The sequence below is a fragment of the Nocardia sp. FBN12 genome (assembly GCF_054031145.1).
On sequence record NZ_CM132926.1, the window covers coordinates 4,338,457 to 4,453,799 of the forward strand.

Sequence of the window (115,343 nt, forward strand, 5' to 3'; positions counted from 1 at the left end):
GCAGCGAGCTGGAATCGTCTGCGGCGCCGAGCATTTCCTGCTGCCAGAGCGTGTAGTCCGCGTACTGCACTGGCAACGGTGCCCAGGCAGGCGCCGCACCGGTGGCGCGGGCGGCATAGGCGGTCATCAGATCGCGAGTCAGCGGGCCGAGCGAGAACCCGTCGGTGGCGATGTGGTGCACGACCACCGCCAGTACGTGCTCGGTCGGCGAGAGCTGGAACACTGCCGCGCGCACGGGAACTCGCCGACACACATCGAACCCACCGAAGGTCAACCGGGCCAGCTCGCCGCGCAGATCGGCTTCCGCGATCGGATCGATCGCCACGTCGAGACCGGCTTGTGCCACCGGCAGCACCTGCTGGAAGCCCGCGCCCTCGTGCTCGGGATACACCGTGCGCAGCACCTCGTGCCGTTCGAGCACGTCATCGAGGGCGGCGGTGAGCGCCGCGGTATCGAGCGGGCCGGACAGCCGCAAAGCGACCGGGATGTTGTAGGCACTGGATTCGGGATCCAGTCGCGCCATGAACCACATGCGCTGCTGAGCGAGCGAAAGCGGTACGTGCGCACCACGTTCGCGGCGTGTCAGCGGCACTCGCACCGACGCGTCACCGACCAGCGCGTCGAGGGCGATCGCCAGCTCGGCCACCGTGCCGTGTTCGAAAACGGTGCGAGCGGGCACCCGCACACCGACCGCGGCACCGAGGCGACCCGCCAACTGCGTGGCGAGCAGCGAATTGCCGCCGAGCGCGAAGAAGTCGTCACCGCGCCCGATCCGGTCCGCGCTGAGCAACTCCGAAAAGACCATGGCGACAACATGTTCGGTGCCGGAATGTGGCGCCTCGAACTCGCGCACCGCCAGCTCCGGCGCGGGCAACGCCCGGTGATCGAGCTTGCCGACCGGCGTCAACGGCACCTCGTCGAGCACCACGATCGCGGCGGGCACCGCGTGCTGGGGCAGGTGCCGCTCGGCCAGCAGGGTCAGCTCCGCCGTGTCGATGTCCGCGCCCGCGGCCGCGACGACATAGGAGACGAGCGCGCTCTCCCCGCTCGGCATCGTCCGGATCAGCGTCGCGGAGAAGCGCACCGTGTCATCGGCGGCGAACAGCGCATCGATCTCGCCCAGTTCGATCCGGAAGCCACGCAGTTTCACCTGCGCATCGGTGCGGCCGAGGAATTTCAGGCCGACCCCGCCGGGTACCGGAACCCATTGCACCAGGTCGCCGGTGCGATAGAGCCTGCCGCGGCCGAGCGGGTCGGCGACGAACCGGCTCGCGGTGAGCCCGGCACGATCGTGATAGCCGCGGGCCAGACCCTCGCCCATGAGATAGAGCTCGCCGGGGACCCGATCGGGAACCGGGCGTAGCCGGGCATCGAGGACGAGCGCGGTCATTCCGGGGATGGTGTCGCCCATGGTGATCACGTCGTCGGCGGTCAGCCGCTCGCTCATCGCGCAGACGATCGTTGTCTCGGTCGGCCCGTAGACGTTGAAGAACGCCCGTCCCGGCGCCCACCGCGCGATCAGCTCGGGCGGATAGGCCTCGCCGCCGACAGCGAGGGCGGCCAGTTCCGGCAGCGCCGCCGCGTCGAGTCCGGCCAGCGCCGCGGGGGTGATGAAGGCATGGGTCACGCGTTCGGCACGCAACAATTCGGTCAGTTCGTCGCCGCCGTATACATCGGGCGGCGCGATCACCATCGTCGCGCTCGCCCCGATGGCCAGCAGCATCTCCAGCATGCTGGCGTCGAAGCTGGGCGAGGCGAAGTGCAGCGTGCGCGAATCGGTGGTGATGCCGAAGCGCCGGACCTGCTCGGCGCACAGCCCGGCAAGGCCGGTGTGCGTGACCGCGACGCCCTTGGGGACACCGGTCGAGCCGGAGGTGTAGATGATGTAGGCGAGGTCGTCCGGGGAGAGCCTGCGCAGCCGTTCGGCCGCGCTCACCGGCGCCTCCGACATGGCGGCCAGCTCGTCGCGGTACTCGGCGGAATCGATGCGCAGCCACTGGATTCCGGCGTCCAGTCGCGCCGCGTCCGCCGCCGTCGCCAGCCCGAACCCGGCACCGGAGTCCGCGAGCATGTGGGCGACCCGTTCGGCCGGGTAGCGCGGATCGACAGGCACGAAGGTGGCGCCGGTCTTGGCCGCCGCCCAGACCGCGACCACGGACTCGATCGAGCGGGTCAGCGCGAGCACGAAGCGATCACCGGGGCCGAGACCGCGCGCGATCAGTACCCTGGCCAGGCGCGAGGACCACTGGTCCAGTTCGGTGTAGGTGAGGGTCTGCCCGTCGAAGCGCAGCGCGGGTACCTCGGGAGCACGCTCGACGGCGGCCAGCAGCAGCCGCGGCAGTGTGGACGACACGGGCGCGCGGCGCATACGGCGCGCGGCGCGTCGACGAACGCCAGAAGCTTGCTCAGTCACCGGAAAGGCTTCCCTTCACCATGGATCACCCTTGCGATCGCACATCTCGAACGTCGCCTGGACTCTCGGCTACACGGGGTATCGGAAAAATCCTGCGTGACGGTACCGCAAATATCTCATCAATTTTGACACTCTGGCAATTTGGCCGTTTCAACTCACAGATCGGTGGGTATGGGCGACTGGCCAGTATGTTACGCAGCTCACATCCAGGTCATACGCAGGGCGAACGACCTGTGCGCGGACGTGAGATTTTCAGATTTGCCCGATGGGTCACCCTCGAATGCCGAACCGCACATCCGTGACGATTCACCCGGCGCGCACGACAAAACCGGAGACCGCGAACGCGACCTCCGGTTGTCGATGAATTCCGTCGAAGCGGGGTTACCGGACCGTAGCCCCAGCCGGTCGGCGAACCTGCTCCTGCTCCGCCATCGAGGGATCCTGCACACGGGTATTGCCCGCTTCGATCCACTGGGTATCGGCCACGCCATGGCGGGAACGGTCGGTCCCCCGCACCGCCGACGCACAGCGCCGAGCCAGATCCCGGCGATCCAGTCCGGGATGTTCGAGCGGCTCCAGCACGATCTCGGCGATCATGCCCTTACTGCGCAGCACCCGCTTCGCGGAATCTGCGAAACTATCGTTGCCGACGAAACCCGGTACGGTGCACGGCATTCCGTCGCTGTCCAGGTAGCGCAGCCGCACCGGCTGCACCGGGGTCGTGGTGTCGACGGCGGCCTGGAACATGGCGGGCCGCATCGAGCCGTAGGCCCGGCCGCACCACGTGGTGCCCTCGGGGAAGACCACGATCCGGTTACCGGCGGACAGCCGATCGGCCACCTGCCCGACCACACCCGGCAGCTCACGCAGTCGCGCCCGCTCGATCGGGATGACGCGGGTGAGCTTGGCGAGTTTGCCGAGCAGCGGCCATTCGACCATGTCGGCACGGGCGACGAAGCTGACCGGCTGCACCGCGGCCAGCGCCACCACATCCGCCCAGCCGATGTGCCCGGCCACGATCATCACCGCGGTTCCGGTGTCGGCGAAGCCCTCGGGCGAGGCCTGCTCGGGCGCGCGGTTGTCGATGATGCGCAACCGCATCCCGAGGCAAGTCAGTGCCGCCCTGGCGTAGCGGCGCTGCACCTGCTCGCGCCGCGACTTCGGGGTGGCCACGGTCAAGACCGGGAAGCTGAGCACCAGTCCGGCGATACCGGCCAATCGAGCGAACATCCTGGCGGTGCCGACCTCGTCGATCGGCTCGATGCAGCCGGACCCACAGGGGCTCGACGGCATCCACGAATGAGAGTGCGTTGCGAGCGGCGCGTCGAACACCATGGGTTTACTTCCCGTCGAAATTGGCGGCCGCGCTCTGCAGCCGCTCCAGGTACCGGGTGTTGATGGTTTCCATGCCGAGCAGCGCGACGAAGTCGGCGACGGCGAAATCGGGGTCGTGGGCCGGTTCGCCGCAGATCTCGGCGCCCAGGCGCAGGTAGCCGCGCAGCAGCGGCGGCATCTTGGGACGGCTCGGCGGGGTCATCTGGTCGAGGGAGAGTCCGTCGACGACGACCGCGTTGTACGGGTGCACGCGGCGCTCGGGGTCGCAGGCGTGGCGGCCCAGGAGCTGATCGCGCACGCCGCGCACGTTCACCCCGGCCGGATCGGTGGGCGAATCCTGCATCGGCACCGACACGCAGCCCATCACCCAGTCGTAGCCGGTGAGCTGGATGTAGTGCAGGATGCCCGCCCACATCAGGGTGAGCACCGAGCCGTTGCGGTGATCGGGCACCACGCAGGCGCGGCCCATCTCGACGATCCGGTTGCCCGTGGGATCGAGCTGGGTCAGATCGAACTCGGTGGCGGTGTAGTAGCCGCCCGCCGCGTCGACCTTGTCCGGCGGCAGCATGCGGTAGCAGCCGACGAACTGTTCGGAGAATTCGTCCCGAACCAGCAGGTGGTCGCAGTGCACGTCGAACTTGTCGGCATCGAGGCCGGTGGCGTTCTCCGGCATCTGGAAACCGGGCTCGGAGGCGAACACCTGGTAGCGCAGACGCTGCGCGGCTTCCCGGTGCTCGGCATCAGACGCGACGACCAAGGAGTACCGAGATTTCCCCACCCCGGAGTCCGGCGCCGGGGCGGTCAACACGGACGAAATTGTCATACTGCTGATGAAGCCAGCCCGAGCTGGCATCGGGGCGACACCTCAGTGTCGTGTCGATGCCCGTTCGGTGAACGAGATGGGAGTCACACCGGGCGTTTACCGACCCGCTGCCCATCGTTCGCCCACCTGCGGGTTTCTAGCCGAACACGACCGATTTCGGCGCTGGACCCGGTTCGCGATCGTGTATTTCGAGCGTTGCGAAACGTCGACGGCCCGCCGATTTCTCGACGGGCCGTTTCGGGGTGGATCAGGCGTGCACCCGCTCCTTGGTGGTCGCCGCGGTGGTGTCCGCCGACTCGACCTTCGCCGGTTCAGCCTTCACCGGCTCGACCTTCGCCGGCTCGACCATCGCACGCTCGGCCTCGTCGAAGCCGGGACGCGCGGTGCCGATGAACGCGACCAGCCAGCCGGCCACCGCGGCGAAGCGGTTGCGGAAGCCGACCAGGTACATCAGGTGCACGGCCAGCCACATCGCCCAGGCGATGGTGCCCTTGAACGTGATGCGCTCGTTGAGCTTCACCACCGCGCTGAAGCGGCTGATCACGGCCATGCTGCCCTTGTCCCAGTAGACGAACGGCGTGCCCGCGTCCTTCTTGCGACGGATGATGTCGGCGGCGTGGCGACCCTCCTGCATGGCGACCGGCGACTGGCCGGGGTAGCCGTTGAGCGAGGTCATGTCGCCGATGGCGTAGATGTCGGCGTGGCCGCCGACGGTCAGGTCCGGGTTGATCAGGATGCGGCCCGCGCGGTCGGTCTCGGCGCCGGTGGCCTCGGCCAGCAGCGTCGCGAAGCCGCCGACCTGCACGCCCGCCGACCACACCACCGTCTCGGCGGCGATCCGGCGCTCCATGCCCTCCTTGTCCTTGACCGTCACCTTGCCCTCGTCGATGTCGGTGACGAAGGTGCCGAGCAGCACCTCGACGCCGCTGTCGGTGAGCGAGCGCTTCGCGTATTCCGAGAGCCCACCGCCGAACGGCGGCAGCACCTCACCGGCACCCTCGACGAGGGTCACCGAAACCTGCTGGTGGAAGTGCCTTTTCGCGAGTTCCTTGATCTGGCCCGCCACTTCGACGCCGGTCGCGCCCGCGCCGACCACCACGAAGCTGAGCAGCCGGTGCCTGGTCACCTCGTCGGCGTTCTCGGCCAGGGCGAACACGTGGGCGATCTGATCGCGTAGGCGCTGGGCGTCGTCGATGGTCTTGAGCGAATAGGTCTTCTCGGCGAAGTCGTCGCGGCCGAAGTAGCTCTGGCTGGCCCCGGTGGCGGCGATCAGCGAGGCGTAGGCGATCTCGCGCGGGCCGTCGGCGGTCTCGTAGGTGAGGACCGCGTTGGCGGCGTCGATGCCGGTGACCTTGCCGAGGCGGACGTCGATCTCGGGGTGGCGGCGCAGTACGTTCTTGATCGGCGGCGCGATCTCCTCGGGCGCGAGCACGCCGGTCGCCACCTGATAGAGCAGCGGCTGGAACAGGTGCTCGGGCGTGCTCGAGATCAGCACGACACCGACTCGTGACTTGGCCAGTTGCTTGGCGGCGGCCAGGCCTCCAAAGCCCGAGCCGACGATGACGACATCTGTGTGTTCCATGACCACTCGCTCCAAGATCGCGTTCAAGACCGGTAATAAATCCTTTCCTATGAGTAAACGCGATGCGGAACGTAGATGTTTCCACTGCCTGGGCGCATAATAGAGATGACTCTTATCTGCATAACTCATCAATGGGAGGTACCTGGTGGAACTTCGACAGTTGGCCTACTTCGTGGCCGTCTGCGAGGAGCTCAGTTTCAGCCGCGCGGCCAACCGCTGCTTCATCTCCCAATCCGCGATCAGTCATCAGATCGCGAGACTGGAACGTGACCTCGGCGCGCAACTTTTCGAGCGCACCACCCGCGCCGTCGTCCCAACCGACGCGACCTCGCGCCTTCTGCCGCTGGCCAAGCAGATGCTGAGCCTGGAATCGGCGATCCGCGCCGCCGTGCGCACCACCGGACCGCGAATTCGCTTGGCCGCCAACATGTCTTTCGCCGCACCGTCGCTCTCGGCGATCGCCACCGCGCGGGCCGCCCACCCCGACGCCGAGATCGAGTACGTGATCAAACCGTTCCGCCAGCGGATCACCGCGGTGGCCGACGGTGACTGCGACCTGGCACTGATCCGCGGCAGCGTGGACCAGCCTGGCCTGGCGGTGGAGCAGCTATGGGTCGAAGACCTCGTGATCGCGATCTCCAGCAACCACCCCCTGGCCGAACGCGGCGCGGTCACTCTCGCCGATCTGAGCCCCTATCCGCTTCTGCTCCCCCCCGAGCAGGAGCAGGTGTTGTTGCACACACTGATCCGCTCAGCCTTCGCCGACCTCCCCACCGGCCCCACCTTCGGCCCCCCGATCCCGCCCGACCACACCGCCACCATGGAACTCCTCAACCGCCCCGAATCCTGGACGATCCTCTACGAGGGCCCCACCAAGGGCCTGCTCACCCTCGACCTCACCGACCACCGCCTTCGCATCCCGGTCTCAGCCGTCCTCCGCGAAGACGCCCGCGAAAACCCCATCGTCCAAACCCTCCTGGACGCCCTCCACCAGCACTGATGGGTGGCACCCTATGTGGTGTGATCAAAACGACCGTGTACCTCCCTGAGGAAATCGAGGTCCGGCTCGACGCCGAAGCAGCCGCGACCGGGGTGAGCAAGGCCGAACTCATTCGACGGGGGATCACCATGCTGCTCGACGCGTCCGAGAGGCCGAAACTCGATGAGCCGCTGCCGGTCTTCGACAGTGGGCAGTCACGCACTGCCGAGGAAATGAATGACGCCGTCTACGACCACATCAAGTCCCGGTCGTCCCGGCGATGATCGTCGTCGCTGATACGTCCGCCTTGTTCGCGGCCTTCGACAAAGGCCAGGCCGAGCACGCGCAGTCACTCCAGGTGATGGAGTCCGAAACGCTGCTGATTTCGCCACTCGTACTCACCGAACTCGATCGTCTGGTGCATCGCGACCTCGGCTTCGACGCCGCGATGCAGGTCACGGACGCCTTGATGAGGCGACTCATCGATGGCCGGTACAAGCTGGCCGAACTCGAGCACGTGGATCTCGATGCGGCACAGTCGGTTCGCGCGAAGTACGCAGCTCTGCGGCTCGATTTGGCCGATGCGGTCGGCGTCGCGCTCGCGGACAAGTACCGCACCAACAGCATTTTCACCCTCGACCAGCGAGACTTTCGGGCGATCGAGCCGTTGACGCCCGGCATGCGATCGTTCCGCATTCTGCCCGCGGATCTCTGACCCGCCGGATATCACCAGCGATTCGCGCGCAAAGCCTTGCGATAGCGGATCCAGCGACCGGTCGACGGGGCGGCCGCGCAACCGATCAGACCAGCCGCGATCAAGAACCCCACCGCCGCACCGACGGTCCCGAGGTAAACCTCCTCGACAGTGGCGGCGATGACGCAGCCGAGCGCATACAGCAGGACCGGAGCCGTCACGATCATCGCCATCACTCTGCCTGCCGTCCTGCCCTGCAGTAGCAGCACCCCGGCGGCGGATCCGAAAATTCCGGCGATGCCGAAGAGCACGATGGCGATCGCGTTGCCGTCCGTGTTGAGCCCGTTGCTCTTTGCCTGACTTGTCAAGAAGGCCACGAAGACGGTGAGGCACAGCAGAGCTACACCGATCAGGAGTGCTCCGATTCCGGCGGTCATGGCGGTCCCGCGCGACGGCACGCGTCTGGTCGGCGCGGCCTGCTGCCACGGCTGCGCGTAGGCGGCGGGCGCGCGTCGCGGATCGGCCACCATGGCACCGGGTGCCGGCTGCTGCCATGCCCCCTGGTCGAACTGCTCGGGCCATTGCCCCTGGCCTAACTGCTGCCCGTGACCGCTGGAGCCGTGCCGCTGATGCGCGGGATCGGCCCACGGTCGCTGTCCGTGTTCGCCGGAGCTGTGCCCCTGGCGCGCAGGGTCGGTCCACGGTTGGCGCACGGTCGGTGCGGCGACATGTCTGCCTTCCAGCGCATCCCGGAACGCGTCGGTGAATTCCGTTGCACTGCTGAATCTCTCGTCGCGCCGCTTGGCCATTGCTCGCGCGATCACGCTGTCTACCGCAGGTGGCAGATCGGATCTGACCAGGGTGAGGCGCGGTACCGGCTGCGACAGGTGGCCCGCGACCACCTGGCCGGGGTTGGTGGCGGTGTAGGGCGGGTGGCCGGCGTACATAGCGAACAGGGTGCAGGCCAGGGAATACTGGTCGCTGCGGTGGTCGACGATCTCGCCGGAGAGTTGTTCGGGTGAGGCGTAGGCGAGGGTGGCGGTGAACGTGCCGGTCGCCGTGAGCTGGGTGTTGGCGGTGGTGACGCGGGCGATGCCGAAATCGGTGAGTACCGCGCGGAGTTCGCGGCCGTGTTCGGCGTCGGCGATCAGGATGTTGCCGGGCTTGACGTCGCGGTGCAGCACGGCGTGCCGGTTCGCGTAGTCGAGCGCCGCGGCCGTCTCACCGACCAGCCGCGCGGTGACCCCGGGCTGGTGCGCGTGCGAATCCCAAGCGGCGGCATCGGTTCCGCGGATGTACTGCATCGCGATCCACAGATACCCGTCGTCGCTACCCCGGTCGTATACCCCGACGATGCTCGAATGGTCCAGCTGGGCAACGACATCGGCCTCGCGCTCGAACCGGCGCTGCAGCTCCTGATCGGCTGAGAACTCCCGATTCAGCAGTTTCAGCGCGACGCTGCGCGGCAGCCGTGGATGCCTGGCGAGGTAGACCGTGCCCATCCCGCCCTGTCCCAGTACACCTTCCACCTGGTACCCAGCGAAATCAGCCCCCGCCTGCAGCACAACCACTCCTCACTGTCCCCACTCGCAGTCTCGCACGCTACCCGCGCGCACAGCTTTCGGCCATCTACCCAGCGCCGTCCGGACACAGCCGTCAGGCGATCCACCTCGTCGACGTCCGCCGGTCAGTCGCGACCGGTGGGGTTCAGCGGTGCGCCGACCAGCGCATACGCCACCGAGGTATGCAGCGTGAGCATGTCGTGATCCTCGTCCTCGATCGCCCACGCCATCTCTTCCACGGCTCGGACCAGCGCCCAGCCACGGGCCCGTTCGGGGTCGACATCCAGAGCTGCGGCGGTGGCGGCGACGACGGTATCCGCGTGTTCTCGCGTCGGATTCGACTGGATCTGGATCATGAGCAGGAAGCCCGCGTCGAAGGCTGCCTCACCGAGGCACGGTTTGGGGTCGATCAGCAGCCACGGTTCACGTTCGGCGGCAACGATATTGCCGAGATGGGTGTCGCGGTTGACGATCAGCAGCGGGCCGTCGGACGCGGCCAGTTCACCGCACCAGTAGTCGACACGCTCGCGCAGTTGGGACGAAAGAAGTTCGGCCAGTGCCGGATTCGGTGTGGTCAGCCGATCACGCAGGCCTGCGACAAGTTCGGTGGCCAGCGGGAAGGGCGGGAATCCCGCGGGGACCGTGCTGGCCGGCCGCCGCAATCGGCGATACAGCCCGCACGCGAACGCGACCTTCTCCGCGTTCTCCGGTCGCCCCTCGAGACTCGGAAACCCTGGCTGGTGCAGTAATTCCGTTCCGGGACGCGCCCATTCGAGCAACAGCGCACCGCTGCCGGGGTCGAAGTCGAGCAACCGGACAGCACCGTCACCCGCGTAGACGTGCAGCGCCGACGCCTCGGCAACGTTCTCCTCGTCCACCATCGGCACCTTCAACACCGCCCACGACCGATCCGCACGCTGCGCGGCCGCCACATAGGCATGCGTCCCGCCCCGAAACGGCGCGGACAACCCCGTCAGCCCCCAGCGCTCCGCCAAACCCGCAACCACACCGGGCAATTCATCGATCCACCGCGCCCCGACCCGCCCGAACACCTCCCGGACCGTCTCCTCGACCTCCGTAGGCAACACCACACGTCCCAACGACATCAACCCAGCCTGCCCACACCGACCGCGCAGGTCAAACTCCTGGTCGGACCCCTTCTAACCGAGCTCGACCTGCTAACCCGTACACCGCGGCGCGCCGCTCAGCGAGGGCAGCAGCGTGCACCGGAGGATGGCCGAGAGGTCGGCATCGATCGTGTCGAAGCTCGTGCTCCCGATGACGGCGGATCCAGTTCCGAGCGGGACGCAGATCGGCGGGCGGGAGCCACTGTCAGAAAGCCAGCGCGGCCCAGGGGATTTCGATCGAGAAGGGGTAAGGGAAGGAGATGCCCGCGCCGGATTCGGGGACCCACTCGCCCGCCAGTAGGTAGTTGGCGTTGCGGAGTGGCCGGACTCCTGGCGGCAGCTCGGCATGGCCGATTTCGAGGATGTACACGCGAAGGGCACCGATACCGGTGAGGTCTGGTGTCAGGTCGACTTCCCAGTACGAGGCGATGCAGGCGCTCGCGTAGCGGGCCTTCTTCGCTTCTATTTCGGACGGGGTATTCGATGGTGACAGCACCTCGCCGACCAGCACGGTGTCGGTGGCGCGGACATCGGAGCCCGGCGGAAGGCAGCGATGCACGAGGAAGTCCGGGGTGACGAAGTCTGATTTCCCGGTGCTACCGAAGAAGACGTTGGTTTCGAAATTTGCCCGCCAACGCCCTTCAGGAGGCGCGGACATTTCGTCTCGAGCACAACGTTCGAGTTCGTTGGTCAGACGGCGCATTGCGGTCTGGTGCTCACCCGGTCGGGCGTCGGCGGGCCGGTTACCGAACCCCCGGCGCACCCAGACGACTCGCCCGTCCCACAGCTCGATCTGATCAGCGATCTCCTCGGGAAGTTGCTCCAGCTCTTCCCACGTCATGAATTCAGGCAGGTCAGGACGCTCGACACCGGGTAGGGACATACGCGTCACAATAGTCAGCCACACACGGCAACGGCCCGCGAAACCGGTCCGCGCGTGCGCGGGAACAGGTTTCGCGGGCCGAGGTCAACTCAACCGGGTGGCGATCAGCCCTTGTGGGACTTCACGGCCTCGGTCAGCTGCGGGGAGACGTTGAACAGGTCGCCCACGATGCCGTAGTCGGCGATCTCGAAGATGGGTGCTTCCTCGTCCTTGTTGACAGCGACGATGGTCTTCGAGGTCTGCATGCCGGCGCGGTGCTGAATGGCGCCGGAGATGCCGAGTGCGATGTAGAGCTGGGGGGAGACGGTCTTGCCGGTCTGACCCACCTGGAACTGGCCCGGGTAGTAGCCCGAGTCGACCGCGGCACGCGAGGCGCCGACAGCGGCACCCAGCGAGTCGGCCAGCGCCTCGACGACCGCGAAGTTCTCGGCGGAACCGACACCGCGGCCACCGGAGACCACGATGCTCGCCTCGGCGAGATCGGGGCGGTCGCCACCGACGATCGGGTCACGCGAGATGACCTTCACGACGCCGTCTTCCTGCGCCGGAACCTCGACGACGACCTGCTCGCCCGCGCCGGCCTGCGGAGCGGACTCGATCGCACCCGGACGGATCGAGATCACCGGCACGTCGCCGGTGGCCTTGGCGTCGACGGTGAACGCGCCACCGAAGATGGAGTGCACAGCGGAGCCGTCGGCGTTGACGCCGATGACGTCGACGAGCAGACCGGAGCCGATGCGCGCGGCAAGGCGGCCCGACACCTCCTTGCCCTCGGCGGTGGCGGCGACCAGCACGGCGGCGGGCGCGGCGGAATCGACCAGGCCGGCCAGGACGTCGACCTTCGGGGTGACCAGGAAGCCCTCGATGTCGTCGGACTCGGCGACATAGATCTTCTCGGCGCCACCGGCGGCCAGCGCGGCGGCCAGCTTGTCGGCGGTACCGGCGGGGCCGGTCACGACGGCGGCGGGCTCGCCCAGCGCACGGGCGGCGGTGAGCAGTTCGGTGCTGACCTTCTTCACGGCACCGTCGGCGTGCTCGATGAGCACAAGTACTTCAGCCATTAGTTCTTTCTCCTTAGAAGTCTCGGACGGCGCCGGATCAGATGATCTTCTGACCGATGAGGTAGGACGCGATCTGGTTGCCGCCCTCGCCCTCGTCCGCGATCTTCTCGCCCGCGGTGCGAGCCGGCTTCGGGGTGGCACCGGTGACCTGGGTGCCCGCGTTGGCGACACCGACGGTCTCCGGGTCGACGCCCAGGTCGGCCAGGGTGAAGACCAGAACTTCCTTCTTCTTCGCGGCCATGATGCCCTTGAAGGAGGGGAAGCGAGGCTCGTTGATCTTCTCGGTGACCGAGACGATCGCGGGCAGCGACGCCTCGAGCTTGAAGACGCCCTCGTCGGTCTCGCGCTCGCCGGTGATCTTGTCGCCGTCGACGGTGAGCTTGCGCAGGTGCGTCAGCTGCGGGATGCCGATGTACTCCGCGATGATCGCGGGCACGGCACCGGCGCGGCCGTCGGTGGCCTCGTTGCCGGCGATGACCAGCTCGACACCCTCGACCTGGCCGAGCGCGGCGGCAAGCACGTAGGCGGTCTGCACGGCGTCGGAGCCGTGGATCGCCGGGTCGTTGATGTGGATGGCTTTGTCGGCGCCCATGGACAGCGCCTTGCGGATGGCCTCGTTGGCGCGGTCGGGACCGGCGGCCAGCACGGTGACCTCACCGCCCTGTGCCTCCTTGATCAGCAGCGCTTCCTCGACGGCGCGCTCGTTGATCTCGTCGAGCACCGCGTCGGCGGCTTCGCGATCGAGGGTGTAGTCACCATCGGTCAGCTTGCGCTCGGACCAGGTATCGGGGACCTGCTTGATGAGTACGACGATGTTCGGCATCGGTCTTCGTCGACCTCCTTCTGGGGACACGTGTGTGGTGGGGCCGCACGAGCTCAGCCGTACGTCCGTGTGAGATATCTAGCTCAGTTCGGAACACTACCCTACGCTAAGTTACCCGTGGGTAACCTACCTGCGCAAGAGGTCCCTGACTCCTGCGTGAACCGGCGGTACCAGTAACCTCGGAGCAATGAGCGAGGCTGTGATCCCTGCCGCACCTGTGGCCGCCACACATGAACCACTGCCGTTGACCGGCGAGCGGACGGTGCCCGGCATCGCCGAGGAGAACTACTGGTTCCGTCGGCACGAGATCGCCTATGCCCGCCTGCTCGATCGCTGCACCGGCAAGATCGTGCTCGAGGCAGGCTCGGGCGAGGGCTACGGCGCCGACATGATCGCGGGCGTCGCACAGCGCGTCACCGGTCTGGACTACGACGAGGGCGCTGTCGCCCACGTGCGCGCGCGCTACCCGCGCGTGGAGATGATCCAGGGCAACCTCGCCGCACTGCCCCTCGACGACGAATCCGTCGACGTCGTGGTGAATTTCCAGGTCATCGAACACCTTTGGGACCAGGGACAGTTCCTGCGCGAGTGCCTGCGCGTGCTCCGCCCCGGCGGCGTGCTGCTGATCAGCACCCCGAACCGGATCACCTTCTCCCCCGGTCGCGACACCCCGCTCAACCCGTTCCACACCCGCGAACTCAACGCGACCGAGCTCACCGAACTGCTCGTCGACGCCGGGTTCGCCGTCGCCGAGATGCTGGGCGTGCACCACGGCGCGAGCCTGAAAGCCCTCGACGCCAAGCACGGTGGGTCGTTCATCGACGCCCAGATCGAGCGCGCGCTGGCCGGTGAGCCGTGGCCCGCCGATCTCACCGCCGACGTCGCCGCCGTGACCATCGACGATTTCGACCTGCGCCCGGGCGATATCGACGCGAGCCTGGATCTGGTCGCGATCGCCGAAAAGGCAACACGTTGACCGATTCTCGCTCCGCCGTGCCGGGTCAGTTCACGCTGGTTCTGCACTCCCACCTGCCCTGGCTCGCCCATCACGGGCGCTGGCCGGTCGGCGAGGAATGGCTCTACCAGTCCTGGGCCGCGTCGTATCTGCCGCTGGTTCGGGTGCTGAAAAATCTTGCCGCCGAAGGGCGTTCGCATCTGCTGAGCCTCGGCATCACGCCCGTGCTCGCCGCGCAGCTCGACGATCCGCACTGCCTCGCGGGCATGCACCACTGGCTGGGCAACTGGCAGTTGCGCGCCGACGAAGCGTCGATGTCGGGGAACGTGGCGCTGGGCCGTCACGAACATCGCCTCGCCGCAACGGCTTTGGCCGACTTCGACCAGAACTGGCGTCACGGCGGTTCACCGGTGTGGCGTTCGCTGATCGACGCCGACGCGATCGAACTGCTCGGCGGACCCCTCGCGCACCCGTTCCAGCCGCTGCTCGACGCGCGCCTGCGCCAGTTCCAGCTCACCGAGGGCCTGGCCGACGCGCGACTGCGCTGGGGCACCACGCCCACCGGTATCTGGGCACCCGAATGCGGCTACACCCCCGGCATGGAGCAGGGGTACGACGCCGCGGGCATCACCCACTTCATGGTCGACGGTCCGTCGCTGCGCGGCGACACCTCGCTCGGCAGGCCGGTGCGCGAATCCGACGTGGTCGCCTTCGGGCGCGACCTCGCCGTGAGCTACCGGGTCTGGTCGCCCAAACAGGGCTATCCCGGCCAGAGCGCCTACCGAGATTTCCATCACTACGACCACGCGACCGGACTCAAGCCCTCGCGCGTCACCGGCAAGACGGTCGACGGTCCTGACAAGGCCCCTTACGATCCCGAATTGGCGGCCGAAGCGGTCACCCGCGACGTCGCCGACTTCGTCGAGACCGTCCGCGCCCGGCTGATCGAGGAGTCCGCGCGGATCGGCAGGCCCGCCCTCGTGGTGGCCGCCTTCGACACCGAACTGTTCGGGCACTGGTGGCACGAAGGGCCGCAGTGGCTGGAGCAGGTGCTGCGCGCGCTGCCCGAAGCGGGTGTGAATGTCGGCACCCTCGCCGATGCCCGCGAGAACGGCTTCGTGGGCGAACCTGTGCAGCTCAACGACTCCTCGTGGGGTTCCGGCAAGGACTGGCGGGTCTGGGCGGGCGACCAGGTTGCCGACCTCGTCGAGCTCAATGCCGACATCGTTCGACTCGCCATGGACACCCTCGACAAGGTGCGCCGCGACGGCTCCCTGCGCGACCCGGTCGCCGATCAGTTGCTGCGCGAGGCGATTCTCACGGTGTCCAGCGACTGGGCGTTCATGGTCAGCAAGGACTCGGCCGCCGGGTACGCACGCGATCGCGCGCACGAACACGCGCACGCGGTCCGTGAGCTAGCCGAGGCGATCGGGGCCGGACAGTTCGCCAAAGCGACCCGTCTCGCGGCAGGATGGGCGATGGCCGACGGATTCTTCCCTGGTCTGGACGCGCGGCGGTTGCCGACCGCTGTCCCGCCGGCCGCCGCTGAAGGATTTCAATGAAGATTTTGATGGTGTCGTGGGAGTACCCGCCGGTCGTGGTCGGTGGGCTCGGGCGGCATGTGCATCACCTGGCCGTCGAGCTGGCCGCGGCTGGTCACGAGGTCGTGGTGCTGGCGCGCCGACCGACGGGGACCGACTCGGTCACCCACCCCACGCACTCCTACATCGCCGACGGGGTGCTCGTCGTCGCGGTGGCCGAGGACCCGCCGTGCTTCGACTTCGGCGAGGACATGCTCGCCTGGACGTTGGCCATGGGCCACGCGATGGTGCGGGCCGGGGTCGCGCTCGGCAAGCCCGGCGTCGGCGAGGGCTGGACGCCCGATGTGGTGCACGCGCACGACTGGCTCGTCGCGCATCCCTCGATCGCGCTGGCCGAGTACTACGACGTGCCGCTCGTCTCGACGATCCACGCCACCGAGGCCGGGCGCCACAGCGGCTGGGTATCGGGCCGGGTCAACAAGCAGGTCCACTCGGTGGAGTGGTGGCTGACCAACGAGTCCGATCAGCTCATCACCTGCTCGACCTCCATGCAGGACGAAGTCGAACGCCTCTACGGACCCGAGTTGGCTCCGATCACGGTGATCCGCAACGGCATCGACGTCGGCTCGTGGACCTTCCGCCCCCGCGCGCCACGCTCCGGCCCGCCGCGCCTGCTCTACGTCGGCCGCCTCGAATACGAGAAGGGCGTGCAGGACGCGATCGCCGCCCTCCCCCGCATCCGCCGCGCCCACCCCGGCACCACGCTCACTGTCGCCGGCGTCGGCACCCAGTTCGAGTGGCTGCGTGAACGCGCCCGCGTGCACCGCGTCGCCCGCGCCGTCCACTTCGTCGGCAGCCTCGGCCACGACGAACTCCTCGGCTGGCTGCACGGCGCCGACGCGATCGTCCTGCCGAGCCGCTACGAACCCTTCGGCATCGTCGCCCTCGAAGCCGCCGCCGCGGGCGTCCCCCTGATCGCCTCCACCGCAGGCGGTTTGGGCGAAGCGGTCATCGACGGCGTCACCGGCGCGTCCTTCGCCCCCGCCGACATCGACGGCCTGGTAGACGCCACCCGCGCCACCCTCGACGACCCGTCCACCGCCCAGGCCCGCGCCCACACCGCCCGGGCCCGCCTCACCGCCGACTTCGCCTGGGACGTAGTAGCCGCCGAAACCGCCCAGGTCTACACCGCCGCCAAACGCCGGGTCCGCACCTCCCTCGGCCGCCCCGACATCGTGGAAAGGCCACTCCCGGAACGAGATCCGAAATAGGAGCGTGAGCAATTCAGGTGCACCGCCAGGTGCTGTCTGTGCCACGACATGGCGGTTTACGAGAACTACGAACGATGCACACGCCGAATATTCGAGCTACTGCAAACGACCCAAGCTCGATGTCCGGGAAAACCACGCTTCCTGCGGAGCGCGGGGAATTGGAGTTCCTGTCTGCAGTCCAGTTCGAACTCGAGCATCTCTATCGTTGGACAGAAGACGACTTCACCAGTGTCTCGTGGAACTTGCAGCACGAATATCACAGGGTCTTGGATGCGGCAACAAGCATTCATTTTGGGTCCCCGCGGCGCCGAGCAGGTCGGCCTCGACCAGACGGAAACAGCCGAATAGTTCGACTGCCGCGCAGAGGAGTTCTGGGCGGTTCATCCGCGATGGGTGAGGTGAGAGTAGTGGTTCGGATCTAGGGTCGCGGGGTCTGGACAATTGCCTTCGATTCGAGGAGAGCCGATGCCTCTGCAGCCGATGTCTGATCTGCCCGCCGCGACCATCGGGTTCCGGGCCAGCGGGACGGTGACTGCCGACGACTATGTGAGCGTGCTCGATCCGGCGATCAGGAAGGCCGTCGAGCACGAGGAGCCGATCAACCTGGTCTATGTGCTCGGCGAGGAATTCGACGGGTATTCGTTGGGGGCCATGGCGAAGGATCTGGAGTTGGTGAAGGTCCCGCGGGACATGTGGGGGCGGATCGCGTTGGTCACCGATCACCGGGTGTTGGGCGAGGCTGTACATCTGCTTGGGTTTCTGATTCCGGCGCAGGTGCGGGTGTTTCCGGTGGCCGACGAGGGGGATGCGCTCGCCTGGGTTCAGTGAACCGCGCGGGGTCGCGCTGAGGGCTTGCTCCGGCTCATACCGGGTGGAGTCCGCCGCCGTGGTAGCGGGTGGCGGCGTTCCAGAGGAAGAAGCTGTCGATCCCCGCGTCTCGGGTGGCGTCGACCTGCGCACGGAGTTCGGCGTCGCCGTAGGTGACTCCGAGGCTGAAGTCCTGGAGCCAGGGGACTACTTTCGCGACGGTGCCCGCCGTGGCGGCCTGGAAGTCCTTCAGTGAGCGGAAAACGATGTCGTAGGGCTGGGCGTTGGGGTTGGTGACGCCGTATTCGCCAGGGCCCCAGTGGGAGGGGTAGATCATCGGGGCCACGTAGTCGACACTGCGGGACATGAGGGGGATGTCCTGGGCGATCTCGTCAGGACGGGTGGACGCGATTCCGTACACGGCGGCGCTCAGGTGGGCGCCTGCGAGGTGCACGGGGTAGCGGCTCTGGGCGAGGAAGTCGGCGACCGCGGCGGTGGGGGTGTCGGTGAGGCCGGCGAAGTGCATGCTGGTCAGGCTGCCGTCGGGGCGGCGGACGTAGTCGTACATGATGCCGTCGAAGCCGAGCTGGGCGGCTTCGATCGCGAGGTCGATGTTGTAGCGGCGGACGTCGGGGTGCGCGACATTGGTGAAGGCGATCGGGCCGTAGTGGCTGGAATAGGGCTGACCGGTGGGGTTTTGGACGACCCAGTCGGGTCGGCCGCTGTGCCAGGCCCAGGCGGCCACGGTCGGGTCGCGGAACGCGACGATGCGGCCGACCACCTGCAAGCCCATGTCGTGCAACTGCCGCAGGGCCGACGGTGCGTCGTAAATCGCGGCGACAGCACCGGATTCGCGAGCGAGCGGCACCTGGGAGTCGTAGCCGACGACGCCGTCCTCGTCCTTGATATCGAGCTGGACGGTGTCGATACGCCCTTCGCGAGCGAGATCGAGTACGGCCTCGCGCAGACCCTCGTGCGACCACGCGTGCGCGGTGACGTGCACGGCGCGCATCCGCGGCAGCGCGAACGATGTGACGGCAATACTGCTGCTCTGATTGCCCGCGGCGTCCACCGCGATGACCTCCACGGCAGGTGCCCACGGCACTTCGAGCTCGAAGGCCCCGTCCGGCGCGGGAGTCACCACCGCCGAGCCGATGGACACCCGCACCGCGTCGATCGCGGTGCCGCGCACTGTGATCGGCGCGCGATACGAACGCGCGGCCTCGAGCGGTGTCACCTGGAGTATCGGCGACGCGGTGTCTGTAGCGGGTAGTTCGTCGGACCTACCCAGTGCGAATCCGGCCAGCAGGGCCGCTATCACCACGGTGACTACGGCAACCGTGGCGATGGTCGCCCATCGCCGTCGATCGACCGACTCGAGCCGCAATCCCACCGCCTACCCCGCCTTCCACTGCCGTTGTCAGGCCACTATCCCGCAGTTGCCGCGCGGGTTGCCGGTTATCGACAAGATCAACTGAAAACCTTTGCGGGCGCGTTATATTGACTCGATGTCAGGCAGTTCGAACACGGTGATCCGACTCCTGCCTGCGCTCTTGCTGGCTGCGGCACTCACCGCGTGCGCCGCGGCACCACCGTCGGCTCCGCCCGAACCACCAGCCGTGCCCCCGACGACAGCGAAACCCGCACCACCGAACCCGGCCGATATCGCCGCCAACGAACTGGGTTTCGTCCCGATCCTGATGTATCACCAGATCACCCCTAACCCGGCAGGCGAGTACGACCAGTCCCCGGCGGAGTTCCGGGACGAACTCGAACGGCTGTACCGCGAGAGCTACCGTCCGGTGACCGCCGCGCAGTACATTTCGGGCGACCTCGACCTGCCCGCAGGCACCCACCCGGTGGTACTCACCTTCGACGACTCCACCAGCAGCCAGCTCAGCTTCACCGACACCGGCACAGTGTCCCCGGACAGCGCCGCCGGCATCCTCGCCGAATTCGGCGCCCGCTACCCAGATTTCCGGCCCGTTGCCACCTTCTACGTCAACAACGAGCCCTTCGGCGGCGACCCGCGCGCATTGCCATGGCTGGCGGCGAACGGCCACGAAATCGGCGCGCATACAGCCGATCACGCGAATCTCGCGAGCCTGGATGCCGCCGGCGTGCAACGCGAACTCGTGCAGAACGTGCGCGCGGTGACCGCGGCCACGCCCGCGATCACCGTGCGCACCATGGCATTACCGCTCGGCGTGTATCCCCGCGATCACGCGCTGGCCACCGCGGGCAGCTGGGACGGCACCGCTTACCGCTTCGACGCCGTGCTGCTGGTGGGCTCCAACCCCGCCCCCGCCCCGTACGGCGCGGTCGACCCCGGCGGCGTGCCGCGCATCCGATCCGGTCGGGGCGCGGTCCCGTTCGACTCGGCCCATTGGCTGGACTGGCTCGCCGCCAACCCGGACCAGCGCTACACCGCCGACGGCGACCCGGCTCGCATCTCCTTCACCAGCCAGCGCGCGACGGAACTCGACGCGCGCTGGCTGGACCGAGCCAACCCGTACTGACGTCGGCGCGCACGCCACTGAACGCGGTCAGGCGTACCTCCGGCCGTGCGCAGCGGAGGAGTGCTGATCAGGCGTCCGGGGTGAAGGTGAAGATTTCGCCCAGCCGGGTGGCCACGACCACTTCACCCTCGGGGCCGATGGAGGTGCCCGTGGTGGTGCCCGTTGCGCCCGGAAGCGGGTCGGAGTCGATGGTGTTGCCCGTGGCAGTGTCGAAGGTGATGAGGTTCAGACCCGCGCCGATGGCGGCGACGGTGTAGCCGATGTCGCCCGCGGTTTGAGCGGGAGTACCGCGAAGCGCGAGATCCTTACGCTCCCAGACGATTTCGGCGCTGTCGTCATTGTCGCGCAAGGCTGCCAGGTAGCCGTCGTCGCCTGCGGGGATGATCAGATCGCCCGCGACCGAGATGCCGCCGCGCGGCGCCCACGGCAGGGGCTGGACCCAGCGGGTGGCGCCGTCGGCGGTATCGAGTGCGATGAGCCGCTTGCTGTTGTCGCCGATGTAGACGGTGTCGCCATCGGCGGACAGCGCGGGGCTGGTGGCGCTGCCATCGGTGAGGATCTCCGCGCTCCACTCCTGGGACACGCTGCCGTCGGCGTAGCGCATCGCACGCAGCGCGGCCGCCTGCTTGCCCGGCTCCCAGACTGTGACGAAGAAGCGGCCGGTCGACGGGTCGACGGCGGTCGTGTTGGCGACGGCACAGCGCGGGCCGCCGGTCCCGCAGTCATCGAGACCGTCGCCGGAAGCGGGACGGGTGAGACCGGGGTACTTCAGGAAGTCGGGTTCGCCGAGCAGCTGCACCGTCGGCACCTCACGGCCACCGGTCTGACGACTCAGCACGTCGACCTGACCGGACTGCGTCACCGTCAGCACGTTGCCGTCGCCGGTGAACTGGATAGCCACCGGCACCCCCGCGACCGGGGTGCGCCAGCGCGGCTGACCGAGGTAGTTGAACGAATTCACCGCGCCGTCGTCGCCGACGTAGACATTGCTGACCCCGTCGAGCACGGTCGGCGCTTCGATCGTGGAGGGCCCGAGCGGGTTGCAGAAGCGTTTGCGGCCGGTGAGCATCTGGAAGGAGAAGATCGCGCAGTTGCCGGTGCTCGTGGTGACGAACATCTGTCCTTCGGCACCGATCGTCAACGGCTGGGCGATCGGGCCGCCCACCGGACGTGACCAGCTCAGCGACACCGCGTCCGCACCCGGCACCGGGCTACTGCTCGCATTACCGGCATCGTGATGCGTTGCGGGCCAACCCTTTCCGGCGCCGACCGTGATGTCGTCCACATCGGTGCCGCACCCAGCCAGCGCCACCACACCGGCGGCAGCGAGCGAGGCAACGACGCGAGTCCGAGTTCGCACCTGCTGATCTCCCTGTGTAATCGGGGTATGGCACGGTAAGTGTGCCCTGCGAAAGTACTCTGTGTACCCGACGACCGAATCCCCGGGGCTGGCCCGGCGGGATCATGACGGGAGAGTAGTTCGTGACGAGCATGTGGGGCGCGCCGCTGAGCGCGCGCTGGCGTGGATCACGCCGCCGCGATCCGCAGCAGGCCCGGTTCCTGACCAGGGATTCGCTGCGGTGGGTGCTCGCCAACCGCGCCTACACCCCCTGGTACCTGGTGCGTTACTACCGCCTGGCCAAGTTCCGCCTGGCCAACCCGCATATCGTGCTGCGCGGAATGGTGTTCCTCGGCCGCAATGTGGAAATCCACGCGACCCCGGAATTCGCGCGGATGGAAATCGGGCGCTGGGTGCACATCGGCGACGGCAACGCCCTGCGCTGCCACGAGGGCTCGCTGCGCATCGGCGACAAGGTGGTGTTCGGCAAGGACAACGTCGTCAACACCTACCTCGACATCGAGATCGGCGAATCGACGCTGGTCGCGGACTGGTGCTACATCTGCGACTTCGACCATCGCATGGACGACATCAACATGCCCATCAAGGACCAGGGCATCGTGAAGAGTCCCGTGCGGATCGGTCCCGACACCTGGATCGCGGCGAAGGTGACCGTCTTGCGCGACACCCGGGTCGGCCGCGGTTGCGTGCTCGGCGCGCACGCGGTGGTGCGTGGGGATGTCCCCGACTACAGCATCGCGGTCGGCGCTCCCGCCAAGGTCGTGAAGAACCGCAAGGTGGCGTGGGATGCCAGTGCCGAGGAGCGCGAGGCGTACATGGCCGCGCTGGCCGACATCGAGCGCAAGAAGAACGCCGCCGCTCAGGCCTGACCGCCGTGCGATTCGGCCGGTTCACTCGAATCGGCCGAATCAAACCGGGGCGCGGTGAGTCGGGCTGACACGGCCGCCGAATTCAGTGTTTCTGTCGGTGGGTATCGGTACGGTCAGCGGCGTGGAGAGCTATGCGGCGCTGCTGCGGGGAATCATGCCGACCAACCCGAACATGCGCAACGAGAAGTTGCGCGGGGTGTTCGAGGGGCTCGGCTTCGAGAAGGTCGTCTCGGTGCTCTCGAGCGGCAATGTCGTCTTCCGCACCGCTGACGACCCCGCCGACCTGGAAGAGCGCATCCAGCAGGCGCTCAACGCCGAACTCGGTATCCCCGGCGGCACCATCATCCGCAGCCACCCCGAACTCCGCGCCCTGCTCGACCGCGACCCCTTCGCGGGCCTCCCCCACGAACGCGGCTCCTACCTCACCGTCACCTTCTTCAAAGCGAAGATGCGCGAAGCCGATACCGAAGCCTTCGCCGACGACTCGCTCACCCGCGTCATCGGCTACGACCGCGAGGCCCGCGCCTTCCTCACCGTCAACGACAACAGCGTCGGCAAAACCCCCGACTTCATGGCCCGCCTGGAGAAGACCTACGGCAAGGACATCACCACCCGCACCTGGCTCACGGTGCAGCGCGTGGTGAAGAAGATGGAAGGCTGAACGGCACTTCAGACGAAGGCAGGCCTGTGGAACCACACCGAGCACCTGTCAGTGGGTGGCGGCGACCGCTCGGCAAAGGAAGACGACACCTGCGCGGCCGATGCGGGTGATCACCAGCGTGTAGGGGGTCGAGCCCCGTTGTTTGAGCTTTTTGCGGAGCGCGTCGGGGTCGACGTCGACTCCACGGATCAGGATCTCGAGCGAGCCGCAGTCACGGCGCGCGAGCTCCTGACGCAGCGTCTTCTCGCGAAGTTCGAAGCGGTCCTCGATGCGAAACCCGCGCATGCCAGCGGGGACCGTGTCGCCGGTGAGGTAGGCGATCTGTGGGTCCAGTTGCCAGAGACCGTGTTTCGCGGCGTAGTGGCGGACCAGGCCCGCGCGGACGACCGCTCCGTCGGGGTCGACGATGAAGTCACCGGGGGCGCGGTCGGGAATGTCGTCGGGGGCGGCGTCGGTGAGAGTTGTTGTCGTGCCCCGGGAATCGAGGACGGTCGCGCGGCGGGTGATGCCGGGCTCGGTCAGCCCGGGCGACCAGAGGCAGGCTTCGCGGACCGCGCCGTCAAGGGAGACGATTTCCACTTCGCCTGCCCAGCCGAGGCGGTCGAAATCGAGGCCGGGCGCGGATTTCACGGCGATGTCGCGGCCCGCGTAGGCGGCGAGCAGATCCGGGAGTGGGGGTTGGAGTTTCGCGGGATCGTAGGTGCGGCGACCATCGGATCGACGCGCGGGATCGGCGATGATCACGGTGTCGCGGGTGCTCGGCACCAGGGCGTCAGCCTTGGCCAACACAACGTTTCGGCCGTCAGCCGCTGAGGAAACGGCATCCGAAATCGCCGCCGACACCGGACCGACCCCGAGATTGTGTGCGGCCATGGCCAAGCGGACATCCTCGAGATCGCTGCCGATCACCGCCGGACAGGCCGCGGCCAGCTCGGACAGTTCCGCACCGATCGAACAGGTGACGTCGTGTACCGCGCGACCGGCCAATCGGGCCGCCCGATGCCGGGCGACGAGCGCGGGCGTGGCCTGTTGCAACGCGTCGTCGGTGAACAACCACTCGCCCGCCGCCGGCAGCTTCACCACGGCCTTGCGGCGCAGCCGCACCGTCTCGATCAGCGCCGCGGCGCGATCACCGTGCGAACGACGCACCTGCTCGATATCGCGCAGGTGCGTCGCGGGGGTCAGCTCCAGCCGGTCGACCTCGGCGAGCGCGGCACGGCCTGCCGCGCTGCCGAGATAGGCGACATCGTCGCGGCCGAAGCGATAGCCCACTTACTTCTGCGCCGCGCCCGGCTTCACGCCGGTGATCATCGCGTTGTAGAAGAACTCGCGCGGCACGACCTTGCGCAGCACGTTCTCGTCCAGCCAGCTCAGGCCCAGCCATGCGCGGTACTGCGCCAGGCGGTACGGCATGGTCAGCTTCTCGTCGGGGACGGCGGCCTCGAAGGTGCGCACCGGCCAGCCCCACAGGGCCGCGGCGAGTTCTTCGGTGGTGGCTTTCACATCGACCGCACCCGCGGACTTCGCCATCTTCTCGAGATCGCTCGGGTCGAAGGTGTGCAGGTCGACGACGGCCTCGAGGGCGGCGGCGCGGGAGGATTCGTCCAGCTCGGTCTGCGGACGACGCCAGCCGGCCAGGAACGGCAGCTTGGTGATCTCGGTGGTCACCTTCCAGGTGGCCTGGCCGAGGCGGCGGGCGTAGATGTTGCCGATGGTGGTCGGCTCACCGGCGAAGACGAAGCGTCCGCCCGGCTTGAGCACGCGCAGGCACTCCTTGAGCGCCAGCTCCACATCGGGGATGTGGTGCAGCACGGCGTGGCCGCAGACCAGATCGAAGGTGTCGTCGTCGTACGGGATGGTCTCGGCGTCGGCGACGCGACCGTCGACATCGAGGCCGAGGTGCTCGGCGTTGCGCAGCGCGACCTTCACCATGCCGGGCGAGAGGTCGGTGACCGAACCGGACTTGGCCACGCCCCCCTGCATCAGGTTGAGCAGGAAGAACCCCGTGCCACAGCCCAGCTCGAGCGCGCGCTCGTACGGCAGCGGAGCCGGGCCGACGGCGAGGTCGAACCGGCCGCGCGCATACGCGATACAGCGCTCGTCATAGGAGATCGACCACTTGTCGTCGTAGGTCTCCGCTTCCCAGTCGTGGTACAGGACCTGGGCGAGTTTGGTGTCTTTGCGCGCTGCTTCGACCTGGGCCTCGGTGGCGTGGGGGTTCGGCGCCGGGTCGTCGGGATGGACCGTCATGCAGGCCAGCCTAATATGTGCGCCCGGGCACGCTGCTGCTGGGACGAGCGACGGGCCTTTCCACCACACGGGACCGACCGCCCGCCGCCCGCGAGCGCGCGCCGACGCCGGGCCGAACAGGCGCTTCGCACGCCACCGCGACGAAGTCGCTGGGAGTTACCCAGGTTGCCGCACGATCAGCATGCGCGAAGTTAACGAGGGTTCCGAGCTGGTTGCTAGCGGCCGGTGAAGGTGGCGGCATTGGGCCCCTCCGCCGCGAAGGTGCGGGTGCCGGTGCGGGCGTCGTCGGTGTCGAACAGGGCCGACCATTCGGTGACAGCGGTGGCGTGGCCGTGCGGGCCGGATTCGAAGACCGCCTTCGCGGCGGCGAGGGCGCGCGGCGCGGCGGTGACGAACTGGGCCGCCCACGCGCGCGCCGCGGTGAGGACATCGTCGGGGGCGACGACCTCATCGACCAAGCCGAGCTTCGCGGCCTCCTCGGCGCCGACGAAACGGCCGGTGTAGACGAGGTCCTTGGCGCGGCTCGCGCCGATGAGCAGCGAGAGGCGGCGGATGCCCGAGAGCGGGATCAGGCCCGCTTTGATCTGCGGCAGACCGAGTTTCACGTTGTCGCCGACGATCCGGTGGTCGGCGCCGAGCGCGAGTTCGAGGCCCGCGCCGAGGCAGTAGCCGGTGATCGCGGCGACCGTCGGCTGCGGCACCCGCGTGAGACAGCCGAGCGCGGCCTGGTGATCGGCGGCCATGGCGGCGGCCTGCCCGGCGTCGAGCTCGGCCAGCTCCGACATCTCGTCACCCGCACTGAACACCCGCTCGTCGCCATAGACGATCAGCGCCGAAACCCCGGGATGGTCGGCCACCGTGGCCGCCGCGGCCGCCACCTCACGGGCCAGCTGGGCATCGACAAGGTTCAGCGGCGGACGATCGATGCGCAGCAGCGCGACGCCACGGGTGGTCGGCTCGGCGGGCAGCTCGAGGGTCACGAATTCGGCCATGCGGTCAACTTACCGGCCGCCGAAGGCACCCAACTGCGGCAGCTGGTCGAAATACCGTTCGTTGTCGGGGAAATTCGACAGCGGGCGACCGCCCTCGCCCGGCGCGTACTTCGGCATGATCGGCTCGACCACGCGGTCGGCGGCCAGCACGGCAGCGGTGTCGGCGAACCCGCACAGCGCGTCGAGCTGCGACCACGTCGGCGGCATCAGCACGTGTTCGCCCGCGCGCCAGCTCGCCAGGGCGTCCTGCGGAGTCCGCCAGCTCACCTGGGCGGCCTCGGAGGTGGCACCGTCGGCGATCTGGCCCTGCGGGAGCACCGCGACGAAGAAGCGGGTGTCGTAGCGACGGGGCTCGGCCTCGGGGGTGATCCAGTTCGACCACGGACGCAGGAGATCGGCGCGCAACACCAAGCCCTCGGCCGCGAGGAAATCGGCGAGGGACAGTTCGCGGCGCTCGAGCTTGCCGCGCGCCGCGCGATAGCGCGCCGAATCGTCGACGACGGAATCCGCGGTCGGTCCGGCCAGCAGCACGCCGCATTCCTCGAAGGTCTCCCGCACGGCCGCGGCGACGAGCGCTTGCGCGGTCTGTTCGTCCGTCGCGAAACGGTCTGCCCACCAGGCAGGTTCGGGGCCCGTCCAGGAGATGTCGGCCGTTCCGTCGGCCGCGTCGACGCCACCGCCGGGGAACACCGTCACCCCGGCCGCGAACGCCATCCCCTTCACCCGTTGCTGCAGGAACACCTCGATACCCGCCGCGCCGTCACGCACCAGCATCACGGTCGACGCGTCCCGCGCGGAGACCCCGGACTCACTCATAATCGTTCCTCTCCACCACCGAACCGCGTGCCCGGCGACCACCGGTCTACCGACCGGACCGGGCTACCTCCTTCGAGCGCAGCCCTTTCAGCACCCTAACGCCCGCTTGGTCGACCGTGCGCCGGGCTTCCCGGCGATCGGACGCCTGCGAGGTCAGCGCGGCTATCGGTGCGCCCGCGTGGCAGTTGGACGAGGCCGCTCAGTTCCGGCGGCGATGCCCGCCCGACCGACGAGCCCGCCGCGCGAACCATCGCCCATCGACCCGGTCGAGCGCGATCGACTGGCTGAACGCGCTGCTCAGATTCTCGGCGGTGAGCACATCGCCCAGGAGTCCCTGGCCGACCACCTCGCCCTCCTTGAGCAGCAACGCGTGGGTGAAGCCGGGCGGGATCTCCTCGACGTGGTGGGTCACCAGTACCATCGCGGGCGCGTCGGGGTCGGCGGCGAGATCGCCGAGACGCTCGACGAGTTCCTCACGCCCACCCAGATCCAGGCCCGCGGCCGGTTCGTCGAGCAGCAGCAGTTCCGGGTCGGTCATCAGGGCACGCGCGATGAGTACGCGCTTGCGTTCGCCCTCGGACAGGGTGCCGTAGGTGCGGTCGGAAAGGTGTTCGGCGCCCAGGGTTTCCAGCATATCGACGGCGCGTTCGGTATCGATGTCCTCGTAGCGTTCGCGCCAGCGGCCGAGCACCGCGTAGCCGGCCGAGACCACCAGGTCGCTGACCTTCTCGTCCACCGGGATCCGGCTGGCCACCGCCGCCGAGGACAACCCGATGCGCGGTTTCAGTTCGCTGACGTCGACGCGACCGAGCGTCTCCCCCAACAGGTTCGCGTTACCGGAGGTCGGATGGAGTTCGGCGGCGGCCATTCTCAACAGCGAGGTCTTGCCCGCGCCGTTCGGGCCGAGCACCACCCAGCGTTCGTCGAGCTCTACTTGCCACGAGACAGGGCCGACCAGGGTTCGGCCCGAGCGACGGATGGTCACATCGGAGAAGTCGATGAGCAGATCGGGATCGGGTTGCGACACGCGCTCCATCTTGGCCCACGCGGGCTCTCAGCGCAGCGACCGGCCCGTACGAGATTCGTCGGCGCTGGTCGTGGACGGGTCATTCGCGTTGCGAATTTCACTACGCAATATTCGCGCGGCGATGAAGGAGACAGGCACCGAGAGCACGACCCAGACGATCAGGATCACCACAATTGTCGTCATCATCGCGGAACCTCCCTGTGCCTCGATGTGCCTGGCCGTCGGTTACGTATACCCGCGAGTTACCGGCCCCACACCGCTTTGTCGCGGCGAGTCGCGAAAGCCGTGATCCAACTGCCGGATTCACCTCGCGCGTGTCGTGCGCTCACTCCCGTGGCGGCACCGCGATCACCGTCATCGAGCCGGGCGCCACCTCGGTGAAACCGGCATCACGCACGGCCACCGCACGACCCGCCGTCACCTCGGCCACCAGTCCCGCCCACTGCTGTTCGCCAGCGTCGCGCACCGCACACCGGAACTCGCGTGCTGCCCATGCGGCCGCCGCGTCCACTGGCAGCGCGCCTGCGAGCAGCATGCTGGCATGACCGACCTGCGCCGCCGCCTTCCCCACCGACATCTCCAATGCCGCGTTCACCCACAGCACCGGCACTGTGGGATCCACCGGACCTGGCTCGTCGTGCTCGAGGTCGGTCCCGCCGATCTGGAGTTTGCGGATGCGCTGATCGATCTCCCCGACCGGTCCGGGGACGAACGCACGCGCCTGCGCGCCGTCGACATCGACAGTCACCCCGTCCACGTCCCCCGCGGCCACCCACTGCGCGCCACGCGCCCGCCTGGCCACCTTCCTGATCCGCGACCGCTTCCACGCGAGGTAGCGCGGTTCCCACTCCCCGCCCGGCCCCGAACGTGGGTCGAGGCACACAGCGACGGCCGCCGCGGCCGCCGCTTCCAGCAGAGCGCTGCGGGCGGGCGGGTCGGCCTTGGGAATGTGCAGCACCATCTGCATCGCCTGCACCATCGCCGGGTCGTCGGGGTCGCCGTTGCCGCCGTAACCCTGCGCCAATTCCGCATGGCGAGCGGCGAATCCGGCGGACTCGTCACGGAACTCCGCCTCGGTCTGCTCCTCGGTTTCCAACCCACTACCCATGCCACAACACCCGTTCGATCGACACCAGTCCGTCCGCCAGCCTAATGGCGCGGCCGCGGGCGCTCCCGAGTCGTTACGTCCGGCCGGCGAGTGCGAACCGCGCTCAGTTCACCCGGACATTCACCATGAAGGTCGGCTCGGGGTCGATCGGCGGTTCGCTGGACGGGCCGTAGGTGAACTCGAGCGAGGTGTCGCCGGTCTCGGCGGCCCGGAACTGCCACACCGTGCTGTTGCCCTCGCTGAGAGGTCCACCGTCGGCGATCAGGACGCCCTCCTCGGCGTTGACCATGCTCCACTGGTCGGTCGAAGCAGGATCCTGCGCCAGCCGCACCAGCACGCGCTGACCGACCGTCCCCACGACCGTGCTGCCGTTGGCGGATTGCTCGACCGTCAGCGGGGCGGCCGTGGATTGCGGAACGGAGGTGGGTTGCAAGGTGACGTCATAAGGTTCGGTCTCGTCGTCACCGCATCCGGCTACCAACCCGCTGAGACCTGCCACAGCGACCAGAACGAGCAAAGACCTGCGCACAACGACCTCCCGATGACGAGCGGTGAAGACGTGCCGATTCCTGCGCGGCTGGTGCCGCGGTTCTCGTCACTCTACGTCGTGGAGGTCGCGATTCGACGCTACCGACCGAGCAGGGGAACCCGTCGCACGCCACCATCGCGAGCGTCGGCCGCTTCCACCTCGTCGCGGGTGACGCCGAGGATGAAGAGCACCGCGTCCAGGTAGGGATGCGACAGCGCCGTGTCGGCCACCTCGCGCAGCGCGGGCTTGGCATTGAACGCCACGCCGAGTCCGGCCGCGTTGAGCATGTCGATGTCGTTGGCGCCGTCACCGACCGCCACGGTCTGCTCCATCGGCACCCCCGCCTCGGCCGCGAACTTGCGCAGCGCGGTCGCCTTGAACGCCCGGTCGACGATCTCGCCGACGACCCGCCCGGTGAGCTTGCCGTCGATGATCTCCAGGGTGTTGGCCTGCACGAAATCGAGTTCCAGCTCGTGCGCGAGCGGCTCGATCACCTGCCGGAACCCACCGGAGACCACCCCGCAGCGGAAGCCGAGTCTGCGCAGGGTGCGAATCGTGGTGCGCGCGCCCGGGGTGAGCTCGATCCGGTCGGCGACCTCCTCGATCACCGACTCGTCGAGGCCTTCGAGGGTGGCCACGCGCTGGCGCAGCGATTCGGCGAAGTCGAGCTCGCCACGCATCGCGGCCTCGGTGACCTCACGGACCTGGTCCTCGACGCCGGCGTGCGCGGCCAGCATCTCGATCACTTCGCCCGTGATCAGCGTGGAGTCGACGTCGAACACGATGAGGCGCTTGGCCCGGCGGGCCAGCCCGGCCCGTTCGACGGCGGTGTCGACCTGTTCGGCGACCGCCACCTCGGCCAGCGCGGTACGCAGCGACGCGTCACCCTCTGGGCTCGTGTCGGTCGCGGTGACCATCAGTTCCATGCCGACAACCGGGTAATCGGCGATGCCACGAATCGAGTCGATGTTGGCGCCGCGGGCGGCGAGTTCGCGCGAGATCGCGCTGAACGCCTTCGCGGTGACCGGGGCGCCGAGCACCACGACAGCGTGCGTGGACATCGGCGGCTTGCCGATCTGCGCGTCCACGGACACGTCGACCTGCATGCCGACGGTGTTCATCGCCTCTTCGAGCTCGTCCTGCAGCGCCTCGGGGTCGTTGGGGCACGACACCAGCACGCCGAGGGTGAGGCGGCCCCTGATGACCACCTGCTCCACGTCGAGCAGGCTCACCTGATGCCGGGACAACGTCGCCAGCAGCACCGATGTGACGCCCGGTCGGTCGGGGCCGGTGACGGTCACGAGAACTGTGGTGTCAGCCAAGTCGATCTGCTCCATATCGGTTCCTTTACTGCGATGTGCCGTGACCGTTCACTTCGCAAGGAAAAAGCGCATGCACCTGCTGGTTCGTCAGCAGGTGCACACCCTGTCGTTCGGTGGTGTCTTACTTCTTCGCGAGCGCGCCTTCGGACACGTGCGTGCTGTGCTTACCCGAGCCCCAGCCGACGTGCGCTTCGGCCTTCATGCGCTCGACCATGTGCGGGTAGTGCAGCTCGAATGCCGGGCGCTCCGAGCGGATGCGCGGCAGCTCGTAGAAGTTGTGGCGCGGCGGCGGGCAGGTGGTGGCCCACTCGAGGGAGTTGCCGTAACCCCACGGGTCGTCGACCGTGACGACCTCGCCGTAGCGGTAGCTCTTGAAGACGTTCCAGATGAACGGCAGCATCGACGAGCCGAGGATGAACGCACCGATCGTGGAGATCGTGTTCAGCGTGGTGAAACCGTCGCTGGGCAGGTAGTCGGCGTAGCGACGCGGCATGCCCTCGGCACCCAGCCAGTGCTGCACCAGGAAGGTGGTGTGGAAGCCGACGAAGGTGGTCCAGAAGTGCCACTTGCCCAGACGCTCGTCCATCATGCGGCCGGTGATCTTCGGGAACCAGAAGTAGATACCGGCGAAGGTCGCGAACACGATGGTGCCGAAGAGCACGTAGTGGAAGTGCGCAACGACGAAGTACGAGTCGGTGACGTGGAAGTCCAGCGGCGGCGAGGCCAGGATGACGCCCGACAGACCACCGAAGAGGAAGGTCACCAGGAAGCCGATCGACCACAGCATCGGTGTCTCGAACGTCAGCTGACCGCGCCACATGGTGCCGATCCAGTTGAAGAACTTCACACCGGTCGGGACCGCGATGAGGAAGGTCATGAAGGAGAAGTACGGCAGCAACACGGCGCCGGTGGCGTACATGTGGTGCGCCCACACCGCGATCGACAGCGCCGCGATACCCAGCGTCGCGTAGACCAGCGTGGTGTAACCGAAGATCGGCTTACGGCTGAACACCGGGAAGATCTCCGACACGATGCCGAAGAACGGCAGCGCGATGATGTAGACCTCGGGGTGGCCGAAGAACCAGAACAGGTGCTGGTAGAGCAGGATGCCGCCGGTGGCCGGGTCGTAGATGTGGCCACCCAGGTGGCGGTCGTAGGCCAGACCGAACAGCGCCGCGGTGAGCAGCGGGAACGCGAGCAGCACCAGGACCGAGGTGACCGCGATGTTCCAGGTGAAGATCGGCATGCGGAACATGGTCATACCGGGTGCGCGCAGGCAGACCACGGTGGTGAGCATGTTGACGCCACCGAGGATGGTGCCGAGGCCGGAAACGGCCAGACCCAGAATCCACAGGTCGGTGCCGACACCGGGCGAGTGCAGGATGTCGGTGAGCGGCACGTACGCCGTCCAGCCGAAGTCCGCCGCGCCGCCGGGGGTCACGAAGCCCGCGGTCGCCATGGTGCCGCCGAACAGGTACAGCCAGTAGCTGAACGCGTTCAGTCGCGGGAAGGCGACGTCTGGGGCGCCGATCTGCAGCGGCAGGATGATGTTGGCGAAGCCGAACACGATCGCCGTCGCGTAGAACAGCAGCATGATCGTGCCGTGCATGGTGAACAGCTGGTTGAACTGTTCGGGCGAAAGGAACTGCAGACCCGGTCGGGCCAACTCGGCGCGCATCAGCAGCGCCATGAGTCCACCGACCAGGAAGAAGCTGATCGCCGTCACCAAGTACATGGTGCCGAGCACCTTGGGGTCGGTGGTGGTGACCGCCTTGTAGAGGAACGAGCCCTTCGGACCGGTCCGGGCCGGATACGGTCGAGTCGCTTCCAACTGAGGGACTGGCCTGGGCTCTACCGCAGTCACTGATCCTCCTGAAGATGCCTGTACGTCACTCGCAGAGTCGGCCGCGTTTCGGGAACGAACAGCAGCAGACATGCGTTGGAGTGAATCGTAAACCGTGCTGCCGCAGCATTCCGCGCGGGTCCTACTCTGTGTCGTATTCGGCGCGCCGTAGTTCGCGATCCTGATCTTCCTCCGCAGGTCGCGTGGGTGCAACGGTTGTCGGCGATGACTTTTCGACGCTCGGCGCGTCATGATCGATGGCGGGATACCCCGTGTCACCGTCTCTGTCGCGCCACCCCAACAGCGGAGGAGAGTCATGTCATTCACCCCGAAGCCCGGTGACCCCACCTGGGTCGACCTCTACACCACCGATCTCGACCGCGCGATCGCCTTCTACGGCGAACTGTTCGGCTGGACCGCCGAACGCGGCGGCGAGGAATTCGGTGGCTACACCACCCTGCGCAAGGACGGTCGCGCGGTAGCGGGCGCGATGAGCCGCCTCGACGATCCCGGCGACCCGTATCCGGATCGCTGGACCGTCTACCTGGACACCCCGAACGCGCTCGAGACGACAGCGAAGACGCGCGACGCGGGCGGCAGTGTCTTCGTCGAACCCATGGCGGTCGCCGATCTCGGCACGATGGCGATGCTGGCCGATGTCGGCGGCATCGGAGTCGGCGCCTGGCAAGCCGACACCTTCGCCGGTTTCGAAACGGTGGGCACCGTCGCCGAAGGCACCTGGACCGACCACGTCGGCGTCCCGTCCTGGTTCGAGCTGATGACCCGCGCCTACGACGAATCGCTGACCTTCTACCGCGATGCCTTCGGCTGGCGCGACACCCTCACCATCGCCGACACCCCGGACTTCCGCTACACCACCATCCACGCCACCTCCCCCATGCTCGGCGGCGTCCTCGACGCGGGCGCGCACCTGGCCGACGGTGTCCCCGGCGCCTGGACGATCTACTTCGGCGCCGACGATGTCGACAAGTCCGCCGAACAAGCCGTAGCTCTCGGTGGCAGCGTCGCCATGCAACCCATGGACACCCCCTACGGTCGCCTCGCCGGCTTGATCGACCCCACCGGCGCGCATTTCAGCATCGGCGGCAACGCCCGCTGAGGCGAACCCTCGGCGGCGCGCGCACGGTGCCGCCGGGGTTCGCCCACCTAGGGGTGGTAATCGATCCCCCTTGGAGGCGACGCGGCAACGCTGGGGTTGCTGTCGGATCGCCCTCCCGAAGACGAGATTGGAGGTGTACCCAAAGACACCCGACAAGCCTTCGAGGGGAACCCGATGAGCATCACGGTCACCGCACCCGCCGACAACGTCATCCCGATGCGCAGCCGCTCCGGCGCGCCGCTCGCCGCCGGTCAGCTCGCCGACGCCGACCTGGACCGTTGGGCGAACCGCCTGGCCCGCGTGCTGCTCACCCGTGGCGCCGACGCGGGCGACCGGATCGCCCTCGCCGTCGACCCCCGGATCGAGTCGGTCGTCGCCGAGGCCGCGGTGCGCAAGATCGGCGCGATCCCGGTGCCGGTGCGCGTCGGTGCGTCCACCGCCCCCGGCGCCGGATTCGGGATCACCACCAAGGCCCGCCGGGCCCATCTCACCGACGGCGCCGACTGGCTGGTGCTCGACGAGCGCTCGACCCTGCAGCGCTATCTGGTCAGCTCCGACGCGCCGCTGGCGGCCACGGAACTGCGCGCAGTCTCCTGAACCCATTCCGATGCGCTCGATACAGGTTCAGAATGAACATAGAGCGCAGTACGCAACGGCGAGCACTACCCACGAGGTACATACCCGACGGTCGGGGACCAGAGGTGAACGCCCAGCTCCAGACATGAGAACGCAGGTTCGCTCATGATCCAGCCCTCTTCGCACGCGTCCGACGTCGTCGCACCCGAAGGCCCCTTTCCGTTGTCCGCCGCGCAGCGCGGCATCTGGTTCGCCCAGCACATCGCCGGCGACACCCCGATCTCCATCGCCCAGTACGTCGAACTGTCCGGTGCGCTCGACCTCCCGATGCTGACCGACGCGGTCCGGCGGACCGGTCGTGAGTTCGGTACCGGCTATCTCCGGCTGGTCGACATCGACGGCGATCCCCAGCAGATCGTCGACCTGACACTCGACGACAGCATCGCCGAATTGGATCTGCGCGACCGGCCCGACCCGGAAGCGGCCGCGCACGCGTGGATGCGCGCCGAGTACACCGCACCGCTGGACGTGATGCGCGACCGATTGGTCCGCATCGCCCTGCTGCGTGTCGCCGCGGATCGCTGGTTCTGGTACGCGCGCATGCACCACATCGTGCTGGACGGGATGGGCGCGCTGGCGCTGGTGCAGCGCGTCGGCGAGCTCTACAACGCCGCCTTCGAGAGTCGTGCGCTGCCGCCGACCAAGGCGGAGCCGCTGCGGAAGATCGTCGACGCGGATCTGGCCTATCGCAGCTCCGATCGTTTCGCGACCGACCGCGAATACTGGCGCGAGCACCTGGCCGCGCTGGCCGACCCGGTGACGCTCGCCGGCCGCGAGGCCGAGGTCGACGCCCACCCCAACCGGGTCTCGGGCGCGCTGCCGACGGAGACCGGCGCCCTGCTGGATTCCGTTGCCGCATCGGTGAATTCGGGTGTCGCCCCGACGGTGGTCGCGGCGTTCGGCGCCTATCTCGCCGCGATGACCGGCGCGCCGGAGGTGGTCCTGAGCCTGCCGGTCTCCGCGCGGACCTCGGCGACTCTGCGTCGTTCGGGCGGCATGCTCGCCAATGTCGTTCCGCTGCGCGTTCGCCTCGATCCCACCACCACCGTCGGCGCGGCGATTCTCGCGGTGCAGAGCGAGCTGACCGGTGCGTTGCGACGCCAGCGGTACCGCCAGGAGGACATCGTCCGCGATCTCGGCTGGGCGATGGACGAGGCGACCTCGTTCGGTCCCGCCGTGAATCTGATGATGGTGGACACCAAGATCGCGCTCGGCCCGGTTGTCGGGCGGCTGCACGTGCTCACGTCCGGCCTGATCGACGACCTGTTCGTCAACCTGTACCCGGGCGTCGGCGGCGAGAGCACCCACATCGACCTGCAGGGCAACGCGAACCTGTACAGCGACGCCGACCTGGCGAGCCATCACGAGCGCTTCCTGCTGTTCCTGCACCGTTTCCTCCTCGCCGGACCGGACGCCCCGCTGTCGACGGTGCCCGTACTCTCGGCTGCCGAGCAGGCGGCGTCGGTGCCCGCGCGTGGCCCGGCCGGAGTCGCGACTCGCACGCTGCCCGAGATCCTCGCCGCGGGCGCGGCGATCGACCCGGACGCGGTGGCGCTGCGCTGGGGCGTCGACGACACACTGAGTTATCGCGAGGTCGACGACTACACGAATCGTCTGGCCCGGCTGCTGATCGCCGCCGGCGCTGGTCCTGAACACGCTGTCGCGCTGTCGATTCCACGATCGGCGGAGTCCGTGCTCGCCACCATCGCGGTGGCCAAGACCGGTGCGCCGTTCGTGCCGATCGATCCGACCTATCCCGATGATCGCATCGAGCACATGATCGACGACAGCGGTGTCGTCACCGGTGTGACTGTCGACGAGGTGCGAAAGTCCTTGCCCGACAAGGTCGACTGGCTGTCGCTCGACGACGGAACGACCGTCGCGGAACTCGCCGCCCAGAATGGCGTGCCGATCACCGATGCCGACCGCACCGCCGCGGTCGTGCCGGATCAGGTCGCCTACATCATCTATACCTCCGGGTCGACCGGCCTGCCCAAAGGTGTGCTGGTCTCGCACCGCGGTCTGGCGAACCTCGCCGCGAGTTCCGGCGCCGGGTTCGGGGTCGGGCCGGACTCCGTTGTCGCCCACGCGGTGTCGCCGAGCTTCGATATATCCGTCGAGGAGATCGTGGTGACCTCGGCCGCCGGCGCCACCCTCGCGGTGGTCCCGCCGTCGGCGTACGCGGGTGAGGACATGGCGAATGTGCTGCGTACGCACCGTGTCACCCATCTCAATGTCACCCCGGCCGTGGTGGGTTCGCTCGATCCGGCGACGCTGCCCGACCTGCGCACGATCGTGGTCGGCGGTGACGCGTGCCCGCCGGAACTGGTGGCGAAGTGGGCCGGACGCGCGCTGATCAACGGATACGGGCCGACCGAAACCACCATCACCACCACCCTGAGCGAACCGCTGGTTCCCGGCGCCCCGGTGACGATCGGCAGCCTGACCGGTGGTGTGTCCGGCCTGGTACTCGACCCGTGGCTGCGCCCCGTACCCGAGGGCACCGTGGGTGAGCTGTACCTCGCGGGCCCCGGTGTCGCGCGCGGCTATCACCGGCGCAGCGGCCTGACCGCGAGCCGGTTCGTCGCGAATCCACACGGACCCGGCGAACGGATGTATCGCACCGGCGATCTGGTGCGCTGGACCGGCACCGAGGGGCGCGTCACCCTGGACTACCAGGGCCGCAGCGACTTCCAGGTGAAGGTGCGCGGCTACCGGATCGAACTCGGTGAGATCGATGCCGCGCTGCAGCGGCTGCCCGAGATCGACTTCGCGATCACCCTCGGTGTCGAGTCGCCGACCGGCGCCACCGCGCTCGTCGCCTATGTCACCGGCGAGCCGGGGGCCGATGTCCGTCCCGAAGCAGTGAAAGCCGCTGTCGGCGAGTCTCTTCCGGCGTATATGGTGCCCGCCGTCGTGATGGTGCTCGACCGGATACCGCTGACCCCGCTCGGCAAGGTCGACCGAAAGGCGTTGCCCGCACCGGATTTCGGCGCTCGCGCGGTCGTGAGCCGCGCTCCCTCCACTCCGCGAGAGGAAGCCCTGGCGGCCCTGTTCGCCGAGGTGCTCGGACTCGACACGGTCGGCGTCGACGACAGCTTCTTCGCTCTCGGTGGCGACAGCATCGTCTCGATCCAGCTGGTCTCGCGAGCGAAGGCCGCCGGCATCTCGTTCAGCGCCCGCGATGTCTTCGAACGCAAAACGGTGGCCGCGCTGGCCGCTGTCGCCGACGACACCGCGGTGCACGTGGTGGACGAGCTGCCCGGCGGCGGGGTCGGTGCGGTGGAGCTCACGCCGATCGTGCACGCGATGGTCGAGCACCCGGGCACCTGGGGGCGCTACGGGCAGGCAGTCCTGATCGGACTGCCCGCCGGTGTCGACCGCCCGAGGCTGGCGGCGGCGGTGCAGGTCCTGCTCGAGCACCACGATCTCCTGCGCTCCTCGCTGCGGCCGACCGCTGGCGGCTGGGAATGGCTTGTGGCCGAGGGGGGTTCGGTCGATGCCGAGAATCTGATCGACGTGGCCCGCGCCGACACCGACGACGCGGTCGAGCGCGCCTTGCAGAACGCCGCGGACCTGCTCGACCCCACTACCGGCGCCGTCGCGCGGTTCGTGTTGATCGAACGCGCCGACGCCGCCCCACTGTGCTGGCTGGTCCTGCACCACCTGGTCACCGACGGTATCTCCTGGCGAATCCTGCTGCCCGACTTGGCCACCGCCGCCTTCGGTGGCGCGCTCGATCCGGTCGGCACCTCCTTTCGCCGCTGGGCGCACAGCCAGCCCGAGAACGCCACGACCCGTCTCGGCGAACTGCCGATCTGGCAACGAATCCTGGCGACGCCCGACCCGTCGTTCGCCCGCGCGAACGATCAGACCGCCACCGGCACGAAGTCACTCTCTTCGGCGGGAACCTCCTCTACGACCACGTCGACGATCGACTCGCCCGCGGCTAGCTCCGATCACGCCACGGCGGAGATCGACTCGGCGCCGGCCACCTCCGATCGCGTGGCGGAGACAGCGACCTTCGACCCGACCCTCGATGTGGTCGCCACGATGGCGCAATGGGAGACGACGGTGCCCTCGGACATCGCACAGCCCGTCCTGCACGTGCTGCCCGAGCAATTCCATTGCGGCGCAGACGATGTGCTGCTCGCAGCTCTCGCTCTCGCGGTGTGCCGGTGGCGTGACCGCACCGGCGCCCTGCTGACGCTGGAAGGCCACGGCCGCGACGAATCGCTGTTGCCCGGCGCCGATGTCGCACGCACGGTCGGCTGGTTCACCAGCGTGTACCCCGTCGCGCTCGACCTGACCGGTATCGATCTCGGCGAGGCCTTCGCCGGTGGACCTGCGGCGGGTTCGGCGATCAAGGCGACCAAGGAACAGTTGCGGTCGATCCCCGATCGCGGTGTCGGCTTCGGCCTGCTCCGCTATCTGAACGACGAGACCGCGGCGGCGCTGGCCGGCGCACCGACACCTCAGCTGAGCTTCAACTATCTCGGCAGGGCGGTGACCGGCGACGATCCCTGGGTACCGCGACGCTTCGCCGCGACCAACGACGACCGGGCCCCACTGGCCGCCGTCGTCGACATCAACGCGGTCCTGACCGACGCCGGACTGGAAGTCACCTGGGCCTACGCGAGCAGGCTGCTCGGCGAAGCCGACGTGCGCGCGTTGGCGGACCTGTGGTCGCAGGCCCTGCGGGCACTGGTCACCCATGCCGGAACCGGCGACGCGGGCGGCCGCACCCCCTCGGATTTCGCGCTCGTCAGCGTCGATCAACCGCAGATCGAGCGCTGGGAGCACGCCTACCCGACGCTCACCGACGTCTGGCCGCTCTCGCCGCTGCAGTACGGCCTGCTCTTCCACGCCCTCTACGACTCCGACACCGCCGACGGCTACACCGTCCAATCCCTGCTCACCCTTGCGGGCACTGTCGACGCCGCCCGGCTGCGCGGCGCGGCGCAGGCGCTCATCGATCGGCACGAGAACCTGCGCGTGGCCTTCGTCGAAACCGACGACGGCCCACGGCAATTGGTCCTTTCCGCCGCCGAGATCCGCTGGCACGAGGTCGATCTCACCGAATTCGACGACGAGCAGCGAGCAGCCGAGCTGGATCGGGTGATCGAGCTCGACGCACTCACCCGCTTCGACCTGACCCGGCCCCCGCTGCTGCGATTCACCCTGATCAGGACCGCCGAGGAGAACTTCCGGCTCGTCATGACCAATCACCATCTCGTGCTCGACGGTTGGTCGACACCGCTGCTGGTTCGCGAACTGCTCACCCTGTACGTCACCGCGGGTGACGCGTCGGTCTTGCCGCCCGCCCGGTCCTACCGCGAGTTCCTGTCCTGGCTCGGCGACCAGGACGCGGAAGCCTCCCTGGCCGCGTGGAAGCAGGCCATGGCCGGGATCGACACGCCCACCCGCGCCGTCCCCACGCTCGCCGGGATCGAGTCGCCCGAGACCGCGATGCTCTCGCAGGACTTGTCCGCCGCCACCGTCGCGACGCTCGAGTCCGCCGCCAGGGCTGCGGGCGCGACCGTGAGCACCCTGGTCCAGGCGGGTTGGTCGCTGCTGCTCGCCATGCTCACCGGCCGCACCGATGTGGTGTTCGGCGCTACGGTGTCCGGCCGTCCGCCGGAGCTGCCCGGTGTCGAGGAGATGGTCGGGCTGTTCATCAACACCGTCCCGGTGCGGGTCACGCTGGATCCGTCGGAGAAGGTGTCCGACCTACTCGCCCGCGTGCAGGCCGAGCAGGCGCGGCTCATGGACCACCAGCACGTCGGCCTCGCCGCCATCCACCGTGCGGTCGGTCTGGCCGAATTGTTCGACACTCTCACCGTTTTCGAGTCCTACCCCATCGATCGCGAGGCGCTGTCGCAGGCACTGGACATCGCGGGCATGCGGGTGCTCGATGTCGAGGGCACCGACGCGACGCCTTACCCGTTGAACCTCATGGTGATTCCGCTGCGCGGCGAGGCCGGCGCCGGCGACGCCCTGCGCGTCACCGTGAAGTTCATGGCAGACCAGCTGGAATCCACCGCGGCACAGTCACTCCTTGACCGCTTCGCCCGGCTGCTCGCCCAGCTGGCCGAGAACCCGCACGCCCTCGTATCACAACTGCACAACTGCAGCGACGCCGAATTGGCCACGCTCGCACCGGTTCACGGCGCGCCCGCCTTGCCGATGCGCACGCTGCCCGAAATCCTCACGGCGGGCGCACGCATCGATCCCGACGCGATCGCGGTCAGCGCGGGCGATCTGCGGATGAGTTACGGCGACCTCGACGCCTGGTCCAATCGATTCGCCCGGGTCCTGCTCCGTCGTGGGATCGGCCCCGAGATCTTCGTCGTGCTCGCGCTCACCCGGTCGCTGGAATCGGTGGTCGCTGTGTGGGCGCTGGCCAAGACCGGGGCGGCCTTCGTCCCGCTCGATCCGAGCTACCCGGTGGAGCGGATCGAGCACATGCTCACCGATTCGAAAGCCCCGATCGGCGTCACCGTGACGGCCACCGGCGAAGACCTGCCCGGGTCCATCGACTGGCTGCTGCTCGACGACCTGAACACCATGCGCCGCGCCATGCTGGTCTCGGACGCGCCGATCACCGACGCCGAACGCGGCGGACCGCTCGACATCGACCACACGGCCTACCTGATCTACACCTCCGGTTCCACCGGCAAACCGAAGGCGGTGCTCCTCAGCCATCGCGGCATCGCGAATCTTGTCGCTGCCCAGCGTGAAACCCTGGCTCTCGATCCGTCCGCGAGCGCGCTGCAGGTCGCCTCGCCCAGCTTCGACGCCTCCGTCTTCGAGATGCTGACCGCGCACGCCGCGGGCGGACGGCTGGTCGTCTCGCCGCCGGAGGTCTACGGCGGCGGTGAACTCGAGACGCTGCTGCGCACCGAGCGGGTCACCCACGCGGTGATCACCCCGTCGGCGCTGGCGACCATGGAGCCCACCGATCTCACCGAGCTGCGGGTGCTGTCGGTGGCCGGCGAGGCGGCCACTCCCGAGCTCATCGAGAAGTGGGCCGCGGGCAGGCGGATGGTGAACCTGTACGGCCCCACCGAGTTCAGCATCTGGGCGACCGGTCCCGCCGAGCTGGTCGCGGGCGAGCCGGTCACCATCGGCGGGCCGATTCGCGGTGCGGCGCTGGTGGTGCTGGACAGCTGGTTGCGTCCGGTGCCGATCGGTATCGCGGGCGAGCTGTATCTGGCCGGGCCCGCGCTGGCGCGTGGCTACTTCAACCGGTTCGAGATGACCGCGAGCCGGTTCGTCGCCAACCCGTTCGGTGGCGCCGGGCAGCGGATGTACCGGACCGGGGACATGGTGCGCTGGGTTGCCGGCGACGAGCTCACGCTGGAATACTTGGGCCGCAGCGACTTCCAGGTCAAGATCCGCGGTCTGCGGATCGAGCTCGGTGAGATCGACGCGGTGCTATCGCGCGCCGAAGGGGTCGACTACGCGGTGACGATCGGACGCGAAGGACCGGCGGGTGCCACCGTGCTCGTGTCCTACGTGCTCCCCGTTCCCGAGGTCGAACTCGACACCGAGCGACTGCGCGCGCAGGTCGCGGCGGAACTGCCGGGGTACATGGTGCCCGCGTATGTCGTTGTCCTGGACGACATCCCACTCACCCCCGTTGGCAAACTGGACCGCAAAGCCCTTCCGATACCAGACTTCTCGGCCGCCCAGCGGTCCTATCTCGCACCGCGCACGCCGATCGAACAGTCCGTGGCCGAAGTGTTCGCCGAGGTGCTCGGCACCGAGCGGGTGAGCGTCGACCAGTCCTTCTTCGAACTCGGCGGCAACTCTCTGAGCGCGACAAAGGTTGTCGCCCGCGTCAATTCGTCGCTCGGGTCCACGATCGCCCTGCGTGACCTGTTCGACGCGCCGAGCGTCGCCCAACTGTCCTCGCGGGTCGTGCCCGCCGCCGAAGGCAGCCCCGGCCGACCCGCGCTGGCCCCACGCCTACGCCCCGACCGCATTCCACTGTCCCCCGCCCAGCAGCGCATGTGGGTACTCAACCAACTCGACCCCGACTCCTCGGCCTACAACATCGCGATCGCCCTGCGCCTCACCGGAATCCTGGATGTGGAGGCCATGCGCCTCGCGCTCGCCGACGTGGTCGAACGCCAGGAAAGCCTGCGCACCCGCTACCCCGCCGACGCCGAGGGCCCACGCCAGGTCATGGTCGGCATCGACAACGCGGTTCCGTCGATGCCGCTGATCGACACCGAAGACGGTGCGCCACTGCGTGATCGGATCAACGAACTGGCAGGCACCGGTTTCGACCTCACCCGCCAGGCCCCACTGCGAGTCGGCCTCTTCCGCCTCAGCGGCAGCCCGTCAGCTGAGCCGGTGCATATTGTCGTCCTCGTTGTGCACCACATCAGCGCCGACGGCGCGTCGATGGCACCGTTGGCGGCCGATCTCGTAGCCGCGTACTCGGCCCGAGTGTCGGGTGGCGCACCCACGCGGCCCCCGCTCGCGGTGCAGTACGCGGACTTCGCGCTGTGGCATCGCGAACTGCTCGGTAGCGCGACGGATTCGGAGTCTGTCGCAGCGCAGCAGATCCAGTATTGGCGCGAAACACTCACGGGTGCACCGGATGCGCTGGAGCTCCCCGCCGACCGTCCCCGGCCCGCGGTGCAGACGATGCGTAGCGACGACGTCGGCTTCGCCGTCGACGAACCGACCCACCGTGCGCTGATCGACTTCGCCGCCGCGAACAACGTCAGCGTCTTCATGGTGGTCCACGCTGCCCTCGCGGTTCTCCTGGCTCGACTCGGCGGTACGGGCGATGTCGTCATCGGAACGCCGATCTCGGGCCGGGGCGAGGCCGCGCTGGACGACCTCGTCGGCATGTTCGTCAACACCCTGGCCCTGCGCACGCCCGTCGACCCCGGCACCGGCTTCCGGCAACTGCTCGCCACCGTCCGCACCACCGACCTCGACGCCTTCGGTCACGCCGACGTGCCGTTCGAACAGCTCGTCACCGCACTCGACCCCACCCGATCGACTGCCCATCACCCGCTGTTCCAGGTGTCGCTGTCGCTCCAGAACTTCATCGAACCGGTCCTCGAACTGCCCGGCTTGCGCTTCGAAGTCGAGGACTTCGACCGCCGATCCTCGGCCTTCGACCTCACCCTCGACCTGCGCGAACGTTTCGACGACACCGGCCCGGCCGGCATCGAAGGCGTCCTGACCTACGCGACGGATCTGTTCGACGCCACCACGGTGACCTCCTTCGCGACCCGATGGCGTCAGGTGCTCACCACTGTCATCGACGATATCGACATCCGCCTCGCCGACATCGACATCCTCGCCGAATCCGAACGCGCACAACTGATCCCGGTCCGCGGGCCCGCCACCACGGGCACCACCACGTTGGCCGAGCTGCTCACCACCTCCGCGACAACCTTCCCCGACCGACCAGCACTGGTCAGCAACGCCGACGCGCGCCTTCGGGGACAACCAGCACCGGCCATCGACGCCACCGCAGCGTCCCCGACCCAGCACGCACCGACGGGCGCACCCCGCCTGGAACAACGCGCGCAGGCATCCGGTACGACCACCTACCGCGCCCTGAACGCCCGGTCCAACCAGCTGGCCAGGCTGTTGATCGAGGCCGGAGCGCAGACGGAATCTGTTGTCGCCCTCGGCCTCCCCCGCTGCGCCGAGCTGCACACCGGCATCTGGGCCGCGGCGAAAGTGGGCGCGGCGTTCCTGCCGGTAGACCCCAAGCATCCGGCGGACCGCATCGGCCACATGCTCTCCGATTCCGGCGCCCGGGTCGGGATCACCCTGGCCGAATACCGGCCGGAACTGTCCGACAGCACCCGCTGGTTGATCCTCGACGACCCCGACTTCGCCACCCGCCTGGCCGCCACCGACGACGCCGACCTCACCGCCGAGGAACTCCCCGACCCGATCAGGCTCGAGAACCCGGCCTGGATGATCTACACCTCCGGCTCCACCGGCACCCCGAAGGGCGTCACCGTCACCCACCGCGGCCTCGCCGACCTGGTCGCCGCCCAGCGCGCCGACCTCGCCCTCGACGAACACGCCCGGGTCATGCAGGTCGCCTCCCCGAGTTTCGACGCGTCGATCTTCGAGGCACTCATGGCGTTCGGCTGCGGCGGCGCCTCGGTGATCGCACCGCCGGACGTCTTCGGCGGCGCGCCGCTCGCGGAACTGATCGCCGCCGAACAGGTCACCCACATGGTGATCACCCCGTCGGCACTGGCCACCATCGATCCCGCTGATGTGTCGAGCCTGCGCGTTCTCGCGGTCGCGGGCGAGGCGGTTGGCCCCGATCTGGTCGCGCGGTGGTGCGGCGGTGCCGGCGCACGCACGATGGTCAACCTGTACGGGCCGACCGAATACACCATCTGGGCAACGGGTTCCGAGCCGTTGTCGGCCACGGAACCGGTGACCATCGGCGCACCTGTCCGTGGCGCGTCCGCACTCGTCCTCGACGACCGCTTGCGCCCGGTGCCAGTCGGTGTCGCGGGCGAGCTGTACCTCGCTGGCACCGCCCTCGCGCGGGGATACCACGCCCGGGCAGGCCTCACGGCGGCCAGATTCGTCGCCAACCCGTTCGAAGGTCCCGGTGAATGCCTGTATCGGACAGGCGATCTGGTGCGGTGGACCCGCACCAGCAGCCCCGCGCCCAATCGGGCCGACCCAGCTCCGTCCGACAACCCTCCCGATTCACACACCGGATTGACACTCGAATACCTCGGCCGCACCGACTTCCAGGTAAAGGTGCGCGGCCAGCGCATCGAGCTCGGTGAGATCGACGCCGTGCTCGGCGCCATCGACGGCATCGATCTCGCTGTGACACTGGGTGTTCCCGGCCCCACCGGTTCCACTGCCCTCGCCGCCTACCTGGTGCGCGTACCCGGCGCCGACCTCGACACAGCGCACATCCGCGCCCTCGCCGCCGACACGCTGCCCGCCTACATGGTGCCCGCCGCGTTCGTCGTGCTCGACGAGATCCCCATCAACGCAGTAGGCAAGCTCGATCGAAACGCACTACCGGAACCGGTGTTCGTCACCGACGACACCCCGTACCGCGCACCGGAAACACCGACCGAACAGGTACTCGCCGAGGTCTACGCCGAACTGCTGGGCCGCGCGCGGGTCGGGATCGACGATTCGTTCTTCGCTCTCGGCGGCGACAGCATCCTCGCCATCCAGCTCGTCACCCAGGCGAAGCTGCGTGGCGTGCACTGCACCCCGCTGCAGGTCTTCGAACACCGCACGGTCGCGGCGCTCGGCGCGGCCGTCGATGCCGCCGAGACGGTCGAGGCACTCGCGGAACTGCCCGGCGGCGGCACCGGCGACCTTCCGCTCACCCCGATCGTCCGGTACATGATCGAACGCGGCGGTGATTTCGACCGGTTCGCCCAAACCGCGGTAGTGGAACTGCCGGTCGGCATCGACCGCGCACAACTGGTCACCACGCTCACCGCCGCGATCGACCGCCACGACATGCTGCGGGCGCGCCTGTGGGCAGCCGATGACGGCTGGCGATTGCGGGTGGCAGACCCCGGTTCGATCGACGTCGACGCCCTCGTGCACCGCACGGCCTTCGATCCCACCGACTCGATCGACCTGCGCGAATACGCGCAGACCGCACTGGACTCCGCGATGAACCGCCTGCACCCCGCCGACGGTGTCGTACTCCAGTTCGTGTGGCTCGATCCGGTCGGCGACGCCGGTGCGCACACCCGGCCCGGCCGCCTGATCATCGTCGCGCACCATCTCGCGATCGACAGCGTGTCGTGGCGAATCCTGGTGCAGGACTTGATCGCCGCCTGGGCCCAGGTCTCGGCGGGCGCCACCCCGACGCTCCCCGACATCGGCACCTCGATGCGGCGCTGGTCGCATGCCATGACCGAGCAGGCCCATTCCGGGCAGCGCCTGGCCGAACTCCCGTACTGGCGACAGGTGGTGAACGGCCCCGACCCACTGCTCGGTCCCCGCCACCTCGACCCCGCCACAGATCAGGCGCGGACGGTCCGCCGCCTCGAGATCGAGGTCGACGAGAACACCACCACCGCCCTGCTCACCACCCTGCCCCGGCTGTTCCACGGCAGCGTCACCGACGCGCTGTTCGCCACCCTGGCACTGGCCTTGGTGCGCTGGCGGGCGCGCCGAGGCGTGGACGAGCGCTCGGCGCTGCTCCGGCTGGAAGGCCATGGCAGACAGGAGGAAGTCGTGCCGGGCGCGGATCTGTCGCGCACCATCGGCTGGTTCACGAACCTGTACCCGGTGCGGCTGGATCTCGCCGACATCGACATCGAGGATGCGCTGGCGGGCGGCCCGGCCATGGGCGCGGCCATCCGCCGGGTCAAGCACGACCTGCTCGAGGTCCCGGACAAGGGCATCGGATTCGGTCTGCTGCGCTACCTGAATACCGAAGCAGCCGAACAACTCCCGTCCCGGCTTCCCGGCCAGATCTGCGTGAACTACCTCGGCCGACACACCTCGGTCGACACTCCCCCCGGCCTCGAAGGCCTCGGCTGGCTCCCCACCGACGCGCTCGGCGATCTCGCGGCTGCCGAGCATCCCGAGGTGCCGATCATGTCGGCGATCGACATCAACGCCATGGTCGCCGACAACCGCCTCCAGGCCGATTTCGGTTACGCGGCACAACTTCTGGACCGTGCGGCGGTCGCCGAACTCGCGGATCTCTGGGCCGGGGCACTCGACGCGGCCGCGCGCTTCGCCGAAACCCCTGCGGCCCAGACCGCTTCGGCCGACGAAGCCGCCGCCATGACAGCGCGCACCGCAGCGGTCGTGGAGCCGGGGCCGACCGGCCTCGGTCTCGACGTGCTGCTACCGATCCGCCCCGACGGTGACCGCCCCGCACTGTTCTGCGTCCACTCCTCCTCCGGAATGTCCTGGAGCTACCTGGGATTCGCCGAACAGCTACGGCCCGGACGCCCGATCTACGGACTTCAGGCGCCTGACCTCAGCGGCCGCGAACCCTCCGCGCGCTCCATCGAGGAGTTCGCGCGACGCTACGTGCGCGAGATCCGCGCGGTGCAGCCCAACGGCCCCTATCACCTGCTCGGCTGGTCCTTCGGCGGACTCATCGCCCAGGCCATGGCGGTCGAGCTGAAGGCCGCGGGCGAGCAGGTCGGCGTCGTAGCACTGCTGGACACCGACACCGCCGACATCGACGGCGACACCATCGAGCGCCTCTCGCCGGGCGCCTTCATCAACACCTTCGGCGCCATCTTCGGCATCGACGACGTCCCCGCCGAATCAACCGCCGAACAAGCGGCCGAGCTCATCACCACCCGACTCGGCGGTGTGGAACTCATCGACGCGGCCACCATCGAGCGCATGGCGGGCTCCTACAACGCCTCCGCCGGCACCAGGACCGGATACCAGCGGCCGGTCTACGACGGCGACGTCGTCTATTTCAGCGCCACGGTCGACCCCGCCGAATGGATGGGACCCGGCGGTTGGCGGCCCTACGTCACCGGCGCCATCACCAACCACGACGTCGACGTCACCCACGACGAGATGACCAATCCCTACGCACTGTCGGTCATCTCGCCACTGCTCGATGACCACTTGGAAGCAGGAGACCGGATATGAGCCTCGAACACACTCTCGTGCAGAGCAATTCGCGCACCGGTGGCGTCATGGTCGAAGGGATCGAGAAGTCCTTCGGCGACGTGCACGCCCTGCGCGGTGTCGATTTCGAGGCCGCCCCCGGTGAGGTGCTCGGCATCCTCGGCCCCAACGGCGCGGGCAAGACGACCATGGTGAACATCCTGTCCACCCTCATCACGCCCGATCGAGGGCGGGCGACGGTCGCCGGTCACGATGTCGTCGCCGACCCCGCCGCGGTGCGCCAGCGCATCATGCTGACCGGACAGTACGCCGCGCTCGACGACATGCTCAGCGGCTACGAGAACCTGGTCATGTTCGGCAGGCTGATGGGCCTGCGCAAACCGGCGGCCCAGGTCAGGGCCAGAGAACTGCTCGGCGAATTCGATCTGGAGAAGGCCGCGAATCGGCGCGTCGGCACCTACTCGGGCGGCATGCGGCGCCGCATCGACATCGCGTGCGGGCTGGTGGTGCGCCCCGATGTCGTCTTCCTCGACGAGCCGACCACCGGCCTCGACCCCCGCAGCAGGCAGGGCGTCTGGGACCTGGTGCGCAGCTTCAAGAGCGCGGGAATCACCACCCTGCTCACCACCCAGTACCTGGAGGAAGCCGACGCGCTCAGCGACCAGATCATCGTGATCGACCACGGCGTGGTGATCGCCTCCGGCACCGCCGACGAGCTGAAACATCGCACCGGTGGCAGCTACTGCGAGATCGTGCCTTTGGATCTGGAAGGGCTGCCTGCCATCGTCAGCGCGCTCGGCTCGCTGCTTCCCGCGGAGAACCTGGCCGCGCTCACTCCCGAATCGGACCGCATCACCATCCCGGCCCCCGACGGCGCCAAGACACTCGCCGAGGCCCTGCGCCGACTCGACAACGCCTCTGTCGAACTCGTCGACATCGCCCTGCGCAGGCCCTCGCTCGACGACGTGTTCCTGCAACTCACCGGTCACCTGGCCTCGACCGAGGCCGAATCGAAGGCCACGGCATGACCGCCATCACCTGGAACACCGCTGCGCGCGCGACACCGGAGACGGTGCAGCAGTGGTGGGTCCTGACCACGCGGCTGATCGTGCCCTCGATCAAATCCGGCGAGTTCCTCGCCTCGGTCTTCGCGCCCGCGGCCTTCACGGCCAGCTTCTACATTCCGCTGAAAACCGTGATGACGTTCTCCGGCAACGGTTTCAGCAGCTACGCCCAGTACATGATGCCGCTGGTGATCTTGCAGGCCGCCGCGTTCACCGCCATCTCGGCGGCGTTCCGCTCGGCCACCGATTCCGTCGCGGGCCTCAACCGCCGCTTCGGTGCGATGCCGCTGCGCCCGCTGGTTCCGGTCGCGGCGCGGATGTCGGCCAACCTGTTCCGTCTGCTGATCTCGCTGGCCGCGGCGATCACCGCGGGCTATGTGATCGGCTTCCGATTCCGGCTCGACGCCGCGCACACCCTCGGCTACCTGGCGTTCTCGCTGCTCATCGGACTCGCGTTCACCCTCGGCGCGGATGTGATCGGCACGCTGTCCAAGAGCCCGGAAGCCACGTCACAGGCACTGGTGTTGCCGCCGTTGATCTTCGGCATGCTCTCGACCGGTCTCGCACCGGCGAGCCAATTCCCGGAGTGGATCCAATGGTTCGTCCGCAATCAACCGGTCTCCCAGTTCGCGATCGTGTTGCGCGCGCTGGCCGGTGACACCACAGGCAACGCCGGGACCGTGACCTGGTCACTGATGGGCCCGTCGCTGCTCTGGCTCGCCGCCATCGTGGCGATCTGCTTGCCGGTGGCCATCCGGCTGAGTTCCAGGAGGGCCTGATGGCAGAGCGACTGGAGACCTCGGCGGTGTCGCTGGTCCGGCACACGCTGATCCAGACCGAGCGGCTGCTGGTGCGCTGGGCCCGCAACCCGATCACGCTGCTGGAGACCCTGCTCATCCCGTGTCTGCTGCTGATCATGCTCGATATCGTGGTGGGCGGTCAGATCGAGAAGTTCACCGGCGACGACGCCCTCTACGGCTCGGTCCCGATGGTCGCCCTCGTCGGCGCGCTGTCCGGCGCCGTCGCGAGCGGTGTGCTGCTCGGCCGTGAACGCGACGCCGGTCTGCTGGCCCGATTCTGGGTGCTGCCCGTGCATCGCGCGTCCGGGATCGTCTCGCGCATCCTCGCCGAGGGCTGCCGCATTCTGCTCGGCACCGTGACGGTGGTGATCGTCGGCTTCCTGCTCGGCTTCCGGTTCCACCACGGCCCCTTGGCCGCGCTCGTATTCCTGCTGGTCCCCGTGGTGTTCGGGCTCGCCTTCGCCACCATCGTCACCGCCGTCGCCGTCTACACCGCGAAGGCCTCCCTGGTCGAGGGCATCACGATCCTCACTTCGCTGATGATGTTCTTCAGCACCGGGTTCGTGCCCCTGGTCGCCTTCCCGACCTGGATTCAGCCGGTGGTGCGCAACCAGCCGATGTCGGTCGCCGTCGACGCCATGCGCGGCCTGTCCGATCAGGGTCCCATCGCGCGGCCGCTGCTGCTCACCCTCGCCTGGTCCGGCGCCGCCGTCCTGCTGTTCGCCGTTCCCGCCGCCATCGGCTTCCGGCGTGCGAGCCGCCGGTAGATCGGCCCGCGGCACTCACACCGGCGGCCACGCAGTACCCTCGTGCGCATGCTGGCGAGCGCCCGAAACCGCACCCGATTCCGTCGCACCGCCGAGCCGGGCGGGCACGTCCGCTCGCGCGGCTTCGTCGTGGCGGCCGCGTTGCTGTGCGCCGCCGTGCTCACCGCGGGGTGCGCGGAGAAGCACGATGACGCGAGCACGATCATCCGCACCACCACGAATATCGCGGGTGCGGGCGTGGTCGGGACCGATCGCGACACCGCGACCGCGTGCCCGCTGCCGAGCGCGCCGGACTCCGGCGCGGCGCGCACCGTCACCCACACCGGCGGTGTCTCACAGGTTCCCGCCGACCCGCAGCGCATCGTCGTACTCACCACCGCGGCGCTCGACGCGGCCTGCGCGGTGGGCCTGTGGGAGCGGGTCGCGGGCGCGGTCACCCTCGACGGCGACCGTCCGCAACCGATGTACCTGGGTTACGGCGTCGTGAAGGTGCCAAGCGTCGGCGCCATCGGTCAGCCCGATCCCGCACGGATCGCCGAGCTGAAGCCCGACCTGATCCTCGGCGACGTCGCCACGACCGCCGGTGGTTTCGACGCGCTGAGCAAGATCGCCCCCACCGTCCTGATCGGCGCGGGCGGCAGCTGGCAGTCCGATTTCGCCGCCTATGCCGCGGGCATGAACCGCAGCGACGCCGCCGGCACCGCCCTGCAGAACTACCTCACCGAAGCGCACGACCTCGGCCCCGCCCTGAACGCGCGCCAATCCCAGGCCTCGGTCCTGCGCTTCACCGCCGACACCATTCAGGTCCAAGGCACCGAAACCTTCGCGGCCCAGGTCCTTTCCGACGTCGGCGTCCAGCGCCCCACCGCCCAGCGCGGCCGATCCTTCGACATCACCGAAGCCGACCTCGCCACCAAAGCCGAAGGCGATGTCATCTACGTGATGTTCGACGGCCCCGACGGCGAGGAACACGGCAGGCAGGTCCTGCGCTCCGATCAGTTCGAAGAGCTGGGCGCCGCGTCCGACAAGCGTGTCTTCGCGGTCGACGACAAGATCTGGCACACCACCGGCCTCACCGCGGCCCGCGCGGTCCTCACCGACCTGCGCAACAGCCTCAACGGCTACGTCACCGACTGACTCCCAGCTACCTCTCAGCGCGTTCGCGGCTCCGGCGCAGCCCCCGTGCTTACCGTGGTCGTCAACACGGCAGCGAAGGAGCGGAAATGGGCGAGCACGATCTGGGACTCGGGCACGATCTTCGAGTGCTGTCGCGGCGGCGAGCGCTGAGGTTTCTCGGCGTCGCCGGGGTTGCGGCGGCGGCGGCGGGCTGCGCGACCACCGACGACAGGACCGACGCGAGCACCAGCTCGGCCACCACCTCCGCGTCGGCGGAAACCCCCGCCGCGGCACCGCAGGAGACGGCGGGTCCCTACCCGGGTGACGGCTCCAACGGACCCAATGTCCTGATCGAATCGGGCGTGGTGCGATCCGACATCACCACCAGTTTCGGCACGTATTCCGGTACCGCCCAGGGTGTTCCGATGACACTCACGCTGAACCTGCGTGATCTCGTCGAGAACGCGGCGGGCACCGGCATGGCCGTCTACGTCTGGCATTGCGACCGCGAAGGCCGCTACTCCCTCTACACCGACGGCGCCACCGAACAGAACTACCTACGCGGCGTCCAAGTAGCCGACGACAACGGCACCGTCCGCTTCACCTCGATCTTCCCGGCCTGCTACGCCGGCCGCTGGCCACACATCCACTTCGAGGTCTACGACTCCCTGTCCACCGCCGTCGCAGGCGACAACGCCCGCCTCACCTCCCAGATCGCCCTGCCCCAAGACGCCTGCACCTCGGTCTTCGACGCCGACCCCGGCTACACGAACAGCACCCGCAACATGTCCGGCGTAACCCTGTCCTCCGACAACGTCTTCGGCGACGGCTGGGACGCCGAACTGGCCACGGTCACCGGCACACCCACCACCGGCATGTCCGTCGCCCTCACGGTCGGCGTCGCCGCGAAATCCCAGAACACCCAGTCCGGCAACGGTGCCCCGCCCTCGGGCAACGGAGCGCCAGGCGGCCCGCCGCCCGGCGGCCCCGCTCCCCGCTGACGAATGCGGGCGGACTCAACCCGCGGACCGCCCCAATCCTGAGTGCACGATCTCGATGAACGCCATGAGATCTCGGATGAGCACATCGATGTCGCCCGTCGCGCCGGCGTCGGTGTGGAGCCAGTCGGCGACGGTCTCGAACAGACCGCCGATCGTGGAGACCGCGAGGGCGTGCAGATCGATGCCGACTCCTAAGGGGGGCACGAATCCGTATTCACGCCACAGGGTTTCGAGGAACTGAGCGGCCCAGCGGCGGTTGATCCGCCGTTGCTGTTCGACTTTCGCCGAAATGCCGCTGGCCTCACCGAAAGTCACCTTCGCCACGCGCGGGTCGTCGACCATCGAATGGGCGAAGGCGCCGATGACGGCGGCGACCACGTCGTCGCGGGCGCCCGAGGATTCGGACAGCGCGGTGGCGACCTTGTCCTGTGCGTGTTCGCTCTGCTGCTGTAGCAGCGCCAGGTAGCAGTCTTCTTTGCTGTCGAAGAGTTCGTAGAAGGCTTTGTTGCCGACGAAGGCGGTCTGGCAGATCTGCTCGATCGCGGTGTTGACGTAGCCGTCGGCGGCGATCAAGTCGAAAGCGGCGGCCAATATCTGTTCCCGCCTGCGGGCACGGCGCTGTTCGGCGTCCAAGCCCTGGATGCGCCGGGAGCGGACTTGGCTCTTGTCGGTCGACGTCACGCAGCTCAGCCTACAGATCGCCCAATAAGAACAAGAACTCTTGTTCTCAACAAGGCAACGTGCTGTAATCGGAATCACCTATCGAAGGAGATGCCATGCAGCGCAGCACGGCCACTTGCCGGTCGCCCCGGCTCCGACGGCTCGGCGCCCGAGCCCTGCCTCTGCTCGCGATGACAGTGCTGGTGGCAGCGGGTCCGGCGGGCGCCCAGGATTTCGAACTGCCACCGCTGCCGAACGAGGCGCAGGTATATCCGGCGGTCGTGCCGATCCCCACCCCTCAGCACGACCCCTGGTACGCCGATCCGGCCGATCTCGCCGCCTACGCCAACGGCGACGTGATCCGCAGCCGGATCGTGCAGACCCACGTGCTCGGCATCCCGGCCCCGGTGCACACCACACAGCTGCTGCTGCGCAGCTCCGATGTGCACGACAACCCGCTCGCCACGGCGACCACCGTGCTGATGCCGGGCATCCCGTGGCTGGGACCCGGTGCGCGCCCGCTGATTTCCTATCAGGAGGCGATCGACAGCCTCGGCCAGCAGTGCAATCCGTCCTACACCCTGCGCGCGGGAATCCAGAAGGAAGTGGCCATCATGAGTCAGTTCCTCGCGGCGGGCGCGGCGGTGGTCGTCACCGATTTCGACGGCAAAGAGAACACGATCATGTCGCCCAGCGAGGGGCGGATGGTGCTCGACGGGATCCGCGCCGCCAAGCGCGGTGGGCTCGGGCTCGAGACCGCACCGGTGGGGTTGTGGGGTTATTCCGGTGGCGGCAACGCCTCCGCCTCGGCCGCCGAGCAGCGCCGCCATTACGCTCCCGAACTCGATATCGAGGGCAGTGCGCAGGGCGGTATCCCGGGCGACAAGGTCGCGATCGCACCTTTCGCGATCTCGGGGCAGCAGCCGCAAGCGAACTTCACCGGCTGGCTGGCGGTGCTGGGACTGGCCCGCGAATACCCCGAGTTCGACCGGGAATTGCAGCGATACCTGACACCGGAAGGCCAGCGTGTTGCCTATGACCTGCGGGAACGCTGCCTCTACACCGCCGTGGCCACCACGCTGCTTCGCCCGATGGCCGAGTACCTGACCGACCCCGCTGCCGCGCTGGCTGCCGCGCAACCGGCGCTGGCCGCGGCGAGCTTCGGCAAGCCGGAGAACACACCCGATATGCCGCTGTTGATGTGGCACTCGACCACCGACCAACTGCTGCCCGCCGAACTGGTGATCGACAAGATCGCCGCCGATTACTGCGCGCGCGGGGCGAACATGCGGATGTTGCGGGTGCCGTTCTCCGAGCACATCAGCGCCGAGATCGTCCCCGAACTGGGCACTGTCGCCTGGTTGCTCGCGGTCACCGCCGGAGCCGACCCCGGGCCGCGAGTATGTTGAGCGCGGTGCGCCGGGCAGCGCTCACGGCGCGGACCACAGTGCGCCAGATCCGGGTCATGCAGCGGGCCGGGATCATCGATCTGCGCCATCCGCCCCAGATCGCCCGGACCGCCGCCACGATGCGCGCCTACGGTCCGATCGCGGGCGGAATCATCACCTCGGCGCGACGAACCCCCGACCGGATCGCACTGATCGATGGTGACCGCCGGATCAGGTACGGCGAACTCGACGCACGCACCGATGCGATCGCCACCCGCTGGCACGCCGCGGGCTTCGATGCGAGCGACACCATCGGGGTGCTCTGTCCCGACGGCCTGCTCCTGGTCGAAACCATGGCTGCCGCGGCGAAACTCGGCGCCCGACTGGTGCTGCTCAACACTGGGTTCGGCGCCGCGCAGTTGCACGATGTGCTCGTCCGGGAGCAGGTGCGCGCTGGTGCTCGACCCGAGCCGGTCCGCACTCGCCGATGACCTGCCCGGCGATATCACCGTGCTCGACGTGGATGCCACACCCGGCGGCGCGCGCTTGCCCGCACCGGCCGAGCAGGCGGGCTTCGTCCTGCTCACCGGCGGCACCACCGGGACACCGAAGGGCGCACCGCGACGTGTCGAATCTCCTTTGGCAGCGGCACAATTCGTCGACCGGGTGCCGTTGCGGCGTGGCCAGACCGTGCTGCTGTGCGCGCCACTTTTCCACGGCACCGCCCTGTCGCAGTTCATCGTGTCGCTGAACCTGGGTTCGACGATCGTGTTACACGGCCGATTCGACGCCGCCCGCGCGCTCGGCCAGATCGCCGGGCATCGAGCCGACATGGTGGTACTGGTGCCGACCATGCTGCGCCGCATCCTCGATCTCGGCCCAGAGACGTTGTCCGCCAACGACACCAGCTCGTTGCGGATCGTCTTCACCGCGGGCGCAGCGCTCCCCTCCTCGCTGGGCACCAGAGCCATCGAGGCATTCGGCCCCGTGATCTACAACTTCTACGGCTGCACCGAAACCGGCACCGCCACCATCGCCACCCCGCAGGACTGGATCGCCGCACCCGGCACCGTAGGCAAGGCACCGGTCGGCATCACGGTCGCCCTCTACGACGAAGACACCCTCGTCACCGAACCCGGCCGTGTCGGCACCGTCCATGTCGGCAATTTCATCGCGATCGCGGGCTACTCGGGTGGCGGCGCCAAGCAGATCCGCGGCGGCCTGATGAGCACCGGCGACCTCGGCCACTTCGACTCCGGCGGAAGGCTTTTCATCGACGGTCGCGACGACGACATGATCGTCTCCGGCGGTGAGAACGTCTTCCCCGGCGAGATCGAAGACCTGCTCTACCAGCACCCTTCGATCACCGAAGCGGCCGTAATCGGTGTCCCCGACGAGGAATTCGGGCAACGGCTCGCCGCGTTCATCGTCCCCGCGGCCGATCTGGACGCGGACACCGTCCGCGCCTACGTGAAATCCCACCTCGCGCGTTTCAAAGCACCCCGCGACGTGCTGTTCGTCGACGAGCTCCCGCGCACCCCGACCGGCAAAATCGACCGCCGCGGCCTGGCCGCGCTCGGCTGAACGGACCCCGCGGCGCCGACCAACTGTCGGCGCCGCGGGGAAATCGCCGGTAGCCGCCCGATTGCTATCATGGCGAACAGCGCTCCCCGCGTCGCGATCGCCCCGCGCCGAAGCTCCGACAACCCCCGTTCGAGGAGGAGAACATGGCCGAGCATTCCGATGAGCGAATCCCGCCCGCATCCGACAACGCCGCCGATCTCGACCTTCCGTGGGCTCCCCGAGACCACGAGTGGAGCGGCACCAAGGCCGAGCACGACGCCTTGCGGTGGGCAAACGGCGACCCGCTCAAACTGGCGAGCATCTATCTGTACCGCGAACGTGGCGGCAATCCCGCCACCGAGGCCGACTACAAATTCCCGGTCGCCGACATCATCGACGGCAAGCCGACGTTGGTCTTCCACGCCGTGGCCAACGCGGCCGCGCGCTTGGACCAGGCCGACATCTCGGAACAAGACCGCAAGAAGGTCGAGCACCGTATCGGCGAGCTCTATCAGCAGGCGGCCGAGGCCTTCGACGATCCGTCACTGCAAGCACCGTGGGAGCGCTGACCGATCCGATCCCAGCACAACGGCGGCGGATCACTCCGCCGCCGTCGTGGGTCGAGTTCGCTCAGAACTCCCAGTCCTCGTCTTCGGTGTTGATGGCCTTGCCGATGACGTAGCTGGAACCCGAACCCGAGAAGAAGTCGTGGTTCTCGTCGGCGTTGGGCGACAGGGCCGAGAGGATCGCAGGGTTCACCTCGCACTCGTCCTTCGGGAACAGACCCTCGTAGCCGAGGTTCATCAGCGCCTTGTTCGCGTTGTAGCGCAGGAACTTCTTGACGTCCTCGGTGAGGCCGACCTCGTCGTAGAGGTCCTGGGTGTAGTCGACCTCGTTGTCGTAGAGCTCGAAGAGCAGCTCGAAGGTGTAGTTCTTGAGCTCGTCGCGCTCGGCCTGGGAGACCAGCTCGAGGCCCTTCTGATACTTGTAGCCGATGTAGTACCCGTGCACGGCCTCGTCGCGAATGATCAGCCGGATCATGTCGGCGGTGTTGGTGAGCTTGGCCCGCGAGGACCAGTGCATCGGCAGGTAGAAGCCGGAGTAGAACAGGAAGCTCTCCAGCAGCGTGGAGGCCACCTTGCGCTTGAGCGGATCGTCGCCGTTGTAGTAGCCCAGGACGATCTCCGCCTTGCGCTGCAGGTTGCGGTTCTCCTCCGACCAGCGGAAGGCTTCGTCGATCTCCTTGGTCGAGCACAGGGTCGAGAAGATGGAGCTGTAGCTCTTGGCGTGCACTGACTCCATGAACGCGATGTTGGTGTACACCGCCTGCTCGTGCGGGGTGATCGCGTCGGGGATCAGCGAGACCGCGCCGACGGTGCCCTGGATGGTGTCGAGCAGCGTCAGGCCGGTGAAGACCCGCATGGTGAGCTGCTTCTCGTCGGGGGTGAGGGTGTTCCAGGACGGGATGTCGTTGGACACCGGGACCTTCTCGGGCAACCAGAAGTTGCCGGTCAGCCGATCCCAGACCTCGGCATCCTTCTCATCGGGCACCCGATTCCAATTGATGGCCGACGCCCGATCGATGAGCTTCATTCCGCCTCCACACCTTTCCGCCAGACCTGATGACCCGCACTCGCCGACATGCGCGAGGCCCTTCACCCAGAACACTACTCGTAGTGGGTGACAACCTCGGGGAGCACTACAGCTTGTGTTGCGGCGCGCGGAACCCGACCTGACCGGCCGAACACCCGCACCACACACGCGGCCCCCATTGTGCGGCACGATCGCCGCCACACCACCATCGCATCGCCAGTGATTCGCCACATGCGTGTGAGCGCCCGGTCCGCCGGTGAGCGGCGCCACTGACCGGCGCACCTGGCCCGGTGCGGGTCAGAGGTGGCAAATCCGGCACACTGGCATTCGAAGTGGGTCAAAGGAGCGGGCGTCGTCCGCGCGAGGGGGATTTGCATATGCGATTGCGTCGACTGGTGGTTGGCGCCGCCGCCGTCATTCTCGGACTGACAGCTTGTCAAGCAGATCCGCCGGAGACCACGCGAGCTGTCGAGCCTGTGCCGACCCCGGTCGACGCATCGTTTTGGTCGACCGTCCCGCAGACCGACGAGCAGCGAGCCCAGGTGTCGGCGCATGCGCGACTCATCGACGTGTGCGCGCTCGTTCCCCGCACGGAACTCAGCACTTTCGGCGAGGTACGCAAAGTCGACAACGACGAAACTGATTCCTGCCGAGTCGAATTGGGACCGAAGGGCAGTGTCGAGAAGCTGAGCTGGGCGTCGATGGTGGTCTTCGGCGATGTCCCACAACCGGGAGCAACCGTGAGGCAACTCGGCGACGTTGCCTTGTCGGTGCTGCCCGATGACCCGGGAACCAGTGCGCCCGAGAAGACCTGCAATGCCACCGCGAAGTTCCGTTCAGGTGCGGCCATCTATTTCAAGGCGACCACCTCTCCGACGACCGACGCGTGTGCCCGACTGGAGGCCCTGGTCCCCGGCGCGGTGCAACGCTGGCTGGCAGCGCCACCGCAGGGCACCTCACCCGATACGAGGCGCTCGGTCCTGAACGGCGCGGATCCGTGCGCCGTGCGCTCCCTCCTGGACGGAACCGGCCCGTTCGGCGTGCCGACGCTGAACTCGTGCGGCTTCACCTACCGAGGCGTTGATGTCGTCGTCAGCTTCGAGAACCGCGAGAAACTGATACTCAGCAAGAACACCGAGCAGATGCCCGACGGCCGTACCGCCAACGTCCTCGACGGCACGAGCTACACCGTGGTGGTGGGCCCCGAATTCGCCGGGGAGACAGGCTATCTCGGCCCTAGCGCACCCGCGGTCAACGTGTTCGCCGACACTCCCGACGTCGCCAAAGATGTGATGCGGCAGGTCCTCACGCTCTTCCCCGCCACCTGATCCGGACAAGGAGAACCCCTGTGCGACAGTTCATCCTGCTGATCGCCGCAGCGCTGACGATGGTCGCGTGCGGGAGCGAACCCGCACCGGACTCCATGCCCAAAGGCGGATTCTGGTCCACCGCAGCGGTTTCCGATCAGGACAAGGTCGCGGTTCTGCGCAAGGTCAGGGCGATCGATGTGTGCGCGTTGTTACCCCGCGCAGCGCTGGGGACGCTCGGCACCGTGCGCGATGTCGAGAACGTGCATCCGAATCAGTGCCGGCTCAACATCGCTGTCGAGGGTCATCTCACCGGGATCGATGCGACCTGGAGTACCGGGGTGATGTTCGAGGGTGAGCCGGGCATGGACCGACCGGTAGACGTCGAGTCGATGGGGGATGTGCGGGTGCTGTTCAACGACGAACCCGCGGCGTCGGGCGATCCGCAGGTGCGTGGGGCCTGTCAGGCGTGGGCGCGATTCGTGGCGGGGGCCGATCTGTCGTTCAGTGTGCGGGCGCCGCAGGATGCCTGCGCGTCGGCGAAGGCGCTGTTGCGGATCGCGTTGATCGAATGGCGTAAGGAACCTGCCCAGGGGACCTCGCCGGACTCGGATCGGGCGGTGATCACCGGGGCCGATCCGTGTGCGGTCGCACCGTCGCTCGGTGTCCAGGTGCCCGCGGCCGATCAGGGTGTCACCACGTGCACATTGCACGTGGAAGGGCGCGATGCGATCGTCACCTACGACTACAACGAGGAACGTTCCATCATCGACGACGCGCCGGCCTTCACCGTCGGCTCCCGCCAGGTGTACCGGTTCGATACGGCCCAGTCCGACCTGGCGTCGCTGTCGGCGGTCGTCGGCCCCGGTCTCGCACCAGGGCCGACCGACGCCCTGCTCGGTCGGCGCGTGCCGACCGTCTCGGTCACAGCCGACTCCACGATCGCGGAGAAGGTCATGCGCGAAACCTTGCCGCTGGTGCGGTGACGACAACGTTCTGAGAACGACCTGGCGCGATGTTTGCGCGAGGGTTGCCGTCGCGGGCAGACTCGGTGGTCGGGCGCGCGTCCGGGCCCGGATCTGCCGAGGACAGGGGTGCGGATGTATCGCAGGATGGCGCTGGCCGCTGCCGCGTTGCTCGTATGCGCCGGGTGCGGGAGTGACGAGGCGGGCGACCCACCCGATTACGCGACATTGCCACCGCCACCGGCGCCGGTGATACCCGCCCAGCCCCCCGAGTTCTGGTCGAAGGTCCCCCAGGATCAGAACCAGCGCGCGGAGGTGGCCCAGGCGACCCGCCAGGTCGACGTCTGCGCGTTGCTGCCACGCGAAACCCTGGCACAGTTCGGCGAGGTCAAGAGCGTGACCGTCGGCCTCGACTCGTGCCGGGCGATCATCGGCAGCGACAAAGCAGGCGAAGGCTCGACCCTGACCTGGCACGCCACCCTGCTCGATGCCCTGTCCACCGGCGGCCGCGGCGTCACGCGGCAGATCGGCGACACGAACGTCCGCACGGTCCCCGACCGGGATGCGGGCGAACCACGCGCCTGCGGTGCGACCGCCCAGTTCCCGTCGAGCGCGGCGTTCTACCTCGGCCTGTCCACCCCGGGTAAGAACCCGTGCACGGTCGCCGACGAACTGATGCCCGGCATGATCGAGCGCTGGCGTCAGTCGCCGCCGCAGGGCACCTCCCCCGACACCGCACCAACCGTGTTGCTCGGCGCCGACCCGTGCACGGTTCGCGGCAAACTGGCCGGCGCCGTGCCCGGCGACGAACAGCGACTCACCCAGTGCCTCTTCAGTTATCGCGGCGAGAAGATCACCGTGAGCTACGAGTACCGCGTGCCCGACTACCTGGCCGCCAACAGCACCGAGGACCACATCGACGGCCGCACGGTGCACCGCTCGGTCTCGGTCTACGACAGCTCGATCCCGATCTACACCGCGGCCGTCGGCCCGGAACTGCCCGCCGAATCCACCGCGTTCGGCAGGCGCATTCCGGTTGTCGAGGTGGTCGCCGCCACTGACGACGTCGCCAAAGACGTCATGGCACAGACGCTCACGCTCTTCCCGGAGCGTTAGATCCCCAGCACCAGCTTCAGATCCCCAGCACCAGCTTCAGATCCCCAGCACCAGCTTCGCGGTGGTGAAGTAGATGATCAGCCCGGTCGCGTCGACCAGGGTGGTCACCATCGGCGCCGACACGACCGCGGGGTCGATCCGGAACTTCTTGGCCAGCAACGGCATCGTGCCGCCGATTGTCGCCGCCCAGCCGCAGATGACCACCAGGGTGATGGCCACGACGATGGCGATCTTCGGCCCGACGAACACGGTGCCGATCAGCAGCCCGGCCGCGGCCAGCATGCTGCCGAGCACCAGCCCGACCCGGCATTCGCGCCAGATCACCTTGAACAGATCCGAGACCCGCACCTCGCCGACCGCCAGCGCGCGTACGCACGCCGTCGCCGCCTGCGCGCCCGCGTTGCCGCCCGCGCCGATCAGCAGCGGAATGAACAGCGCCAGACTCGCGGCCTGTTCGAGGGTCGAGGCGAACATGTCGGTGACACTCACGGTCAGCGTGGCCGCGAACAGCAGCAGCGTCAGCCACAGCGCCCGGTAGCGCGCCAGCTGGAACACCTTGGCGGCCATGTAGTGGCCCTCCCACGGCGCCGAACCGGCCTGCTTGGCGACGTCCTCACTGTCGGCGGCCTCCAGTACCTCCATCGCGTCGTCGATGGTGAGCAGCCCGACCACCCGGTCCTCGCTGTCGACGACCACCAGGTTGATGAGGTTGGTGGAACTCATCAGCCGGGCGGCCTTCTCCGCGGAATCGGTGGCCCGCACGAATGGCGGCTCGGTGACGACGAGTTCGGACACCATCGCGTCCGGGGAGTGCAGCACCAGCTCGCGCAATTCGACGATGCCGGTGAGGCGGCGGCCGCGATCGACCACGGGCAGCGTGTAGACCGTTTCGGCGTTGCCGCCCTTGGCGCGCACACAGCCCAGTGCCTGCGCGACGGTCAGATTGTCCGGCAGCGCAACAACTTCCGGCGTCATGAACAGCCCGACCGAGCCCTCGGGGTAGCCGAGCAGCGCGGCCGTCATCCGGCGCTCGCGCGGGCTCAGCCCGGCCAGCACCTTCTTGGCGACCTTGGCGGGTGCTTCGTGCAGCATCCGAGCACGGTCGTCGGGGTCCATCGCCTCGACGAGATCGCGAAAGCTCTTCTCGCGCAGGCCCTGCAGGATCTGCTGCTGGTCCACCGGCTCGAGCTCCTCGAACACGCTGAGCGCGCGCTCCTTGTCGAGCAGCCGGAACACGACTCCGGCCTGCACGGCGTCCATCCGGGCGAGCGCGTCGGCGATCACGTGCGGCGGACGGTTCTCCAGCCAGTCGAGGCCACCGCAGGTGACGCGGTGGGTCGCGACGATATCGCGCACCGATTCGGACAGAATTTCCAGCGCCTCGGTCACCGCGTGATCTTCGACGGGGGTGCGGCGCGGCGAAACTACTTCCGGCGCAACGGATTCGGTGGGTACGTGACGGGTTTCGACGAGATCGATGTTCGACATGGAGGAGTCCTCTGGCGTAACAGCGCGCACGCCTGCGACATTGCGACAGGATGCGAATGAGTGGAACGGTGGCTGACGTTCACACCGCGGGGCGTCCACCGCCGGGGCCAGCACGCACGAGCCGGACCTACCAGGTCAGGAATTCAGTGCGAGGACGAAGGGGTGACGCCGCGCGGCCTTCGACTGGGGGGTTCGTTGCGCATTGCAACCCCACCTCCTCACAGTCGCCGCGGCTCATCGCTCCGCAGATCACGTGGAGTACCCACTCGGGCACACCCTTCCACCAAGAGACTACATGCGAGGCCCGTTCGTTTCACCCCTGGCTCGCGTACCACTGGTCACAGTGAGCCCACTCACACCACCCGTGGGAGCCCGGCGATGACGGTGTCGACGGCCTGTTCCGCGAGCGGCCACAACTCGGCGCGGTCCAGGTGCCGCAACGGCCCGCGCAATGCCAGTTCCGCGAAGCCGTGCACGGTGGACCAGCAGCTCCAGGTCGCGCCCTGGCGCGCCGCGGGGGCGAGTTCGCCGATGTGCACCATCATGTCGAGCGCGTCGGCGAGGGCGAGATAGGCGGGCGAGTCGACGACCGATTCGGGCGAGGTGTCACCGGCGCCGAAGAACGCGACCGCGAACCAGCCCGGTTCCCCCAGCGCGAAGCCGATATACCCGAGGCCGACCGCGCGCAAGCTCGCGCGCGGTGCCACCGGGACGCGCTCCATGCCCTCGGCCATCCGCGCCTCGATCGCCGTCGCGACCGCGCGCAACAGGGCTTGCCGGTCGGGAAAGTGCCGGTAGGCGGCGTTCGGCGTGACACCGACCCGGCGGGTGACTGCGCGGATCGTCAGCGCGTCGGGCCCGCCGGATCTGGTGAGTTCCAGTCCGGCCTCGACCAATGCCGCCGCGAGGTCACCGTGGTGATAGGCCAACCCTTGAACTTCCTTTCGAAGAAGTATACGGTGTGAACATATCAAATGTGCACACCGTACACATCGAAGGGTGGCCCATCATGACCGCATTGCCCACCATCGTCGATCAGGACGCCTGGCAGGCCGAACTCGATCAGCTCAGAATCCGGGAGAAGGCCGCGACCCGCGAACTCGATGCCGTCGCCGCCCAGCGCCGGCGTCTGCCCGCCGTCCGCCTGCCCGACTACACGCTGAAAGCCGAAGACGGCAGCGACGTTTCACTCGCCGAGATCTTCGACGGGCACTCGCAGCTGATCACCTATCACCACATGTGGACGCCGGGAAACACCTGGCAGTGCGGGGGCTGCACCGGCCTCACCGCGCAGTACGCACGGCTGGATTTTCTCGACGGCTACGACGCGCGATTCGTCATCGTGACGCAGGGGCCGATGGACGAGGTGCTCGCCTACAAGAAGCGCGTCGGCAACACGATGACCTGGTACTCGACCGCCGACAGCCCGTTCGGCGCCGACATGGGCGCAGGCCCCGGCGCGGGCTTCGCCGTGAACACCTTCCTGCGCGACGGCGACACCGTCTACCGCAGCTGGCACACCGACGGCCGTGGCACCGAACAACTCGCCTACACCTTCGGCCTCATCGACGCGCTCCCCTACGGCCGCCAGGAGGTATGGCAGGACAGTCCGGAGGGCTGGCCGCAGTCACCGACCTACAGCGGCTGGCCGAGCAGTAAGGACATCGCCGCGTCCTACGGCGACCCAAGCGCCTGATCTGCGAGATCGCGGCCGCACGCCCGATCGCGGCCGATCGGGCGTGTCCGGGGCGCCCGGCGTGCGCGCGGCCCCTGGATCACCCGGCCGAAATCGACGCCGAGGCGGGGTGGGGAAATATTGTTCATACGAGGGCGAGCCTGCCCAGGTTCGCCCCGCGTGCCCAGTGAATTTCCGTGCATAACAGCCGGTCCAGAGTTCAGCGCGGTGCGCGCACAATAGTTGCCTGAGCGCACGGAAGTGGAACAGTGGAGCGCGACAGCCGCGGCGTGTGGCGCGCCGCTCGAGTTCCATTCACTCCAGGAGAAAACCTGTGCGATTCGGCATCTTCGTTCCCCAGGGCTGGCGGCTGGATCTGGTCGGTATCGAACCGGCCGACCAGTGGTCGGTGATGCGTGAGCTGGCCCAGCGGTTCGACGCGATCACCGAGTGGGAGTCGATCTGGGTCTACGACCACTTCCACACCACGCCCGTCCCCACCGACGAGGCCACCCACGAGGCATGGTCGTTGATGGCGGCGTTCGGGGCCACCACCTCGCGCGTGCGGCTTGGCCAGATGTGTACCGCGGTGAGCTACCGCAACCCCGCCTACCTCGCCAAGGTGGCCGCCACCGTCGACCTGATCTCGGGCGGCCGGGTGGAGCTGGGCATCGGCGGTGGCTGGTACGAACACGAATGGCGCGCATACGGTTACGGCTTCCCGCCCGCCGGCGAACGCCTCGGCCGCCTCGACGAAGGCGTGCAGATCTTCCGTCAGGCCTGGCAGACCGGCCGGGCAACACTGGACGGCAAGTACTACCAGGTCGACGACGCCATCGTGCACCCACGCCCGTTGCAGGAGAACGGAATTCCGATCTGGATCGCGGGCGGCGGCGAGAAGAAGACCTTGCGGATCGCGGCGAAGTACGCCGCCTACACCAATTTCAGCGGCAACCCCGAAGAGTTCGCCCGCAAGTCCGACATCCTGCGCCGGCACTGCACCGAGGTCGGCACCGATTTCGCGGCGATCACCCGCAGCTCCAACTTCAACGCCATCGTCGGCACGACCGAAACCGAAGTGCAAGAACGTCTCTCGACAGTCATCGACCGCTTCACCCCCTTCCTCGGCGCCGACGAGGCGAAAGCCTTTGTGCACGAACAATTCGCCACCAGCGCGGCCGTCGGCACCCCCGAACAGATCATCGAACGCCTCACCGAGGTAAAGAATCTCGGCCTCGCCTACGCCATCCTCAACTTCCCCGAAGCCGCCTACGACACCTCCGGCATCGAACTCTTCGAACGCGAGGTGATCCCGGCATTGGCGTAATCCACGGCCGGCCTTAAGCCCCACTTTCTACTTTGGCGTCATGAGGCAACCGGAGGCCGTGCGGCGCGAATCATCGGCGCTGACCACCACAGACCAGCAGCGACCCGACGGCACACGCCACCTCGGCCCCACCCTCGACAACGACGGCGATCCCGCACCGAGCAAACACAGCCTGTCGACCACCCCGCCCGACAGCGACAACCCCCTACCCGCCATCCTCGCCGCCCTGATCAACTGGACCCTCCACATCAGCATCGGCGTCGCCGTCTGGTTCGCCCTTCGACCGAACGACCCCACCACAGCGTTCTGGTATGCCTGCCTGGCCTGGATCACCGCCTCCTTCCTGCACCGCGTCGCGATTCAGCGACTCACCCGAGCAACCCTCGGCAACGCCCTGCTCGGCCTACGCCTGGCCCACCCCGACGGCACCCACCCCACCCTGGGCCGCCTGACAAAACACTGGCTCACCACCGTGCTCAAATCCGTGATCCAAGTCCTCTCCTTACCCTGAACACCGACGTCAGCGGCTCGCGCTCGGGTGATGAGCGGCTGCTCAGGCAGGGAAGGTCGGGACGATCGATTCGCCCATGTGGCGCAGGGTGACACATGGGTCGGTGGCCGGTTCGGTGGGGTTCTTCACTACGACCATGCGGATCACTCCTTGGTCGGCGGAGAAGAGGACGTCACAGGAGTTGGGGGCCGCGGCGGCGGCCAGGCGGCGGCCGGCGCGGCGCGCGACGGTTTCGTCGGTGAACGCTGTCGTGCCCGACTCCTTTTCGAACTCCTCGAGGGTTCTCGAGATCGAGAACACCTTCAGGTGGACGGTGGCACCGGTCCATTCGCAGGTCTGCCAGCCCGCGGCAGGTGCACCCGCGGCAACCTTCGTCGCGGGGTCGACACCGGCCTTCTGCAGTGCACCCGCGGTAACCCCGGTGCACGGCTCGAACAACACCTTCGCTTCCGCGGGCTCGTCGCTCGAACATCCGACGAGCGCCGCCAGCGCCAATCCTCCGGCCGCTACCATCACGAGCGCGCGCTTCATCTGGTCCCTCTCACCGTGCATCTCAAAACGCGGCCACGTTAACAAGGTTCGCAACTGTCCGGTGCCGTCGCTGGAACAGACTTGTGCCGATCACCACGAACACCTCCCTCGGCTGTGAAGAACACGCGACCACATGCCTGCTCGACTGACTAGGTGCATGCCTGCTCACTTGTGCCGCCACTTCAGATCAGCGAGCACGCAACGTCGTGAACAGGTCGACAAGACCGACAGCGGGTGGATGTTAAGCGCTACGCACCACGCTGAGGCCCATGAGCAACGCAGCACCGCCCCGGCACGCGGCAAGGACCAGCAGAGTCGAGCGACCAGCGTTCACCGAAACGCGAGCCTCGCAGCGCCGGGCGGACGAATTCCCGCTCACCGCACGCACTTCCAACGGCGACGAGACCGGCGTGATTCCCGCGTTCCTCATCGACATGACGCTGCACGCGGCGATCGGCGCCACCGCCTGGTACCTCGCCCCCGGTGCAACAGCCGTCCTGTACGGCATCCTCGCCTGGCTCGGCGCGTCCTTCCTGCACCGCACGGTGATCCAACGCCACACCCGAACGACAATCGGCAAGTGCCGATACGGCCTGCGCCTGTGCTACGCCGACGGAACCTACCCGTCGACCTGGCAACTGGTCGTCCAGTGGTTCCGCGGCGGCTGGTCCTGCTTCGACCTCTTCGATTCCGTCGACTGACACGCATAGGGCCGACCGACTCACGTGCGCAGCAGTTCGGACGGCTCATCCGTGGGGCCGACGATGGGGTTCAGCTATCGACTTCAGGTTTCCGATCGTCCCGATTCGCCAGGTCCTCGACGCAATACGCACAAGATTCTTTGAACACAGCCTTATTCGTGTGATGGCGAGTGTGTGCGTTACGCCTGCTCGTGGGCTTCGGTCGCCCTTTCTGAGCAGCAGACATCTTCGCCCGAGTCTCGGCGCTGGCCGTCCGCCCGTAGTTCGGGTTTCCCGCGCCGGTTCTCATCTCCGATAGCCGCAGACGCGATTCCTCCGACATCACACGGCCGAATCCGGGGTGTTCTGGACCGAACTTCCCATAGTTCGGATTGGCTTCGCCTTCGTATGTGCCTTTACGTTCGATCGACCATTTCGCACGCTGTGAAGCCGAGTGCGTGCGCCCGTGAAACGGATTCTCGTCGCCGAACCGGCTCACACCCGGACGGCCGGTCGACCGGATTCGCGCGGCCTCCCGCATTTCCGCAGTCCATACCACACCAACAGGTCCGAGTCCGCCATCAGCGAGGTTGAGTAATGGCTGACCTTCCCTCCGAAGGTATGCGATCCAATCGATCTCAGCCTTTCCGAGCTTCTTCAGGCCTTATACCCAATCCATGACATCCGCTATCACCTCGTCGCGATCCTGTCTGCGCAGCCAGTCATAGAACGGAGTCTTTCGACCCGTGCTGGCGACCTTGAAGTGCTGACGGAGCCGCACATGCTCCGACTTTGTCGTCAGCCCTATATACCGATAGTCAAATTCGGCGCGGAGGCGAACTCCGTAGATCACACCAGCAGTTGCCTTGCCCATCTGACCTCCGCGCCGAGTTTGCTAACGAGGAATTACAGCATGCAGCTGACGCAATTTTCTATTTCCGTCCCTTGCAAGGCCATTTGGCGCAAGCGGATGTAGTAGAGGGTCTTGATGCCCTTGCGCCAAGCGTAGATCTGAGCCTTGTTGATATCGCGGGTTGTTGCGGTGTCTTTGAAGAACAGGGTCAACGACAAGCCCTGGTCGACGTGTTGTGTGGCTGCGGCGTAAGTGTCGATGATTTTTTCGTAGCCGATTTCGTAGGCATCGGCGAAGTACTCGAGATTGTCGTTGTCCAGGTATGGGGCCGGGTAGTAGACGCGGCCGATCTTGCCTTCCTTGCGGATCTCGATCTTCGACGCCACCGGGTGGATCGAGCTGGTGGAGTGGTTGATGTAGGAGATCGAACCGGTCGGCGGGACGGCCTGCAGGTTCTGGTTGTAGATGCCGTATTCCTGCACCGAGGCCTTGAGCAGACGCCAGTCGTCCTGGGTGGGGATGCGCACGCCGGCGTCGGCGAACATCTGAGCCACCTTGTCGGTCTTCGGTTCCCACGCCTGCTCGGTGTACTTGTCGAAGTACTCGCCGCTGGCGTACTTGGAGTCGGCGAACCCACCGAACGCGGAGCCGCGCTCCTTGGCGATCAGGTTCGAGGCCCGAATCGCGTGGTACACAACGGTATAGAAGTAGATGTTGGTGAAGTCCACGCCTTCTTCGGAGCCGTAGTGGACCCGTTCGCGCGCCAGGTACCCGTGCAGGTTCATCTGGCCGAGGCCGATGGCGTGAGATTCGTTGTTGCCCTGCTCGATCGAGGGCACCGAGAAGATGTGGGTCTGGTCCGACACCGCGGTGAGGGCGCGGATCGAGGTCTCGATCGTCTGGCCGAAGTCCGGTGAGTCCATCGCCTTCGCGATGTTGAGCGAACCCAGGTTGCACGAAATGTCTTTGCCCACCTTGGAATACGACAGATCGTCGTTGAATTCCGAGGGGGTGGAGACCTGCAGGATCTCCGAGCACAGGTTCGAGTGGGTGATCTTGCCCTTGATCGGGTTGGCCCGGTTCACCGTGTCCTCGAACATGATGTAGGGGTAGCCCGACTCGAACTGCAGCTCGGCGATGGTCTGGAAGAACTCGCGCGCCTTGATCTTCGACTTGCGGATGCGCTTGTCGTCGACCATCTCGTAGTACTTCTCGGTGACGTTCACATCGGCGAACGGCACACCGTAGATGCGCTCGACGTCGTAGGGCGAGAACAGGTACATGTCCTCGTTCTTCTTCGCCAGCTCGAAGGTGATGTCGGGGATCACCACGCCCAGCGAGAGCGTCTTGATGCGGATCTTCTCGTCCGCGTTCTCGCGCTTGGTGTCGAGGAAGCGGTAGATGTCGGGGTGGTGGGCGTGCAGGTACACCGCGCCCGCGCCCTGACGCGCACCCAGCTGGTTCGCGTAGGAGAAGGAGTCCTCGAGGAGCTTCATGATCGGGATGACACCCGAGCTCTGGTTCTCGATCTTCTTGATCGGGGCGCCGTGCTCACGAATGTTGCTGAGCAGCAACGCGACACCGCCGCCGCGTTTGGACAGCTGCAGCGCGGAGTTGATGGAGCGCCCGATGGACTCCATGTTGTCCTCGATGCGCAGCAGGAAGCAGGACACGGGCTCGCCGCGCTGCTTCTTGCCGGAGTTGAGGAAGGTGGGGGTGGCGGGCTGGAAGCGGCCGTCGATGATCTCGTCGACCAGGTTGCCGGCCAGCACCTCGTCGCCTGCGGCCAGCGTCAGCGCGACCATGCAGACGCGATCCTCGAAGCGCTCCAGGTAGCGCTTACCGTCGAAGGTCTTGAGCGTGTACGAGGTGTAGTACTTGAACGCGCCGAGGAAGGTCGGGAACCGGAACTTCTTGGCGTAGGCCTGCTGGAACAGCTGCTTGACGAAGGGGCGACCGTACTGGTCGAGCACCTCGGTCTCGTAGTAGTTCTCCTTGACCAGGTAGTCCAGCTTCTCGTCCAGGTTGTGGAAGAAGACGGTGTTCTGGTTCACGTGCTGCAGGAAGTACTGGTGCGCGGCCTCGCGATCCTTGTCGAACTGGATCTCGCCGTTGGGGCCGTACAGGTTCAGCATCGCGTTGAGGGCGTGGTAGTCCATGACCTCGCCCGTATCGGGCCGCACCGCCGACTGCTCTAGGCGTGCTGACTTGCCTGCCGGTGCTGTGGTTGCTGTTGCCAAAACAATCCCAATCCCTCTCGGACGCGCGCGACGTCCTCAGCGGTTCCCATGAGTTCGAAGCGATACAGATACGGCACCCCGCATTTTTGCGAGATGATGTCTCCTGCAACGCAATAGGTATCGCCGAAGTTCGTGTTGCCGGCCGCGATCACCCCGCGCAGCAGCGCGCGGTTGTGTGGGTCGTTGAGGAACTTGGCGACTTGCCGTGGAACGAGGTCCTTGTCGGGACGTTCTCCGCCCATGACGTGCCGACCACCGCCATAGGTGGGGGTGATCAGCACGTAGGGTTCGTCGATCCGCGGCGATTCAGCGGTGGTGTGTAGTGGAAGCCGAGTTGCCGGGAGACCGAGCTTCTCGACGAAACGATGAGTGTTCTCCGAAGCGCTGGAGAAGTAGACCAGCCCGCCCGGAGTCATCTGCTCGGGCATGGCGCCTCCTTACCGGCGAACCGGCGCGAACTAGGCAGCCGCGACGGCGAGCGACTTGATGCGGTCGGGACGGAAGCCCGACCAGTGATCCTCACCCGCGACGACGACCGGTGCCTGCAGGTAGCCCAGCGCCATGACGAAGTCACGCGCCTCGTCGTTCTCCGAGATGTCGATGACGTCGTAGTCCACGCCGACCTTGTCGAGAGCCTTGTAGGTGGCGTTGCACTGCACGCAAGCGGGCTTGGTGTACACGGTGACGGTCATTCGGAGTCCCTCTCTCTATGCCTGATCCACAGCCTGTGATCCGTATGCAATGCACGAACGGGTGATGCTGCGCAAACTCCTGGATCTGACGAAGAAAGCCCTGCTCGTAACCCCTTCCCTTGGGCCCGATCAGTGGTGGCTCCACACCGTCTTCCAGTACGACAGACACTACACCTAGTGTCCGACAGATGGGAACAACACAAGGTGTTGCGAGTCGCACGGATGTAATTCCCACGCGGTAAGTCCCAGGACGGGCGCTGCGCAAGCAGGGAAAACAGTGGTTCAGATCACGATTTCGTCTACCGGCGAGTCTTCAGCAAACTTCGCGGACAGCGAAGGGGCGTCGCATCCGCGATGGATGCGACGCCCCTGCCGAACGCCCAGCTTACGCCGAGATCAACGTGCCGTTCACCGCGGCGACCAACTGGTGGACGGTCGCGCCGAGCTGGGTCAGCGCCTCGGCGTCCTCGGCCGGATGTGCCTGCGCGAAACGCTCGCCGATGGTCGCGAACTGCGCGTGCGCCGACTCGACGACAACGCCGCCCGCCACGCCGACGGACTTCACGGTGTCGCCGTGCGCCCACGCCGCGGCGTTCGGGCTGATCGACGCGCTCACCACGGCGACCGGCTTACCCTTGATCGCGCCGGCACCGTACGGGCGCGAGGCCCAGTCGATGGCGTTCTTCAGCACGGCGGGCAGGGTGCCGTTGTATTCGGGAGTGACCAGCAGAACGGCGTCGGCCGCGGCGACGGCGGCACGCAGTGCCTCGGCCTGGGCGGGCACCGCACCGGGCACATCCAGGTCTTCGTTGTAGAACGGGATCTCACCGAGACCCTCGTAGATGGTGATATCGACACCGGCGGGCGCGGTCTGCGCCGCAGCCTCGGCCAGGCGGCGATTGATGGAGCCCGCGCGCAGGCTTCCGACGAGAGTAAGGATGCGGGTCTCGCTCATTGCGACTCCTGGTGTACTCAGTGGAATGATCCAAGTTTCATCCGACATCAACCGGACCTCAGTCCGATTACTTCCCGCGGAGGACGTGTGAGTGGCGTGAGCTATGGCACACCCAGGTCAGACGAGCCGCCACTGCTGGGGATCGGACGACCGCTGCCCGGCAGTGCGGAGCCGGTCGAACGCGCGGACGCGGCCCGCAATCGCGCGCTGCTGCTCGACGCGGCCCAGCAATTGGTACGCGAGCACGGCGTCGACGGCCTCACGATGGACGCGCTCGCCAAGCGCGCGGGTGTCGGCAAGGGCACGGTCTTTCGCCGGTTCGGCAACCGCACCGGGCTGATGTTGGCCCTGCTGGATCACTCCGAGCAGAAATTCCAAGCCGCGTTCATGTTCGGGCCCGCACCCCTCGGCCCCGAGGCGAGTCCGGTCGAACGGCTGATCGCGTTCGGGCGGACCCGGCTGCTCGATATCGAGGTCGAGGGAGATCTGCACCAGGCCGCGGAGAAGAACGGGCGTTTCGGCGACGGGCCGTACGCCCTGCACAAGGCGCACGTCATGCTGCTGCTGCGTGCGGTCGGCGTCGACGGTGAGGTGCCGCTGATCGCCGACACGCTGCTGTCCACGCTGTCGGCGGCGCTGGTCATCCACCAGGTCGAGGTGCTCGGCTACACCCGCGCTCAGATCGGCGACAACTGGGAATGGCTCGTTCGCCGGGTCGTTTCGCCTGTCCCCCAAGTAGAGTGAGACCGCATGGGGACACTGCGTGAACAGATCATTGCCGAATTGGGCGTGCTGCCCGAGATCGAGCCGAAGCAGGAGGTCCGGCGGCGCGTCGACTTCCTGAAGGACTACCTGGCCACCACCCCGGCCGAGGGGTTCGCCCTCGGAATCAGTGGTGGACAGGACAGCGCGCTGGCCGGCCGGCTGTGCCAGCTGGCCGTCGAGGAGCTGCGCGCCGACGGCGTTGCGGCGAAGTTCCTGGCGGTGCGGCTGCCCTACGGCGTACAGGCCGACGAACACGACGCGCAGATCGCGCTGAACTTCATCGACCCCGATCGCACGGTCGTGGTGAACATCCGCCCCAGCGCCGACGCGATCGGCATCGAGGTCGCGGGCGCGCTCGATCACGAGCGCTTGCGCGACTTCGTGCGCGGCAACATCAAGGCGCGCGAGCGAATGGTCGCCCAGTACGCCCTCGCGGGCCAGGAAAGCCTCCTGGTGGTCGGCACCGATCACGCGGCAGAGGCAGTCACCGGCTTCTTCACCAAGTTCGGCGACGGCGGCGTCGACCTGACCCCCCTCACCGGCCTCACCAAACGCCAGGGCGCCGCGCTGCTGCAGGAACTTGGCGCCCCCTCGAGCATCTGGTCCAAGGTCCCCACCGCCGACCTCGAGGACGACCGCCCCGCCCTGGCCGACGAGGACGCGCTCGGCCTGCGCTACTCCGAGATCGACGACTACCTCGAGGGCAAGGACGTCACCCCGGAGGTGGCGACCCGTCTCGAAACGATCTTCACCAACACCCGCCACAAGCGCACGGTCCCGGTCACGCCCCTCGACACCTGGTGGCGGTGACGGCCTAGGCCGACAAGATATCGACGATCTCGACGACGAACACCGCAGTGGCCAACGTCAGCGCCACCGCGGTCAAACCCGCGCCGAAGAGGTTGCCCCGACGCCTTCGCGCATCCCTCGTCTCGGCATCGAGCCCGGCTTCCCTCGCCGAGGGCAAGAACATCAACACCAGCACGCCTAAGCATCCGCCTGCGAGAATCCAGGCAAACGGGTTGAACCCGCGCTGATACGCCAGCACCCCCATCACCACCATGACTACGACCATCACCAGCGACACTGCACACCCATTTCGACACGCACGCCGGTTTCCGGCACGCCGGGAAGCGTAGCGAGGTCTACGCCGCGGCGCGAATCCTGTTGCGGCTCAACAGATCACCGCGCCATCACCGGATACGGTGGCACGCAATAAGTCTCGCACGAGGTCGTAGTCCGGTTCCCTGCGGAAGCGCAGGCAGCCCTTGCCCATGTCGTGGGCGGCGAGGCGGTCGGCGAAGGCCGCGCGGATATCGGAGCGCAACAGATAGAAGGAGATGTAGTGCTTCTGGCTGGCGAAGGCGATCTCGGCGGTGTTGTCGCGTTCGTACGTGGGCATGCCGTAGGACATGACCTCGGCGAAGCCGGGGAGTTCCGCGCGGCACAGGTCGCGGAGCCTGGTGAGGGGCTCGCGGCGGTCTTCCGGGAGTTCGGCGAGGTAGGTGGCTACGTCGGGGGCCTTGCTCTGGACCACGGTCAGCCGCCGGCGAAAGGCGGGAGGACGTCGACTCGGTCGCGGAGCATGGCCGAGGGGTCGCGGGTGAGTTCGTCGCCGATGAGGAAGGCGCAGACGCCGACGAGGCTGTCGATGTCGGAGCCGTAGGTGGCCGCGAGGGTGGCGCGGAGGTCGGCGACGGTGGCGCCTGCTGGCAGGTCGAGGGATTCGGTGTTCTTGCCGACCGCGTCGGCGATGGCGGCGAAATAGCGGACCTCAACCACCGATGGCTCCCATCGTGCGTTCCGGAGGGACGAAACCGGCGGCATCGATACCGTGACCGGCCCACTTCTGCCACATCGCGCCGCGCCACAGCTCGGCGACCTCATCGTCGTCGGCACCTGCCCGCAGCGCGGTTCGGACGTCGAACTCCTGGTCGCTGAACAGGCACGAGCGCAGCATGCCGTCGGCGGTGAGCCGGGTGCGATCGCAACTGTCGCAGAACTTGCGGGTGACCGTGGCGATGATGCCGACAGTCGCCGGTCCACCGTCTACCAGCCATTTCTCGGCCGGGGCCGACGGGTCGGCGCGGGCGGTGGGGGTCAGGGTGAAGCGCGCGCCGAGGACGTCGAGCAGGTCGGCGGCAGTCACCATGTGATCGCGGGCCCACTCGTGGTCGGCGTCGAGGGGCATTTCCTCGATGAACCGCAGTTCGCACTGCTCTGCCAGGCACCAGGCGAGCAGGTCCGCCGCGCCCGCCAGGTTCTGCCGCATCAGCACGGCGTTCACCTTCACCGGCGCCATGCCCGCGTCGCGCGCGGCACGGATACCGTTGAGGACCGATTCCAGGCGGTCACGGCGGGTGAGGCGGGTGAAATCCTCCCGATCGACGGTGTCGAGGGAGACATTGACCCTGGTCAGACCGGCCGCGGCGAGCTTGTGGATGCGATGTTCCAGGCCGACACCGTTGGTGGTCATGGCCAGTGGAGTGCCGGGCACCGCCGCGTGACAGCCCGCGATGATCTGTTCCAGCTCACGGCGCATCAACGGTTCGCCGCCGGTGAACCGCACCTCCCGCACGCCCAGCTCGCGCACGGCCAGCGATACCAGCCGCACGATCTCGTCGGCGGTGAGCAGTTCCTGGCGCGGAATCGGCGGCAGACCCTCTTCGGGCATGCAATAGGTGCAGCGCAGCGAGCATTTCTCGGTGATGGAGACACGCAGGTCGCGAGCGATCCGGCCGAAGCGGTCGACGAGGAACGGCGTCTCGGGCCTGCCGTCGAGAGACGGCCGCTCCGATCGCACGGCGGGTATCCCCATTTCGACCAGCGTCATCTATACAGTATGACCTGTCGGGCCCGTCACATTCCGTGCGCCGGGCCGATTCTTCGCGAACTCGTCAGCTCACGACGAGCAGTCCCGCTCGGTGAGCCACGCGACCATGACCGGCCCCAGCGGCGGCGATTAAGCTGGCACCATGACTCCCCGGCCCGCTACCGCGTCGGCGCGCAGCGTCGACGAGTACCGCGACACGGTCGCCGCGCTGCTGGCCCACCTCGCCGACCGCCCCGATGAGCAGGTGCCGGTGCCCGAGGCGCTCGGCCGCACGCTGTCGGCCGACGTGGTGTCGCCGATCGATCTGCCGGTGTTCCGCAACTCCGCGATGGACGGGTACGCGGTGCGCGCCGCCGACGTGGCAGTCACACCGGTCACCTTGCCGGTCACCGGCGTGGTGGCGGCGGGAAAACCCGGTACCGACGCGTTGCCCGCCGGTTCGGCGTTGAAAGTGATGACCGGCGCGCCGATGCCGCCCGGAGCCGACTGTGTGGTGCCGGTCGAGGACGTGCAGGCGGGTGACGGCCGGATCGTGGTCGAACGTGGCCGTGGGCGTGGCGAATTCGTGCGCGAGGCCGGGACGGATGTGCGAACCGGTGAGCTCGTCGCGCGGACGGGCACGGTGCTCGCGCCGCGCCACATCGCGGCGCTGGCCGCCGTCGGCCTGTCGACCGTGCCGGTACTGAGCCGATTACGCGCTGTCTGCATCACGACCGGTGACGAGCTCCAGCCCGCGGGCAGCGTGCTGGCCCCGGGGCAGATATACAACTCGAACGGCATCGCCTTGGCCGCGGCCTTGCGGGCCGACGGTGTCGAGGTGGTCGAGATCGCGCACAGCTCCGACGACCCCGCCGTGTTCACTTCGGTGCTGCGCGCCGCGACCGCTGCCGCCGACCTGGTTTTCACCTCCGGTGGCGTCTCGAAGGGCGACTTCGAGGTGGTCAAGGATGTGCTGGGTCCGCTCGGCGGGACGTTCGGCTCGGTCGCGGTGCAACCTGGCGGCCCGCAGGGATACACGGTGGTCGACGAGGTCCCCGTGCTCAGCTTCCCTGGCAATCCGGTGAGCACCATGGTGTCGTACGCCGTGTTCGCGCGACCTGCCGTGCGCGCGCTGGCCGGTCTGCCTGCGGTGGAGAGCCGTGAGGTGACCCTGCTGACGCCGGTGCGCTCCCCTGCCGGTCGTCGCCAATACCTGCGCGGCCTGTCGACCGAGGACGGGGTGGAAGTGATCTCGGGGCCCGGCTCGCATCTCATCGCGGGGATGGCCTGGGCCGATGTGCTCGTCGACGTGCCCGCCGAGGTCACCTCGCTGGCCGCAGGCGTCGCTGTGCGAATCTTGTCGCTATGAGCGAGTTGTCCCATGTCGACCGCGAGGGTCGGGCACGCATGGTCGATGTCAGCGCCAAAGCTGACACCACCCGGATCGCTGTTGCCGCAGGCGAATTGCAGACGACCGCTGAGGTGGTGGCGTTGGTGCGGGCCGAGGGCATGCCGAAGGCCGATGTGTTGTCCACGGCGCGGCTGGCCGGAATCGCCGGTGCCAAAAAGACTTCCGAGCTGATTCCGCTGTGCCATCAGCTGGCGTTGTCGTCGGTGAAGGTGGAGTTCGGGTTCACCGAGACCTCGATCACCGTCGAGGCGACAGCTAAGACGAAGGGCCCGACCGGCGTCGAGATGGAAGCGCTGACGGCTGTCGCTGTCGCGGGGCTCACCTTGCACGACATGGTGAAGGCGGTGGATCCCGCCGCGGTGATGAACGGGGTCCGGCTGGTCACCAAAGAGGGTGGAAAACACGGGCATTGGGTGCGACCGGAGGGTCGGTCCGACACCGTCGCACCGTCGCCCGACCGGTTGGCGCAGGTGAACGCGGACGCCGGTGCCGAGTCCACGCTGTCGACGACCACCGAAGCGGATTCCACGGCAGCAGGCAGCATCGCGTCGGGATCCGCTGAAGCCCAGATCTTTTCGCGAAAGGCCGTCGTGGTCGTCGCGTCCACCGGAACCGCGGCGGGAACCCGCATCGACACCACCGGCCCCGTCATCGCCGATTGGCTGACCGCACAAGGCTTTACAGTGCGGGGCCCGCTGGTCTACGCCGACGCCGAAATAGCCACCGGACTGACCGATGCGCTGATCGGGGGGCCCGCGCTTGTCATCACCACAGGTGGCACCGGCGCTTCCCCGACCGATGCGACACCCGAGGCCACCCGTGGCATCCTCGATCGGGAGCTGCCCGGCGTCGCCGATGCCATTCGCCAGCGTGGGACCGCGAAGTTCCCACTGGCCGCACTGAGTCGCGGCGTCGCGGGGCTGGCCGGACGCACGGTTGTCGTCAATCTGCCGGGTTCGCCGGGTGGGGTGAAGGACGGCATGGCCGTGCTGGAACCGTTGTTGGATCATCTGCTAGCGCAAGTAGCCGGAGGCGGCAACCATGAGTGACTTCGGTGCGGTACGCCTGGCGGCGATCAGCGATCAGGACCTCGATCCCCTCGCTGTCGAAAAGGCCGTCGACGGGCCGGAATTCGGTGCGGTCGTGGTGTTCACCGGCAAGGTGCGCAACCATGACGGCGGGCAGGCGGTGACCTCGCTGGAGTACTCCGCGCACCCGCAGGCCGAGCGGTTCCTGCACGCGATCTGCGCGGAAGTCGCGCAGGCCAGCGGCCTTCCGGTCGCGGCGACGCATCGGATCGGGTCGCTCACGATCGGCGGATTGGCGATCGTGGTGGCTGTCGCGGCACCGCATCGGGCCGAGGCGTTCACGGTATGTGCCGAGCTCGTCGACCGGATCAAGCACGAGGTGCCGATCTGGAAGCGGCAGTTGTTCGCGGACGGGCTTTCCGAGTGGGTCAACGCCTGCGGCTGACCCTCGCCGCCGCGATGCGGCGGACAGCCGTCACCGGTCGAGCCCCACAACGATTCGCTGTCACTGCTGGGTGTAGCGCCAAACCCCGAGCATCGCCTGGTCGTCCAAGAGCGTCTCGCCCTCGAAGATGGTGTCGTGCAAGCATTTCAGTGCCGCATCAGCGTCGAGTCCGGCACCGATCAGCACCAGGCTCGAGACGCGTCGCTCGCCGCGCGCCCAGGTACCGGGCGTGAAGACGACATGTCTTCCTACCAGGTGGACTTCGAACTTGCGCCGCTCCCCCGCCACCGCGAACGCCACACACCCCTTGGCTCGGAACAGGCCTGACGGCGGGTCTTCCAGAAAACTCACCAGCGCACGGGGATTCAGGGCGCGCTCGCTCGTGAACGACACCGACACGTAGTCATCGTGGAGATGCCGATGGTCGGGGTCATCGTGATCATGGTCGTCGAGCAGCACATCGAAGCTCAACTGCTGCGCCACTTTCGGCTGTTCCGGCTCGCGATCGTCGAACAACAGGCCCGGATCGATCCGGCCGTGGGTTGTCGCGTAGACCGGGACCTGCCCGACCCACGCGGCGAGCTGTGCACGTAAACCGGCCAACGCCTCGGGCGCGACCCGGTCGGCCTTGTTCACCAGCACCAGATCCGCCATCCGCAGATGCGTCACCAATTCCGGATGTTGCGCGCTGGTCGACCCGAACTGCTCGGCATCGACCACCTCGACCAATCCGCCGTAGCCGATCCGGGGATTGGGGTTGGCGATCACCATCCGGATCAGGTTGCGCGGCTCGGCCAATCCGCTGGCCTCCACGACGATCACATCCACCGCACTGCGCGGTTGCGCCAGCTGGGCGAACAGATCATCGAGCTCGGACACGTCCACCGCACAGCACACGCATCCGTTGCCGAGCGACACCATCGCGTCGACCTGTCCCGCCACCAGCATCGCGTCGATGTTCACCGCCCCGAAATCGTTGACCACCACCCCGATCCGGGTCCCCCGATTGTTGCGCAACAGGTAGTTGAGCAGGGTCGTCTTCCCCGAGCCCAGAAACCCAGCAACGATCACGACAGGTATCACCGGACCATGGTGCCATCTCCCCCACGCGCCGAAGCCGACCAGGCCGCTGTGGGCGAGGCGAGCTCACCGCACAGCAAACCGCCCACCCCTGTGTCAGGAGTGGGCGGCGCTGTGATGCGACCTGTCAGCTGGGGCCGAAAACCATGCCGACCAGCGTGTACACCAGGTTGATCAGCTGGCCGGGGATGGTTGATTCGTCCATGCCGAGCGTCTGCGCCAGCGGCATGAGCAGTGTCATGACGGTGGTGATCGGACCGCCGAGGGTGCTCAGATCGAGCTCGGATTCGTCGGGCGTCGCCTCCGCTTTCGGCGCGGTACCGCGCTTCTTCGGGGTGGTGGTCGAGGGTTCGGCGGGAGCCTCGGGCGAGGCCGTGCGGGCCGGAGCGCCGGGGGAAGCCGTGCGGACAGGGGCTACCGGAACCGGATCCGCGATCGGGGCACGTGCGGGGATCGGTGCGGGAGCGGGCGCCGCCGGACCGTTGAAGTCGGCCGGGTCCGGATCCACGATCGTCCGATCGCTCGAGCCGCTGGGCAGCGCGGGCGAATCAGCAGGCGCCTGGCCGGGTACGGGTGCGGCGGTCGTGGTGGTCGGCGCCTTGGCGGGCTGCTGAGCCGGTGAGGTCGTCTCGGACTCCGGAGTCGACGCGGTGGCCGCTCCGGGCTTCTGTGACGGTTCGGTGGTTGGCACCGCAGCCCCGTTCGCGCCCTCGTCGGGCGTACCGGCACCCGACGAGTCCTCGGCAGGCGCCGTGGCTCCGTTCTCGCTCCCGGACTGTCCCGGCGCGCTCGTCGTCGGCGTCTCGCTGGTCGTCGTCGGCGCGGAACTGGTCGGTGTCTGCGCGGGGTCGGCAGCGGGTGCCCGCTTCGGTGTCTGAGTCGTGGTCGCGACCGGCACCCGACCGGGCAGCGGCGACGCGGCGAGGGTGGGGATCGGCTTGTTCAGCAGGAATCCGACAACGCCCGTCGCGATGGCAACCGCGTGCTCGAGCTGACCTTCGCGCGATTCCAGGCGGGCGGCGTCGTCGACATTGGCGCCGTTGCCCATCTCCACGAACACCATCGGCACCTGCGTCAACGCCGGGCCCGCCACATCCTCACGGGTCTGCAGACCGGCCTTGACGCCCGCGTAGTTCGCGGGCGAGAAGCCGGCCGCCAGGTAGGCGTCGCGGACCGCGCTCGACACGAGCCGCCCACCACCGGACTGCGCCTTGTCGGCGATCGCGTCGGGAATCGGGAGCTGCGGCACGATCAGGTGGAATCCGTGCTGGTCGGGACCGGCGCTGTCGGCGTGGATGCTGACCGCCACGTCGGCGCCGGACTGGTTGGCGGCGCGGGCGCGATCGTCGACGCAGCCGCCCCACCCGGTGTCGTCGGCGCGGCTGAGCACCACGTCGGCACCCAGTGCCTCCAGCGAGGCGCGCACGAGCTGGGCGACGTCCCAGTTGATGGTGTGTTCGGGGATGCCGTTGAGTGAGGTCATACCGGTGGTCTGGCAGTCCTTGGTGCCGCCACGGCCGTTGTCGACCTGGCGGCTCAGGTCTTCGGTATGCGCCGTCCCCTGGTGACCGGGGTCGAGGAAGATCGTCTTACCGGCGAGCTGCTCGCTGGTCGCTGGTTCAGGGGCGGCGTGGGCGGTCACGGGGACCAACCCCGACAGCGACACCACCACCGCGGCGGAGACGGTAGAGCAGATTCCGGCCTTGATGATGTTTGGTTGCATGTTCGGTCGGCGCTCCGGGGACGGAGCACCCCTCCCTTCCCATTGGTAACACCTGGTAACACCAAACCCAGTGGTTCACTCTTGCAACGTTGGCAACCACAGGGCAAGCACAGTTACCGAAATGTAACTGGATGGAAGTATCAAAAGACGCTGGTCGGATGCCCAGCTGAGCCATCAGCGGTCTATGTCAGGCAACTTCTGGCAATTGGCGCAGTGAGCGCAGCGCATAATGCACCCGGGTCTTCACGGTGCCGACCGGAACACCGAAATCCGCGGCGACTTCCCGGTAGCCACGGTCGTGAAGGATCACCTCGGTGACTGCCGCGCGTTGTGGCTCCGGGAGTCGAGCCAGCAGTTGATCGACCAGTAGGCCGTCGACCAACCCGTCGGCGAAATCCGGCCTGCCACAGACAGACACCTCGGTGATGTCGTCCCAGCCCACGTCACCGGGCCGAACGGCTCTGGCCCGCATGATGTCGATGATGACATTGCGCTCGATCGCCAGCAGCCACGTCCGAACGCTGCCCTTGCGGCCGTCGAAGTCGTGACACGAACGCCAGCCGCGCAGCAGGGTCTCCTGCACCGCGTGCTCGGCCAGGCCCGCGTCGCCGAGGCCGCGCAGCGCCCGCCAGTGCAGCAGGCCGCGATCGGTGGCCAGCACGTCGGCCAGCCCGTCCCTGGTACACAGGCGCGCGCAGTGCGCACCGCAGGAGTTGTCCGTCATATGGGGGTATCGCGCTGGACCGCGCCGATGACAACGCCCGCCTTAAGCGACTCTTCAGGATCCTGCTGGCCCCGCGCGCGACACTTTTCTCGCGAGCCCGGCCGGGCCTGCTCCAGGAGGGGGGAGCAGGGACGCCGGGCTCGCTCATTTCGGCGAAGTCGAGCAGTATCGCCTCGGGGCGACGACAATCGCCCGCGAGGAGCGGACAACGTGGACATCCATGCATATCCGACCGACGCGCAGACGCCGGTCGACCTGGCCGAGGCCACGAGAGTGGCGGCCGAACACCTACCTGCCGATCTGCCCGGGCACGAACGGCAGATCGTCGAATTCGCCGACGGCTTCACCGTTTGCGCGGTCCAGCCGTTACACGCGCCGGCGACTCGGCCGATCCCGGTCGGCGGCTCGGTGTATGTGATCGACAAGGCGACGGGGGCAGTGTCGTTCTGGCCGACCTATCCGACCGGCGTGATCGCCGCGCGGTACGCGCTGCTCCTGGCGGCGGGCCGGTTGGTCGTCGCCGATGCCTGGCCTGATCAGGACTGATCGGGCAGTTCACGAGGTCTCCTCGGTAGCGCGTCCGGGCGACGTAGAGCAGCGAGTCCGCAGGCCACGGTCAGTGCGATCGATAGTGCGCCGAACCAGTCACCCCAGCGGGCGTAAGGGGTGCGATCGCCCGCGGTGCGGATGTCGGCCATCGCCGAGCGGGTTTCGCTGATGTCGGTCCGGACCGAGACTCGAACGCTGCCTCGGGCGTCGATGGCGGTCAACTCGCCGAGTTGGGCGGAGCGGGCGATAGCGATGCCTGATTCGGCGGCCCGCAGTGCTGCCATCCGGCTGTGTAACCAGTGGTCGACACCGAAATCCAGGGCGGGAGCGAGGATGAGCGTCGCGCCGTCGGTGCGGTTCTGGCGAACGAGAGCCGGCCGGTCGAGGTCGAAGCAGATCGCCAGCGCCCATGGCCGGCCGGGGATCCGGACCGGGACCGTGCCCGGCTGCAGTTCGGATTCGAGCCCGGGTACGAGATATCGCTTGGCATAGATGGTTTCGCCCGGGTAGGCGATGGCCGCGTTGACGGTGCCGCCGGCTTGCTCGAGTTCCAGCCCGACGACAACGTGAACGCCACGGCGAGCGGCGACGGCCGTGAGCGGGTCGCGTAAGAGGAAGAGGTCGGCTCGGCTTGCGTGCCATGCCTTCTCGGAGAACACGATGACTTCGGCGCCCTGGTCGGCGAGCTCGTCGACGGCAGCGACCGCGTCGTTGATCATCCGCGCTCCGTCGGGCGACGCGACAGGGACATACATCGGCGGCTGGGCGAGAGCGACCAGCCCGACCCGCGTGATCGGGCCGCTGCTCGCCGCGACGGCGGACCACAGACCCATACCGATGACGACAGCCGAGACGACGGCTGTTACGCCCACTAGCGTCAGCCGCCGCGACGTTGGGATGCCGGGTGCGGTCGTCGTGCCGATCACGCTGGACGCCGCGAGCACCAGGAAACTGATCCCCCACACCCCGGTCAGTGCCGCGACGCGCACGATCGGGTCCACCCCCGCATGGGAATACCCGATGCTCCACCAGGCGCCGAACACACCGACCGAGCCGAAGAGGAACTCCGCGGCCGTCCACGCGGCGGGCAGCGCGAGCACCGCCCACCCGAACCTGTGCTGCAGCAGTAGTTTTCGGAAGAGCACCACGCACGCCCCGAAAACGAGCGCACTGCCGACCAGCAGACCGACAGTGGTCGATCGGGGCTGTTCCAGCGTTCCGGTGAAGTAGGACCAGTACCTGGCGTTGCCGCCGAGCCAGGACAGCACCGCCGCCGCGAACACCGCCGCAGCAGTGCGTCGTGGGGCCAACCACAGCACCGGGAGCGGGGCGAGTAGTGCGATTCCGGGTATCGGGTGCAAACCGGTGCCGATACCCCACAGCACCGCCGAACTCACGGTGGCGGCCAGCCACATGATCGACGGCCGACCGGGCAGTCGCCGACCGGATCGCCCGGAGATATCCTCGCGCACAGCTTCTTCGGTAGATGTCACCCGATCATCGTCACGGTGGAGAGGGCCCGCGCGCATCGCCCGTGCGAGCGGACTCGCCTCCCTCACGCGAGTGAGATCACCTCGCACCACCGGGCAGGCGATTGTCCCCCGGTGCCACCATCCCGGATTCGTAGGCGAAAACCACCGCCTGCGCCCGATCGCGCAGCCCCAGCTTCGAAAGAACGGAACTGACATGGGTTTTCACCGTGTGTTCGGTGACGACCAACCTCGCCGCGAGCTCGGTGTTCGAACGGCCCGCGGCGAGTTCTCGCAGAATGTCGCGCTCCCGCGGAGTCAGCGTCGCCAGCTGCGCCGCTGCTTCCGGATGCGCACGCGCACGTCCGGCGACCTCGGCGATCAGCCGTCGCGTCACCGAGGGGGCGAGCAGCGCGTCGCCGGCCGCGACAACCCGCACCCCGCCGATCAACTCGGCCCGCCGCGCGTCTTTGAGCAGGAACCCGCTCGCACCCGCCCGCAATGCGGCATAGACGTACTCATCGATGTCGAACATGGTGAGGACCAGCACCTTCGCCGCCGTCTCCGCGCAGATCCGAGCGGTGGCGGCCACCCCGTCCAGCCGTGGCATCCGCACATCCATCACCACCACATCGGGCGCGAGCCGCCGGGCCGCCGTCACCGCTTCCACACCATCGGACGCCTCCCCCACCACCTCGATGTCGGGTTCGGATTCCAGGATGAGGCGAAACCCGGTGCGGAACAATTCCTGGTCGTCGACGACGAGCACTCGCATCATCGATTCCCTTGCGCCAGCGGCAGATCAGCCGATACCACGAACCCCGAACGCGTAGGTTCCGCCCGCAGCAGGCCACCGCACGCGTGCACCCGTTCCCGCATCCCGACCAGTCCGAAGCCCGCCGTGCCGGTGCCAGCCACCCGGGCGCCTTCCACCGCGGTGCCGTCGTCGGCGATTCGAACCCCGAGCCGATCCGATGACCAGCTCAGCGCCACATCGACGCGGGTCGCCTTCGCGTGCTTGCCCGTATTGGTCAATGCCTCCTGCACTATCCGGTACGCGGCGGCGTCCGCCTGCGGTGAAATCGCTGCGCGGGGCCCGTATTCGGTGAAATGCGCGATCAGCCCACCGTGTTCGGCGAGCGCGACGAGATCGGCGATGGCGGCCACCCCCGGCTGATGCGGCGGATCGTCCTCGCGGAGCGCGCCGATACTGTGGCGCAGTTCCCGCAAGGCATCACGGCCGCCGTCGGCGATCGCCGCGAAGGCCGCGTCGGCATCTGCCCGCTCGAGCAGCGGACCGGTCTCGGCGCGCACGATCATCGCACCGACCGTGTGGGCGAGCCCGTCGTGCATATCCCGGGCGATCCGCAGCCGCTCGCGAACCACGGCGGCATCGCGTTCGTCATCGAGACGTCGCGTCCGTTCGGCGAGCGCGTCGATCTGCGCCTGCTTCGCGCGGACTCCCGACCCGAGCGCCCACGCCGTCATGAACGACATCGCGGCATAGGCGTACGAATCAGCGGTCTCCCGTGGCACCAGCAGCGACACCAGAATTCCGATCGCGACCAGCGCAAAGGTCATTCGCCGCTGCCGCGCGGAACAGTACGCCGCGATCGTGTACACACAGACGACCGTCCCGAACGGGAGCACCGGCAACGCGTTCACACAGCCGAGCACGGTGATCGCCGGGCCGACCACGCACAGCACACCCACCGGCGCCCGACGCCGCCACAGCACCGGCGCCGACGCGAGGACCGACAACCCGACAACCCACCACGCGGCCCCGATCACGAGCGCGGGCACGACGGTCGAGGCCGTCACCACCGCGGCGATCAGCACGTCCAGTGGCGACGGATGTTCCAGAGGTACTCCCACGACGACCCAGTGTGTCCGTAATCGGTCCACCGCACCTCACTCTCGCGAGTGATTCGGTGCGCAGCACAGCGCCCGTACGCTCAGGCATAGGCTGGAATCCGGCGTGGCAACATCCGGTGACCAGCGACGATCTCGCTCGACCAAGAACGAATTGCATACATAGCGATGTGTGCATATGATTGCGATCGATCGTAACGCCAGGAGAGGGGCACGCAATGGGCGCAGGACACGGGCATGACCACGGGGTATCGGCCGACAGCGATCGACGCTGGCTGGCCGGCGCGCTGGCGGTGATCGTCACGTTCCTGATCGGCGAGGTGGTGGTCGGCATCATCGCCGATTCACTGGCACTGCTCTCCGATGCCGCGCACATGACCACCGACGCGGCGTCGATCGCGTTGGCGCTGTGGGCGATCCGGCTCGCGGCGCGACCGGCGACCGGGCGGATGACGTTCGGCTGGAAACGGGCCGAGATCCTGTCGGCCCAGGCCAACGGGCTGACGCTGCTGCTGCTGGCGCTCTGGCTCGGCTACGAGGCGATCCGCAGGCTGTTCGAGCCGCCGGAGGTACACGGCTGGCTGGTGCTGATCACCGCGCTGGTCGGCGTCGCCGTGAACGTACTGGCCACCTGGATGATCAGCCGCGCCGATCGCACCAGTCTCAATGTCGAGGGTGCCTACCAGCACATCCTCAACGACCTGTTCGCGTTCATCGCCACCGCCGTCGCCGGTCTGACCATCATCCTCACCGGCTGGGTCCAGGCCGACGTGGTCGCCACCCTGATCGTGGTGGCGCTGATGATCAAGGCCGGGATCGGGCTGATCAAGGCATCGAGCCGGATCTTCCTCGAGGCCGCGCCCGAGCACCTCGACCCCGCGCTGATCGGCCGCGACATGGCCGCGCGCGACGGCGTCACCGAGGTACACGACCTGCACATCTGGGAAATCACCTCGGGCTCCCCTGCCCTCTCCGCCCACGTTCTCGTGCAGCCCGGCCACGACTGCCATGCGGTCCGCGAGGACATCGCGCACATGCTCGACCACGATCACCACATCGAGCACGTCACCCTGCAGGTCGACCACGCCAGCCCGAAGCTTCTCGACATCGGCAACCGCGACGCCAACCACTGCGCCGATTCGCACGGCCCGAAGCACGTCTCCACACAGGCTCCGCACACCCACTGACCCACCGACGAGGGAAGGCCTCACACCCATCGGGTGCGAGGCCTTCTCGTCGGTCACGCGCTAGCGAGGACCAGGTCGTTTCATCGACCTAAGTGGGGCTGATTCAGCCGCCGAAGGAACCGGTCCACAGGGTGTCGACCAGGCCGTGCAGGGCGGCACCAAGGGTGTCGAAGAGGCCGCCGAGGGCAGCGCTACCGGTGTCGATGATAACGGGGATCATAGTAATTCCTCTGTTTCTCGCATAGGCCCAGCCGAAGCTGGCTTACGAATGGCATATCGAGCCTCAAACGCCACGAGTTACGGTTTTCCGGATTTAGTGACGCTGGTAACAACCCGGCCACAACACCGCCCCTACCTGGCATTTTCGCGCGATACCCAATGTTTCTTAATTAACTCTGAGAACTCGATGAGATTCATATTTCGACATCCGATAAGGCCAGGTTTCCATTGCCCCAAGAAATAGGGGCATCGCTACACACCGTCACACACAAAGGCGAAATCCGCCGGTCAGGCGGCACGAATCAGTTCGCCGGGCACGCGTTCACATAGGCGTGGCCGGGCAGGGCGTCGGCCCATTCCTCGCGGGTGATCGGCGTGGTGCCGCTGGCACAGATGCGGTCGGCCTCGACGTCGGCGTCGGTGCGCCATTGCCGCAGGGTGCCGTCGACGGCGGACTCGGTAAGGATGGCGCCGTCCGCCGCGAAGGCCAGCATCGTGGGTTGACGGTGGCGCTGGCCGCGGGCGATCGTGGCGTAGGCAGTGGGGTGCGCGGGGTCGGTGTAGTCCCAGAGCAGGATGGTGCCGCTCACGACGTCGTCGATGGCGAGCCGGGTCCCGCTGGGGTCGAAGGCGACCGAGCCGGCGGAGCCGTTGGCACCGGCGGGGACGGCGAGGGCAGCGGGTGCAGTACCCGGCTCGCCGAGCGCGTAGACGAAGGCGCCGGTCAGGGTGCCGACCGCGAGGGTGCCCCGCGAGCTCAGGGCCAGCGAGATGGTCTGTCCCGGGGTCCGCAGATCGGACAGTTCGGCGATCGGCACCGCGCCGGGCGTGGTCGGGAAGACACTGACATTGCCGGTGCGGTGGCTGCCGACCGCGAGCAGGCCGCCGTCCGGGCTGAAGGCGAGCGAGGTCGGGTAGCCGCGGCCGAATCGGATACTCGACCGCAACCTGGGTTCGCCGGTGACATCGAAGATCTCGACGGTCTGGGTCATGCTGTGACCGATGGCCAGGGTGCCGTCGGGACTGAACGTGATCGCGCGAATGTCGACGCCGGCCGCGCTGAGCGGGGCGCCGACCCGACGCGGAGTCGCCGGCTCGGTGATGTCCCACACCTGGATCGTGGATTCGGTTCTGGTCACCGCCCTTGTCCCGTCCGAGGCGATCGCGACGACGTCGATCAGGCCCGCGGGGTCGCCGTCGAGCCGGGCCCGGTCGGTGGCGAAGGGCGTTCTGGCCAGCATCCGCAAGTGTGGGAACAGTCCCTGCGGGAGGACGGGCTGGTCGAGCGGAAACCGGAACAGTGTCAGCGGGCTGGTCGGCACGACCGGGCCCGGCAGCTCGAACACGTGCACGGCGTGGTCGAAACTGGTTGTCACCAGCGATCTTCCACCGCGCAGGAAGCGCGCGCTCGCGACCATGTCGATCGGGAACGTGACCACCTGCTCGCCGGTGTCCAGATCGTGGATGCGGGCCCTGGTGTCGCCGCCGACGATCACGGCGGATCGACCGTCCTCGGTCACTGACACGTCGATGTATTCGTTGGCGCCCCTCGTCACGGCAGGCATCGGATCGAAGCTGGCGGCGCCGACGCGCCAGCGCGCGACCTCACCCGGATTGAGGCCGACGGCCAGCACGGTGCCGTCGCCGTTGAACTCGACCGATCGCGCCTCCGCACCGCCGGGACGTTCGACGCGGTGATCGAACGCGGGCGCCTGATCGCGGTCGAGCGTCGCGGTGTTCCAGCCGCGCACTGTGGTCGTCCAGATTCCGCCGAACAACGACGGCGCCGCCACGACCAGCGTCCGATCGCTCAGCGCGACCTCCGCACGCTGTCCCGAGGCAGACAGCGTCGGCAAGGCGACCGGGCGCGCGGGATCGTCACCGAGCCGCCAGACCGACACAGTCGCACTGTGGGTACCGATGGCGACGAACCCGAGGTCGGGGCTCAGCGCGACCGACGCGGGCAACCGCCCGGCGAGGGGGAGCTGAGCCACCTGGCGCGGCGCGCCGGGATCGGCGATGTTCCACACGGCCGACCCCAGATCGCCCGCGACGACCAACCATTGGCGATTCGCGCTGATCGCGATGCCGCGGATATGGCCGCTGTCGGTCGCGAATCGTGGCCATCGGTCGATGCCCGCGTCGGTTACCCGGACCAATTCCACGGTGCCGTCGCCCTCGCCGATCGCGATCAGGTCGCCCTGCGGTGTCGTCGCGAGGCGCGGTGCGTCCGGATCGAAGACCACACCGCGGCCGAGGACGACACCGGGGCTGATCCGGATCGGCGCGTTCGTCGCGGTGTTCTCCAACAGGGCCGAGCGCGCCTCCTCGGTCGGGGCGGTGCGGTAGGCGGCGAGGGCGATCTGCTGGGACAGTGCGGGATTGAGGTTGCCGCCGCCGCGCGCGACACCGGCGAACAGTCGCGAATTCGATTCCGCCCGCGCGGCCGCGTTCTCGATCCGCAGCCCGACGAGTTCGGTCACCGACACCACCGCGAGCAGCACGGCCAGCGCCGCGGCGACCGAAACCAGCCACAGCGCGAGGTTCGCCCGCGTGCGGGTTCTCGCGATCGCCTCGGTGACCGTGCGGGCGGCCGAGATCCGGTCGGCATAGTTCTGCGGTGCCTCATCGGCGGCTTCGCGATACGCCGCCGACGCCACCACCACACGCAGCGAAGAGCGTTGGGCCGCGGACAGTTTGCCCGCATACCCGCCGACCGCCGTCAGGTCGGTCCCCGACAGCCCGGCGGTCACCGCGCATGCCGGGTCGAGCCGCCGGGGTCGCAGCGTGCGCAGCACGGCATGCCGGGGGGCGAGGTCGTCGAGGGCGACGGCGATCGCCGCACCCATCGAGGCACCGTTGATATCGTTGGCCGGTGCGCTGCCGTGTATCGAGACCGACCACAACACACACGCATCGGTCGTCGCCGATCTGCTGATCTGCCAGGCTTTTTCGAGACTGTCGGTGAATTCGCGGTCCGCCTGCAGAAAGCCCATCCGCGCCGGGTCGGGATGCAGCCCGCTCGGCCCGCCACGCACCTGGTCGAGGCGAAGCACGCCCACCTCGCCGCCGCCACGGAAGTTCAGGAACAGCACGCTGATCCGGCTGCTGCGCACCACGGGAAGTCGATGCCCGGCCAATTCCAACGCGGACATGATGGCGTATCCGCGCGCCGCCCGACCGCCCTGGCCGAGCAGATGGCGCACGATATCGCCGAGCGGCGCGTCCTCGCTGGTGATCGGAATGCCGGCCGGTAGCAGCTGGGTGCCGACCGAGATTAGACCGGCGCGTTCGGCGTGATCGAGGAACGCTTCGCACGCCTCATCGGTGCCGGTCGAGCCGGTCAGTGCCTGGGCCAGCACGGCCATGGCCCGCGCGGCCGACAGATCCGCGGTGATCCGCCGGCCCTGCGCATCAGGATCTTCGGCTTCTTCTTCGAGCAGATCGTCGGCGGCGAGGTCCTTCCACCGCGCCAGGGACTGCCGGGCCAGCACACCCGTCTCCCGTCGGTGCTCGAGCAGTTGTCGCGCGGCCTCTGGCCCGGCGGCCACGGCATCGCGGCACAGGGCGAGCCACCGTTGCGGCGCACCGGTCAGCTCGATCAGTACCGCGTCGTCGGTCGACAGCACGTCAGCCGGTCGGTCGGTCGATTCGACCGTCATCTGTCCCCCGTCTCCCGCCGGGCATCACCCGACCCTCCCGAGAATGCCCCGATACGATTGCATCCCAGCACATCATCGATCGACCCAGGGGACCACGTTGTCGAGACGACACCTCGCCCGGCGCAGCTTGATCGCGACGGCCCTGCTCGCCGTGATCCCGATATCGGCGAGCTGTGCCGGCGCCGAGGACACCGCCCCGACGCCGACAACGGCAGCAGCGCACGAGGTTTCCGCGCCTCCGCTGCCGAGCGCCGAGGACATCGGGCGCCTGATGCAGCGCCTGCTCGACACGACCGTGTCCAATGCCGAGAAGCTGGAGCTCATCCAGGGCATCGGGAGCGACCCCGAACTGCCCAACCGTGTCGCCGACGCACCCCGCCAGGGCGGCGCCACCATCGCGATCACCATCACGGGTACCCGAATCGCACCCCCCGGCATGCTGGCCGACGGCACGGCCTCGATCAACAACAGCCCGCCGCAACCGGTCATCGTGAACTTCGTCGCCGAAGGCGGGAAGTGGAAGGTCGAGAAGGCCTGGTACTGCCAGATCGCGTTCTCGTTCATGGTCACCTCCCCTGCCTGTCCCACGTGACCGCGAACCGGTCGGGGCGACAAGCGCATCTGTGTAGGAGCCCATCGACCTGAGAAGGAGGCGCCGCGATGCGACTGATGTCGGCCCGGCCTGCGGCGCAGGTACGATCGACGGCGTCGATTGTGCGAGCTATGGCTTGCCCGACGCCGGTCGAGCGGGGGTATCTGGTGGGTTCCGAGCCGTTGGACCACTGGCTCGGCGCCGCGTGGAGCGAGGTTCCCGAACAGGTGCGCCCGGCGGTCGTCGACCACATCTTCGGCGTCGATCTGGTCACCATGTCGAGCTATGCGGCGGCCAAGGCGCGGTATGTGCTGGAACGGATCGACCCGGACATGCGCAGCGACTTCGAAGACGTCGCCCAGGACACGATGGTCGAGCTCACCGCGACCTTGCCCACTGAGCGAATTCGGCACTGGAAAGCGTTGGTGCTCAAGAAGCTGCAGTGGCAGGTGCTGCAGGACCGGCGCAGTCGCACCGCCGAGAAGCGCCACCCCGGCCAGCGGGTCGACTACGAGTCGGCCGTTCTGGTACTCGAGGACCACCGGTGCGGCGACGCCGAGAACCGGCTCGCCGACCGCGCCGTCCTGCACGACGCACTGGCCTCGATCACGCACGAGGAGACCGCGGCTGTGCTCCGGGCGACCTTCGTGATCGCCCCGGACGGCAGTTATACCGATGTGCAGACCACCGGCGAGGTGGCTCGGGACCTGCGGTTCAGTCAGGAGAAGGTCAAGCGATTACGCGCGGCGGGCGCCAAGTTGCTGCGCGATGCGGTGCGTGCGCAGCTCGACGCTCGCGACCGGGACAACGAGGAGACATCGTGATGGGACCGGATCATGACGCGGACCGCCTGTGTCTGCCTGTCGATATCGATGTGCTGATCGCCTTCGCCGAGGCGGGCGACGACACCGCTGTCGATGCGGAATCGGCCGCCGCCGGAGCCCGGATCGCGGAACGAGTGTTGGGCACAGCGCGCGGCGGCTCGACTTCCCTCGATGCGCGCCGGGCCGTGATGGTGGTGCGCGGCTGGACCGTGCAACCGCTCGCCGCGTCGTCCGAGGGTGAGACGACGGCGACCCACGCGGTGCAGAAACAGCTGGACCGGGAGCTGGGGATCGAGTTCACGCGATCGCCCGCCGGTGCGGAGCAGACGCGAATCTCGGTGCACTCGTTCGGCGCTCGGGCCGCGGCGGGCGACATCGTGCGAGTGGCGGTGCGCCTCGGTGCCGAGCGCACCGAACTGCTGGTCGTCCTCTATGCCGAGGACGACGGCACGCTCACCGGTCAGGTGGTCACCAGGGCGCTCACGATGTCGGAGGATCTCGAGATCGCGCTGCTGCCGAGTGCCGCGCTCGGCACCGAGCACACCGCCGCGGTCACCGACGCGGTGCGCTGCTCGCTCACGGCCGGACGCAATGCGTGGCGGCGGGTGGCCAAGGGTCTCACGCCCGGTGATCCGGTGCGGGCCGCGATCGTCGCGGGTCTGGGCTGAACTTCGGATCGAGGAACCCGGCTGCCGAAGTGCGCGTCCGGCAACCGGGTTCAGGAAAGCCCTGGGAGGGCGCGCCCCCGACCCGGGTGGAACCCCCCTGCGGCTCCACTCGGCGAGCTTTCGGCGCGGCCGTCACTCCCAGGGGCGGTAGTACTCCACCGACGCCGGTGCGCTGGTGGCGCAAACGTCGGTGAAACCCCTCGCCAACACTGATGCCATCCGGGGTGCGATCGGTTCGCGGCGAACCGCTGCCCGAACGCGGCGCATCTATGTTCTCGACGGCCGTTGTTCGGCCCAGTAGCGAGGAAGGCGGGATGACACCTTCGAGGGACGACGCGGCGCGGCAACTCGGCGTTGCCGCGGCGATGGTGTTTCGGGTCAGCGCGTATGCCAGGGCCGGATTGCGGGGGACGGCTGCGGCTTTCGAGGCGCAGGCGCGGTTGCTGCTCGCCGATGGCGAGGCCACGCATCAGGAGAGCGTGCGGGACGCGTATGCGCGCGAAGCGGAGTTCGCCGCTGCAGGCGATGTGGAGGCGGCCCGGCGGCGATGCGCCGATGAGGTCGATGTGGCCGATCGGCGGCGGCACTCGTTGATCGCCGCCATCGCTCGTCATCGCCTCGACGAGGACACCCGGAATCGGCATCGTGGGGCGGCGATCGACAAACAGGAGCGGGCCGCGGAGCGAATGCTGATCGAGGCGGACCGCGGCGATCTCTGCGCCTACCGGCCGACCGTCAGCTCGGCAGGCGGCGTGACGATAGACGAGTTGGTGGCGGCGCAGGAATTAGCCGTGCACGAGTTGCGGCGCCGGTTGGACGTCTACCTGGCGGCGGTCGAAGCCGATCCCGACGACGACAGATACGTGGCGGACCTGTGAGCCGGTCAGACGAATCCGTCGCCGTCAGCCGGACCGAACCGAACGCCGCTACCGCTGACGCACCGCGCCCCTTCCGCCGTGTCGGCCCGACCTCAACATTCGACCGCGATCGCGGCATCGCCGACCAGGTGCGAATGCTCGGAATCGCGCTGGCGCAAGCCGATTCGTTCAGGTGATTCCCGCCCACCGATCGGCAGTCCGGCGAGCATGCGGACAGCCAAACCCACGAACGCGAGATGGGTGCGCAGGGCCCGCGGCGACCGGGCGACGGAGGCGACGGTGCAGGTACCGGTCGGCGCGGGCAGCCCGGCGAATCTGTCGGCGAGCCAGTCGAGAATCGCGGGCACGATGAGGAATTCGAGTGGAAGGTGCGAGCCTCGGCGCACCCGCAGGTAGCGCACGGTCGCTCCGGCCTGCTCGTACCGCCGCACGTGGGCGTCGACGTCGGCGACGGCGATCACCTCGTCGTTGACCCCCTGGACGATGAGCAACGGGGCCGCGGGCGCGCGTGCGCCGGGTTCGATGTCGGCGAGGATGCGGCGCAGGACGGGTTCGGCGAGCAATGCCCCGATGCCGTCGCGCAGATGCCGGGTGACATCGCGACGGGCGAACCGAAGCAACAGCGCGAAGGTGCTGCGTACTTCGGCTTCGCCCAGCAGCCCGCGGTATCGCGCGTCGAGGTGAGCGTGCAGCACCGGATCGAGCTCGGGATAGGCCTGGCGCAATCCGGCGACGAACGCTGCTGGGAACCCGGCGAACCATCCGCCGTTGAGGCGAACGAAGGCGGCGGCCGGGTCGCCCACTGGTGAGCCCGCCGCCGCACCGACGACCGTCAGCTCCGGCGCGTACTCGGCCGCCAGCTCCGCCGCCCATACCGTCGCCAATCCACCACCCGAATAGCCCCACAGCGCTACCGGCGTGGCGGACCCCAACGCCATCGGGGCGAAGCCGAGCGCGGCCCGAATCCCGTCCAGCGCACGGTATCCGGGCTCACGCGCCGCACCGAACCGGCCACCGAAGCCCTCGTGGTCCGGCACCGACACCGCCCAGCCCTGCTCCAGCGCCATCGCGATGATCGGCAGCTCGAGCGGCGCGATCGAACCGATCGTCCACGCGCCACGTCGCAGTGCGTACGACGGAAAACATTGTGGGGCAACGGCATCGATGGCGCATTGGAACGACACCAGCGGGCGGGACCGCGCGCGAGCACCCCACGGCAGCAGCACGGTCGTCACCGAGACTTCCGGCGCACCGTCGAGATCACAAGTGCGATAGAGCAATTGCCACGCCGCGACCCGCTGACGCACCAGGCCGAACAGCGCGACCTCCACCGGCCGCGACCGCACCACCGTCCCCGGCGCGAGCGCGTCGATGCCGGGTGGGGTGGTGTAGAACGGGTCGTCGGGCGGCAGCAGGGGCGCGTCGAGGGTCATAGGCTGCCCCCGCCACCGAAGAACCAGGGGTTGAACGTGCAAGCCAAGGTGGGACTGCCTTCCGGATCGAGGGCACGCAGCGCGATCGAGGTGGCACGCGGCGAATACATCATGGTCAGGTGGTCGGAGACGTCCTGCTCGCAGCCGTCCTGCAGGGCGATGTTGTCGACGGTCGCGTCCGGACCGGCCCGCAGGAAGCCGAGGTCGAGGGGATTCATCACCTCGTCGTAGCGCGAACCCACCACGGTGTAGGCGACGCCGGGCACGGTGTCACCGGTGGCGTTGAGGGTGGTGTAGAACGGCGAGCCGATGGCCTGTTCGACATTGGACGCGCCGATGACCGGCCGGTAGAAGCCCATGATGTCGATGCCTGCGTTGTTGATCAGCCGGCCGAGGGTGGCGATGCCGAGCAGCGAGGTGCCGTGATGGGTGGCGCCGAAACTCACCAGCTTGCCGACCTTGCCCTGACCACCTTCGAACTTCAGGTAGTGATTGGCGACGGTGCCGCCCTGGGAATGGCCGACGATGTCGACCTGGTCCGACCCGGTCGCGGCGCGTACCCGCTCGATGAACGCGGCGACCTGGCGCGAGGAGTCGGCCATCGGACCGACCCCGAAGCGGCCCGGCAGCACGGCGCCGAGTCCACCGGCCTCCAGCAGCCCGGACTTGCCGAAGTTCAGGGTGAACACGCAGTACCCGGCCTTCGCCAGCCGCGGCGAGAGGTAGGAGAAGGTGTCGTAGGCATTGAGCCAGGTGCCGTGCAGCAGTACCACCGGGCGCGGGTGCTGCGCCGAGGGCTTGCAGTCCCAGCGGTTGGCGCCGGGCGGCGCGGCGTCGGGGTGCAACAGGCCGTAGGCGAAGGCGGGCAGGTAGGCCGACATCTCGGGGCCCTCGCCCACCGCGTCGGACGCGCGGCTGCCCGACGAACCCGAGCTGCTGCCCGAGGCGCTGCCGGTGTCGGCGATGGCGGTGGGGGTGCGGCCGTCGGCGGCGGCGACGGTGCCCGCGTTCAGGTATTCGGCCAATGAGGCGATGGTCGGCTCCAACGTGGGAGCCGCGGTGGCCGGGCCCGCGGCCGCGGTCAGCGCCACGGCGATGCCGATTCCGCACAGGGCACGGCGAAGGGGATGCATCGTTGCATTCATGGGGAGTCACTTCTCCTAGATCCGCGTCGGCGAACCAGCTCGGACGCGCTCTGCGAATCTATGACCCGGGCCACAGTGCTGTCACTGCACCGGGCAACGAGAAACTCTGGACGAGATTGGCATGAGAGCCAAGGTCTGGTCGGTTTCGATCGGACTGTCCTACTCCCGGCTGTTGTCGGACACAATCGAGTCATGCTCGCCGAACACCCCGTTTCCGCACTCCCCGCCCTGCCCGCGCTCACCGCCCGGCTGTTGACGCGGTGGCCACAGATCTCCGAGCGCATGCTCGCCGACGGCCTCGGCGCCAACGCACCTGCCGAACTACCCGACGGCCACTTCACGGCGGAAGTGCTGCCGACCATCTACGCGTGCGGTCGGGCCGTCCTCGAGGCGATCGGCGCCGACCGGGAATTCACCTACGCCGAGGTCGCGGCGTTCGTCGCCCCGGTCGCCGAGCGGCACGCCGAGGACCGGCTGCCGTTGCCGATGTTGATCGGCGCGATCCACGGGTCGGCGCAGTCGGTGTTCGCGGAGGCGCTGTCGCTGGCCCTACCCACCGAAACCGCGGAGATGGCCCGTGTCGGCAGCCGCCTGCTCGACCTGCTGCGCCACATCAATATGACGGTCGTGGAGACCTACACCGAGGTCGAACAGTCGATCTATCACGCCGAACGCGAGGCGCGCCGGGAGCTGTGCTCGGCACTGGTCCGTGGCCTGCCCGCCGAGGAGCTCGCCGCCCGCGCCGACACCATCCTCGCCGACCAGTACACGGTGCTGGCGGTCCACCTGAGCGAACCGCCCCGCGTCGGCACCGCGGCCAACCTGGTGACGAGGCGCCGGATCCGGGTGTTGCAGCGCGCGCTGGACGAACTCACCGGCACCACTACCCCGGCCACCTTCGACGGCACCCACGGCATCGCGTTGCTGAGTCACAGTTCCGAAACCGACATCGCGGACGCGGCGAAGTTCGACGAACTCGCCGACCGTCTGCGCGCCCAGTTCGGGGTGCCGGTGTATCTGGCCGAATTCTCCGGGATCAGCCGCGAGGCGATCCCTGCCGCGGCCAAGGACGCGACCGAACTGACCGAACTGGCGCGGCTACGCGGCAGGCCCGGCGGCTGCTATCGGCTCGACGATCTGCTGCTCGAATATCAACTCACCCGCCCCGGCCCGGCCCGAGAACGTCTGGCGCAGCGGGTGATTCCGCTCTTGAGCAGTCCGCACCTGATCGACGCGCTGGAGGCGCATCTCGTGCACGGCGGCGACCGCAAAACGGCGTCACGACTTATTCACGTGCACCCGAACACATTTACCTACCGGCTGCGCAGAATTGCCGAACTCACCGGCCTCGACCCGGCAGATCCGACGGATTCGCGCATGCTCGCCGCGTCGCTGACTGTTTATCGCCTGGATTCACTTGACAACGAAAAAACCCGCTATTCGACGTGTGCATCGAATAGCGGGTAATTCGTTTCCCGACAAGGAAAGTCTGATCGCAGCGCGCTCTTTACAGGTAGGCGCTGCAGGTCGGCCAGGCGCCGGGACCCTGCGCGGCCAGCACGTTCTCGGCCACGCGGATCTGCTCTTCACGGCTGGCGTTGTCGGCGGTGCCTGCGCCACCGTAGGCTTCCCAGGTGCTCTGCGAGAACTGCAGGCCGCCGTAGTAGCCGTTACCGGTGTTGATGTTCCAGTTGCCTGTGCTCTCGCACTGCGCCACGGCGTCCCAGTTGTTCGCCGAAGCGGTTGCGGTGGTCAGACCGGCCGGAACGGCGATCATCGCGCCGGCAACAGCGGCAAGACCAAGGGCACGGGTGGTGAACTTGCGATTGAAAGACATATAAACAATTCCTGTCTGCGCCCACCGACTCGGTGTTGGAAACTACCGCGTCCCTGCCCCTCAGTCGTGTCGGGGATCCTCGAATCGTGGAGCAGGCTTTCTGGCGATCAGCGATTCGATTCGGCCCGGTTGGTGTTCAAGCCGTGATCGAATGTAGCTGGAATGTTCGCTGAGATCACGTCGCGATCACGGAGGTGTTTGTAGCGGATATTGTCCAAAGGAACACTGTTCCACGCAGGTCGGCCGTAACAAATCCGTAATCACATTGCTGTTGTTATAGGCTCGTGATGTGACGGGCCTCACGCACTTTCGGTGGTCCCGGTCACGTTTCCTTTCCGGCAATTCGGGCAGCACGGGCGAGCCGCGCGGGGGGATGATGGGTCGAAAGGAGGCGCTATGAGCATTCGCCGGACCCTGTTCACCGTCATCGCGATCAGTCTGGTCGCGACCGCGACCGTCGGTCTCTACCTGTTCCAGCCGTGGCGGTTGTTCACCACGGTGACCGTCGACGAGGCACCGATCGTCGCCGTGGACGGTGCGCCGCCACCGGTGATCGCCACGGGTACCTTCCTCTCCCATGAGCACGACACCTCGGGCACCGTGCAGCTTCAACGCACGTCAGAGGGCACAATTGTGCTCCGGATCGTCGACCTGAACACCTCCGACGGGCCCGCGCTGCACGTCTGGCTCACCGATCAGCCGGTGATCGCCGATGACTGGCACAACTTCGACGACGGCAACCACGTCGACCTCGGCGCCTTGAAGGGAAACGAGGGGAACCAGAACTATGAGCTGCCCGCGGGCAGCGATCTGTCGACCGTGAAGTCGGTCAGCATCTGGTGCGAGCGCTTCCGGGTGTCCTTCGGCGCCGCCACCCTGACCCCCGTGTAGCCCGACCCGTCAGGCGAGCAAACGCCGCTCGGTGGCCACCGCGACCGCCGCCGCGCGCGTATCGACGCCCAGCTTGTCGTAGATGCGGCCGAGATGGGTTTTCACCGTGGCCTCGCTGATGTGTAGTGCGCGGGCGATCTCACGGTTGCCGAGGCCGTGCGCGAGCTGGCCGAGGATGTCACGCTCGCGCGCGGTGAGCGTGGGGCCCGGGTTGCGCATTTTGGCCATCACCTTGGCGGCGACCGGGGCGGACAAGGCGGTCTGCCCGCTCGCGGCGGAGTGGATGGCGGCGAACAGTTCCTCGGGCCGTTCGGCCTTGAGGAGATAGCCGGTGGCGCCCGCCTCGATCGCGCGGGTGATGTCGGCGTCGGTGTCATAGGTGGTCAGCACCAGGACGTGCGGGGTGGGCGCGAGCTGGGCGGTGATGCGGCGGGTCGCTTCGACACCGTCCATGTCGTTGCCGAGTTGCAGATCCATCAGCACGACGTCGGGGTGCAGGCTCGCGGCCAGTGTGACCGCGGTCGGGCCGTCGGCGGCCTCCCCGATGACCTCGATATCGGGCGCGCTCGACAGCAACGCGTGCAGTCCGGCGCGGACGACGGCGTGATCGTCACAGATCAACAGGCGCACGGTGGTGGTCACAGCTGCCGATGCTAGTGGGCCGAGGGCCGCGCGACCGAGGACAACGGGCGAGCGGCTGCCGCGGGCCGGTCGGCGGCCGGGAGCTCATCGGTCGGCAATCGGCTGGTCGGCGGCCCGATTCGGGTCGGTGGCCAGCGGGATGGCGGCCGAGAGCACGGTGCCGTCGCCGGGTGCCGATTCCACCGTGCAGGTGCCGCCGAGCTGGCGAACGCGCGCGCGAATCGCGGGCAGGCCGTGGCCGCGGTGGTCGGTGGACTCGGTCGGTGCGTCGGGGTCGAAGCCGCGACCGTCGTCGGCGATGTCGAGCACGATCTGGTCGTCGAGGTTGGTCAGCGTGATGGTCGAGGTGGTGGCGGCCGCGTGTTCACGGACGTTGGCGAGCGCACCCTGCGCGATGCGCAGCAAGGTGGCCTCTACCCGCTGGGGCAGCGGGCCCGGCGCTCCTTCTATATGGCAGCGCACCGTCAGCGTGTCGGTCGTCTCCCGTTCGGCGAGCGCGGCCAGCGCGGCGGCGAGCGATCCGCCCGCGGCGAGGTCGGCGGGGGCGAGGTCGTGCACGAAACGGCGCGCCTCGGTGAGATCACGTTCGGCGATCTCGGCGGCCGACCGCAGGTGACTGTGCGCGAGCGCCGGGTCGCTGTCCCACACCAGGTCGGCGGCTTGCAGCAGCATTCGCTGACTCGACAGGCCCTGGGCGAGGGTGTCGTGGATCTCCATGGACAGGCGTTGCCGTTCGGCCAGTGTCCCCGCCGTGCGTTCGGTGGCCGCCAGTTCCTGTCTGGTCCGCACCAGGTCGTCGATGAGCGCGGCCTGACGCTCGGCCTGACGGCGCATCCCGACGAACAGCGCCGTGGTCACCGCCGCCACCGCGGGCGGGGCGAGCACCAGATTCGGATCGAGCCACCCGGCGATGCGCACCTGACTCACCACCACCAGCGCGGTGAGCGCGACGACCAGGATCACCGCGACCCGCTCCGACAGAATCCGCAGTCCCGTGTAGACCAGCGGCACCGCGCACCAGGCGAAACTCGGCGCGAGCACCACCAGCACCGACCAGGTGAGCACCAGCATCGCGAACCACACCAGCCGACCCGACTGCCGCAGCTCGCTCAGCGCGTACAGCACGGCGAGCACCACGGAGAGGACGACGATCAACGGTGTCGACCGGGTCTCGCTGTGCCGGATCAGCCATCGCATCAGCGAAGCAGCGAGCAGCACGTAGAACGCGCTGTGGACGATGACGGCAAGCAGTCGCGTGTCGTCCCGCTGGGCGCCGAGCAACTGAGTCATGTCATCCACCTGTGTTTCCGGCGGCCGGCGCCGCGGTTCGTCTCCTCGTGACCTCGATCTTCCCTTCCCACGGGGCCTCCCTCGTCGCGCCTCGGCGGTCGGTCCGGATCGACACGGCCGAGAAAAGGGCTCGGCCTGGGCAAACTCCGATTCTCCCCTGGCGATCGCCCCCAGCGGGTCATCCGATCGGTTGACCCGGGTGTCGACCGATTCGGCCGCGGAGTACAGCCACTACGCCGATTCGGTGGGGGCGCGCGGCGAACAGGATGGATATCAACAGGCCACGGCAGACCGCCGGCCGGCCGAGATCCGCACAGGAGCAGCCATGACCGCCAAGTCCACCACCCGCAACCGCCTCATCATCGCCGGTGCCACCGCCGGTGTCGTCGCCGCCGGTGTGGTCGGCGTCGTGACCGTCCAGGCCCAGGATCAGGACCCGGCCACCCGCACGCCGGTTGTCGTCAACGCCGCCGACGCCAACCTGGCCCAGTCCACCCACCTGTCGATCGCCGCCGCCACCAAGGCCGCGCAGACCGCCCTCGACGCCGCCACCAAGGAGAACCAGCGCGTGAGCGTCGCGGTCGTCGATCGCAACGGCAACGTCATCGTCACCCTGCGCGGCGACGGCGCGGGCCCGCAGTCCTACGACGCCGCCCAGCAGAAGGCCTTCACCGCCGTCTCCTGGAACGCCCCCACCACCGAACTGGCCAAGCGCCTCGAGTCGGCCCCCCACCTGGCCGACATCGACGGCACCCTCTTCCTCGGCGGCGGTGCCCCGGTGAAGGCCGGCAACGCCCCGATCGCGGGCATCGGCGTGGCAGGCGCCCCGAGCGGCGACCTCGACGAGAAGTTCGCCCAGGCGGGCGTCGCGTCGCTGGGTAGCTGAGCTACAGCACCGAGCAAGGGCTCTCGTACCGTCGAATTCGACAGTGCGAGAGCCTTTTTCGGTTATGTCGACCAGGGCATGCCCACCCCCACCTCATTCCGTGCGGCGGGCGCGGGCGCGGCGTTTGCCTTCGTGCATCGCCTGGACTCGGGCGATCGGGATGGTGTGCCCCTCGGCGATCAGGTCGGCCGGAAGCGCTTGTGGCGCGGGCATTTCCGTTGCCCACGGGTCGGCGTCACCGAGCAGGTTCGGTGCGGAGCGCAGGGTGAAGTCGGCGGGGTTCACCGAGTCGATATCGTTCCAGTGCAACGGGAATGACACCGGGACCCCCGGCCGAATCCGCGGGCTGTAGGCCGCGATCACCGTCGCGCCGCCTGCTCGAGTCGAGTCGAGGAAGACCTTGCCCTCTCGGTCTTCGCGAATGAACGCGGTGGTTCCGATCGCGGGATCGATGCGTTCGGCGCGCGCGGCGATCGCGCGCGTCGCGGCGGCCGCGTCGTCGATGGCGACACCCGGTTCGATCGGCACGAAAACGTGTAATCCCTTGGCACCGCTGGTTTTCACCGCACCGGCGAGACCATCCGCTGCCAGCGCCGCCCTGATCAGATGCGCCCCCGCGGCGGCGTCCCGGAATGTCTGCCCCGGCGACGGATCCAGATCGAGAACCAGGTGCGTCGGCCCCGCGCTGTGATCGACCGGCAGCAACAGCGGGTGGTACTCCACCGCCCGCTGGTTCCCGAACCACATCAGCGTGCGCACATCATCACCGAGCGCGTAGGTGACCTCGCGATGCGAACTCTCCGCCCACACCGTCGCCCGCGGCACCCAGTCCGGGGTGTATTTCGGCAGATTCTTCTGCATGAACGGCTCCTGCCCCGGCCGCACCCGCACCACCGAGAGCGCGCGACCGCGCAAGACCCGCACGAGCCGCTCCCCCACGAACTCGAGATAGTCGACCAGATCGCGCTTGGTCGCCTCGGCCCCGTCGAACAGCGGCTGATCGAGATTGCTCATCTCCACCCCACCGCGCAGCTCTTTGCTGGTCATGGCCCCACCTTGCCCCGCAGGCGCGGGGGTGGTCAACCAGTCGAGGCACCCGACCGCCGTTCTGTCCACGGACGGCTGTGTTCTCCGGGCGGTATGGAAGCGAAGCCGCGGTGTACTCGCTCGCCTACCGCGACAACATCAGTCTGGCCGCCGGCGACGAGGATGCCGCGCGATTCTGGATCATCTGAGCCAGGGCCGCGACCACGCGTTTTGGTCGAACACCTGGTCGTCGGCTATCGTATGTCCGCGCGGCTCACGCAGGTGAGCTGTGGTTCTGGCCCCGTCGTCTAGCGGCCTAGGACGCCGCCCTCTCAAGGCGGTAGCGCGGGTTCGAATCCCGTCGGGGCTACAACGAGAACTCCTCGGTCTTGGTGACCGGGGAGTTTTTTGTGCCCGTTCTTGTCTCCCGAGTGCAACATATTGACAGACGTTGCATGATTCATACACTGTAGGAAACGGTGCATGGAGGTGACGTGATCGAGCAGACAGCCCTGGAGAAGCGACTTCAGGAGGCGGCCGCCCGTCCCGATGCCGTGAGCGCGTTTCGCGCCGCCAGGGCCGTGTTCCTGGCCGGGCACCGACTGGAGATGAAGGAACTCGCCGTCGCGCTCGGCGTGAACCGGGCGACACTGTTCCGCTGGGTCGGTGGGCGCGACGAGTTGCTGGCCGAGGTGATCTGGTCGATCACCGAGCCGACCCTGCGACGCGCGGCCGCCGCGGCCCCCGGCCATGGCGCGCACCGCATCGCGACGATCCTCGGCGATTTCGCCCACGCCACCAACACCTCCGACGCCTTCCGCGAGTTCCTGGTCCGAGAGCCGGAGCGGGCGCTGCGATTGCTCACCACCCGTGCGGGATCGGTGCAGCACCGCGTTGTCGCGATCGTGGAAGACCTACTCGCCGAAGAGATTTCGGCACAACAGCTCGACCCGCTCCTGCCGGTGCCGGAATTGGCACTGCTGCTGGTGCGGATCACCGAGACCTTCATCTACACCGACGTGATCAGCGGTGCGGACCCCGACGCGGCCAGAGTTGTCCAGGCGTCGTTGGTTCTGCTGGGCGAACGGCCCGAACAGTAAGTCAGCGAAAGGACACCATGAAGCGCTCCATCTACACCGAGGACCACGACGCCTTCCGCGCGTCGGTCGCCGAGTTCGTCAAGCGCTCGATCGAGCCGAACGCCGAACGCTTCGTCGAAGAGCGCGCGATCGATCGCGAAACCTGGCTCGCTGCAGGTGAAATGGGCTACCTCGGCCTCGGTGTGCCCGAGGAGTTCGGTGGCAGCGACGCGGGTGACTACCGGTTCAACGCGGTCCTCGGCGAGGAGTTGGCCAAGGCGGGCGCGGCGTTGTCGTCCTCGTTCGGCATCCACTACGACGTGTGCGCGCCGTATCTCGTCGAACTCACCACCGACGAGCAGAAGCAGCGCTGGCTACCGAAATTCTGCACCGGAGAGCTCCTCACGGCCATCGGCATGACCGAGCCGTCGGGCGGTTCCGACCTGGCCGCGCTGAAGACCACCGCCGTGCGCGACGGCGACGACTGGATCATCAGCGGCTCGAAGACGTTCATCACCAACGGTTTCAACGCCGACCTGGTTATCGTCGCCGCCCGCACCAGCCCGGAGAAGAAGGCCAAGGGCATCACGCTGTTCGCCATCGAGAACGGGATGGACGGCTTCACCCGCGGGCGCAAACTCGACAAGGTGGGTCAGCCCGAATCCGATACCGCCGAGCTGTTCTTCGACAATGTGCGCGTTCCCGACGCCAACCGGATCGGCGAAGTCGACCGCGGTTTCATCGCGATGATGGAGCGACTACCGCAGGAACGCATCGGCGCCGCGGTCTCCAATCTCGCTCATGCCGCCGCGATCCTGGACGAGACACTGCAATATGCCAAGGAGCGCAAGGCTTTCGGGCAGCAGATCGGCAGCTTCCAGTACAACAAGTTCCTTTTCGCCGAACTGGTCACCAAAATCGAAGTGACCCAGGCATTCGTCGATCAGGGCGTCGCGGCTCACGCGGCCGGCGAGCTCTCCGCGGTGGATGCCGCGAAGGCGAAGTGGTGGTCGGCGCAGGTGCAGAACGAGGTCCTCGATGCCTGTGTGCAGCTGCACGGCGGCTACGGCTACATGCGCGAATACCGGGTCGCCCGGGCGTGGATGGACGCTCGGGTCACCAAGATCTGGGCGGGTTCCAACGAGATCATGAAGGAACTGATCGGCCGCGATCTGGGCCTGTAGAGGAAAAGCGTCGCGCCCGGCGTAGGACCACCGGGCGCGACGCGACGCCGGTCAGCTCAGGATGATCGGCAACGCGGCCAGATCGTTCTGCGTGAGCACCGGCAGGTTGCCAAGCTCACTGTCGGGCACGGCAAGCCGCAGCTTCGGGAAGCGGGCGAACAGCGCGGGCAGCGCGATCGCGGCTTCCAGCCGCGACAGCGCGGCGCCGGGGCAGATGTGCGGGCCGTAGCCGAAAGCCAAGTGGCGGTTGGCGCTCGCGCGGGTGACGTCGAATTCGTCGACGGTCTCGCCGTGCACGGCGGTGTCGCGGCCGATGGCGCGGTAGGACATCACCACGCCCTCACCCTTGGCGATCACGGTGTCGCCGACGGTGATGTCCTCGGTGGCGAAACGCATCAGCAGGTGCGAGACCGGCCCGTCCCAGCGCAGCGACTCCTCGATCACCTGCTTCCATTCCACCTCGCCGGCAAGGACTTTCGCCAGCTGCTCGGGTTCGCCGAGCAGCGCGCGCACGGTGTTGATGATCAGGCTCACGGTGGTCTCGTGGCCCGCGGCGACGAGGGCCTTGATATTGCCGATCGCCTCTTCCTCGGTGAGCGGCTCGCCACCCTCGTCGGCGGTGACGAACGCCGAGGTCAGATCGTCGGCCGGGTTCGCGATCTTCTCCCGGACCAGGTCAGTGAAGTACACATCGAGGCCACCCATCACCTGGAGGCGCTCGTCCTGCGGAGTCATCACCGAGAAGAACTTCTTGTACCAGTCCAGCAGCTGCGCGTGGTCTTCGCGCGCGACTCCCATCAGGTCGCCGACCACGCGCATCGGCAGCGGGTAGGCGAAGACCTCCTTGAGGTCCACCGGTGCGCCATCGGTACCGGCGGCCTCGAGGTCGTCGAGCAGGTCGGCGGTGAGCTGCTCGATGACCGGGCGTAGCTCTTCGAGCCGCCGCGGGGCCAGCGCCTGCGCCGTTTTGAGCCGCAACCGGCGGTGCTCGGCGCCGTCGACGCTGAACATCGAACGGTCGACGAGGACCATCCCGATCAGCGGCCACTGGTCGGTCACCACGCCGTCGGCGTACAGCGACCACGCGTTGATGTCCTTGACCAGGCGGGTGTCGGTGGTCAGCTGGCGCGCGATGGCGTGATCGGTGACGGTCCAGGCGGGCACGCCGAGCAAGTCGATCTTGGTGATCGGGCCGAGCTCGCGAAGTCGGGCGGTCTCCCCGTTGAGGTCACCGACCATAGGATCGATGGCAAAGGGGCATGGGGAACTCACGAAAAACCTCCGACGGGTCGAACTGGTGTGAAACGAACGGGCAGTGCGGACATGCCCCGAAGGAAAGCCGAAGGTCGTCGGGTGAGCTGGTCGGCGGGCACACCGAGGTCGACATCGGGGAGCCGGTCGAGCAGCACCTCGATCCCGGTCCTGGCGATGATCTCCGCGATCTGCTGTGCCGGGAAAGGACAGCGGTATTCGCCGTAGCTGAACGCGAAGTGGGCGTTGTTACCGGTGGGCACGGAGCCGCCCTCGGTAAACGATTGGCGCACATGCGGATCGAGATTGGCGGCCGCGAGACCGAGCAGCAGCATGTCGCCCGCCCTGATCGTCTTGTCGGCGAGCCGGGTGTCGCGCGCGGCCCACCGGCCCGCCAGGATCGAGGTCGGTCCCTCTTCCCAGAGCACCTCGTTCATGGCCTCGCCGACACTGCGCCTGCCACCGCCGAGCGCGTTCGCGAACCGGTCGTCGGTGAGCATCAACCGCATCGAGCTGCCGAGCCAGTCTGCGGTGGTGAGGTGACCCGCGGCGGCGATCGCCATCAGGTCGTTCATGTACTCCTCGTCGGTGAACGGCTCGGGGTCGGCCAGCATCAGCGATGCCAGATCGCCCGCGGGACGGGCTCGTTTGGCCGCGACCAGGCGCGCCATGTGTTCGCCGAAACGGACGTGGCCGGCCTGGGCGTCGGCGCCGCCGTCGGCGAGCTGCTTCATCGCCAGGGCGAGGTCGGCGGCGTCGTTGTCGGGCAGGCCGAGAATGCGCGCCAGGGCGAGCGCGGGCAGCGGCACCGCGAACTCGGCGACCAGGTCGGCGCTGCCGCGACCGCAGAATCCGTCGACCAAGCGGTCGGCGAGTTCCTCACAGGCCCTGCGCAATTCGAAGTGGTCGACCGCGTCCAGCGCCGGTTCCACCATCGCCAGATGCCTGCGATGTTCGGCGCCGGCGGTGAAGTAGATCGAGGGCATGGGGTGCCCCACCATCGGCAGCAGCGGCCAGTCCTCCGGCACCCGGCCCCACTGATTCCACAGCGACACATCGCGCGGGAACAGCAGCGGATCACTGGTCACCTGGTGCAGTTCGCGATAACCGATGATCAGCCACGCCGGGAACCCGCCGGGCAGCTCGACCTCGACGACCGGGCCGTGATCGCGGCGCATCCGCCGATAGACCTCGTGCGGTTCGAGGTGGAACTCCGGACCGCTCAACGGCACCGCGCCGGTGATCGGGCAGGCGCCGGTCGGTGTGCTCATCAGACGGGTTCTCCCTGTGGGACAGCGGAATACAGGTGCTCGACCAATGCGATCAACACCTGCTTGCTCGATTCGCGCGAGCGCGCGTCACACATCAGCAGCGGCACCGCCGGATCGAGATCCAGCGCGTCGCGCACGGCATCGGGCGCATGGGAATCGCCGAAGTCGTTGCAGGCCACCACGAACGGGGTGCCCTGATGCTCGAGCCGGTCGATCGCGTACCAGGAGTCGCTGATCCGGCGCTGGTCCACCAGCACGATCGCGCCGAGCGCACCCGCGAACAGCCGGTCCCAGAGGAACCAGAACCGTTGCTGCCCAGGGGCTCCGAACAGATAGAGCACGTGTTCTTCGTCGAGGGTGATGCGGCCGAAATCGAAGGCGACGGTGGTGGTCGACTTGCCCGGTACCCCGCTCGTATCGTCGACGTCGGTGCCGACGTCGGTCATGGTGGCCTCGGTGTCGAGTGGCCTGATCTCGCTCACCGAACGCACCAATGTCGTTTTGCCGACACCGAATCCACCGATGACCACGATCTTCAACCCGTGCTTTGCCGTGCTGTGCAGCGGCGCTCTCGCCCGCTCGGGCACGTTCTCAGAGCTTGCGAAGTCCAACGAGCACCTTCTCGAGGGTGGAAGCATCCAGCGACATCGCCGCCGACAGCGGTGGGCGCACGGTGATCTTGCCCGCGGCCAGCAGATCCGACAGCACAACCGTGGCGACCCCGACGGGCAGGCGCAGCTCGGCCGCGATCTCCACCACCGCGGTCGGCGCCCGGCACATGTCGAGCACCGCGACCTGTTCCGAGGACATCCCCGCGCTGGGCGCCGACTCGCTCACCACCAGGGTGACCAGGTCGAAGTCCTCGGTCGCGGGCGCTCGGCCGCCGGTCAGGGTATAGAAACGGTCGGGATCGTCGTCGCGACCTGCCCTGGTCACTCGATCGCTCCGCGCCGGGGCTGGGCCGCCAGGTGCTCGCCGAGCTGTTCGACCAGCTCGTGCATCGTGTGCCCGACCAGGCCGGCGTCGGCGTCCTCGGCGGCGACCACCGCTAAGTGCGCGCCGCGCCCCGCCTCGACCACGAACAGGATGCCGCCGTAGAACTCGGTCATCGACTGGCGAACTCCGCCACGCCCGTCACCGAACTCCACGGATGCCCCGTGCGACAGGCTCTGGAAACCGGCGGCGATCGCGGCCAGCTGATCGGCGCGGTCCACATCGAGTTCCGGTGTGTGGCAGATCTTCAGGCCGTCACCCGAGAGCAGCAGGGCGTGCCTGGCGCGTGGGGTGCGGGCGAGCAGTTTCTCGAGCAGCCAGCCGAGATTCGACGGTGCGGTGGTGGTCATCGGTCCTCCAGTGGGTCGACAGGCGCGGCGGCGCTGCCCGGTTCGTGGCTGGTGAGGTTGCGGCCCGGCGCGGAACGCTGGAAGGCGCCGAGCGCGGTGGGCTTGGCCGGGGGCGCCTTGGCGGTGGGCGCGGACGTGAGCCCTTCGGGGTGGACCTGGGCCAGGGTGTCGCCGCGGCGCCGTTTCGGCAGCGTGGGGGTGGTGCCGTTCGGCTCCGGTCGCGCGTGTTGTCCGAGGGGTTCGACCGCGTCCAATGCGCCGGTGTCGGCGGAGTTGCCGGAATCCATGGTGCCGGTGGCAGTCCTGCGGGGGATGGGGGTGTCGAACTGGCTCAGCGTGGCGGGCTCGGCGACGCGCGGTGAGGTGAGCGCTGCGCGACTGCGGCGTTCGGCCCGCGCTGTGAGCTCGCGCGGGATGACGACGACCACCGCGGTGCCGCCGATCGCCGACGGCCGATACGACACGGTGAGTTCGTGTTTGCGCGCCAGGTGCCCGACCACGGCGAGCCCGAGCCTGGTGCCCGACAGCGAGGCGAGGTCGGCGCCCTTGCCCTGGCGATCGCGGCCGGAGACGGCGGCCTCGGCACGGCGCAGCGCGGAATCACTCATGATCAGGCCGCTGTCCTCGATCGTGATCACCACACCCGCGGGCACTTCCGCGGCGTAGACGTGCACCTCGGTGGTCGGCGGGGAGAAGTTGCAGGCATTGTCGAGCAGCTCGGCCAGGGTGTGCATCACGCCCTCTGCGGCATGCCCGGCGATGCCGATCTCGGCGATCGCCCGCAGCCGCACGCGCTGATACCCGGCGACGCGCCCCATCGCGCCGCGCAGAATCGATTCCATCGCAATCGGTTTCGCCCAGCGGCGGCCGGTGCGCGCACCCGAGAGCACCGCGATGCTGTCGGCGAGGCGGCCCGCCTGGGCGGTGCGGTGGTCGATGTGGAGCAGGTCGGTGAGCACCCGCGGGTCGGCGTGCCGGTGTTCCATCTCGCGCAGTTCGGCCAGCATCGAGGTGGTCATCGCCTGGATGCGACCCGCGGCACCGGCGAAGGCGGCCAGTGCCGCCGCGCCACGCCGCGCGTTCTCCTGGGCTTCCCAGGCGTAGGACGCGGTGTGCTCGTCGGCCTGGGTCAGGCGCGCGCTCGCCTCGGCGACGGTGGCGGCCAATTGCTGTTCGGCCCGCTGGGCGGCGGCAAGACCGGCGCGCGCCTGTGCGCGTTGACGGAAGGCGAACCAGATCGCGGGGCAGCCGATCAGTGCCGCGGCGACAGCGGCGGCGACCACCGGGATACCGATGGAGGACGGCACGAACACCGCGGTCACGGCGGCGATGGCCACCACGGCCACCCCCGCGCCGAGCACCACGGCTCCGGCACTGTCACCGGACTTCGCCGGTGCGGCTACTGTCTGCGCCATCGGCAGTGCTTCCGCGGTACTCACAGGCCCCCAGCCATCAGTGGTCGATCAAACACGCAGCCAGGCAGCCTGTTTCGAAATTCGAGGTCGAGCATAACGAGCCCCCGCCCCACCTGCCACTCGACCGATGAGGGTTCACCGGCCGTTGGGCTACGGGTCAGCATTCGGCCTGGTCGCGACCGGCGGGACGAGACCGTGGTCACCTCGCGAGCGCCGCGGCTACTACCTCGGCCATGGCTCGGTAGCCGGAATCGTTGGGGTGCAGGTAATCACCGCTGTCGAATCGGTCGGCCAGGCGGGTGCGATCATCGGGTGCGGCCATCGTTTGCGCGAGATCGACCACCTTGTCGAAGGCGCCCGAGTCGCGAATCCAGGTGTTCACCTCGGCGCGCAGGAGCTCCTTCGCCGGCGAGAAGAACGCGGACCCGGCGAACGGCAGGATCGTCGCACCGATGATGCGCACCCCCGCCGCCCGCGCCTGGGCGATCAAGTCCCGATACCCGGCGATGAGCTGTTCCTTCGACACCGGCGGGAAGACGATGCCGTCCGGACCCGGGCTGCCCGAGAGGCCGATGTCGTTGATGCCGATCAGGACGACGGCGGTGCCGACGCCCGGTTGTTCGAGAACGTCGCGGCGGAAACGCGCGATCGCGCTGTCGCCGAGCACGGTCGAGTCGGTGATCAGCCGGTTGCCGCTGATTCCGGCGTTGACGACCGGGCCGTGGTGGCCGGCCGCGGCGAGTTGGTCGGGGTAACGCTGGTCGGCGTCGGGGGTGGAGCGGAAGCCGTCGGTGAGCGAATCACCGAAGGCCACGGTGACGTCGCCTTCGCTCGGCCCGAGGGTGTCGACGCCTGCCAGGTAGTACCAGGACTGCGATCTTTCGGTGAAGGGTGTCGCCGACGGGTCGGCGGTGTGATCGCCGTTCGCTCGGTAGGTGGTGGCCAGCGCCTGCCCGTGCTGGGTCGCCGGGCCGGTGGGGCTGGCGAAGTAGAGCGTTATCGTCATCACCGTCCCGACCGATTCCACTGCGTCGCTGACGATTTCGTTGCCAGGGGCGACAACGAAAGCGGCATGCCCGGCAACGGTCAACACCCGCACCGACTCCGCGACAACGGATGCTCCGCCCGCGCTGCGCGCCACCGTCGCCGCGGCGATCGGCAAGGGGTACTCGCCGAAGCGATTCGACAGCCGAATTCTGACTTGTGGACCGTCCTGTGACAGTCGGATCACTTGTCGCACAGTCTGATCAGTGAAACCCAGCGCGGACCAATTCTGGTAGATCGGATACTGCACAGCGGTCGCCCACGCACTCGACCACGACGTGTCGGTGTCTCGAATACCGAACGCCACCAGCACCAGCGCGGCCACGGCGACAATGGGCGCGGCGATCCAGCGTAAACGCGCCGTCAACTTCATCACTGCCATCCTGGAAGACGTTGCGCAGACCGCTCCGCGAGCCCCCGCCACCGGGCGTGGCAACGTGACTCAGAGGCTAGTCGAGCACGGCCGTCGCCTCCACCTCGACGAGCAGATCCGGTTCGCCGAGCGCGGCCACCCCGATCAAGGTGATCGGCTTGACCGGATCGACGCCGAGCTTCGCCGCGGCCCTGGCGACACCCGCACCGAGCAGCGGGTACTTGTCCGCGCTCCAGTCGACGACATAGATCGTCAGCTTCGCGACATCGTCGAACGAACCGCCGACCGCGGCCAACGCGGTGCCGACATTGAGGTATGCCTGCTCGACCTGGGTGGCGAAATCGTCTGTGCCGACCGGGTTTCCGTCGGCGTCGCGGCCGACCTGCCCGGCCAGGAAGACCAGGCGAGAGCCCGTCGCGATCGAGAGTTGCCGGTATACCTCCGGCTTGGGCAGCCCGTCCGGATTCAGCAGTTCCACAGTCATACCGAATACCATAACGCTGCTATGTAATATTGCGCTATGGGTAGGACGAAGAATCTCGCGGTGCGATCGATGCTGATCGACCGCGCGGCACTGCTGCTGCGCGAGCGGCAACCGGTCACACTGCGTGGCCTCGTGGCGGGTACCGAGGTGTCGACCATGGCCGTCTACACCTACTTCGACGGCATCGACGGCCTGTGGCGCGCGGTTCGCCAGGAAGGGTTCACCCGCCTCGCCACCCGCCTGACCGAGGTGCCGACCACCGACGACCCGGTCCACGACCTGGCCGCACTCGGCAGCGCCTACCTGTCCAACGCACTGACCAACCCCGACCTCTACCGGGTGATGTTCGACGCCGGCTTCGCGCTCGAGGACGCAGCGGCCGCGGATGCGACGCTCGAACGCCTGGTCACCGCCGTGCAGTCGGCCAAGTCCGCTGGACGGTTCCGCGCCGATGTCGAACCACTCGACCTGGCGACGCAGAGCTGGGCCATCGGCCACGGACTGGCCGGCCTCGTCGCCACCGGCCCCTTGCCCGCCGCGGCACTCGACTTCGGAATTCCGATGCTCACAGCCCTGTTCATCGGGGTCGGTGACGATCAGCGGCGCTGTACGCGGTCGGTGACCGCAGGGTGGCGCATCGGTTGAGGATTACCGGAGTTCGCCGACCGCTGTGCTCGTCGCCTCGGCGACGAGGTCGTTGGATGGTTCCGCGTTCTGGTCCGGCTTGGTGGTCAGGACAGCGAGGACAAGGGGCTGGCGGCCAGGAGGCCAGGCGATGGCCACGTCGAGGGCGGAGCCGTAGGCCGGGCTGCCTGTTTTGTCGCCGACGATCCAGTCCGTCGGCAGGCCTGCCTTGATGCGCTTGGCACCGGTTTTGCTCGCCTTCAGCCAGGAGGCGAGCTGGGTGCGTTCGGGTTCGGGGAGGGCGGTGCCGACGACGAGTGCGCGGTAGTTCGCGACGAGGGCGGCGGCGGTTGTGGTGTCGCGTTCGTCGCCGGGGATGGCGGTGTTGAGTTCGGGTTCCCAGCGGTCGAGGCGGGAGACGGTGTCGCCGAGGGTGCGCAGGAAGGCGGTGAATCCTGCGGGGCCGCCGAGCAATCGGAGCAGCATGTTGCCCGCGGTGTTGTCGGACATGGTGATCGCCGCGTCGCAGAGGGCGGTGACCGTCATGCCGGTCTCGATGTGTTTCTCCGTCACCGGTGAGTTCACGACGATGTCGCCCGCGGTGTAGCGGATGACCTGGTCGAAATAGCCGGTGGACAGCGGATGTGCCTGCAGGAGAGCGCCGCACGCCAAGCCCTTGAAGGTCGACGCCATCGGGAAGCGTTCCCCTTCCCGGTAGGCCACTGTCGCACCACTGCCGGTGTCGACGACCGAGAGACCTAGTCGGGCACCGTATTTCGTCTCCATATCGGCGAAGGACGGTGCGACAGATGCGGCAGTAGCAGTACTCGGTGTCTGTTCGACGTCGTTGCTCGAGCAGGCGGTGAAGGTCACGGCCGAGATGGCCAGCGCGACGGCGGCGATCCGGGTCCGGACGCGGGGCGTCAGTGTCGAGGAAGTCACCGGTGCACCACATCATCGCGGACGGCTACGCGGCCAATATCGGACAGCGGCCTGGACGAGTCGCACTCGATATCGCCGCAGTTCAGCTGCGGTAGGGCACTGCGGATGGCCGATTCCGAGCAGCTCGTCGCGGCAGATCGGCCGAGTCGCGGCAAGTGCGCTGGTTCAATGGCGGATATGGATCTGATCCGCCACCTCCGGTTCTTCGTCTCCGTCGCGGACGAGGGCCATTTCGGGCGGGCGGCAGCGGCGCTCGACATGACCCAACCACCGCTGTCGCAGGGGTTGCGCCGCCTCGAGCAGCATCTCGACGTCGAACTGATCCATCGCACCAACCAGGGCGCGCTGCTCACCACCGCGGGCAGGCACCTGCTGCCGCGCGCGCGGCTGCTCGTCGACGACGCCGACCGGTTGCTCGCCGAATCACAGCGGATCGCCCAGCTCAGCGGGACCGTGCGGTTCGCGGCGACGAGCGC

General features: G+C 68.0%; 100 protein-coding genes, 1 tRNA gene and 2 pseudogenes (2 of these 103 only partly in view). 47 read left to right on the forward strand and 56 right to left on the reverse strand.

What is annotated here, in order from left to right; genetic code table 11:
• The 4 genes from ACWZHB_RS20610 to ACWZHB_RS20625 all read right to left on the reverse strand — a co-directional run.
• A protein-coding gene (locus tag ACWZHB_RS20610) for a non-ribosomal peptide synthetase (RefSeq protein WP_427903483.1) crosses the window boundary here: on the reverse strand, positions 1-2,413 show its 5' portion. The gene continues 3,734 nt to the left of window position 1, outside the view; only the first 2,413 of its 6,147 coding nucleotides appear in the window; the start codon lies at positions 2,411-2,413; the stop codon falls past the left edge of the window.
• A 381-nt stretch (positions 2,414-2,794) separates the two neighbouring features.
• Entirely contained in the window at positions 2,795-3,706 is a 912-nt protein-coding gene (locus ACWZHB_RS20615) for a lysophospholipid acyltransferase family protein (RefSeq protein ID WP_427903484.1), read from the reverse strand.
• 46 nt (positions 3,707-3,752) lie between these two features.
• Positions 3,753-4,571 (reverse strand): GNAT family N-acetyltransferase, encoded by an 819-nt coding sequence (locus tag ACWZHB_RS20620; RefSeq protein WP_427903485.1) that lies wholly within the window; start codon positions 4,569-4,571, stop codon positions 3,753-3,755.
• Between the two features lie 247 nt (positions 4,572-4,818).
• The gene (locus ACWZHB_RS20625; protein WP_427903486.1) at positions 4,819-6,153 is read right to left on the reverse strand and encodes an NAD(P)/FAD-dependent oxidoreductase; all 1,335 of its coding nucleotides are present in this window, start codon (positions 6,151-6,153) and stop codon (positions 4,819-4,821) included.
• A 145-nt stretch (positions 6,154-6,298) separates the two neighbouring features.
• Between ACWZHB_RS20625 and ACWZHB_RS20630 the strand changes: the two genes are divergently transcribed.
• The 3 genes from ACWZHB_RS20630 to ACWZHB_RS20640 are packed head-to-tail and all read left to right on the forward strand — an operon-like array spanning position 6,299 to position 7,847.
• Positions 6,299-7,153, forward strand: coding sequence for a LysR family transcriptional regulator (locus tag ACWZHB_RS20630; protein WP_427903487.1), 855 nt, complete (start codon positions 6,299-6,301; stop codon positions 7,151-7,153).
• A gap of 20 nt (positions 7,154-7,173) precedes the next feature.
• Complete coding sequence (locus ACWZHB_RS20635; RefSeq protein WP_427903488.1) at positions 7,174-7,416, forward strand: ribbon-helix-helix protein, CopG family; 243 nt, start codon at positions 7,174-7,176, stop codon at positions 7,414-7,416.
• Positions 7,413-7,847, forward strand: a complete 435-nt coding sequence (locus ACWZHB_RS20640) for a type II toxin-antitoxin system VapC family toxin (RefSeq protein ID WP_427903489.1) — start codon at positions 7,413-7,415, stop codon at positions 7,845-7,847. The genes ACWZHB_RS20635 and ACWZHB_RS20640 overlap by 4 nt, the downstream gene beginning before the upstream one ends.
• An 11-nt stretch (positions 7,848-7,858) precedes the next feature.
• Here ACWZHB_RS20640 and ACWZHB_RS20645 read toward each other — a convergent pair whose 3' ends face one another.
• The 5 genes from ACWZHB_RS20645 to ACWZHB_RS20665 form a co-directional block, all read right to left on the reverse strand.
• The gene (locus ACWZHB_RS20645; RefSeq protein ID WP_427903490.1) at positions 7,859-9,391 is read right to left on the reverse strand and encodes a serine/threonine-protein kinase; all 1,533 of its coding nucleotides are present in this window, start codon (positions 9,389-9,391) and stop codon (positions 7,859-7,861) included.
• Positions 9,392-9,513: 122 nt separating this feature from the next.
• Positions 9,514-10,494, reverse strand: coding sequence for an aminoglycoside phosphotransferase family protein (locus ACWZHB_RS20650; RefSeq protein ID WP_427903491.1), 981 nt, complete (start codon positions 10,492-10,494; stop codon positions 9,514-9,516).
• A 226-nt stretch (positions 10,495-10,720) separates the two neighbouring features.
• Positions 10,721-11,398: a Uma2 family endonuclease gene (locus ACWZHB_RS20655; RefSeq protein WP_427903492.1), complete on the reverse strand. Its 678-nt coding sequence runs from the start codon at positions 11,396-11,398 to the stop codon at positions 10,721-10,723.
• Between the two features lie 104 nt (positions 11,399-11,502).
• Positions 11,503-12,459: an electron transfer flavoprotein subunit alpha/FixB family protein gene (locus ACWZHB_RS20660; protein WP_427903493.1), complete on the reverse strand. Its 957-nt coding sequence runs from the start codon at positions 12,457-12,459 to the stop codon at positions 11,503-11,505.
• A gap of 37 nt (positions 12,460-12,496) precedes the next feature.
• Positions 12,497-13,282, reverse strand: coding sequence for an electron transfer flavoprotein subunit beta/FixA family protein (locus ACWZHB_RS20665; protein WP_067449214.1), 786 nt, complete (start codon positions 13,280-13,282; stop codon positions 12,497-12,499).
• A 187-nt stretch (positions 13,283-13,469) separates the two neighbouring features.
• Here ACWZHB_RS20665 and ACWZHB_RS20670 point away from each other — a divergent pair, with 187 nt between their 5' ends.
• From ACWZHB_RS20670 to ACWZHB_RS20685, 4 genes are all read left to right on the forward strand, one after another.
• Complete coding sequence (locus tag ACWZHB_RS20670) at positions 13,470-14,258, forward strand: class I SAM-dependent methyltransferase (RefSeq protein WP_427903494.1); 789 nt, start codon at positions 13,470-13,472, stop codon at positions 14,256-14,258.
• Complete coding sequence (locus ACWZHB_RS20675; protein ID WP_427903495.1) at positions 14,255-15,799, forward strand: 1,4-alpha-glucan branching protein domain-containing protein; 1,545 nt, start codon at positions 14,255-14,257, stop codon at positions 15,797-15,799. Before ACWZHB_RS20670 ends, ACWZHB_RS20675 begins: the two co-directional genes overlap by 4 nt.
• A complete protein-coding gene (locus tag ACWZHB_RS20680; protein ID WP_427903496.1) occupies positions 15,796-17,049 on the forward strand; it encodes a glycosyltransferase family 4 protein in 1,254 nt (417 codons plus the stop codon). Before ACWZHB_RS20675 ends, ACWZHB_RS20680 begins: the two co-directional genes overlap by 4 nt.
• 465 nt (positions 17,050-17,514) lie before the next feature.
• Positions 17,515-17,877 carry a SpoIIAA family protein gene (locus ACWZHB_RS20685; RefSeq protein WP_427903497.1) on the forward strand — a complete coding sequence of 121 codons (363 nt, stop codon included), beginning with the start codon at positions 17,515-17,517 and terminating at the stop codon, positions 17,875-17,877.
• A gap of 34 nt (positions 17,878-17,911) precedes the next feature.
• On the opposite strand, the gene ACWZHB_RS20690 is transcribed toward ACWZHB_RS20685, so the two are convergent.
• A complete protein-coding gene (locus ACWZHB_RS20690) occupies positions 17,912-19,249 on the reverse strand; it encodes a putative glycoside hydrolase (protein ID WP_427903498.1) in 1,338 nt (445 codons plus the stop codon).
• Positions 19,250-19,364: 115 nt separating this feature from the next.
• Between ACWZHB_RS20690 and ACWZHB_RS20695 the strand changes: the two genes are divergently transcribed.
• A complete protein-coding gene (locus tag ACWZHB_RS20695) occupies positions 19,365-20,375 on the forward strand; it encodes a polysaccharide deacetylase family protein (RefSeq protein WP_427903499.1) in 1,011 nt (336 codons plus the stop codon).
• A gap of 67 nt (positions 20,376-20,442) precedes the next feature.
• On the opposite strand, the gene ACWZHB_RS20700 is transcribed toward ACWZHB_RS20695, so the two are convergent.
• Positions 20,443-21,735, reverse strand: a complete 1,293-nt coding sequence (locus ACWZHB_RS20700; RefSeq protein ID WP_427903500.1) for an outer membrane protein assembly factor BamB family protein — start codon at positions 21,733-21,735, stop codon at positions 20,443-20,445.
• A 122-nt stretch (positions 21,736-21,857) separates the two neighbouring features.
• Here ACWZHB_RS20700 and ACWZHB_RS20705 point away from each other — a divergent pair, with 122 nt between their 5' ends.
• A complete protein-coding gene (locus tag ACWZHB_RS20705) occupies positions 21,858-22,604 on the forward strand; it encodes an acyltransferase (RefSeq protein ID WP_378900544.1) in 747 nt (248 codons plus the stop codon).
• Positions 22,605-22,725: 121 nt separating this feature from the next.
• Complete coding sequence (locus ACWZHB_RS20710; protein WP_427903501.1) at positions 22,726-23,265, forward strand: DUF1697 domain-containing protein; 540 nt, start codon at positions 22,726-22,728, stop codon at positions 23,263-23,265.
• A 48-nt stretch (positions 23,266-23,313) separates the two neighbouring features.
• On the opposite strand, the gene ACWZHB_RS20715 is transcribed toward ACWZHB_RS20710, so the two are convergent.
• From ACWZHB_RS20715 to ctaD, 10 genes are all read right to left on the reverse strand, one after another.
• Positions 23,314-24,537 carry a THUMP-like domain-containing protein gene (locus ACWZHB_RS20715; RefSeq protein WP_427903502.1) on the reverse strand — a complete coding sequence of 408 codons (1,224 nt, stop codon included), beginning with the start codon at positions 24,535-24,537 and terminating at the stop codon, positions 23,314-23,316.
• Positions 24,538-25,515 carry a methyltransferase domain-containing protein gene (locus tag ACWZHB_RS20720; protein ID WP_266291959.1) on the reverse strand — a complete coding sequence of 326 codons (978 nt, stop codon included), beginning with the start codon at positions 25,513-25,515 and terminating at the stop codon, positions 24,538-24,540. It abuts the gene before it with no gap.
• A gap of 215 nt (positions 25,516-25,730) precedes the next feature.
• On the reverse strand, positions 25,731-26,507 hold the full coding sequence (locus ACWZHB_RS20725) for an enoyl-CoA hydratase-related protein (protein WP_427903503.1): 777 nt from the start codon (positions 26,505-26,507) through the stop codon (positions 25,731-25,733).
• Positions 26,508-26,516: 9 nt separating this feature from the next.
• Complete coding sequence (locus tag ACWZHB_RS20730) at positions 26,517-27,323, reverse strand: NUDIX hydrolase (RefSeq protein WP_427903504.1); 807 nt, start codon at positions 27,321-27,323, stop codon at positions 26,517-26,519.
• Positions 27,324-27,522: 199 nt separating this feature from the next.
• The gene (locus tag ACWZHB_RS20735) at positions 27,523-28,359 is read right to left on the reverse strand and encodes an ABC transporter ATP-binding protein (RefSeq protein WP_427903505.1); all 837 of its coding nucleotides are present in this window, start codon (positions 28,357-28,359) and stop codon (positions 27,523-27,525) included.
• Positions 28,360-28,377: 18 nt separating this feature from the next.
• On the reverse strand, positions 28,378-28,536 hold the full coding sequence (locus tag ACWZHB_RS20740) for a hypothetical protein (protein WP_427903506.1): 159 nt from the start codon (positions 28,534-28,536) through the stop codon (positions 28,378-28,380).
• Positions 28,537-28,675: 139 nt separating this feature from the next.
• A complete protein-coding gene (locus ACWZHB_RS20745; protein WP_427903507.1) occupies positions 28,676-29,458 on the reverse strand; it encodes a peptidyl-tRNA hydrolase in 783 nt (260 codons plus the stop codon).
• 103 nt (positions 29,459-29,561) lie between these two features.
• A complete protein-coding gene (locus ACWZHB_RS20750) occupies positions 29,562-29,987 on the reverse strand; it encodes a hypothetical protein (RefSeq protein WP_427903508.1) in 426 nt (141 codons plus the stop codon).
• Positions 29,988-30,085: 98 nt separating this feature from the next.
• Entirely contained in the window at positions 30,086-31,324 is a 1,239-nt protein-coding gene (gene serB / locus ACWZHB_RS20755) for a phosphoserine phosphatase SerB (RefSeq protein WP_427903509.1), read from the reverse strand.
• Between the two features lie 106 nt (positions 31,325-31,430).
• Complete coding sequence (gene ctaD / locus ACWZHB_RS20760; protein WP_266291978.1) at positions 31,431-33,173, reverse strand: aa3-type cytochrome oxidase subunit I; 1,743 nt, start codon at positions 33,171-33,173, stop codon at positions 31,431-31,433.
• 295 nt (positions 33,174-33,468) lie between these two features.
• On the opposite strand from ctaD, the gene ACWZHB_RS20765 reads away from it, so the two are divergent.
• The 8 genes from ACWZHB_RS20765 to ACWZHB_RS20800 all read left to right on the forward strand — a co-directional run bounded on the left by ACWZHB_RS20765 (position 33,469) and on the right by ACWZHB_RS20800 (position 53,255).
• Complete coding sequence (locus tag ACWZHB_RS20765; protein ID WP_427903510.1) at positions 33,469-34,272, forward strand: VOC family protein; 804 nt, start codon at positions 33,469-33,471, stop codon at positions 34,270-34,272.
• A 174-nt stretch (positions 34,273-34,446) separates the two neighbouring features.
• The gene (locus tag ACWZHB_RS20770; protein ID WP_427903511.1) at positions 34,447-34,869 is read left to right on the forward strand and encodes an AMP-binding protein; all 423 of its coding nucleotides are present in this window, start codon (positions 34,447-34,449) and stop codon (positions 34,867-34,869) included.
• Between the two features lie 144 nt (positions 34,870-35,013).
• Positions 35,014-48,528 carry an amino acid adenylation domain-containing protein gene (locus ACWZHB_RS20775; RefSeq protein ID WP_427903512.1) on the forward strand — a complete coding sequence of 4,505 codons (13,515 nt, stop codon included), beginning with the start codon at positions 35,014-35,016 and terminating at the stop codon, positions 48,526-48,528.
• On the forward strand, positions 48,525-49,535 hold the full coding sequence (locus tag ACWZHB_RS20780; protein ID WP_427903513.1) for an ATP-binding cassette domain-containing protein: 1,011 nt from the start codon (positions 48,525-48,527) through the stop codon (positions 49,533-49,535). The genes ACWZHB_RS20775 and ACWZHB_RS20780 overlap by 4 nt, the downstream gene beginning before the upstream one ends.
• Positions 49,532-50,350, forward strand: a complete 819-nt coding sequence (locus tag ACWZHB_RS20785) for an ABC transporter permease (protein WP_427903514.1) — start codon at positions 49,532-49,534, stop codon at positions 50,348-50,350. The genes ACWZHB_RS20780 and ACWZHB_RS20785 overlap by 4 nt, the downstream gene beginning before the upstream one ends.
• The gene (locus ACWZHB_RS20790) at positions 50,350-51,138 is read left to right on the forward strand and encodes an ABC transporter permease (protein ID WP_427903515.1); all 789 of its coding nucleotides are present in this window, start codon (positions 50,350-50,352) and stop codon (positions 51,136-51,138) included. The genes ACWZHB_RS20785 and ACWZHB_RS20790 overlap by 1 nt, the downstream gene beginning before the upstream one ends.
• 48 nt (positions 51,139-51,186) lie before the next feature.
• Positions 51,187-52,275 (forward strand): ABC transporter substrate-binding protein, encoded by a 1,089-nt coding sequence (locus tag ACWZHB_RS20795; RefSeq protein ID WP_427903516.1) that lies wholly within the window; start codon positions 51,187-51,189, stop codon positions 52,273-52,275.
• Positions 52,276-52,361: 86 nt separating this feature from the next.
• Positions 52,362-53,255 carry a dioxygenase family protein gene (locus ACWZHB_RS20800; protein ID WP_427903517.1) on the forward strand — a complete coding sequence of 298 codons (894 nt, stop codon included), beginning with the start codon at positions 52,362-52,364 and terminating at the stop codon, positions 53,253-53,255.
• A gap of 15 nt (positions 53,256-53,270) precedes the next feature.
• On the opposite strand, the gene ACWZHB_RS20805 is transcribed toward ACWZHB_RS20800, so the two are convergent.
• Entirely contained in the window at positions 53,271-53,936 is a 666-nt protein-coding gene (locus ACWZHB_RS20805; protein ID WP_427903518.1) for a TetR/AcrR family transcriptional regulator, read from the reverse strand.
• A gap of 95 nt (positions 53,937-54,031) precedes the next feature.
• Here ACWZHB_RS20805 and ACWZHB_RS20810 point away from each other — a divergent pair, with 95 nt between their 5' ends.
• The 3 genes and pseudogenes from ACWZHB_RS20810 (at position 54,032) to ACWZHB_RS20820 (ending at position 57,435) form a co-directional block, all read left to right on the forward strand.
• Complete coding sequence (locus ACWZHB_RS20810) at positions 54,032-55,324, forward strand: lipase family protein (protein ID WP_427903519.1); 1,293 nt, start codon at positions 54,032-54,034, stop codon at positions 55,322-55,324.
• Positions 55,318-56,887, forward strand: a pseudogene (locus ACWZHB_RS20815) (AMP-binding protein). The gene ACWZHB_RS20810 and the pseudogene ACWZHB_RS20815 overlap by 7 nt, the downstream one beginning before the upstream one ends.
• Before the next feature lie 143 nt (positions 56,888-57,030).
• Positions 57,031-57,435 (forward strand): hypothetical protein, encoded by a 405-nt coding sequence (locus ACWZHB_RS20820; protein WP_427903520.1) that lies wholly within the window; start codon positions 57,031-57,033, stop codon positions 57,433-57,435.
• A 61-nt stretch (positions 57,436-57,496) separates the two neighbouring features.
• On the opposite strand, the gene nrdF is transcribed toward ACWZHB_RS20820, so the two are convergent.
• Positions 57,497-58,459 carry a class 1b ribonucleoside-diphosphate reductase subunit beta gene (nrdF, locus tag ACWZHB_RS20825; protein ID WP_056812336.1) on the reverse strand — a complete coding sequence of 321 codons (963 nt, stop codon included), beginning with the start codon at positions 58,457-58,459 and terminating at the stop codon, positions 57,497-57,499.
• A 476-nt stretch (positions 58,460-58,935) separates the two neighbouring features.
• Here nrdF and ACWZHB_RS20830 point away from each other — a divergent pair, with 476 nt between their 5' ends.
• The 3 genes from ACWZHB_RS20830 to ACWZHB_RS20840 all read left to right on the forward strand — a co-directional run bounded on the left by ACWZHB_RS20830 (position 58,936) and on the right by ACWZHB_RS20840 (position 61,847).
• Complete coding sequence (locus ACWZHB_RS20830) at positions 58,936-59,787, forward strand: peptidase (protein WP_427903521.1); 852 nt, start codon at positions 58,936-58,938, stop codon at positions 59,785-59,787.
• A 20-nt stretch (positions 59,788-59,807) separates the two neighbouring features.
• Positions 59,808-60,752: a hypothetical protein gene (locus tag ACWZHB_RS20835; protein ID WP_427903522.1), complete on the forward strand. Its 945-nt coding sequence runs from the start codon at positions 59,808-59,810 to the stop codon at positions 60,750-60,752.
• Positions 60,753-60,866: 114 nt separating this feature from the next.
• The gene (locus ACWZHB_RS20840; RefSeq protein ID WP_427903523.1) at positions 60,867-61,847 is read left to right on the forward strand and encodes a peptidase; all 981 of its coding nucleotides are present in this window, start codon (positions 60,867-60,869) and stop codon (positions 61,845-61,847) included.
• 36 nt (positions 61,848-61,883) lie between these two features.
• Here ACWZHB_RS20840 and mgtE read toward each other — a convergent pair whose 3' ends face one another.
• Both mgtE and ACWZHB_RS20850 read right to left on the reverse strand, forming a co-directional pair.
• Positions 61,884-63,335 carry a magnesium transporter gene (mgtE, locus tag ACWZHB_RS20845; RefSeq protein WP_427903524.1) on the reverse strand — a complete coding sequence of 484 codons (1,452 nt, stop codon included), beginning with the start codon at positions 63,333-63,335 and terminating at the stop codon, positions 61,884-61,886.
• 353 nt (positions 63,336-63,688) lie between these two features.
• On the reverse strand, positions 63,689-64,264 hold the full coding sequence (locus ACWZHB_RS20850; RefSeq protein ID WP_427903525.1) for a TetR/AcrR family transcriptional regulator: 576 nt from the start codon (positions 64,262-64,264) through the stop codon (positions 63,689-63,691).
• 80 nt (positions 64,265-64,344) lie between these two features.
• Here ACWZHB_RS20850 and ACWZHB_RS20855 point away from each other — a divergent pair, with 80 nt between their 5' ends.
• The 3 genes from ACWZHB_RS20855 (at position 64,345) to ACWZHB_RS20865 (ending at position 66,848) form a co-directional block, all read left to right on the forward strand.
• Complete coding sequence (locus tag ACWZHB_RS20855) at positions 64,345-65,031, forward strand: DUF899 family protein (protein ID WP_427903526.1); 687 nt, start codon at positions 64,345-64,347, stop codon at positions 65,029-65,031.
• A 313-nt stretch (positions 65,032-65,344) separates the two neighbouring features.
• On the forward strand, positions 65,345-66,337 hold the full coding sequence (locus ACWZHB_RS20860) for an LLM class F420-dependent oxidoreductase (RefSeq protein ID WP_427903527.1): 993 nt from the start codon (positions 65,345-65,347) through the stop codon (positions 66,335-66,337).
• A 40-nt stretch (positions 66,338-66,377) separates the two neighbouring features.
• Entirely contained in the window at positions 66,378-66,848 is a 471-nt protein-coding gene (locus tag ACWZHB_RS20865) for an RDD family protein (RefSeq protein ID WP_427903528.1), read from the forward strand.
• A 42-nt stretch (positions 66,849-66,890) separates the two neighbouring features.
• Here the strand turns inward: ACWZHB_RS20865 and ACWZHB_RS20870 are convergent, their stop codons facing one another.
• Positions 66,891-67,379, reverse strand: coding sequence for a DUF3558 family protein (locus tag ACWZHB_RS20870; RefSeq protein WP_427903529.1), 489 nt, complete (start codon positions 67,377-67,379; stop codon positions 66,891-66,893).
• A gap of 269 nt (positions 67,380-67,648) precedes the next feature.
• Between ACWZHB_RS20870 and ACWZHB_RS20875 the strand changes: the two genes are divergently transcribed.
• Positions 67,649-68,080, forward strand: a complete 432-nt coding sequence (locus tag ACWZHB_RS20875) for an RDD family protein (RefSeq protein WP_427903530.1) — start codon at positions 67,649-67,651, stop codon at positions 68,078-68,080.
• Positions 68,081-68,965: 885 nt separating this feature from the next.
• Here the strand turns inward: ACWZHB_RS20875 and nrdE are convergent.
• The 4 genes from nrdE to ACWZHB_RS20895 form a co-directional block, all read right to left on the reverse strand.
• Positions 68,966-71,071, reverse strand: coding sequence for a class 1b ribonucleoside-diphosphate reductase subunit alpha (gene nrdE / locus ACWZHB_RS20880; protein WP_427909241.1), 2,106 nt, complete (start codon positions 71,069-71,071; stop codon positions 68,966-68,968).
• Positions 71,072-71,106: 35 nt separating this feature from the next.
• The gene (gene nrdI / locus ACWZHB_RS20885; protein ID WP_379292523.1) at positions 71,107-71,580 is read right to left on the reverse strand and encodes a class Ib ribonucleoside-diphosphate reductase assembly flavoprotein NrdI; all 474 of its coding nucleotides are present in this window, start codon (positions 71,578-71,580) and stop codon (positions 71,107-71,109) included.
• 30 nt (positions 71,581-71,610) lie between these two features.
• Complete coding sequence (nrdH, locus tag ACWZHB_RS20890; RefSeq protein WP_301902494.1) at positions 71,611-71,844, reverse strand: glutaredoxin-like protein NrdH; 234 nt, start codon at positions 71,842-71,844, stop codon at positions 71,611-71,613.
• Between the two features lie 385 nt (positions 71,845-72,229).
• Positions 72,230-72,799 (reverse strand): NAD(P)H-dependent oxidoreductase, encoded by a 570-nt coding sequence (locus ACWZHB_RS20895; protein ID WP_427903531.1) that lies wholly within the window; start codon positions 72,797-72,799, stop codon positions 72,230-72,232.
• A gap of 96 nt (positions 72,800-72,895) precedes the next feature.
• Between ACWZHB_RS20895 and ACWZHB_RS20900 the strand changes: the two genes are divergently transcribed.
• Both ACWZHB_RS20900 and nadE read left to right on the forward strand, forming a co-directional pair.
• Positions 72,896-73,543: a TetR/AcrR family transcriptional regulator gene (locus ACWZHB_RS20900; RefSeq protein ID WP_427903532.1), complete on the forward strand. Its 648-nt coding sequence runs from the start codon at positions 72,896-72,898 to the stop codon at positions 73,541-73,543.
• A gap of 6 nt (positions 73,544-73,549) precedes the next feature.
• Positions 73,550-74,374 (forward strand): ammonia-dependent NAD(+) synthetase, encoded by an 825-nt coding sequence (nadE, locus tag ACWZHB_RS20905; protein ID WP_427903533.1) that lies wholly within the window; start codon positions 73,550-73,552, stop codon positions 74,372-74,374.
• Positions 74,375-74,378: 4 nt separating this feature from the next.
• Here the strand turns inward: nadE and ACWZHB_RS20910 are convergent, their stop codons facing one another.
• The 4 genes from ACWZHB_RS20910 to moaA all read right to left on the reverse strand — a co-directional run bounded on the left by ACWZHB_RS20910 (position 74,379) and on the right by moaA (position 76,397).
• Positions 74,379-74,642, reverse strand: coding sequence for a hypothetical protein (locus tag ACWZHB_RS20910; RefSeq protein ID WP_427903534.1), 264 nt, complete (start codon positions 74,640-74,642; stop codon positions 74,379-74,381).
• A 96-nt stretch (positions 74,643-74,738) separates the two neighbouring features.
• Positions 74,739-75,101: an iron chaperone gene (locus tag ACWZHB_RS20915; RefSeq protein WP_427903535.1), complete on the reverse strand. Its 363-nt coding sequence runs from the start codon at positions 75,099-75,101 to the stop codon at positions 74,739-74,741.
• A gap of 2 nt (positions 75,102-75,103) precedes the next feature.
• Positions 75,104-75,346 carry a MoaD/ThiS family protein gene (locus tag ACWZHB_RS20920; RefSeq protein ID WP_410870116.1) on the reverse strand — a complete coding sequence of 81 codons (243 nt, stop codon included), beginning with the start codon at positions 75,344-75,346 and terminating at the stop codon, positions 75,104-75,106.
• Positions 75,339-76,397 (reverse strand): GTP 3',8-cyclase MoaA, encoded by a 1,059-nt coding sequence (gene moaA, locus ACWZHB_RS20925; RefSeq protein ID WP_427903536.1) that lies wholly within the window; start codon positions 76,395-76,397, stop codon positions 75,339-75,341. The genes ACWZHB_RS20920 and moaA overlap by 8 nt, the downstream gene beginning before the upstream one ends.
• 142 nt (positions 76,398-76,539) lie before the next feature.
• Between moaA and ACWZHB_RS20930 the strand changes: the two genes are divergently transcribed.
• The 3 genes from ACWZHB_RS20930 to ACWZHB_RS20940 are packed head-to-tail and all read left to right on the forward strand — an operon-like array spanning position 76,540 to position 79,260.
• The gene (locus ACWZHB_RS20930) at positions 76,540-77,745 is read left to right on the forward strand and encodes a molybdopterin molybdotransferase MoeA (protein ID WP_427903537.1); all 1,206 of its coding nucleotides are present in this window, start codon (positions 76,540-76,542) and stop codon (positions 77,743-77,745) included.
• Positions 77,742-78,836 carry a bifunctional molybdenum cofactor biosynthesis protein MoaC/MoaB gene (moaCB, locus tag ACWZHB_RS20935; protein WP_427903538.1) on the forward strand — a complete coding sequence of 365 codons (1,095 nt, stop codon included), beginning with the start codon at positions 77,742-77,744 and terminating at the stop codon, positions 78,834-78,836. The genes ACWZHB_RS20930 and moaCB overlap by 4 nt, the downstream gene beginning before the upstream one ends.
• Complete coding sequence (locus ACWZHB_RS20940; protein ID WP_427903539.1) at positions 78,829-79,260, forward strand: molybdenum cofactor biosynthesis protein MoaE; 432 nt, start codon at positions 78,829-78,831, stop codon at positions 79,258-79,260. The genes moaCB and ACWZHB_RS20940 overlap by 8 nt, the downstream gene beginning before the upstream one ends.
• 60 nt (positions 79,261-79,320) lie before the next feature.
• Here ACWZHB_RS20940 and ACWZHB_RS20945 read toward each other — a convergent pair whose 3' ends face one another.
• The 3 genes from ACWZHB_RS20945 to ACWZHB_RS20955 all read right to left on the reverse strand — a co-directional run bounded on the left by ACWZHB_RS20945 (position 79,321) and on the right by ACWZHB_RS20955 (position 82,787).
• Positions 79,321-80,343, reverse strand: coding sequence for a CobW family GTP-binding protein (locus ACWZHB_RS20945; RefSeq protein ID WP_427903540.1), 1,023 nt, complete (start codon positions 80,341-80,343; stop codon positions 79,321-79,323).
• A 124-nt stretch (positions 80,344-80,467) separates the two neighbouring features.
• Complete coding sequence (locus ACWZHB_RS20950) at positions 80,468-82,063, reverse strand: N-acetylmuramoyl-L-alanine amidase (RefSeq protein WP_427903541.1); 1,596 nt, start codon at positions 82,061-82,063, stop codon at positions 80,468-80,470.
• Between the two features lie 187 nt (positions 82,064-82,250).
• Positions 82,251-82,787, reverse strand: coding sequence for a sigma-70 family RNA polymerase sigma factor (locus ACWZHB_RS20955; RefSeq protein ID WP_427903542.1), 537 nt, complete (start codon positions 82,785-82,787; stop codon positions 82,251-82,253).
• Between the two features lie 210 nt (positions 82,788-82,997).
• On the opposite strand from ACWZHB_RS20955, the gene ACWZHB_RS20960 reads away from it, so the two are divergent.
• The gene (locus tag ACWZHB_RS20960) at positions 82,998-83,333 is read left to right on the forward strand and encodes a hypothetical protein (protein WP_427903543.1); all 336 of its coding nucleotides are present in this window, start codon (positions 82,998-83,000) and stop codon (positions 83,331-83,333) included.
• Here ACWZHB_RS20960 and ACWZHB_RS20965 read toward each other — a convergent pair.
• From ACWZHB_RS20965 to ACWZHB_RS20975, 3 genes are all read right to left on the reverse strand, one after another.
• Positions 83,324-84,829 (reverse strand): nitrilase-related carbon-nitrogen hydrolase, encoded by a 1,506-nt coding sequence (locus ACWZHB_RS20965; RefSeq protein ID WP_427903544.1) that lies wholly within the window; start codon positions 84,827-84,829, stop codon positions 83,324-83,326. The genes ACWZHB_RS20960 and ACWZHB_RS20965 overlap by 10 nt on opposite strands.
• A gap of 76 nt (positions 84,830-84,905) precedes the next feature.
• On the reverse strand, positions 84,906-85,580 hold the full coding sequence (locus tag ACWZHB_RS20970) for a response regulator (protein ID WP_427903545.1): 675 nt from the start codon (positions 85,578-85,580) through the stop codon (positions 84,906-84,908).
• Positions 85,580-86,680 (reverse strand): sensor histidine kinase, encoded by a 1,101-nt coding sequence (locus ACWZHB_RS20975; protein ID WP_427903546.1) that lies wholly within the window; start codon positions 86,678-86,680, stop codon positions 85,580-85,582. The genes ACWZHB_RS20970 and ACWZHB_RS20975 overlap by 1 nt, the downstream gene beginning before the upstream one ends.
• 215 nt (positions 86,681-86,895) lie before the next feature.
• On the opposite strand from ACWZHB_RS20975, the gene ACWZHB_RS20980 reads away from it, so the two are divergent.
• The gene (locus ACWZHB_RS20980; protein ID WP_427903547.1) at positions 86,896-87,864 is read left to right on the forward strand and encodes a cation diffusion facilitator family transporter; all 969 of its coding nucleotides are present in this window, start codon (positions 86,896-86,898) and stop codon (positions 87,862-87,864) included.
• A gap of 521 nt (positions 87,865-88,385) precedes the next feature.
• On the opposite strand, the gene ACWZHB_RS20985 is transcribed toward ACWZHB_RS20980, so the two are convergent.
• Positions 88,386-91,745: a WD40 repeat domain-containing protein gene (locus ACWZHB_RS20985; RefSeq protein ID WP_427903548.1), complete on the reverse strand. Its 3,360-nt coding sequence runs from the start codon at positions 91,743-91,745 to the stop codon at positions 88,386-88,388.
• 97 nt (positions 91,746-91,842) lie between these two features.
• Between ACWZHB_RS20985 and ACWZHB_RS20990 the strand changes: the two genes are divergently transcribed.
• The 4 genes from ACWZHB_RS20990 (at position 91,843) to ACWZHB_RS21005 (ending at position 94,707) form a co-directional block, all read left to right on the forward strand.
• The gene (locus ACWZHB_RS20990; protein WP_427903549.1) at positions 91,843-92,337 is read left to right on the forward strand and encodes a hypothetical protein; all 495 of its coding nucleotides are present in this window, start codon (positions 91,843-91,845) and stop codon (positions 92,335-92,337) included.
• A 131-nt stretch (positions 92,338-92,468) separates the two neighbouring features.
• On the forward strand, positions 92,469-93,161 hold the full coding sequence (locus tag ACWZHB_RS20995) for a hypothetical protein (protein WP_427903550.1): 693 nt from the start codon (positions 92,469-92,471) through the stop codon (positions 93,159-93,161).
• A complete protein-coding gene (locus tag ACWZHB_RS21000) occupies positions 93,158-93,829 on the forward strand; it encodes a hypothetical protein (RefSeq protein ID WP_427903551.1) in 672 nt (223 codons plus the stop codon). The genes ACWZHB_RS20995 and ACWZHB_RS21000 overlap by 4 nt, the downstream gene beginning before the upstream one ends.
• Positions 93,830-94,143: 314 nt before the next feature.
• On the forward strand, positions 94,144-94,707 hold the full coding sequence (locus ACWZHB_RS21005; RefSeq protein ID WP_427903552.1) for a hypothetical protein: 564 nt from the start codon (positions 94,144-94,146) through the stop codon (positions 94,705-94,707).
• Positions 94,708-94,799: 92 nt separating this feature from the next.
• Here ACWZHB_RS21005 and ACWZHB_RS21010 read toward each other — a convergent pair whose 3' ends face one another.
• Together ACWZHB_RS21010 and ACWZHB_RS21015 are read right to left on the reverse strand one after the other, a co-directional pair.
• Complete coding sequence (locus ACWZHB_RS21010; RefSeq protein WP_427903553.1) at positions 94,800-96,140, reverse strand: lipase family protein; 1,341 nt, start codon at positions 96,138-96,140, stop codon at positions 94,800-94,802.
• Positions 96,137-97,285 (reverse strand): esterase/lipase family protein, encoded by a 1,149-nt coding sequence (locus ACWZHB_RS21015; RefSeq protein ID WP_427903554.1) that lies wholly within the window; start codon positions 97,283-97,285, stop codon positions 96,137-96,139. The genes ACWZHB_RS21010 and ACWZHB_RS21015 overlap by 4 nt, the downstream gene beginning before the upstream one ends.
• Before the next feature lie 192 nt (positions 97,286-97,477).
• On the opposite strand from ACWZHB_RS21015, the gene ACWZHB_RS21020 reads away from it, so the two are divergent.
• A complete protein-coding gene (locus tag ACWZHB_RS21020; protein WP_427903555.1) occupies positions 97,478-98,752 on the forward strand; it encodes a PucR family transcriptional regulator in 1,275 nt (424 codons plus the stop codon).
• A gap of 43 nt (positions 98,753-98,795) precedes the next feature.
• On the opposite strand, the pseudogene ACWZHB_RS21025 reads toward ACWZHB_RS21020, so the two are convergent.
• A pseudogene (locus ACWZHB_RS21025) lies at positions 98,796-99,122 on the reverse strand (transglycosylase family protein); the annotation flags it as partial.
• Between the two features lie 396 nt (positions 99,123-99,518).
• On the opposite strand from ACWZHB_RS21025, the gene ACWZHB_RS21030 reads away from it, so the two are divergent.
• A complete protein-coding gene (locus ACWZHB_RS21030; protein WP_427903556.1) occupies positions 99,519-100,013 on the forward strand; it encodes a DM13 domain-containing protein in 495 nt (164 codons plus the stop codon).
• A 9-nt stretch (positions 100,014-100,022) separates the two neighbouring features.
• Here the strand turns inward: ACWZHB_RS21030 and ACWZHB_RS21035 are convergent, their stop codons facing one another.
• Together ACWZHB_RS21035 and ACWZHB_RS21040 are read right to left on the reverse strand one after the other, a co-directional pair.
• A complete protein-coding gene (locus ACWZHB_RS21035) occupies positions 100,023-100,655 on the reverse strand; it encodes a response regulator (RefSeq protein WP_427903557.1) in 633 nt (210 codons plus the stop codon).
• An 84-nt stretch (positions 100,656-100,739) separates the two neighbouring features.
• Complete coding sequence (locus tag ACWZHB_RS21040; RefSeq protein ID WP_427903558.1) at positions 100,740-101,945, reverse strand: sensor histidine kinase; 1,206 nt, start codon at positions 101,943-101,945, stop codon at positions 100,740-100,742.
• 325 nt (positions 101,946-102,270) lie between these two features.
• Between ACWZHB_RS21040 and ACWZHB_RS21045 the strand changes: the two genes are divergently transcribed.
• Positions 102,271-102,831, forward strand: a complete 561-nt coding sequence (locus tag ACWZHB_RS21045; protein ID WP_427903559.1) for a GlcG/HbpS family heme-binding protein — start codon at positions 102,271-102,273, stop codon at positions 102,829-102,831.
• A 93-nt stretch (positions 102,832-102,924) separates the two neighbouring features.
• On the opposite strand, the gene ACWZHB_RS21050 is transcribed toward ACWZHB_RS21045, so the two are convergent.
• On the reverse strand, positions 102,925-103,878 hold the full coding sequence (locus ACWZHB_RS21050) for a DNA polymerase domain-containing protein (RefSeq protein WP_427903560.1): 954 nt from the start codon (positions 103,876-103,878) through the stop codon (positions 102,925-102,927).
• Between the two features lie 276 nt (positions 103,879-104,154).
• Between ACWZHB_RS21050 and ACWZHB_RS21055 the strand changes: the two genes are divergently transcribed.
• The 3 genes from ACWZHB_RS21055 (at position 104,155) to ACWZHB_RS21065 (ending at position 106,120) form a co-directional block, all read left to right on the forward strand.
• Positions 104,155-104,227 (forward strand) — tRNA-Glu (locus tag ACWZHB_RS21055).
• Between the two features lie 124 nt (positions 104,228-104,351).
• On the forward strand, positions 104,352-104,957 hold the full coding sequence (locus ACWZHB_RS21060) for a QsdR family transcriptional regulator (protein ID WP_427903561.1): 606 nt from the start codon (positions 104,352-104,354) through the stop codon (positions 104,955-104,957).
• A 17-nt stretch (positions 104,958-104,974) separates the two neighbouring features.
• Positions 104,975-106,120 (forward strand): acyl-CoA dehydrogenase family protein, encoded by a 1,146-nt coding sequence (locus ACWZHB_RS21065; RefSeq protein ID WP_427903562.1) that lies wholly within the window; start codon positions 104,975-104,977, stop codon positions 106,118-106,120.
• A 51-nt stretch (positions 106,121-106,171) separates the two neighbouring features.
• Here the strand turns inward: ACWZHB_RS21065 and ACWZHB_RS21070 are convergent, their stop codons facing one another.
• From ACWZHB_RS21070 to ACWZHB_RS21105, 8 genes are all read right to left on the reverse strand, one after another.
• Positions 106,172-107,359, reverse strand: a complete 1,188-nt coding sequence (locus tag ACWZHB_RS21070) for a cytochrome P450 family protein (protein WP_427903563.1) — start codon at positions 107,357-107,359, stop codon at positions 106,172-106,174.
• A gap of 29 nt (positions 107,360-107,388) precedes the next feature.
• Positions 107,389-108,642, reverse strand: coding sequence for a cytochrome P450 (locus ACWZHB_RS21075; protein WP_427903564.1), 1,254 nt, complete (start codon positions 108,640-108,642; stop codon positions 107,389-107,391).
• Positions 108,642-109,181 (reverse strand): GTP-binding protein, encoded by a 540-nt coding sequence (locus ACWZHB_RS21080; protein WP_427909242.1) that lies wholly within the window; start codon positions 109,179-109,181, stop codon positions 108,642-108,644. The genes ACWZHB_RS21075 and ACWZHB_RS21080 overlap by 1 nt, the downstream gene beginning before the upstream one ends.
• A gap of 52 nt (positions 109,182-109,233) precedes the next feature.
• On the reverse strand, positions 109,234-109,578 hold the full coding sequence (locus ACWZHB_RS21085; protein ID WP_427903565.1) for a DUF742 domain-containing protein: 345 nt from the start codon (positions 109,576-109,578) through the stop codon (positions 109,234-109,236).
• Positions 109,575-109,985 (reverse strand): roadblock/LC7 domain-containing protein, encoded by a 411-nt coding sequence (locus ACWZHB_RS21090; RefSeq protein WP_427903566.1) that lies wholly within the window; start codon positions 109,983-109,985, stop codon positions 109,575-109,577. Before ACWZHB_RS21090 ends, ACWZHB_RS21085 begins: the two co-directional genes overlap by 4 nt.
• Positions 109,982-111,400, reverse strand: a complete 1,419-nt coding sequence (locus tag ACWZHB_RS21095) for a sensor histidine kinase (protein WP_427903567.1) — start codon at positions 111,398-111,400, stop codon at positions 109,982-109,984. The genes ACWZHB_RS21090 and ACWZHB_RS21095 overlap by 4 nt, the downstream gene beginning before the upstream one ends.
• A gap of 199 nt (positions 111,401-111,599) precedes the next feature.
• Complete coding sequence (locus ACWZHB_RS21100; protein ID WP_427903568.1) at positions 111,600-112,817, reverse strand: SGNH/GDSL hydrolase family protein; 1,218 nt, start codon at positions 112,815-112,817, stop codon at positions 111,600-111,602.
• Positions 112,818-112,893: 76 nt separating this feature from the next.
• Positions 112,894-113,301: a RidA family protein gene (locus ACWZHB_RS21105; RefSeq protein WP_427903569.1), complete on the reverse strand. Its 408-nt coding sequence runs from the start codon at positions 113,299-113,301 to the stop codon at positions 112,894-112,896.
• A 36-nt stretch (positions 113,302-113,337) separates the two neighbouring features.
• Here ACWZHB_RS21105 and ACWZHB_RS21110 point away from each other — a divergent pair, with 36 nt between their 5' ends.
• Positions 113,338-113,946, forward strand: a complete 609-nt coding sequence (locus ACWZHB_RS21110) for a TetR/AcrR family transcriptional regulator (protein ID WP_427903570.1) — start codon at positions 113,338-113,340, stop codon at positions 113,944-113,946.
• A gap of 3 nt (positions 113,947-113,949) precedes the next feature.
• Here ACWZHB_RS21110 and bla read toward each other — a convergent pair whose 3' ends face one another.
• A complete protein-coding gene (gene bla / locus ACWZHB_RS21115) occupies positions 113,950-114,867 on the reverse strand; it encodes a class A beta-lactamase (RefSeq protein WP_427903571.1) in 918 nt (305 codons plus the stop codon).
• Between the two features lie 168 nt (positions 114,868-115,035).
• Here bla and ACWZHB_RS21120 point away from each other — a divergent pair, with 168 nt between their 5' ends.
• Positions 115,036-115,343: the 5' portion of a LysR family transcriptional regulator gene (locus tag ACWZHB_RS21120; RefSeq protein ID WP_427903572.1), read on the forward strand. The gene runs 568 nt beyond the window's last position; the window shows 308 of its 876 coding nt (coding positions 1-308); its start codon is at positions 115,036-115,038; its stop codon lies beyond the right edge, outside the window.

Bases quoted from the DNA above. Each gene is read 5' to 3' on its own strand.
- ACWZHB_RS20615 (WP_427903484.1), bottom strand. From the start codon at position 3,706: ATGCCGTCGAGCCCCTGTGGGTCCGGCTGCATCGAGCCGATCGACGAG.
- ACWZHB_RS20620 (WP_427903485.1), bottom strand. From the start codon at position 4,571: ATGACAATTTCGTCCGTGTTGACCGCCCCGGCGCCGGACTCCGGGGTG.
- ACWZHB_RS20625 (WP_427903486.1), bottom strand. From the start codon at position 6,153: ATGGAACACACAGATGTCGTCATCGTCGGCTCGGGCTTTGGAGGCCTG.
- ACWZHB_RS20640 (WP_427903489.1), top strand. From the start codon at position 7,413: ATGATCGTCGTCGCTGATACGTCCGCCTTGTTCGCGGCCTTCGACAAA.
- ACWZHB_RS20650 (WP_427903491.1), bottom strand. From the start codon at position 10,494: ATGTCGTTGGGACGTGTGGTGTTGCCTACGGAGGTCGAGGAGACGGTC.
- ACWZHB_RS20655 (WP_427903492.1), bottom strand. From the start codon at position 11,398: ATGTCCCTACCCGGTGTCGAGCGTCCTGACCTGCCTGAATTCATGACG.
- ACWZHB_RS20660 (WP_427903493.1), bottom strand. From the start codon at position 12,459: ATGGCTGAAGTACTTGTGCTCATCGAGCACGCCGACGGTGCCGTGAAG.
- ACWZHB_RS20665 (WP_067449214.1), bottom strand. From the start codon at position 13,282: ATGCCGAACATCGTCGTACTCATCAAGCAGGTCCCCGATACCTGGTCC.
- ACWZHB_RS20670 (WP_427903494.1), top strand. From the start codon at position 13,470: ATGAGCGAGGCTGTGATCCCTGCCGCACCTGTGGCCGCCACACATGAA.
- ACWZHB_RS20680 (WP_427903496.1), top strand. From the start codon at position 15,796: ATGAAGATTTTGATGGTGTCGTGGGAGTACCCGCCGGTCGTGGTCGGT.
- ACWZHB_RS20685 (WP_427903497.1), top strand. From the start codon at position 17,515: ATGCCTCTGCAGCCGATGTCTGATCTGCCCGCCGCGACCATCGGGTTC.
- ACWZHB_RS20695 (WP_427903499.1), top strand. From the start codon at position 19,365: ATGTCAGGCAGTTCGAACACGGTGATCCGACTCCTGCCTGCGCTCTTG.
- ACWZHB_RS20720 (WP_266291959.1), bottom strand. From the start codon at position 25,515: ATGACGGTCCATCCCGACGACCCGGCGCCGAACCCCCACGCCACCGAG.
- ACWZHB_RS20725 (WP_427903503.1), bottom strand. From the start codon at position 26,507: ATGGCCGAATTCGTGACCCTCGAGCTGCCCGCCGAGCCGACCACCCGT.
- ACWZHB_RS20730 (WP_427903504.1), bottom strand. From the start codon at position 27,323: ATGAGTGAGTCCGGGGTCTCCGCGCGGGACGCGTCGACCGTGATGCTG.
- ACWZHB_RS20735 (WP_427903505.1), bottom strand. From the start codon at position 28,359: ATGGAGCGCGTGTCGCAACCCGATCCCGATCTGCTCATCGACTTCTCC.
- ACWZHB_RS20740 (WP_427903506.1), bottom strand. From the start codon at position 28,536: ATGATGACGACAATTGTGGTGATCCTGATCGTCTGGGTCGTGCTCTCG.
- ACWZHB_RS20745 (WP_427903507.1), bottom strand. From the start codon at position 29,458: ATGGGTAGTGGGTTGGAAACCGAGGAGCAGACCGAGGCGGAGTTCCGT.
- serB (WP_427903509.1), bottom strand. From the start codon at position 31,324: ATGGAGCAGATCGACTTGGCTGACACCACAGTTCTCGTGACCGTCACC.
- ACWZHB_RS20765 (WP_427903510.1), top strand. From the start codon at position 33,469: ATGTCATTCACCCCGAAGCCCGGTGACCCCACCTGGGTCGACCTCTAC.
- ACWZHB_RS20770 (WP_427903511.1), top strand. From the start codon at position 34,447: ATGAGCATCACGGTCACCGCACCCGCCGACAACGTCATCCCGATGCGC.
- ACWZHB_RS20775 (WP_427903512.1), top strand. From the start codon at position 35,014: ATGATCCAGCCCTCTTCGCACGCGTCCGACGTCGTCGCACCCGAAGGC.
- ACWZHB_RS20780 (WP_427903513.1), top strand. From the start codon at position 48,525: ATGAGCCTCGAACACACTCTCGTGCAGAGCAATTCGCGCACCGGTGGC.
- ACWZHB_RS20785 (WP_427903514.1), top strand. From the start codon at position 49,532: ATGACCGCCATCACCTGGAACACCGCTGCGCGCGCGACACCGGAGACG.
- ACWZHB_RS20790 (WP_427903515.1), top strand. From the start codon at position 50,350: ATGGCAGAGCGACTGGAGACCTCGGCGGTGTCGCTGGTCCGGCACACG.
- ACWZHB_RS20795 (WP_427903516.1), top strand. From the start codon at position 51,187: ATGCTGGCGAGCGCCCGAAACCGCACCCGATTCCGTCGCACCGCCGAG.
- ACWZHB_RS20800 (WP_427903517.1), top strand. From the start codon at position 52,362: ATGGGCGAGCACGATCTGGGACTCGGGCACGATCTTCGAGTGCTGTCG.
- ACWZHB_RS20810 (WP_427903519.1), top strand. From the start codon at position 54,032: ATGCAGCGCAGCACGGCCACTTGCCGGTCGCCCCGGCTCCGACGGCTC.
- ACWZHB_RS20820 (WP_427903520.1), top strand. From the start codon at position 57,031: ATGGCCGAGCATTCCGATGAGCGAATCCCGCCCGCATCCGACAACGCC.
- nrdF (WP_056812336.1), bottom strand. From the start codon at position 58,459: ATGAAGCTCATCGATCGGGCGTCGGCCATCAATTGGAATCGGGTGCCC.
- ACWZHB_RS20840 (WP_427903523.1), top strand. From the start codon at position 60,867: ATGTATCGCAGGATGGCGCTGGCCGCTGCCGCGTTGCTCGTATGCGCC.
- mgtE (WP_427903524.1), bottom strand. From the start codon at position 63,335: ATGTCGAACATCGATCTCGTCGAAACCCGTCACGTACCCACCGAATCC.
- ACWZHB_RS20855 (WP_427903526.1), top strand. From the start codon at position 64,345: ATGACCGCATTGCCCACCATCGTCGATCAGGACGCCTGGCAGGCCGAA.
- ACWZHB_RS20865 (WP_427903528.1), top strand. From the start codon at position 66,378: ATGAGGCAACCGGAGGCCGTGCGGCGCGAATCATCGGCGCTGACCACC.
- ACWZHB_RS20870 (WP_427903529.1), bottom strand. From the start codon at position 67,379: ATGAAGCGCGCGCTCGTGATGGTAGCGGCCGGAGGATTGGCGCTGGCG.
- ACWZHB_RS20875 (WP_427903530.1), top strand. From the start codon at position 67,649: ATGAGCAACGCAGCACCGCCCCGGCACGCGGCAAGGACCAGCAGAGTC.
- nrdE (WP_427909241.1), bottom strand. From the start codon at position 71,071: ATGGACTACCACGCCCTCAACGCGATGCTGAACCTGTACGGCCCCAAC.
- nrdI (WP_379292523.1), bottom strand. From the start codon at position 71,580: ATGCCCGAGCAGATGACTCCGGGCGGGCTGGTCTACTTCTCCAGCGCT.
- nrdH (WP_301902494.1), bottom strand. From the start codon at position 71,844: ATGACCGTCACCGTGTACACCAAGCCCGCTTGCGTGCAGTGCAACGCC.
- ACWZHB_RS20895 (WP_427903531.1), bottom strand. From the start codon at position 72,799: ATGAGCGAGACCCGCATCCTTACTCTCGTCGGAAGCCTGCGCGCGGGC.
- nadE (WP_427903533.1), top strand. From the start codon at position 73,550: ATGGGGACACTGCGTGAACAGATCATTGCCGAATTGGGCGTGCTGCCC.
- moaA (WP_427903536.1), bottom strand. From the start codon at position 76,397: ATGACGCTGGTCGAAATGGGGATACCCGCCGTGCGATCGGAGCGGCCG.
- ACWZHB_RS20930 (WP_427903537.1), top strand. From the start codon at position 76,540: ATGACTCCCCGGCCCGCTACCGCGTCGGCGCGCAGCGTCGACGAGTAC.
- moaCB (WP_427903538.1), top strand. From the start codon at position 77,742: ATGAGCGAGTTGTCCCATGTCGACCGCGAGGGTCGGGCACGCATGGTC.
- ACWZHB_RS20940 (WP_427903539.1), top strand. From the start codon at position 78,829: ATGAGTGACTTCGGTGCGGTACGCCTGGCGGCGATCAGCGATCAGGAC.
- ACWZHB_RS20950 (WP_427903541.1), bottom strand. From the start codon at position 82,063: ATGCAACCAAACATCATCAAGGCCGGAATCTGCTCTACCGTCTCCGCC.
- ACWZHB_RS20955 (WP_427903542.1), bottom strand. From the start codon at position 82,787: ATGACGGACAACTCCTGCGGTGCGCACTGCGCGCGCCTGTGTACCAGG.
- ACWZHB_RS20970 (WP_427903545.1), bottom strand. From the start codon at position 85,580: ATGCGAGTGCTCGTCGTCGACGACCAGGAATTGTTCCGCACCGGGTTT.
- ACWZHB_RS20980 (WP_427903547.1), top strand. From the start codon at position 86,896: ATGGGCGCAGGACACGGGCATGACCACGGGGTATCGGCCGACAGCGAT.
- ACWZHB_RS20985 (WP_427903548.1), bottom strand. From the start codon at position 91,745: ATGACGGTCGAATCGACCGACCGACCGGCTGACGTGCTGTCGACCGAC.
- ACWZHB_RS20995 (WP_427903550.1), top strand. From the start codon at position 92,469: ATGGCTTGCCCGACGCCGGTCGAGCGGGGGTATCTGGTGGGTTCCGAG.
- ACWZHB_RS21005 (WP_427903552.1), top strand. From the start codon at position 94,144: ATGACACCTTCGAGGGACGACGCGGCGCGGCAACTCGGCGTTGCCGCG.
- ACWZHB_RS21010 (WP_427903553.1), bottom strand. From the start codon at position 96,140: ATGACCCTCGACGCGCCCCTGCTGCCGCCCGACGACCCGTTCTACACC.
- ACWZHB_RS21015 (WP_427903554.1), bottom strand. From the start codon at position 97,285: ATGAATGCAACGATGCATCCCCTTCGCCGTGCCCTGTGCGGAATCGGC.
- ACWZHB_RS21020 (WP_427903555.1), top strand. From the start codon at position 97,478: ATGCTCGCCGAACACCCCGTTTCCGCACTCCCCGCCCTGCCCGCGCTC.
- ACWZHB_RS21030 (WP_427903556.1), top strand. From the start codon at position 99,519: ATGAGCATTCGCCGGACCCTGTTCACCGTCATCGCGATCAGTCTGGTC.
- ACWZHB_RS21040 (WP_427903558.1), bottom strand. From the start codon at position 101,945: ATGACTCAGTTGCTCGGCGCCCAGCGGGACGACACGCGACTGCTTGCC.
- ACWZHB_RS21045 (WP_427903559.1), top strand. From the start codon at position 102,271: ATGACCGCCAAGTCCACCACCCGCAACCGCCTCATCATCGCCGGTGCC.
- ACWZHB_RS21050 (WP_427903560.1), bottom strand. From the start codon at position 103,878: ATGACCAGCAAAGAGCTGCGCGGTGGGGTGGAGATGAGCAATCTCGAT.
- ACWZHB_RS21065 (WP_427903562.1), top strand. From the start codon at position 104,975: ATGAAGCGCTCCATCTACACCGAGGACCACGACGCCTTCCGCGCGTCG.
- ACWZHB_RS21070 (WP_427903563.1), bottom strand. From the start codon at position 107,359: ATGGTCGGTGACCTCAACGGGGAGACCGCCCGACTTCGCGAGCTCGGC.
- ACWZHB_RS21075 (WP_427903564.1), bottom strand. From the start codon at position 108,642: ATGAGCACACCGACCGGCGCCTGCCCGATCACCGGCGCGGTGCCGTTG.
- ACWZHB_RS21090 (WP_427903566.1), bottom strand. From the start codon at position 109,985: ATGACCACCACCGCACCGTCGAATCTCGGCTGGCTGCTCGAGAAACTG.
- ACWZHB_RS21095 (WP_427903567.1), bottom strand. From the start codon at position 111,400: ATGGCGCAGACAGTAGCCGCACCGGCGAAGTCCGGTGACAGTGCCGGA.
- ACWZHB_RS21100 (WP_427903568.1), bottom strand. From the start codon at position 112,817: ATGAAGTTGACGGCGCGTTTACGCTGGATCGCCGCGCCCATTGTCGCC.
- ACWZHB_RS21105 (WP_427903569.1), bottom strand. From the start codon at position 113,301: ATGACTGTGGAACTGCTGAATCCGGACGGGCTGCCCAAGCCGGAGGTA.
- ACWZHB_RS21110 (WP_427903570.1), top strand. From the start codon at position 113,338: ATGGGTAGGACGAAGAATCTCGCGGTGCGATCGATGCTGATCGACCGC.